97 protein-coding genes, 2 tRNA genes, 2 rRNA genes and 1 pseudogene (1 of these 102 running past the window's edge) are annotated in these 115,343 nt (G+C 67.3%); 32 read left to right on the top strand and 70 right to left on the bottom strand.

Going from position 1 to position 115,343, the window contains the following annotated elements; translation table 11 throughout:
- The 4 genes in view from NQ038_RS01960 to NQ038_RS01945 are tightly spaced (at most 46 nt apart) and all read right to left on the bottom strand, a layout consistent with a single transcriptional unit that may run on beyond the window.
- On the bottom strand, window positions 1-3,948 hold the 5' portion of the coding sequence (locus NQ038_RS01960; RefSeq protein ID WP_257061708.1) for an NAD-glutamate dehydrogenase. It extends 939 nt beyond the left edge of the window; 3,948 of the gene's 4,887 nt are visible here — the first part of the coding sequence; its start codon is at window positions 3,946-3,948; its stop codon lies beyond the left edge, outside the window.
- A 46-nt stretch (window positions 3,949-3,994) separates the two neighbouring features.
- Complete coding sequence (locus NQ038_RS01955) at window positions 3,995-4,489, bottom strand: hypothetical protein (RefSeq protein WP_257048681.1); 495 nt, start codon at window positions 4,487-4,489, stop codon at window positions 3,995-3,997.
- Window positions 4,490-4,512: 23 nt separating this feature from the next.
- On the bottom strand, window positions 4,513-5,748 hold the full coding sequence (locus NQ038_RS01950; protein WP_257048682.1) for a hypothetical protein: 1,236 nt from the start codon (window positions 5,746-5,748) through the stop codon (window positions 4,513-4,515).
- Window positions 5,745-6,329, bottom strand: coding sequence for an SAF domain-containing protein (locus tag NQ038_RS01945; protein WP_257061707.1), 585 nt, complete (start codon window positions 6,327-6,329; stop codon window positions 5,745-5,747). The genes NQ038_RS01950 and NQ038_RS01945 overlap by 4 nt, the downstream gene beginning before the upstream one ends.
- Before the next feature lie 180 nt (window positions 6,330-6,509).
- On the opposite strand from NQ038_RS01945, the gene NQ038_RS01940 reads away from it, so the two are divergent.
- The gene (locus tag NQ038_RS01940; RefSeq protein ID WP_257048685.1) at window positions 6,510-6,731 is read left to right on the top strand and encodes a helix-turn-helix domain-containing protein; all 222 of its coding nucleotides are present in this window, start codon (window positions 6,510-6,512) and stop codon (window positions 6,729-6,731) included.
- A gap of 2 nt (window positions 6,732-6,733) precedes the next feature.
- Here NQ038_RS01940 and NQ038_RS01935 read toward each other — a convergent pair whose 3' ends face one another.
- The gene (locus tag NQ038_RS01935; RefSeq protein ID WP_257061706.1) at window positions 6,734-7,249 is read right to left on the bottom strand and encodes a hypothetical protein; all 516 of its coding nucleotides are present in this window, start codon (window positions 7,247-7,249) and stop codon (window positions 6,734-6,736) included.
- Between the two features lie 122 nt (window positions 7,250-7,371).
- Between NQ038_RS01935 and NQ038_RS01930 the strand changes: the two genes are divergently transcribed.
- Window positions 7,372-8,160, top strand: coding sequence for a LysM peptidoglycan-binding domain-containing protein (locus tag NQ038_RS01930; protein WP_257061705.1), 789 nt, complete (start codon window positions 7,372-7,374; stop codon window positions 8,158-8,160).
- Window positions 8,157-8,615, top strand: coding sequence for an Rv3235 family protein (locus NQ038_RS01925; protein WP_257048688.1), 459 nt, complete (start codon window positions 8,157-8,159; stop codon window positions 8,613-8,615). The genes NQ038_RS01930 and NQ038_RS01925 overlap by 4 nt, the downstream gene beginning before the upstream one ends.
- A 22-nt stretch (window positions 8,616-8,637) precedes the next feature.
- On the opposite strand, the gene secA is transcribed toward NQ038_RS01925, so the two are convergent.
- From secA to NQ038_RS01885, 8 genes are all read right to left on the bottom strand, one after another.
- Window positions 8,638-11,328, bottom strand: a complete 2,691-nt coding sequence (gene secA / locus NQ038_RS01920) for a preprotein translocase subunit SecA (protein WP_257061704.1) — start codon at window positions 11,326-11,328, stop codon at window positions 8,638-8,640.
- A gap of 188 nt (window positions 11,329-11,516) precedes the next feature.
- Window positions 11,517-12,167 (bottom strand): ribosome hibernation-promoting factor, HPF/YfiA family, encoded by a 651-nt coding sequence (gene hpf, locus NQ038_RS01915; RefSeq protein ID WP_257048690.1) that lies wholly within the window; start codon window positions 12,165-12,167, stop codon window positions 11,517-11,519.
- A gap of 91 nt (window positions 12,168-12,258) precedes the next feature.
- Complete coding sequence (locus NQ038_RS01910; protein ID WP_257058511.1) at window positions 12,259-12,975, bottom strand: ComF family protein; 717 nt, start codon at window positions 12,973-12,975, stop codon at window positions 12,259-12,261.
- Between the two features lie 106 nt (window positions 12,976-13,081).
- Complete coding sequence (locus NQ038_RS01905) at window positions 13,082-14,797, bottom strand: LpqB family beta-propeller domain-containing protein (RefSeq protein WP_257061703.1); 1,716 nt, start codon at window positions 14,795-14,797, stop codon at window positions 13,082-13,084.
- Window positions 14,794-16,548: an MtrAB system histidine kinase MtrB gene (mtrB, locus tag NQ038_RS01900; protein ID WP_257061702.1), complete on the bottom strand. Its 1,755-nt coding sequence runs from the start codon at window positions 16,546-16,548 to the stop codon at window positions 14,794-14,796. The genes NQ038_RS01905 and mtrB overlap by 4 nt, the downstream gene beginning before the upstream one ends.
- The gene (gene mtrA / locus NQ038_RS01895) at window positions 16,545-17,225 is read right to left on the bottom strand and encodes an MtrAB system response regulator MtrA (protein WP_257048695.1); all 681 of its coding nucleotides are present in this window, start codon (window positions 17,223-17,225) and stop codon (window positions 16,545-16,547) included. The genes mtrB and mtrA overlap by 4 nt, the downstream gene beginning before the upstream one ends.
- A 73-nt stretch (window positions 17,226-17,298) precedes the next feature.
- Window positions 17,299-18,726: a phosphomannomutase/phosphoglucomutase gene (gene manB, locus NQ038_RS01890; RefSeq protein WP_257048696.1), complete on the bottom strand. Its 1,428-nt coding sequence runs from the start codon at window positions 18,724-18,726 to the stop codon at window positions 17,299-17,301.
- Window positions 18,723-19,064: a DUF3499 domain-containing protein gene (locus NQ038_RS01885; protein WP_257048697.1), complete on the bottom strand. Its 342-nt coding sequence runs from the start codon at window positions 19,062-19,064 to the stop codon at window positions 18,723-18,725. The genes manB and NQ038_RS01885 overlap by 4 nt, the downstream gene beginning before the upstream one ends.
- Window positions 19,065-19,098: 34 nt before the next feature.
- Between NQ038_RS01885 and NQ038_RS01880 the strand changes: the two genes are divergently transcribed.
- Entirely contained in the window at window positions 19,099-19,485 is a 387-nt protein-coding gene (locus tag NQ038_RS01880; RefSeq protein WP_257048699.1) for a hypothetical protein, read from the top strand.
- A gap of 22 nt (window positions 19,486-19,507) precedes the next feature.
- Here the strand turns inward: NQ038_RS01880 and NQ038_RS01875 are convergent, their stop codons facing one another.
- Window positions 19,508-19,990: a WhiB family transcriptional regulator gene (locus tag NQ038_RS01875; protein WP_373456763.1), complete on the bottom strand. Its 483-nt coding sequence runs from the start codon at window positions 19,988-19,990 to the stop codon at window positions 19,508-19,510.
- Between the two features lie 268 nt (window positions 19,991-20,258).
- Here NQ038_RS01875 and NQ038_RS01870 point away from each other — a divergent pair, with 268 nt between their 5' ends.
- The 3 genes from NQ038_RS01870 to NQ038_RS01860 are packed head-to-tail and all read left to right on the top strand — an operon-like array spanning window position 20,259 to window position 22,432.
- A complete protein-coding gene (locus NQ038_RS01870) occupies window positions 20,259-20,942 on the top strand; it encodes a hypothetical protein (RefSeq protein WP_257048701.1) in 684 nt (227 codons plus the stop codon).
- Window positions 20,943-20,982: 40 nt separating this feature from the next.
- Complete coding sequence (locus NQ038_RS01865; RefSeq protein ID WP_257061701.1) at window positions 20,983-21,753, top strand: CoA transferase subunit A; 771 nt, start codon at window positions 20,983-20,985, stop codon at window positions 21,751-21,753.
- A gap of 1 nt (window position 21,754) precedes the next feature.
- On the top strand, window positions 21,755-22,432 hold the full coding sequence (locus NQ038_RS01860; protein WP_257061699.1) for a CoA transferase subunit B: 678 nt from the start codon (window positions 21,755-21,757) through the stop codon (window positions 22,430-22,432).
- A gap of 29 nt (window positions 22,433-22,461) precedes the next feature.
- Here the strand turns inward: NQ038_RS01860 and manA are convergent, their stop codons facing one another.
- The 8 genes from manA to NQ038_RS01820 all read right to left on the bottom strand — a co-directional run bounded on the left by manA (window position 22,462) and on the right by NQ038_RS01820 (window position 33,122).
- A complete protein-coding gene (manA, locus tag NQ038_RS01855) occupies window positions 22,462-23,667 on the bottom strand; it encodes a mannose-6-phosphate isomerase, class I (RefSeq protein WP_257048704.1) in 1,206 nt (401 codons plus the stop codon).
- Window positions 23,668-23,849: 182 nt separating this feature from the next.
- On the bottom strand, window positions 23,850-26,531 hold the full coding sequence (locus NQ038_RS01850) for an NlpC/P60 family protein (RefSeq protein ID WP_257061698.1): 2,682 nt from the start codon (window positions 26,529-26,531) through the stop codon (window positions 23,850-23,852).
- Window positions 26,532-26,792: 261 nt separating this feature from the next.
- Window positions 26,793-28,289: an LCP family protein gene (locus NQ038_RS01845; protein WP_257061697.1), complete on the bottom strand. Its 1,497-nt coding sequence runs from the start codon at window positions 28,287-28,289 to the stop codon at window positions 26,793-26,795.
- A gap of 114 nt (window positions 28,290-28,403) precedes the next feature.
- Window positions 28,404-29,549, bottom strand: a complete 1,146-nt coding sequence (locus NQ038_RS01840; RefSeq protein WP_257048707.1) for an acyl-CoA dehydrogenase family protein — start codon at window positions 29,547-29,549, stop codon at window positions 28,404-28,406.
- Between the two features lie 76 nt (window positions 29,550-29,625).
- The gene (gene purE / locus NQ038_RS01835) at window positions 29,626-30,171 is read right to left on the bottom strand and encodes a 5-(carboxyamino)imidazole ribonucleotide mutase (RefSeq protein WP_257048708.1); all 546 of its coding nucleotides are present in this window, start codon (window positions 30,169-30,171) and stop codon (window positions 29,626-29,628) included.
- Window positions 30,168-31,328, bottom strand: a complete 1,161-nt coding sequence (locus NQ038_RS01830) for a 5-(carboxyamino)imidazole ribonucleotide synthase (RefSeq protein WP_257061696.1) — start codon at window positions 31,326-31,328, stop codon at window positions 30,168-30,170. The genes purE and NQ038_RS01830 overlap by 4 nt, the downstream gene beginning before the upstream one ends.
- A 31-nt stretch (window positions 31,329-31,359) precedes the next feature.
- The gene (locus NQ038_RS01825) at window positions 31,360-32,532 is read right to left on the bottom strand and encodes an alkaline phosphatase family protein (RefSeq protein ID WP_257058508.1); all 1,173 of its coding nucleotides are present in this window, start codon (window positions 32,530-32,532) and stop codon (window positions 31,360-31,362) included.
- Window positions 32,533-32,534: 2 nt separating this feature from the next.
- Window positions 32,535-33,122 carry a DUF5998 family protein gene (locus NQ038_RS01820; RefSeq protein ID WP_257048713.1) on the bottom strand — a complete coding sequence of 196 codons (588 nt, stop codon included), beginning with the start codon at window positions 33,120-33,122 and terminating at the stop codon, window positions 32,535-32,537.
- Window positions 33,123-33,211: 89 nt separating this feature from the next.
- Between NQ038_RS01820 and NQ038_RS01815 the strand changes: the two genes are divergently transcribed.
- Both NQ038_RS01815 and NQ038_RS01810 read left to right on the top strand, forming a co-directional pair.
- The gene (locus tag NQ038_RS01815; protein WP_257061695.1) at window positions 33,212-35,890 is read left to right on the top strand and encodes a GNAT family N-acetyltransferase; all 2,679 of its coding nucleotides are present in this window, start codon (window positions 33,212-33,214) and stop codon (window positions 35,888-35,890) included.
- Between the two features lie 124 nt (window positions 35,891-36,014).
- Window positions 36,015-38,669 carry a DNA topoisomerase (ATP-hydrolyzing) subunit A gene (locus tag NQ038_RS01810; RefSeq protein WP_257061694.1) on the top strand — a complete coding sequence of 885 codons (2,655 nt, stop codon included), beginning with the start codon at window positions 36,015-36,017 and terminating at the stop codon, window positions 38,667-38,669.
- A gap of 10 nt (window positions 38,670-38,679) precedes the next feature.
- On the opposite strand, the gene NQ038_RS01805 is transcribed toward NQ038_RS01810, so the two are convergent.
- Together NQ038_RS01805 and NQ038_RS01800 are read right to left on the bottom strand one after the other, a co-directional pair.
- Window positions 38,680-39,807: an adenylate/guanylate cyclase domain-containing protein gene (locus tag NQ038_RS01805; RefSeq protein ID WP_257061693.1), complete on the bottom strand. Its 1,128-nt coding sequence runs from the start codon at window positions 39,805-39,807 to the stop codon at window positions 38,680-38,682.
- Window positions 39,804-40,670, bottom strand: coding sequence for a biotin--[acetyl-CoA-carboxylase] ligase (locus NQ038_RS01800; protein WP_257061692.1), 867 nt, complete (start codon window positions 40,668-40,670; stop codon window positions 39,804-39,806). Before NQ038_RS01800 ends, NQ038_RS01805 begins: the two co-directional genes overlap by 4 nt.
- Before the next feature lie 65 nt (window positions 40,671-40,735).
- On the opposite strand from NQ038_RS01800, the gene NQ038_RS01795 reads away from it, so the two are divergent.
- The gene (locus NQ038_RS01795; RefSeq protein WP_257061691.1) at window positions 40,736-42,322 is read left to right on the top strand and encodes an acyl-CoA carboxylase subunit beta; all 1,587 of its coding nucleotides are present in this window, start codon (window positions 40,736-40,738) and stop codon (window positions 42,320-42,322) included.
- Window positions 42,319-42,540 carry a hypothetical protein gene (locus NQ038_RS01790; RefSeq protein WP_257061690.1) on the top strand — a complete coding sequence of 74 codons (222 nt, stop codon included), beginning with the start codon at window positions 42,319-42,321 and terminating at the stop codon, window positions 42,538-42,540. The genes NQ038_RS01795 and NQ038_RS01790 overlap by 4 nt, the downstream gene beginning before the upstream one ends.
- Before the next feature lie 25 nt (window positions 42,541-42,565).
- Here NQ038_RS01790 and NQ038_RS01785 read toward each other — a convergent pair whose 3' ends face one another.
- Window positions 42,566-43,780 (bottom strand): MFS transporter, encoded by a 1,215-nt coding sequence (locus tag NQ038_RS01785; RefSeq protein ID WP_257048722.1) that lies wholly within the window; start codon window positions 43,778-43,780, stop codon window positions 42,566-42,568.
- A 103-nt stretch (window positions 43,781-43,883) separates the two neighbouring features.
- Between NQ038_RS01785 and NQ038_RS01780 the strand changes: the two genes are divergently transcribed.
- Entirely contained in the window at window positions 43,884-45,581 is a 1,698-nt protein-coding gene (locus NQ038_RS01780; protein WP_257048723.1) for a DUF885 domain-containing protein, read from the top strand.
- 93 nt (window positions 45,582-45,674) lie between these two features.
- On the opposite strand, the gene NQ038_RS01775 is transcribed toward NQ038_RS01780, so the two are convergent.
- The 4 genes from NQ038_RS01775 to NQ038_RS01760 form a co-directional block, all read right to left on the bottom strand.
- Window positions 45,675-45,977 (bottom strand): hypothetical protein, encoded by a 303-nt coding sequence (locus tag NQ038_RS01775; RefSeq protein WP_257061689.1) that lies wholly within the window; start codon window positions 45,975-45,977, stop codon window positions 45,675-45,677.
- A gap of 6 nt (window positions 45,978-45,983) precedes the next feature.
- Window positions 45,984-46,832 (bottom strand): Bax inhibitor-1/YccA family protein, encoded by an 849-nt coding sequence (locus tag NQ038_RS01770; RefSeq protein WP_257048725.1) that lies wholly within the window; start codon window positions 46,830-46,832, stop codon window positions 45,984-45,986.
- Window positions 46,833-46,953: 121 nt separating this feature from the next.
- Entirely contained in the window at window positions 46,954-48,054 is a 1,101-nt protein-coding gene (locus NQ038_RS01765) for an inositol-3-phosphate synthase (protein WP_257048727.1), read from the bottom strand.
- Window positions 48,055-48,107: 53 nt separating this feature from the next.
- Window positions 48,108-49,700, bottom strand: coding sequence for a peptide chain release factor 3 (locus tag NQ038_RS01760; protein ID WP_257058502.1), 1,593 nt, complete (start codon window positions 49,698-49,700; stop codon window positions 48,108-48,110).
- A 61-nt stretch (window positions 49,701-49,761) separates the two neighbouring features.
- On the opposite strand from NQ038_RS01760, the gene NQ038_RS01755 reads away from it, so the two are divergent.
- Window positions 49,762-50,187, top strand: a complete 426-nt coding sequence (locus NQ038_RS01755) for a hypothetical protein (RefSeq protein ID WP_257058501.1) — start codon at window positions 49,762-49,764, stop codon at window positions 50,185-50,187.
- Window positions 50,188-50,235: 48 nt separating this feature from the next.
- Here the strand turns inward: NQ038_RS01755 and hrpA are convergent, their stop codons facing one another.
- The gene (gene hrpA, locus NQ038_RS01750; protein WP_257061687.1) at window positions 50,236-54,510 is read right to left on the bottom strand and encodes an ATP-dependent RNA helicase HrpA; all 4,275 of its coding nucleotides are present in this window, start codon (window positions 54,508-54,510) and stop codon (window positions 50,236-50,238) included.
- A 132-nt stretch (window positions 54,511-54,642) separates the two neighbouring features.
- Between hrpA and NQ038_RS01745 the strand changes: the two genes are divergently transcribed.
- Window positions 54,643-55,578 (top strand): AEC family transporter, encoded by a 936-nt coding sequence (locus NQ038_RS01745; RefSeq protein ID WP_257048733.1) that lies wholly within the window; start codon window positions 54,643-54,645, stop codon window positions 55,576-55,578.
- A gap of 111 nt (window positions 55,579-55,689) precedes the next feature.
- Window positions 55,690-56,853 (top strand): TIGR01906 family membrane protein, encoded by a 1,164-nt coding sequence (locus NQ038_RS01740; protein ID WP_257061686.1) that lies wholly within the window; start codon window positions 55,690-55,692, stop codon window positions 56,851-56,853.
- Between the two features lie 22 nt (window positions 56,854-56,875).
- Here the strand turns inward: NQ038_RS01740 and ppk2 are convergent, their stop codons facing one another.
- The 3 genes from ppk2 to purF all read right to left on the bottom strand — a co-directional run bounded on the left by ppk2 (window position 56,876) and on the right by purF (window position 59,920).
- Complete coding sequence (gene ppk2 / locus NQ038_RS01735) at window positions 56,876-57,778, bottom strand: polyphosphate kinase 2 (RefSeq protein ID WP_257048736.1); 903 nt, start codon at window positions 57,776-57,778, stop codon at window positions 56,876-56,878.
- A gap of 140 nt (window positions 57,779-57,918) precedes the next feature.
- A complete protein-coding gene (locus NQ038_RS01730) occupies window positions 57,919-58,398 on the bottom strand; it encodes a DedA family protein (RefSeq protein ID WP_257061685.1) in 480 nt (159 codons plus the stop codon).
- A 61-nt stretch (window positions 58,399-58,459) separates the two neighbouring features.
- On the bottom strand, window positions 58,460-59,920 hold the full coding sequence (purF, locus tag NQ038_RS01725) for an amidophosphoribosyltransferase (RefSeq protein ID WP_257048738.1): 1,461 nt from the start codon (window positions 59,918-59,920) through the stop codon (window positions 58,460-58,462).
- Window positions 59,921-59,967: 47 nt separating this feature from the next.
- Between purF and NQ038_RS01720 the strand changes: the two genes are divergently transcribed.
- Window positions 59,968-61,137 carry an MFS transporter gene (locus NQ038_RS01720; RefSeq protein ID WP_257061683.1) on the top strand — a complete coding sequence of 390 codons (1,170 nt, stop codon included), beginning with the start codon at window positions 59,968-59,970 and terminating at the stop codon, window positions 61,135-61,137.
- 9 nt (window positions 61,138-61,146) lie between these two features.
- Here the strand turns inward: NQ038_RS01720 and NQ038_RS01715 are convergent, their stop codons facing one another.
- Entirely contained in the window at window positions 61,147-62,037 is an 891-nt protein-coding gene (locus NQ038_RS01715) for a LysR family transcriptional regulator (RefSeq protein ID WP_257048741.1), read from the bottom strand.
- A gap of 103 nt (window positions 62,038-62,140) precedes the next feature.
- Between NQ038_RS01715 and NQ038_RS01710 the strand changes: the two genes are divergently transcribed.
- Entirely contained in the window at window positions 62,141-63,478 is a 1,338-nt protein-coding gene (locus NQ038_RS01710; protein ID WP_257048742.1) for an MFS transporter, read from the top strand.
- Window positions 63,475-65,139, top strand: a complete 1,665-nt coding sequence (locus NQ038_RS01705) for an amidohydrolase (protein WP_257061682.1) — start codon at window positions 63,475-63,477, stop codon at window positions 65,137-65,139. Before NQ038_RS01710 ends, NQ038_RS01705 begins: the two co-directional genes overlap by 4 nt.
- A gap of 109 nt (window positions 65,140-65,248) precedes the next feature.
- Here the strand turns inward: NQ038_RS01705 and crcB are convergent, their stop codons facing one another.
- Both crcB and NQ038_RS01695 read right to left on the bottom strand, forming a co-directional pair.
- Window positions 65,249-65,626 carry a fluoride efflux transporter CrcB gene (gene crcB, locus NQ038_RS01700; RefSeq protein ID WP_257061681.1) on the bottom strand — a complete coding sequence of 126 codons (378 nt, stop codon included), beginning with the start codon at window positions 65,624-65,626 and terminating at the stop codon, window positions 65,249-65,251.
- Window positions 65,623-66,105, bottom strand: coding sequence for a CrcB family protein (locus NQ038_RS01695; protein WP_257048746.1), 483 nt, complete (start codon window positions 66,103-66,105; stop codon window positions 65,623-65,625). The genes crcB and NQ038_RS01695 overlap by 4 nt, the downstream gene beginning before the upstream one ends.
- A 163-nt stretch (window positions 66,106-66,268) precedes the next feature.
- On the opposite strand from NQ038_RS01695, the gene NQ038_RS01690 reads away from it, so the two are divergent.
- Window positions 66,269-66,670 (top strand): DUF4259 domain-containing protein, encoded by a 402-nt coding sequence (locus NQ038_RS01690; protein WP_257048748.1) that lies wholly within the window; start codon window positions 66,269-66,271, stop codon window positions 66,668-66,670.
- Here NQ038_RS01690 and NQ038_RS01685 read toward each other — a convergent pair.
- Together NQ038_RS01685 and NQ038_RS01680 are read right to left on the bottom strand one after the other, a co-directional pair.
- Window positions 66,667-68,817 carry an HNH endonuclease signature motif containing protein gene (locus NQ038_RS01685; RefSeq protein WP_257061680.1) on the bottom strand — a complete coding sequence of 717 codons (2,151 nt, stop codon included), beginning with the start codon at window positions 68,815-68,817 and terminating at the stop codon, window positions 66,667-66,669. The two genes, NQ038_RS01690 and NQ038_RS01685, sit on opposite strands and share 4 nt — an antisense overlap.
- A 253-nt stretch (window positions 68,818-69,070) precedes the next feature.
- Complete coding sequence (locus tag NQ038_RS01680; protein ID WP_257061679.1) at window positions 69,071-69,538, bottom strand: GNAT family N-acetyltransferase; 468 nt, start codon at window positions 69,536-69,538, stop codon at window positions 69,071-69,073.
- A 192-nt stretch (window positions 69,539-69,730) separates the two neighbouring features.
- Here NQ038_RS01680 and NQ038_RS01675 point away from each other — a divergent pair.
- From NQ038_RS01675 to NQ038_RS01660, 4 genes and pseudogenes are all read left to right on the top strand, one after another.
- A pseudogene (locus NQ038_RS01675) lies at window positions 69,731-69,871 on the top strand (YggS family pyridoxal phosphate-dependent enzyme); the annotation flags it as partial.
- Window positions 69,861-71,228, top strand: coding sequence for an aminotransferase class I/II-fold pyridoxal phosphate-dependent enzyme (locus NQ038_RS01670; RefSeq protein WP_257061678.1), 1,368 nt, complete (start codon window positions 69,861-69,863; stop codon window positions 71,226-71,228). The pseudogene NQ038_RS01675 and the gene NQ038_RS01670, both read left to right, overlap by 11 nt.
- Window positions 71,225-71,932 (top strand): glutamine amidotransferase, encoded by a 708-nt coding sequence (locus NQ038_RS01665; RefSeq protein WP_257061677.1) that lies wholly within the window; start codon window positions 71,225-71,227, stop codon window positions 71,930-71,932. The genes NQ038_RS01670 and NQ038_RS01665 overlap by 4 nt, the downstream gene beginning before the upstream one ends.
- Before the next feature lie 52 nt (window positions 71,933-71,984).
- Window positions 71,985-73,409, top strand: coding sequence for an L-lactate permease (locus NQ038_RS01660; protein WP_257061675.1), 1,425 nt, complete (start codon window positions 71,985-71,987; stop codon window positions 73,407-73,409).
- Window positions 73,410-73,433: 24 nt separating this feature from the next.
- Here the strand turns inward: NQ038_RS01660 and NQ038_RS01655 are convergent.
- A tRNA-Leu gene (locus NQ038_RS01655) sits at window positions 73,434-73,509 on the bottom strand.
- A gap of 52 nt (window positions 73,510-73,561) precedes the next feature.
- Here NQ038_RS01655 and NQ038_RS01650 point away from each other — a divergent pair.
- The gene (locus tag NQ038_RS01650) at window positions 73,562-73,846 is read left to right on the top strand and encodes a hypothetical protein (RefSeq protein ID WP_257061674.1); all 285 of its coding nucleotides are present in this window, start codon (window positions 73,562-73,564) and stop codon (window positions 73,844-73,846) included.
- Window positions 73,847-73,952: 106 nt separating this feature from the next.
- On the opposite strand, the gene NQ038_RS01645 is transcribed toward NQ038_RS01650, so the two are convergent.
- From NQ038_RS01645 to mfd, 7 genes are all read right to left on the bottom strand, one after another.
- A complete protein-coding gene (locus NQ038_RS01645) occupies window positions 73,953-75,341 on the bottom strand; it encodes an NAD(P)/FAD-dependent oxidoreductase (RefSeq protein ID WP_257049780.1) in 1,389 nt (462 codons plus the stop codon).
- Window positions 75,342-75,397: 56 nt separating this feature from the next.
- A complete protein-coding gene (locus tag NQ038_RS01640) occupies window positions 75,398-76,750 on the bottom strand; it encodes a S8 family serine peptidase (RefSeq protein ID WP_257061672.1) in 1,353 nt (450 codons plus the stop codon).
- Window positions 76,751-76,752: 2 nt separating this feature from the next.
- Complete coding sequence (locus tag NQ038_RS01635; protein ID WP_257061669.1) at window positions 76,753-78,294, bottom strand: DUF501 domain-containing protein; 1,542 nt, start codon at window positions 78,292-78,294, stop codon at window positions 76,753-76,755.
- Window positions 78,295-78,804 (bottom strand): septum formation initiator family protein, encoded by a 510-nt coding sequence (locus tag NQ038_RS01630; protein WP_257049773.1) that lies wholly within the window; start codon window positions 78,802-78,804, stop codon window positions 78,295-78,297.
- A 119-nt stretch (window positions 78,805-78,923) separates the two neighbouring features.
- Window positions 78,924-80,207, bottom strand: coding sequence for a phosphopyruvate hydratase (gene eno, locus NQ038_RS01625; RefSeq protein ID WP_257061668.1), 1,284 nt, complete (start codon window positions 80,205-80,207; stop codon window positions 78,924-78,926).
- A gap of 76 nt (window positions 80,208-80,283) precedes the next feature.
- On the bottom strand, window positions 80,284-81,153 hold the full coding sequence (locus tag NQ038_RS01620; protein ID WP_257061666.1) for a MazG nucleotide pyrophosphohydrolase domain-containing protein: 870 nt from the start codon (window positions 81,151-81,153) through the stop codon (window positions 80,284-80,286).
- On the bottom strand, window positions 81,150-84,710 hold the full coding sequence (mfd, locus tag NQ038_RS01615) for a transcription-repair coupling factor (protein ID WP_257061665.1): 3,561 nt from the start codon (window positions 84,708-84,710) through the stop codon (window positions 81,150-81,152). The genes NQ038_RS01620 and mfd overlap by 4 nt, the downstream gene beginning before the upstream one ends.
- A gap of 79 nt (window positions 84,711-84,789) precedes the next feature.
- On the opposite strand from mfd, the gene NQ038_RS01610 reads away from it, so the two are divergent.
- Together NQ038_RS01610 and poxB are read left to right on the top strand one after the other, a co-directional pair.
- Window positions 84,790-85,395, top strand: coding sequence for a rhomboid family intramembrane serine protease (locus tag NQ038_RS01610; protein WP_257061663.1), 606 nt, complete (start codon window positions 84,790-84,792; stop codon window positions 85,393-85,395).
- Window positions 85,396-85,517: 122 nt separating this feature from the next.
- Window positions 85,518-87,242: a ubiquinone-dependent pyruvate dehydrogenase gene (gene poxB, locus NQ038_RS01605; RefSeq protein ID WP_257061662.1), complete on the top strand. Its 1,725-nt coding sequence runs from the start codon at window positions 85,518-85,520 to the stop codon at window positions 87,240-87,242.
- 92 nt (window positions 87,243-87,334) lie between these two features.
- On the opposite strand, the gene pth is transcribed toward poxB, so the two are convergent.
- The 5 genes from pth to NQ038_RS01580 form a co-directional block, all read right to left on the bottom strand.
- On the bottom strand, window positions 87,335-87,925 hold the full coding sequence (gene pth / locus NQ038_RS01600; protein WP_257061660.1) for an aminoacyl-tRNA hydrolase: 591 nt from the start codon (window positions 87,923-87,925) through the stop codon (window positions 87,335-87,337).
- Between the two features lie 99 nt (window positions 87,926-88,024).
- On the bottom strand, window positions 88,025-88,645 hold the full coding sequence (locus NQ038_RS01595) for a 50S ribosomal protein L25/general stress protein Ctc (RefSeq protein ID WP_257049842.1): 621 nt from the start codon (window positions 88,643-88,645) through the stop codon (window positions 88,025-88,027).
- A gap of 147 nt (window positions 88,646-88,792) precedes the next feature.
- On the bottom strand, window positions 88,793-89,764 hold the full coding sequence (locus tag NQ038_RS01590; protein ID WP_257049843.1) for a ribose-phosphate diphosphokinase: 972 nt from the start codon (window positions 89,762-89,764) through the stop codon (window positions 88,793-88,795).
- Between the two features lie 30 nt (window positions 89,765-89,794).
- Entirely contained in the window at window positions 89,795-91,249 is a 1,455-nt protein-coding gene (glmU, locus tag NQ038_RS01585; protein ID WP_257061659.1) for a bifunctional UDP-N-acetylglucosamine diphosphorylase/glucosamine-1-phosphate N-acetyltransferase GlmU, read from the bottom strand.
- 30 nt (window positions 91,250-91,279) lie between these two features.
- Window positions 91,280-91,351: transfer RNA gene (locus NQ038_RS01580), tRNA-Gln, on the bottom strand.
- A 112-nt stretch (window positions 91,352-91,463) separates the two neighbouring features.
- Here NQ038_RS01580 and NQ038_RS01575 point away from each other — a divergent pair.
- Window positions 91,464-91,847: a hypothetical protein gene (locus tag NQ038_RS01575; protein WP_257049845.1), complete on the top strand. Its 384-nt coding sequence runs from the start codon at window positions 91,464-91,466 to the stop codon at window positions 91,845-91,847.
- Between the two features lie 80 nt (window positions 91,848-91,927).
- Window positions 91,928-94,300, top strand: a complete 2,373-nt coding sequence (pcrA, locus tag NQ038_RS01570; RefSeq protein ID WP_257061658.1) for a DNA helicase PcrA — start codon at window positions 91,928-91,930, stop codon at window positions 94,298-94,300.
- 84 nt (window positions 94,301-94,384) lie between these two features.
- On the opposite strand, the gene NQ038_RS01565 is transcribed toward pcrA, so the two are convergent.
- The 4 genes from NQ038_RS01565 to purN form a co-directional block, all read right to left on the bottom strand.
- Window positions 94,385-94,567, bottom strand: a complete 183-nt coding sequence (locus tag NQ038_RS01565) for an antitoxin (RefSeq protein ID WP_257049847.1) — start codon at window positions 94,565-94,567, stop codon at window positions 94,385-94,387.
- A 76-nt stretch (window positions 94,568-94,643) separates the two neighbouring features.
- A complete protein-coding gene (locus NQ038_RS01560) occupies window positions 94,644-94,889 on the bottom strand; it encodes a hypothetical protein (protein ID WP_257049848.1) in 246 nt (81 codons plus the stop codon).
- A gap of 109 nt (window positions 94,890-94,998) precedes the next feature.
- Entirely contained in the window at window positions 94,999-96,549 is a 1,551-nt protein-coding gene (purH, locus tag NQ038_RS01555; RefSeq protein WP_257059542.1) for a bifunctional phosphoribosylaminoimidazolecarboxamide formyltransferase/IMP cyclohydrolase, read from the bottom strand.
- Window positions 96,550-96,577: 28 nt separating this feature from the next.
- Window positions 96,578-97,219, bottom strand: coding sequence for a phosphoribosylglycinamide formyltransferase (purN, locus tag NQ038_RS01550; protein ID WP_257049850.1), 642 nt, complete (start codon window positions 97,217-97,219; stop codon window positions 96,578-96,580).
- A 27-nt stretch (window positions 97,220-97,246) separates the two neighbouring features.
- On the opposite strand from purN, the gene NQ038_RS01545 reads away from it, so the two are divergent.
- Window positions 97,247-97,720 carry a hypothetical protein gene (locus tag NQ038_RS01545; RefSeq protein ID WP_257049851.1) on the top strand — a complete coding sequence of 158 codons (474 nt, stop codon included), beginning with the start codon at window positions 97,247-97,249 and terminating at the stop codon, window positions 97,718-97,720.
- A gap of 71 nt (window positions 97,721-97,791) precedes the next feature.
- Here NQ038_RS01545 and NQ038_RS01540 read toward each other — a convergent pair whose 3' ends face one another.
- On the bottom strand, window positions 97,792-98,949 hold the full coding sequence (locus tag NQ038_RS01540) for a DUF6350 family protein (RefSeq protein WP_257061657.1): 1,158 nt from the start codon (window positions 98,947-98,949) through the stop codon (window positions 97,792-97,794).
- Between the two features lie 131 nt (window positions 98,950-99,080).
- Between NQ038_RS01540 and NQ038_RS01535 the strand changes: the two genes are divergently transcribed.
- Window positions 99,081-100,676 carry a hypothetical protein gene (locus NQ038_RS01535; protein ID WP_257059550.1) on the top strand — a complete coding sequence of 532 codons (1,596 nt, stop codon included), beginning with the start codon at window positions 99,081-99,083 and terminating at the stop codon, window positions 100,674-100,676.
- An 84-nt stretch (window positions 100,677-100,760) separates the two neighbouring features.
- On the opposite strand, the gene NQ038_RS01530 is transcribed toward NQ038_RS01535, so the two are convergent.
- The 10 genes from NQ038_RS01530 to clpS all read right to left on the bottom strand — a co-directional run bounded on the left by NQ038_RS01530 (window position 100,761) and on the right by clpS (window position 110,576).
- The gene (locus tag NQ038_RS01530) at window positions 100,761-102,149 is read right to left on the bottom strand and encodes an amidase (protein ID WP_257061656.1); all 1,389 of its coding nucleotides are present in this window, start codon (window positions 102,147-102,149) and stop codon (window positions 100,761-100,763) included.
- A gap of 11 nt (window positions 102,150-102,160) precedes the next feature.
- On the bottom strand, window positions 102,161-103,981 hold the full coding sequence (locus tag NQ038_RS01525) for an ABC transporter ATP-binding protein (protein WP_257061655.1): 1,821 nt from the start codon (window positions 103,979-103,981) through the stop codon (window positions 102,161-102,163).
- Complete coding sequence (locus tag NQ038_RS01520; RefSeq protein ID WP_257061653.1) at window positions 103,981-104,856, bottom strand: ABC transporter permease; 876 nt, start codon at window positions 104,854-104,856, stop codon at window positions 103,981-103,983. The genes NQ038_RS01525 and NQ038_RS01520 overlap by 1 nt, the downstream gene beginning before the upstream one ends.
- A complete protein-coding gene (locus NQ038_RS01515) occupies window positions 104,853-105,800 on the bottom strand; it encodes an ABC transporter permease (RefSeq protein ID WP_257059556.1) in 948 nt (315 codons plus the stop codon). The genes NQ038_RS01520 and NQ038_RS01515 overlap by 4 nt, the downstream gene beginning before the upstream one ends.
- A gap of 7 nt (window positions 105,801-105,807) precedes the next feature.
- Window positions 105,808-107,319, bottom strand: coding sequence for an ABC transporter substrate-binding protein (locus tag NQ038_RS01510; protein WP_257061652.1), 1,512 nt, complete (start codon window positions 107,317-107,319; stop codon window positions 105,808-105,810).
- Between the two features lie 89 nt (window positions 107,320-107,408).
- Window positions 107,409-107,999, bottom strand: coding sequence for an RdgB/HAM1 family non-canonical purine NTP pyrophosphatase (gene rdgB / locus NQ038_RS01505; RefSeq protein ID WP_257049859.1), 591 nt, complete (start codon window positions 107,997-107,999; stop codon window positions 107,409-107,411).
- Complete coding sequence (rph, locus tag NQ038_RS01500; RefSeq protein WP_257061651.1) at window positions 107,996-108,736, bottom strand: ribonuclease PH; 741 nt, start codon at window positions 108,734-108,736, stop codon at window positions 107,996-107,998. The genes rdgB and rph overlap by 4 nt, the downstream gene beginning before the upstream one ends.
- A gap of 66 nt (window positions 108,737-108,802) precedes the next feature.
- Window positions 108,803-109,609, bottom strand: coding sequence for an MBL fold metallo-hydrolase (locus tag NQ038_RS01495; protein WP_257059567.1), 807 nt, complete (start codon window positions 109,607-109,609; stop codon window positions 108,803-108,805).
- 36 nt (window positions 109,610-109,645) lie between these two features.
- Window positions 109,646-110,257 carry a DUF2017 domain-containing protein gene (locus NQ038_RS01490; protein ID WP_257061650.1) on the bottom strand — a complete coding sequence of 204 codons (612 nt, stop codon included), beginning with the start codon at window positions 110,255-110,257 and terminating at the stop codon, window positions 109,646-109,648.
- Window position 110,258: 1 nt separating this feature from the next.
- Window positions 110,259-110,576, bottom strand: coding sequence for an ATP-dependent Clp protease adapter ClpS (gene clpS, locus NQ038_RS01485; protein ID WP_257049862.1), 318 nt, complete (start codon window positions 110,574-110,576; stop codon window positions 110,259-110,261).
- 62 nt (window positions 110,577-110,638) lie between these two features.
- Here clpS and NQ038_RS01480 point away from each other — a divergent pair, with 62 nt between their 5' ends.
- Window positions 110,639-111,964, top strand: coding sequence for a nicotinate phosphoribosyltransferase (locus NQ038_RS01480; protein ID WP_257061649.1), 1,326 nt, complete (start codon window positions 110,639-110,641; stop codon window positions 111,962-111,964).
- 169 nt (window positions 111,965-112,133) lie between these two features.
- Here NQ038_RS01480 and NQ038_RS01475 read toward each other — a convergent pair whose 3' ends face one another.
- Window positions 112,134-113,930 carry a DEAD/DEAH box helicase gene (locus tag NQ038_RS01475; protein WP_257061647.1) on the bottom strand — a complete coding sequence of 599 codons (1,797 nt, stop codon included), beginning with the start codon at window positions 113,928-113,930 and terminating at the stop codon, window positions 112,134-112,136.
- Window positions 113,931-114,218, bottom strand: coding sequence for a DUF3039 domain-containing protein (locus tag NQ038_RS01470; RefSeq protein ID WP_257049865.1), 288 nt, complete (start codon window positions 114,216-114,218; stop codon window positions 113,931-113,933).
- A gap of 35 nt (window positions 114,219-114,253) precedes the next feature.
- Here NQ038_RS01470 and NQ038_RS01465 point away from each other — a divergent pair, with 35 nt between their 5' ends.
- The gene (locus tag NQ038_RS01465; RefSeq protein WP_257061646.1) at window positions 114,254-114,763 is read left to right on the top strand and encodes a flavin reductase family protein; all 510 of its coding nucleotides are present in this window, start codon (window positions 114,254-114,256) and stop codon (window positions 114,761-114,763) included.
- Window positions 114,764-114,869: 106 nt separating this feature from the next.
- Here the strand turns inward: NQ038_RS01465 and rrf are convergent.
- Together rrf and NQ038_RS01455 are read right to left on the bottom strand one after the other, a co-directional pair.
- A 5S ribosomal RNA gene (rrf, locus tag NQ038_RS01460) occupies window positions 114,870-114,986 on the bottom strand.
- A gap of 170 nt (window positions 114,987-115,156) precedes the next feature.
- A 23S ribosomal RNA gene (locus NQ038_RS01455) occupies window positions 115,157-115,343 on the bottom strand; the annotation flags it as partial.

Here is a 115,343-nt window from a genome sequence, read left to right as displayed (position 1 = left end):
GGGGAAGTACGCTGCCAGGTCACCGGCCATGAACGACTCATCGGGCACCGTCGATTCCAGCAGGCTGGAGGCCGCGTGCATCTTCACATATGCCAGCAGGACCGCAAGCTCCGGCGAGACGTAACCGCCGCCGGATTCCCTGCGCCGGCTCATCGTCTTGGCGTCGGGGAGGAACTCCACTGCCGAGTCAAGGCCGGCGTGTTCCTCCAGGAACCGCTGCAATCGGATCAGCGCCCCGGTCATCGTGCGAGCCTCGTCGCGCCCTTCGCCCAACACCGCGTTCTGACTGTAGTTGTTCGCCAGCACCAGATCGGCGACTTCTCCGGTCTGGTCCAGCAACAGGGCCTCGCGCTGCTCCGGCCGGTACTTCCCGGCCCTGATCAGCCCGTCGATGAGCAGCTTGATGTTGACCTCGTGGTCGGAGGTATCGACACCCGCCGAGTTGTCCACGGCGTCGGTGTTGATCCGCACGCCGTGCAGTGCGGCCTCGATCCGGCCCAACTGGGTCGCCCCGAGATTGCCTCCCTCGCCCACCACGCGGGCCCGCAGCTGCGCTCCGGTGACCCGGATGTCCTCATTCGCCTTATCGCCGACCGCAGCATCGGATTCCCCCGTGGCCTTGATATAGGTCCCGATGCCACCGTTGTACAGCAGATCGACCGGCGCCTTGAGGATCCCGGAGATTAATTCCCCCGGGGTATAGCGGCCGGGGGCCAGGCCCAGGGCCGCGGCCGCCTCCGTACTCAACAGCACCGACTTGGCCGTGCGGGAGTAGACGCCACCACCGGCCGACAGCAGGGACTTGTCGTAGTCCTGCCAGCTGGAGCGCGGCAGTTCGAACAACCGTTTGCGCTCGTCGAAGGCCGCCAGGGGCTCCGGGTCCGGATCGATGAAGATATCGCGATGGTCGAAGGCCGCGATCAGCCTGGTGTGCCGACTGCGCAGCATGCCGTTGCCGAACACGTCGCCGCTCATATCGCCTATGCCCACCGCGGTGAAGTCCTCGCGGGATGTGTCCACGCCCAATTCGCGGAAGTGCCGCTCCACCGACTTCCACGCGCCGCGCGAGGTGATTCCCATGGCCTTGTGGTCGTAGCCGACCGAACCGCCCGAGGCGAAGGCGTCGCCCAGCCAGAAGCCCCGGGAGATCGCCAGTCCGTTGGCGATATCGCTGAAGCGCGCAGTGCCCTTGTCAGCGGCCACCACCAGATAGGTGTCGTCACCGTCATAGCGCACAACCGAGTCCGGGTACTCCACGGTCTGCCCCGTCGGCCCCTGCACCAGGTTGTCAGTCAGGTCCAGCAGCGCCCCGATGAATTTCTCATAGGCGTGCTGCCCGGCCGCCGCCCAGGCGCTGCGGTCCACCGTCGGGTCCGGCAGGTGTTTGGGCACGAAACCGCCCTTGGCGCCGGTGGGCACGATCAGGGCGTTCTTGACCATCTGCGCCTTGACCAGGCCCAAGATCTCCGTGCGGAAATCGTCTGGCCGGTCCGACCAGCGCAGGCCGCCGCGTGCTACCTTGCCGAAGCGCAGATGCACGCCCTCGACCTCCGGCGAGTACACCCAGACCTCGATCGCCGGACGCGGCTTCGGCGCGAACGACAGCTCGGTCGGATGAAGTTTGAAGGCCAGTGTCTGTGGCAGGGTGTCGGGCCCGGCGGTGAAGGCATTGGTCCTGACCAGGGCGCGGATGAGCATGCGCATGGCCCTGACCAGGCGATCTGCGTCGAGTGTGGCGACCTGTGCCAGGCTCGCCTCGATGCGCTCTTCGGCCTCCGCCACCAGGCGCTCGCGCTCGGCGGAGTCGATCGCGGGATCGAACCGGCGGGTGAACAACGTGACGAGCAGGCCGGCCAGTTCCGGATGGGCGGTGAAAATGCCGGCCATGGTGCGTTCGCGCAGGGCCAGCCCGGCCTGGCGTAGATAGGCGCCCAGCGCCTGCAGTACCGTCAGTTCCGTCCAGCTCAGGCCCGCGATGATGAGGCTGTCGAGTGAACTCGTCTCCCGCAGCCCCCTCCACCCTGCGGCGAAGGCACTCTCGATCCGAGCGAAGTCCTCGCGATCGACCGGTCGTGAGAACTCCAGGCCGAAGTCGTAGATGTAACGCTGAGTGCCGTCGGCCAGATCGATCCGATAGGGCCTCTCGTCGAGGATCTGCGCGCCCAGATTCGACAGGTGCGGCACGATTGCCGACAGGCCGGCCGGGGCCAGACGGTACAGGGCAAGGCGCAGATGGTGCTCATCGGTACCCGGTTCCCGGTGCAGCATCACCCGCGGGGCCAGGTCCGTCACCAGGGTGTCGAACCGATCCACGTCGGCCAGGGCCTGTTCCGGCGTCTGGTGCTCCCGGTAATCCGCAGGGAAGGCGTGTGCCCACAGCCGGGCACGCTCCGAGGCCGCTTGGGACAGCTTCTCGTCCGATGGCGCCAGCAGTTCCTCCAGGTCCTCGGACCAGGATCTCACGGCCGATTTGATGCGTTCGGCCACCACCTCCGGCGAGATGTCCGGCAGCATCTCATCGCGGCCGACCCGGGCGACGAAGTGCAGACGCGCCAGAATCGAGTCCGACAGCAGCACGTCGAAGTCGACGCTGTCCGCCCGGTACAGATCGCGCAGGACCGCCTCGACCCGCAGGCGCGAGGCCGTGTCATAGAGGTCGCGGGGGACGTAGACCAGGACGGAGACATAGCGTTCATAGGTATCGCGGCGAATGAAGACCGAGGACTCGCGCTTCTCCTGCAAGTCGATGACGGTCAAGACGATGTCGAGCACGTCCTGCGGTTCGGCTTGGAGCATATCGTCACGGGGGAACGATTCGAGGGCGCCCAGCAGTTCGGTCCCGGAATGGGAATCGCGCAGCAGCCCCGAGTGCTGCATGATCCAGGAGACCTTGGCGCGCAGCACCGGTACGTCCAGCACCGAGGCGTTGTACATGGGCGCGGTGTACAGGCCGACGAAACGACGCTCCCCGACGATCTCCCCTGCTTCGTCGAAGACCTTCACGCCCAGGTAGTCCATGAACCCGCGGCGAATGATCTGCGAACGGGAATTCGCCTTCGTCAGGACCAGCACGTGTGGGTCCCTGGCATGGGAGGAGACCGACTTCGACAGAGGCGAGACGGTGGTGTCGCGCAGGGCGCTGATGCCCAGTGCAGTGCCCTCGACGGGCTCCAGCCGGGTACTGCCCCCGGCTTCGACCAGGCGGTACTCGCGGTAGCCCATGAAGGCGAAGCGGCCGTCGATCCAGTCGAGGAAGTCGGCGGATTCGATGGCCTCGGCCGCCAGCTCGGGACGCGGGGCGCGCTCGCGCAGGTCAGCGGCCAGGGTATGGGCGCGCTCCGCCATCGCGGCCTCATCGGCCGCCGCTGCGCGGATCACCGCGATGATGTGCTCGAGCGCGCCGGCCAGCCCGTCGAAGGATTCCGGTGCGATTCTGTCGATGTCGATCAGCAGCCATGACTCGCGCCGCGGGATGCGGGCCTCTGGACTGTCCACCTCGGCCAGGGTCGGCAGGGCCTGCGTATCGGTGTGCAACAGACCCTTGCGGGCGACCGTGAATTGCTCGGGCGAAGCGGAGTCGCGCAGGGTGATGAGGGTGGGATGGTGCACCCGGCGGATCACATATCCGGTGGAGCTCAGCGCCGCGGTGACTGACGAGACGAGGTAGCGCACATCGGTGACCACGATCGCGATCCTGGTGTGGTTTCCCGTGTAGTCCGCATCGCCCGGTTCCGGATTGTGCAGTGACACAACCGGTGCGGTGCCGGTGAAACGCCGGGCCGTGCGCAGGTGATCCCAGGCGCAGCCGGCCATGGCCTTGGCGCCCAGGGCCTCGAATTCGTACCTGTCGATGCGGGGATAGTATTCGCGCAGGAAATCCTCCGGGGGTTCCTCCCCTGTGATCTCCTGCCATGCGGTCGCGAGCTGGGCCTGGTAGACCTCTGCCACTTCTTCTCCTCTATGGATCGGATTGTTCATCGTCGTTGATGTCCTCTCACTCTATCCCCGCGCAGGCCGCGGCGGGCCCCTGGGACGATGAGTCGATGAGCAGGGGGATCTCCGCGGCGTCATACCACAGCAGATCCGCGGACAACAACGTCTGAGCCGCCGTTTGAGCGTCCTGGCCGGCCACCGCGTCGATGGTCGCGGCCTCGTCCATATGGGCCGAGACGATCCGCGCGGATTCGATTCCGGGCAGGGCGTACGTCACGACGCCGGGATAGACACCCAGGGGCCGGTCCGCCGGCCGCACGCCCGCGTCCAGGGCGAGGATCACCCGCGGCTCTCCGGTGGTCAGTGCCGGATCCACGGCCTGGGCCGCCGCGACCTCGAAGGCGGTCCATTCCGCCTCCTCCCGCGCCTCGCCGCGCAGGCCGGTGTCCGCCGGCGCGAAGACCGTCACGGATGTGGTGGGCAGGGTTTCCCAGGCGGCTGCGAGGGCGCCGAGCGTGGTGGGAAGATAGCAGCGAATCGCTTCGGTCACGGGCATGCCCCCATTGTGTCAGAGGGATGTCACAAACGTGCTACGCGGCGTCGTCGGCCCCTGCCCTTTCGCACACCCCGCAGGCTGCGCCGCCGGGTGGCCGGGCGCGGCAGGCCGGGCATTTCGGTCAGCAGCGCGTCGATCGCCTCGACGAATGCGCTGTGCGGCGCCGCTTCGCCGATGCTGCGCCCGGCCAGCAGCGCCCGGTCCAGGTCCTCCCCCGCGGCAGGGAGGAAGCAGTATTGTCTAACACCGACGAACCGACTCAGGGTTGCGGATACGACGGACTGCGGATCGGGGCCGACGGCGGACTCCCTGACCTTGTTGACCACGATGGTCGCCCTGTCCGTCAGCTGTGCGAAGTCATCGGAGGTGACGAGATTGACCAGCCGGAGCAGCCCCAGCGGGTCGGCATTGCCGAGCACGAGGACGTGGTCGGCCGCGGCCAACACCGCCCGGGTGGCACCGTGGCGGTCGGAGTGCGGGTCGAACTCCTCCCCGTCGAGCCGGTCGGAGACGTCCACGACGGTCACCGCGGCGTGCGCGCGCAGTTCCTCGAGTACTTCTCCCAGCACGCCCGGTCCGACCTCCTGCCATCTGTCCGCCCGGCTCATCCCGGTGATCAGGCGCAGCCCGGGGGCCACACTGCTCAGCTGGGCGGAGACGGCCTCGGGAGCTGGTCGCCCGGAGCGCATCAACCGGCACAGTGCCGCGATCTGCGGAGCCTCGTCGAGCACCCCGAACAGGACCGCCTGGCTGGCCGCCACCGTGTCCGCATCGCACAGCACCGTCTCCCCGACCAAGGACAGGCGCTGCGCCAGAGCGGCGGCCACGGTCGACCGCCCCGGCGCCCCGGCAGTACCCCAGACCGCGATGATCGTACCCGTGCGCCGCGCCTCGGCCGGCTTTTGCGCCGGCCGCGGCGGAGCCACCACGCTGGCGGCGCTCGAACGGATCCGCGCCGCCAGGTCTGCGACGGGCAGGTCGAGCCCGGCCACCGGCAGGTCCCACCCCCGGAAATCGGCCTCCTGGCCCATGGCCAGGATGTGCACCCCCGTGTGTTTGAGCCCGCGCACGACATCGGCGTCGAGACCGGGGAAATAACGTCCCAACAGCACGACTTGGCCCTCGCCGGCCGCTGCCAGGGCCAGGAGCTCGGCCTCATCTGCGGGACGAGCGATGACGGTCAGATCGGGCACCTCGCCCAGGCGTGCGACGACCCCCGCCTCGAACTCGGCATCGAGGGCGACGATGAGCCCGATCATGGCATCGCCTCTGTGGTGGCGGCCGGCACCGAGACCGCAGAGATCCGGTGGCCGGACGCCTGGGCGGCCAGGATCTGGGAGAGTTTGTCCGTGGGCACGAAGACCTCCAGCCTGGCACCGGAGGCCTGCGCGAAGCCACCGGCCGAATGGTCTGCGTTGACCACGTCGATGCCGGAGAGAATCTCCTTCGGCTCGACCGTCTCCGCATCGGAATCGGCTGCCCAGATGTCCACTCTGCTGCCGGCCGTCACCGCCTGCGGCAGACTTTCGGACAGGTCGAGGCTCAACAGCCGGCCCTGCAACTGCTCCTGTGAGCCGAGCTGGCCCGCGGGAACCAGCTCGCCCGCTCCCACCGATCTCAGGACCGTGGAGCCGATGGGTGCGGCATCGTGCGCCGACAGATAGGCCCCGGCGTTGCCCGGCAGGCTGACCTCTGTAGCGGTCAGATCGCCTTCGGCGAGCACAGTGCCGGGGACCAGAACGTGTGCGGCAGCCCAGACCCGCGTCGTCTGCGCCGCCTGTCTGACGATGAACCAGGTGCCCAGCACGCTGGCCAGGACCAGGACCACGCCAATCAGCACACGGGGATCGCGGAGTCGGGGTCGAGAAAAACGGGGAGTTCCATGGGAAGCCACGATCTTTCCTTTCATCTTACTGTGGATAGTGGTTAAATGTAACAAACAGCGTTATTCGATAATGTCAGTCGGCAAAGGAACTTTCATTGCGAGTTGCGCGTATCCTAGTGAATGGAGGGGTCCCCCATGGTGGTTGAAACACGCTTCCTGCCGCTGACCGATGTCGCGGAGGTACTCAACGTCTCCGCCGCCCAGGCCAGGGCACTGGTCCGATCCGGAGAACTGCGGGCCATCAAAGTCGGCGGCCGCGGACAGTGGCGGGTGGAGAAGACGGAGCTCGAGGACTACATCCAGCGGATGTACCGGGAGACCCGCTCTGCAATCGAATCGGGGGCAGCGGACCTGTAGGCTCACAGCAGTTCCTGGACGAAATCAACTGCGGGCAGCGGGATCACCTGATGGTGATCCGCTGCCCGCAGTTGCATATAGTCCCCGCCCACCGCAGCGATCCTCCCCTCGACCACCAGTCCGCCGACCAGGGCGATGCGCACCGGAACACGGCGTCGGCTCAATTCCCGCAACGGTGAGGCAAGGGACAACGCACTCAACAGATCCGCCGGTACCCGACCCCGGACCGGCACCCGCAACAGCTGCACCGCGCGCAGCGCGACGAGCAGGCGTGCGGGCGTCTCCAGCGCCAGCCACCCCTCCCCCTGATCGACGAGTGAGCCTGTGAACACATGGCCCTGCACGGTGACTTCGATCCGGGTGCCCAGCAGTCCGGCCACTCGCTCGACCAGACCATGATCCGCATACGACTCGTGCATCAGGTCCGGCACCTGGGCCAGACGGTCGAAACGCTCTTCAGCGTCGATACGGGCCTCGAGATCCGCGAAAACGCGCTCGAAGCGGTTCAACTCGTCCATGTGTTCATCTTGCTATACCGAACGTGTGATGACAAGCACATGACTTCCAAAAAATCTATTGACACTGTTTGATGCTGTTTGCAATAGTTATGGCAATTGAAAACCCCTTGCTAGGAGTAGCCATGCGACGACTGCTGACATGCTCGATCGTTCTGCTTCCGCTCGTTCCACAGGCGATTCTGTTTAACCTTGTGCCCGGGCTGATAGACGAGTTGCGGTCCGGCGATATCGCCGCAGGCCTCGTGCTCGTCCTCTCCGGCCTGGGCTGCCTCTACGTCCTCACCATCCAGCTGGCCCTGTGCCTAGCCGGCCTGGCCCGGCTGACCGACGTCCTGCACCTGCCCGGTGCGCCGACGCTGCGCAGGGCCGCCTGCACCCTGAGTCCCAGAATCGCCCGCGTCGCCCTCGCCGGCGCGCTGGGGACGGGACTCGGTGCGGCAGCCCTGCCGGCTCAGGCCGCGATGCAGACGGAACCCGACTCGCCCGCGCCCAGTGCCGGCTCGCCCGGCTGGCCCACCTCCCGGACCGATCCGGGCTGGCCCACCACGGCGGCGCCACAACGGCCGGAGAACACCGCCACCGGCTCGTCGTCACCGCCGCGCGCAGAGTCGACTGCAGAGTCACCTATTCCGCCGCGGGACCGGCCGAAGAATGCTCAGGACCCTCTCCCCGACGCGCCGCAGAGCTCCCCGGCCGCCCCGGAACGGACCTCCCAGCATGCAATCGTCACCGTCGTCCGCGGGGACAACCTCTGGTCGATAGCACGCGCGCAGCTGAGCGCCCAAGGAACCGAACACCCCACGACGGCTCGGCTAGCGAAGCAGGTCGATCACATCTACAGCCACAATAAGAGCCTTATCGGCTCCAACCCCAACCTCATCATGCCCGGTCTTCGATTGGAGATGCCATGACCATCCAGCTCGACGGAGTCCAGGACCTGCCCCGCCTGCGCGGCCCCCGGCCGGCACCGTCCCGCCGTCGCCCGGCTCCACCACCGGTGGCCCAGCCGGCGGAACCGCGTGCCCCGATCGACTCCGAACTCGTGGCCCGTACCGCCCGATCACTGGCGATCGCCGCCCTCGAGGTCTCCTGTGGACTACGCCGGCCTGCCACCATCGCCCGCTGGGTCGACCCCGAACTGTTCGCCCGACTGTGCCGACAAGCGGCGCTGCGCGAACGCCTAGTGGGATCCGGTGGACCCGCCACCCGGGTCCTCGGAGCCGGAGTCCCCCGGATCTGTAGACTCTCACAGACCGTGGCCGAGGCCGCGCTGGTGGTCGCGACCTCCCGCCGTCATCGCGCACTCGCCCTACGGCTGGAGCTGATCGCCGACCGCTGGATCGCCACTGCCTTCTCCGGCCTGTGAGGACGCGGGTGCGCTCCTTGCGCTACTTGCGCTTCTTGGCGGCCCGGCGTTCCGCCCTGTTCTGCGGAGCCTGCTGCGTCTCATCGTCTTCGGAGGACTCGACCGCATCACCATCGGGCCCCGAGAGCAGCAGCGGCTGCTGCTTGCGCTCGAGCTCGGCCGCACCCACCTCATAGGTGTCGTCACTGGGGTCGTCCAGATCCTCACCCGGGTCCACGGTCACCGTGACCTCCAGCTTGTTGGTCATCCGCACGACGTCCTCCTTGATGCCGTCCTGCATCGCGGTGAACATCTCGAAGCCCTCGCGCTGGTATTCGACCAGGGGGTCGCGCTGGGCCATGGCACGTAGACCGATGCCATTCTTCAGGTAGTCCATTTCGTAGAGGTGGTCCCGCCAGCGCTTGTCGATCACCGACAGCATGACACGGCGCTCCAGTTCGCGCATCGCTCCGTCGCCCAGGGCAGCCTCACGTTTGTCGTACGCCAGGTCGGCGTCCGACCCGATCTCCTTGACCAGCTTGTCCCGGCTCAGATTCGCCTTGGAACCGACATCGGCGATCAGGTCGTTTTCATCGATACTGGGATCGTAGAGATCCGACAGCGCGGTGAACAGTTCGTCGATCTGCCAGGACTCGGCCGGTCCGTGGGTCGCCGCGGTGATGTACGACTCGATGACCTCCGTACGGAAGGCCGCAACCTGGTCCTTCATATCCTCACCGTCGAGCACCTTGCGGCGTTCGGCGTAGATGAGTTCGCGCTGGCGGTTGAGCACGTCATCGTACTTCAGGACGTTCTTGCGCTGCTCGGCGTTGCGCTGTTCGATCTGGGACTGCGCTGAGAGGATGGCGCGGGAGACCATCTTCGATTCCAGGGGCACATCATCGGGAACATTGGCGGTCGCCAGGATGCGTTCGGCCGCGCCGGAACCGAACAGCCGCATCAGATCGTCGGTCAGCGACAGGTAGAACCGGGATTCGCCGGGGTCGCCCTGACGCCCGGAGCGGCCGCGCAGCTGATTGTCGATACGACGCGACTCATGGCGCTCGGTGCCCAGAACGTACAGGCCGCCCGCCGCACGGACGTCCTCGGCCTCGGTCTCGACGGTTGCCTCTGCAGCGGCCAGGACCTCCGGCCAGACCTCCTCGTAGCGCTCGGAATCCTCCTGCGGATCCAGGCCGCGCGACTGCATTTCGGCCACCGCGATGAATTCCGCGTTGCCTCCGAGCATGATGTCGGTACCACGGCCGGCCATGTTCGTCGCAACGGTCACCGCGCCCGCACGGCCGGCGAGTGCCACGATTGCGGCCTCGCGCGCATGGTTCTTCGCATTGAGAACCTCGTGCGCAATGCCCCGCTTGGCCAGCTGCTGGGATAGGTACTCGCTCTTCTCCACGCTGGTCGTACCCACCAGAACCGGCTGACCGGATTCGTGGCGTTCGGCGATGTCCTCGACGACCGCGTCGAATTTCGCCAATTCGTTCTTGTACACGAAGTCCGCCTGGTCGATGCGCCGCATCGGCTTGTTCGTGGGGATCGGCACCACACCCAGCTTGTAGGTGGACATGAACTCGGCGGCCTCGGTCTCCGCCGTGCCGGTCATCCCGGAGAGCTTGCCGTAGAGGCGGAAGTAATTCTGCAGGGTAACGGTCGCCAGGGTCTGGTTCTCCGCCTGGACCTCGACGCCCTCCTTGGCCTCGATCGCCTGGTGCAGGCCTTCGTTGTACCGTCGGCCCTTGAGGATGCGGCCTGTGTGCTCATCGACGATGAGCACCTCTCCGTCGAGCACGACATAGTCCTTATCGCGCTTGAACAGCTCCTTGGCCCGGATCGCGTTGTTCAGGAAGCCGATCAGCGCGGTGTTCTCCGGATCGTATAGATTGGCGATGCCCAGGTAGTTCTCGACGCGTTCGATCCCCGGTTCCAGCACACCTACCGTGCGCTTCTTCTCGTCGACTTCGTAGTCGCGTTCGTCCTTGAGCCGCTTGACCACATTCGCGAACTCTCCGTACCAGCGGTTGGCATCGCCGTCTGCGGGACCCGAGATGATCAAGGGGGTCCTGGCCTCGTCGATGAGGATCGAGTCGACCTCGTCGACGATGGCGAAATTGTGCCCGCGCTGAACCATCTCCTCGGGCGACCAGGCCATATTGTCACGCAGGTAGTCGAAGCCGAATTCGTTGTTCGTGCCGTAGGTGATGTCCGCGGCGTACTGCTTGCGCCGCTGGTCCGGGCTCATCGAGGACAGGATGCAGCCGGTGGTCATGCCCAGGAAGCGGAAGACACGACCCATGATCTCCGACTGGTAGCCGGCCAGGAAGTCGTTGACCGTGACGATGTGCACGCCCTTGCCGGCCAGGGCGTTGAGATAGGCCGGGGCAGTGGCGACCAGGGTCTTGCCCTCACCGGTCTTCATCTCGGCGATATTGCCCAGGTGCAGGGCGGCCCCGCCCATCAGCTGAACGTCGAAGTGACGCATTCCAACAGTGCGCGCCGAGGCCTCGCGGACCGCGGCGAAGGCCTCCGGCAGCAACGAGTCCAGGGACTCCCCATCCGCGATCCTCTCGCGGAACCGATCGGTCTCCTCGCGCAGTTCCGCATCCGTCATGCCCTCGAATTCGTTTGACAGGGCGTTGATCGCATCGGCATAGTTGCGCAGCTTCTTCAGCGTGCGTCCTTCGCCCATGCGAAGCACCTTTTCGAGGATATTGGCCACGGTTCTCCTTGTTACATCACTCAGGTCTTCTGTCCATCCCGGCTCCGCCGGTTCTCCAAGGCACTACTCTAACGCGTCGCACCTGAGTGTTGCCTCACTCGCCCACCGCTTGGCCGCACACACGCAGGCGCCCCGCCTCCTGTTCAGGAGGCGGGGCGCCGTGGCGATTCCGATTTCCGGAACCCGGATCAGTCGGCTGCGACCAGCGATTCGTCGAGGGCGATCACACCATAACTCCAGCCGCGCCGCCGATAGACGACCGATGGCTTCTGCGTGTGCACGTCGATGAAGAGGTAGAAGTCGTGACCGACCATCTCCATTCGGTTGAGGGCCTCGTCGATCGCGATCGGGGCGGCGGGGAAGGTCTTCTCGCGCAGCACCACGGGAGATTGGCCCTCTGCCGGCACCCGGCCACCCGTCTGGTCGACGGTCGCCTCGTCGAGGCCGGTGTCGTCCCTCTGGTCGAGCAGGGGTTCTTTGACCTCCAGCCGGCTCAGTGCCTCCGCTGTGGATTCCGCCCTGTGCTTGCCCTGGCGCGAGACCTTCTGGCGGTCGCGGGCCCGGCGCAGGCGCTCGAGCAGTTTCGCCCAGGCCAGGTCGAGGGCTGCGTACTTATCGGAGGCGCAGGCCTCGGCGCGCAGCACCGGGCCCTTGGCAACGACGGTGATCTCGACACGTTCCGAGGTCTCCGGATGCTTCACATTGCCGTCGTGGGTGAGAACCACTTCGACCCGCAGAGCGCGCGGGGCGAGCTGTTCTACCTTGGATACCTTGTCCTCGACATGAGCCCGGAAACTGTCCGAGACGTTCAGGTGACGACCCTTGACCACGATGTCCATGCTGTTTCTCCTTTGATCCCTGAGGGATTGGCGACCCCGCCTTGGGCGGCATCGGGATGATCCGCGATCCGTTCCGTTCGGGGTGTCTCCATTACATACCAGCCGCGGTATCCCGGTGTGCGGCATCGCCGGTAATTGCCAAAACCGCAATGGAATCAACCTGGATTTGCACACGCCCGAGCGCGCGGGCCGCTTCGGCCAGGGTCGCTCCGGTCGTACAGATATCGTCGACGAGGACGACGACCGGCCGCAGCGCGACGAGCCGTCTGGCAGCGGCCGGATCGGCCACTGCGTGTGTGCCGCGGACATTCGCCCGCCGGCCCCTGCTGCCCTGGCCCACTTGATCGCGGTGGGCGCCTCTGACCCGCAGCAGCTCGCCCACCCGGGCGTCCAGCCCGTCCGCACCCAGCAGACGGCAGGCCGCCCCGGCCAAGGCCGCAACGTGGTTGCCCCCGCGTTCGCGCGCGCTCCTGGCACTTGCAGGGACCGGCACCAGCACCAGGCCGCGCGCCGGCTCGACGCCTGCTGACTCCGCCAGCGCCGCCACGATCGTGCGCGCCAGTACGAGGCCCAGCACGGGAAGGACATCGCGCCTGTCACGGGCCTTGTACGACACCAGGACCTCACGCAGCACTCCCGTGTATTCTCCCGCCCCACAGACACGCTGTGTCCCATAGCGGGGCAGGCTCCAGCGGGGCGGGCTATCCAGATGGCTCAGACACACCCCGCACAGGCTCACGGTCTCCGCCCCGCAGCCCGCACAGGTCGGCGGCAGGAGGAGTTCGGCCAATTCGCTCCACAGTCCCACCCGACCAGGATGATCGGCCCAGGACGCACCCACAAGCCCCCTGGCCCGGCTGTGACCGGCGGTCACCCGGCTGTGGAGCGCCTGTGCAGCAGTCCCGCGGGCAGGCTCAGCCGGGGAACGCCGGCTCATAGGACTTGATGCCGACGAGCTTCTGCCAGGCGCCCCCCTGATAGCTGTACACGTCGCCGGCTCTGGTGCCGATGCGCATCGAGCGCAGGTCCGTGCCCGCGCTGATCGAAGTGCCCTCGGACACCGAGCCGCGTGCGGCGAACATTCCGGAGGACGACAGGGTGTAGGGCTGCAGATCCCCACCGGACTCCAGCGCGGCCAATGCCACAAGCGTGTCGGTACCGGCCCAGGACACATCGCGCAGGTCGGAGAACGACTCGCCCGCCGACAACGGCGCGTCCCCGGACAACTCCCGCGGAGCCTGATCCGAATCACGGACGATGCCGATATAGTCCAGGCGGCTGTCCGCCTTCGAGCCGGTCGATAGGACGACCAACCTGGACCCGTCCCGCGAGACCCGCACCGCCGTCACGGTCCGCTTGGACAGGAAACCGGCCTTGAGCGTCTTCATCTCCCCGTCGGGCCCGACCACCTTGAGCCGGCCCGTGTCCGACTCGGCCGTGTAGAGCCAACCGAATCGATCGAAGCTGGGGGCCGCCAGTGAGCTTCCCCTGACGACCACTGTGTCCTTCCGGCCCCCCACGGTCATCCGATGAAGTTCGCGCTCTCCCGCGGCCAGGTATGCGAAGACCCGGCCGGTGTAGTCCCTGGCCGGATTCCCAGCGCCCTTCTTCGGTGCGGGCAGAGGCAGAGACGAGGTCCGGTCCCCGCCCAGTTCCACCAACCGTCCGTCCTGCAGGACGACGGGCCTGCCGGGTACCTCGACCTCGGTGTTGGGCAGATTCGCGGTATCCACGTCCTCGGGCATCCCCGCACCCGTCACCGTCACATCGCGCACCGAGGGCATCGACTGCAATGACAGCGCCACGGTCTTGGCCAGGCGCTCGGCATCGCGCGCGCTCAACTGAGGGTCCCCGGACAGTTCGACCGCGGCGTCTCCGTCGGAGACGCTCAGGGATCCCACTCCCAGCTTGCCGCGCCCCGAGCCCACGGCGGGCACGACGGCGCCCTTGAGATAGTCGGCGGGACCCGCCAATAGATCGGCCACCAGTTCCCGGCCGGCCGAGCCACTGCGCAGGTACCAGCGGGTGTCGGGTACCGCATATTTAAAGTCGGGGGTGTAGTAGTACAGGGAATGGGCCTGGAACATGCTGGAGAAGTTCGCCGGAGTCACCACGATACCCGCCGGCATTTTGGAGATCCGCCATTCCCCATTGACCTGCCGCAGGGTGAACTTCACCGTGCGCTCCGAGTCGGCGGCGGCTTCCCGATAGACCCGTGTCGAATCGATATGGGCCTGCACCGGCAGGGTCAGACTGACGGTCTGCGAATCGCTGGTCACCTCGGAGTTGATGGAGTCGAGGCTGTGGCCCGATTTGAGGACCCAGACGGACTCCAGGGGTTCCCAGGAAGCCGCCAGATCGTCGGTCAGGAAAGACCTGGCCACGGCGAAGTTCGAGGCCGAACCGGTGCCGGCGGCCAGGAATCCACGCACGATCTGGTCCTGGCTGGCCCCTGTCACGGGGCCGTCGGGATCGATCCTGACCTGACCCGGTTCGCTGGAATCAACGTCGATCTGCCCGATCGGACCCGAGCGCGGAATCGAAATACAACCCGTGAGCAGCAGGAGCAGGCACAGAGCGCCGGCAAGCGCTGCGGTTACCCGCGTGCGCCCTGCCCGGGTAGCACTCATGACCGGTCTCCTTCCGCCGCGGGCGGGGTGCCCGGGGCCTGATCGAGTTCGACGACGATGGGGATGCTGCCGGTCTGCACGCGCACCGACCCATCGCTGGTGGCAGGTCCCGCAACGAGTGCCGCACCGCTGATGAGGGCGTCGGCAGGGGGCAGCGGCAACGGCGAGGACACGATGTCCTCCCCCTGCCTACGGGGCACGGTCAGCCGGAAGCAGGACCCCTCCCCGACTCTGCCCCAGGCCTGGAGCCAGCCGTTGTGCAGGTGCGCGTCCTCCAGTGAGATCGCCAGGCCCAGCCCGGAGCCGCCCAGGGTGCGTTTGCGCGATGGATCGGCGCGCCAGAACCGGTCGAACACGTGCTGGACCTGTTCGTCGTTGAGGCCCACGCCGTGGTCGCGGACGCTCACGGCCACCGCCTCCGCATTGGATCCGACATAGACCTCGATCGGATTGCCCTCCCCGTGTTCGATGGCGTTGACGACCAGGTTGCGCACGACCCGGGTGACACGGATCCGGTCGATCTGGGCCATCACCGGTTGGCTGGGCGCGCGCAGGCCCAGCTGCGAACCACTGCGCGCTGCCAGCACCCCTACCGATTCGACGACGCCGCGGACCACATCGGTCAGATCCGCCGAAGTCGTGTTCAGAGCGGCGGCGCCGGCATCGTAGCGCGAGATCTCCAACAGATCGGCCAGGAGGTTCTCGAAGCGGGCGACCTGGCTTTCAAGCAGCTCGGCCGAGCGTCGGGTCGCCTCGTCGAAGGTGTCGCGATCGTCGTAGATCATGTCCGCGGCGATCCGGATCGTGGTCAACGGGGTGCGCAGCTCATGAGAGACGTCGGAGACGAACTGCTGTTGCAGGGTCGTCAATTGTTCCATGCGCAGGATCTGGTCCTGCAGCGATTCGGCCATATCGTTGAAGCTCTGGGCCAGGGTAGAGATCTCATCATGGCCGATCACCGGCATACGCTGGTCGAGGTCGCCGTCGGCGATCCGGCGGGCCACATCCGCGCCCTGCCGTACCGGTGTGACGACCATCCGGGTGACGACCCAGGAGATGGCGCCGACCAGGACCACCAGGACCAGGGCCGCTACCAGCAGAGCGCGCTGGACGAACTCCAGGGTGTTCTGCTCGTCCTGCAGGTCGGCCACCACGTAGAGTTCGAACTGGCCGGCGGCGGGAATCATCACCTTCTGCGCGATGACCAGGCCGGGCGAGCGTTCGGCGCCTGGCAGCGCGATCGGCTGGTAGAGCTGCTGGCCGTCGGTCGAATCGTGCACTCTGCTGCGGAAGTCCCCCGGCAGATCGGCCGTGCGCACCGGCTCCTCGCCATAGGGCGAGGTGGAGATCGATTCGACGCCGTCATCGCGCCTGCCCACGGGTGCCAGATTGATCGAGCGCAGTGCCATCGGCGAGCGCGAGACCATCGAGCGCAGCTGGGTGTTGAGACTGTCGAGCAACTGATCCGTATCGTCGATGCCCGACAGGGCCCCCAGTTCCTGACCGTAGCCGACGGTCTGCGCGGAGGCCGAGCTGAGCTTCGCCTCGTAGAGTCCGCGCGCGATCTGCTTGGACATGTACGTCCCAACGCCGAAGATCGCGATGATCGTCAACACGCTGGTCAACACGACGATGCGCAGCTGCAGGGATCTGGCGAACACCCCGGCGATGCGCTTATAGGAGCGGACCAGCCTTTGGCGCGTTTCGCGCAGACCACCCCGCCCGGCGCCACCGTCGTGGGCCCGGCTCACGCGGAATGACCGGCCTTGTAGCCCACACCGCGCACCGTGACGACGATATCCGGCTTCTCCGGATCACGTTCGATCTTGGCCCGCAGGCGCTGCACGTGGACGTTGACCAGGCGGGTGTCCGCCGCATGGCGGTAGCCCCAAACCTCTTCGAGCAGTTGTTCACGGGAGAACACCTGCCAGGGCTTGCGCGCCAGGGCCACCAGCAGATCGAATTCCAGCGGGGTCAGCGAAACGGGCTTGCCCGCGCGCGTGACGTTGTGCCCCGGCACGTCGATCATCACGTCGGCGACGTGTAGGACCTCGGGCGCAGCCGGCTCGCTCATCCGCAGCCGGGCACGGACCCTGGCCACCAGTTCCTTGGGCTTGAAGGGTTTCGCGACGTAGTCGTCGGCGCCCGATTCGAGCCCTGCGACAACATCGACGGTATCCGATTTGGCAGTCAACATGATGATGGGGACACCGGATTCCGCCCTGATCTCCCGACACACCTCAAGCCCGTCCTTGCCCGGTAACATCAGGTCGAGCAGGATGAGGTCGGGCTGGTTCCTGTGAAAGGCATCGAGGGCGCCATCGCCCGAGGCCCAGAAAGAGGGTTCGAAACCCTCACTCTGCAACACGATGCCGATCATTTCCGCCAGGGCGGTGTCGTCGTCGATCACGAGAATCCGGTCATTCATACCCTTATTGTCCAACATCCCGCGCCCGCCGCGCACTCCGACCCGCCAGGGACCATGCGGGCCGGGGCCGCAATCAGGCCCGGATCAGCTCGAGGACCCGCTGTGTGAGGTCCTGTGTGCGTTCGACGCTGGGGGTCTCGCAGTTGAATCTGACCAGCGGCTCAGTGTTGGATTTGCGCACATTGATCCAGAAGTCCTCGCCCTGCAGCGTCACCCCGTCCATGCGGTCCAGGTCGCCGCGACCGAAGTCCCCGGCCGCGGCGGCCGCGGCGAAGTTGTCCAGAACGGCGTCGGGTTGTGCCACCCGGGAATTGTGCTCCCCGGAGAGTTCCGCCGGGGCGAATTCGGCGAGCAGTTCGCTCAGGGTCTTCTCCGTGCGTTCGAGCGCTGCGATGATGTGGGCGGCGGCCAACATCCCGGAGTCGGCACTGAAGAAGTCGCGGAAGTAGAAATGGGCCGAGTGTTCGCAGGCGAAGATGCCGTTCTCCCTGCGCATCGTCTGCTTGATGCCGGAGTGGCCCACCGGGGTACGGACCGCTCGACCGCCGGCGGCCTCGATGGCCCGCGCCACCGACCGGGAGGTCAGCAGATTGTGCAGCACCGCCGGGTGTTCCTCACCCAGGCCGCGGACGCGGGCGATCTCCCTGGTCGCCACCAGCGCTCCGATCGCCGAGGCCGAGGTCGCCCTGCCCGTCTCATCGATGAAGAAGCACCGATCGGCGTCCCCGTCGAAGGCCAGGCCGATGTCCGCTCGCCGTTCGACCACACCGCGCTGCGCCCAGGCCAGGTTCTCCGGTTCCAGCGGGTTGGCCGGATGGTTGGGGAAGGTGCCGTCGAGTTCCGTGAACAGCCCGATCACTTCGTGTTCGAGCTCGGGGAGCCCTGCTGCCGCGCCGAAGACCTCCGGCAGAAGTTTGCCGGCCATGCCGTTTCCACAGTCGGCCACGATCCGCAGCCGCCGGCCCGTGCCCAGACCCGTCAGGCCCCGGATCCGCTGCGCATAACCCGTGGCAAGGGCGGTGGCGGAGGAAGGATCGGGGTCCAGCGGACGTGGGTCCGCGGGGACCACTGCTGCGAATGCGGCGGCGGCGATTCGGTCGAGGCCCGAGGCCGCCGACATTCCGGCGGCGCCGGGTCCACAGAACTTCACCCCGTTGTAGTCCTGCGGATTGTGGCTGGCCGTCACCATCAGTCCGGGTACTTCCCAGGCCCCGGACGCGTAGTACAGCTGGTCGGTCGAACACATCCCGACGTATACCGGCCGGCTGCCGGCGGCCACGACACCGGCAGCCAGCAGACCGGCGTAGTTCGGGGAGTCGACTCGCATATCGCTGCCGATGACCACGGAGCCCGCCCCGTGCAGTTCGCGCATCACCTGCGCCGTGGCCATGCCCAGGGCCACCAGGAGATCCGCGTCGAGGTCGAGGCCGACCCGGCCGCGGATGTCATTGGCCTTCAGACTGCGCTCCAGACGCGCAGCGCGATCGCTCCGAATGCTCATTCGTCCCCTCCGATCAGACGCAGGCGGGGCCTACCAGTACGCGGCGGGACCGGTGGTTGGGGCCTGGGTGCCGCCGCCTCGCGCACGGCATCGGCGATGGCCAGCAGATCATCACGGCTGCGCTCGGGGACCTCGGCCCCGCCGTCGAGCCGGATCAGCTCCCAGCCGCGAGGGGCGGTGAGCCGATCGGCGTGGTACTGGCACAGATCATGGGCGCCCGGTTCCGCTCTGACCGATAGCGGGCCTATCACCACACAGGCGTCCGCGTGGACATAGGTCAGCGTGCGCGAGGCCGCGCGGGAACAATTGGTCTTCGAACAGGTTCTTACTCCGGGCACACCGGAAGTCTAGTACATCGCCTACAATCGGCCTGTGTCCCGATCCCATCCGCGCGACAGGCACGGCCGCGGCCTGCGCACCGAGCTCTTCGCGGCCCCCGTGCCCGCCAAACGCAGCCGCGCCGCGCATTTCGCACGGATGGCCGGCAGTCTGTTCGACGAACTGCGCGCACGCGCAGCCGGGCAGCTCGACCGCGTGGTGCTGGCCGTCGATTTCCTACCCGACCCCACCGCCGCCGAACCACGGCTGGCCGCGACCTTCAACGCCCGGGCCGAGGGCGGACACACGATCGTCATCTATCGTGCCCCGGCGCTGGCCGCCGCGGACCCGCTCGAACTCAGGGAGGCACTGTTGTTCGCCCTGGCGCAGGAGGCGGCCGGGCTGTGCTCCTTCTCAGCCGAGGAACTCCTGGGCCGTTGAGACCCGCGGCCGCTGAAGCCCGTCAGCGCAGGCTGTCGATCCCGCCCTGTTTCTTCAGCGCCCGACGTTCGCGCTCCGATAGACCGCCCCAGATTCCGAAGCGCTCGTCGTTCTCCAACGCGAACTCGAGGCACTCCATGCGGACCTCGCAGGAACCGCAGACCTTCTTGGCCTCGCGCGTCGAACCGCCCTTTTCCGGAAAGAACGCCTCGGGGTCGGTCTGGGCGCACAGCGCCAGCTCCTGCCACCCCGGCCCGCGCAGCTCTTCACTCAGCAGCCTTTGCAGAGGGTTGGGCACACTGACCACGGACGCATCGGGACCAGCCTGCAGCGGCACCAGTTCGACCGGGTCGATCTGCAGCGGGTCGGACCGGCGCGCAGGCTCGGTGACCGGATCCGCAGACCAGTCGCCTGCGATCCTGTCCTCGACGGTGGGCCCGGTGATCGATCCGAGCAGGTCGTAGTCGAGCTCGTGATTGCGCTGCACATTGTCCTCCGTGCTCACGTGCTTCCCCTTTCCCCAGGTGGCTCGTTGCGGGCACTCATGTATTCCCCTGCCTAGAATTACACGTGTGTCATTACCCATGAGTCAAGCTGCACTTTGCTATTTTATTCACCGACACGTGGGGTAATAGAACACACCTTTGATTCAAAACTCGGTGTGACCACAACATATTGTGTTCAACGAATGAGTCAGCACTATATATGCCATTTGCTGGGAGTTCCCAGACCATTTTAGGAATGCAGTGACATTCAAGCGAATAGGAGCGAGCATGACGGTCCCAACCGACTTTGCACAGCTGATCGGCCGCATCGCGGGCCACAGCGGACCCGCAGTGTCCTGGCACGGAGCCGACGGCGCCATGCTGGAACCCACCGGAGCGGTGATCGCCAACTGGGTGTACAAGGCCACCGGCCTACTCCGCGACTTCGGCTGTGGGCCCCGGGTGCCACTCCTCGTTGTCACGGACGGTACCTGGCACTGGCGCTCCCTGAGCTTCTCACTGGCCGCCTGGGCGATCGGCGCGCCGGTGATCTTCACCGGCCCGCTCGCGCAGCCCGCCGCCCTGGACGGTTATCCGGCCCACCTGGCACTGGCCGAGGAGGCCTGCGCGGACACACCGGCAACCGCCGCAGCAGACGAGGTGCTCGTCTACCCCACAGCGCCCCTGGCCCTCGACGTCGAGGTCCCCGATGGTTTCACCGACGCGGTCAGCGCCATGCGCGCCCACCCCGATACGGCCGTCCTGCCGCCGCTGCGCACCCTGTCCTGGGCGCCCGTCGGCGGCACCGTCCACGAGCTCACCCTGACCGGCGCCCGGACCGCACCGTTGGACCCGGAGGCTGACACCGGTGATGTCCTCGACGTTCCCGGCACCGACGCCGAACTGCTCGCCCTGCTCGGCCGGCTGGGGACCGGAGTGATCGGCCTGGGTTCGGCACGCACGGCACACTGACCGACATGTGCGGTCGACGCCGCATGACAGAATGGCGAACATGGACAAAGTTGTTTCAACACCCGCAGCAGCAGTGGCGGACGTCTTCGACGGGGCCAGCCTGGCCGTCGGCGGGTTCGGCGTAGTCGGCGTCCCGGAATACCTCATCCGCGCGATCCGGGACCAGGGCGCGCAGGACCTGACCGCCGTCTCCAATAACGCAGGGGTCGACGGACGGGGACTGGGCCTGCTGCTCGAAACCCACCAGATCAGCAAGATGATCGCCTCCTATGTGGGAGTCAACAAGGAGTTCGCGCGGCAGCACCTGGCCGGTGAACTCACCGTGGAACTCACCCCGCAGGGCACTCTGGCGGAGAAGCTGCGCGCCGCGGGCGCCGGGATCCCGGCGTTCTACACGATCACCGGCGCCGGCACCCAGGTGGCCACCGGCGGCATCCCACAGCGCTACGATTCCCACGGCGAGGTCGTCATCGCCTCCGCGCCGAAGGAGACGCACACGTTCTCCACCTTCGGTGCCGAACAGACCTATGTGCTCGAGGAGTCGCTGCCGGTTGACTTCGCGCTGGTCCGCGCGGCCAAGGGCGACCGGCACGGCAACCTGGTCTTCCACGCCTCTGCCAGGAACTTCAACCCGCCGGCGGCCCAGGCGGGCAGGATCACGATCGCCGAGGTCGAACAGCTGGTCGAACCGGGCATGATCGATCCCGATGATGTCGATCTGCCCGGCGTCTACGTCACCCGCGTGGTGCCCCTGACACCTGCACAGGTGGCCGATAAACCGATCGAGAACATGACGCTGACGAAGGACTGAGATGGCACTGACACGCACACAGATGGCCGCGCGCGCCGCACTGGAACTGGCCGACGGATCCTATGTCAACCTGGGCATCGGCCTGCCCACCCTGGTGCCGAATTACCTGCCGGAAGGCGTCGACGTCGTCCTGCAGAGCGAGAACGGGCTGCTGGGAGTGGGCCGGTACCCCCGCGCCGACGAGGTCGATCCCGACCTGATCAACGCGGGCAAGGAGATCGTCACGATGAACCCCGGCGGGTCCTATTTCGATTCGGCGACGAGCTTCGGCATGATCCGCGGCGGCAAGATCGACGTGGCCGTGCTGGGCGCCATGCAGGTCGCCGCCAATGGCGATATCGCCAATTGGATGATCCCAGGCAAGATGGTCAAGGGCATGGGCGGGGCGATGGACCTGGTCCACGGGGCCCGGCGCGTCATCGTCATCATGGAGCACGTGGCCAAGGACGGATCGCCGAAGCTCAAGTCCGCCTGCTCACTGCCGTTGACCGGGCAACGGGTGGTCTCGCGCATCATCACCGATCTGGGGGTCTTCGATGTGGACGGCACGGGCTTCACCCTTGTCGAGGCGGCCCCCGGCGTCACGGTCGACGAGATCCGTCGGGCGACCGAAGCGGATCTGACAGTGCCCACCGAACTCCCCCGAACCCCGCAGGGCGTCCTGACCGCCGCGGCCTGAGCCCCGGTCACCCTGCCCCGGGGAATGGCTCAGGCGCCGGAGGGGCCGGACGTGGCGATGAACAGCTCCCCCGACCCCGTCACCGTGACCGGGCCCTCGGCATGGCCGATGAACGCGGCCTGCCCCTGCAGCACGGGCAGTTCCTGCGCGGTGGCCCGGAGCTCCGCGGCGCCTTTGGTGCACAACACGATGGCAGGACCCGCGATCAGCTCCGTCCCGCCGGCGAACCGGTGCAGGGCGAAGTCCGCCACGGCCGGGCCGTCCACGCCGGCTGGCACCACCGGCGGCGGCCCGGGCCGATAGTCGACCAGTTCGCACAACAGCCGGGGATCGACGTGTTTGGAGGTCAGGCCGCCACGGACCACATTGTCCGAGGACGCCATGATCTCCACGGCCAATCCGTGTACATAGGCGTGTGGCACCCCCGCCTCCAGCGCCAGGGACTCTCCCGGAGCCAGTCGCAGATGGTTGAGCAGCAGGGCCAGGCACACGCCCACGTCTCCCGGATAATCCACGGCCAGGCGATCGGTGAGCGAGGCCGCATCCCGATTGCCGGCCACCTCGAGTAATTCGGGCAGCAGGGATCCCAGGGCCCCGAACTCGTCCTGACGGGAGAACAACAGCCGCAGCGCAGCGGCCAGCCCGGCCTCGGCCGTGGCACCGGAGTCGAGGGCCCCGGCCCATTCGCGCAGCAGGCCGGAGGCCTCCGGGCGCCCGAGTTCGGCCGCGGCACCGGCCGCACCGTGCAACACGGGGGCCGTCAGGGCCGGGTCCGCGAAGCCGCACAGGACCTCGAACTCGGAAAGCGCCGTGACCATTTCGGGTTTGTGCCACGGGTCCTTGAACGTCCGCCGTGGATCGTCCAGGTCGATCCCGGCGGCATTCTCCCGGTCGAACCCGGCGCGGGCGGTCGCGGCATCGGGATGGACCTGGATCGACAGGGCCCGGTTGGCCGCCAAGAGTTTGAGGAGGAACGGAAGTCGCGTGCCGAAGCGCTCCAGATGTGCCGAACCGAGCAGATCGTCACCTGCCAGGTCGAGCGCAACCGCCAGAGTGTCGGGGGCCGGGGAGGCGCTCGCGCCGACCGGTATCGGGCACCTGGTCGGTGCAAGGGGGTGGGTGCCCAGCCAGTACTCCGCAACGGGCTCGCCCGTCACCGGTCTGCCCAGCAGCTCCGGAATCGCCCGGACGTCACCCCACTCGTAGGTGCGAACGGCTCCCTGAAGGAGGTGCATGGATCCCCTTTGAAATCGCGGACGGCTTACTTCGTACAGCCTAACCCGCCGGCCCTGAACGCCGGGTGAACACCATGTCAAAAGCCTGCGGGGACCGGAGAACTCCAGATTGCGCGCGGGTGAATGCACAAGCGGGGCGCACCCGAATCGGTGCGCCCCGCAGGATCTGCTTACCGGCTCGCTCAGATGACCCGGATGACCACTCCGCCGGAGTTGAACATGAACTTCGAGGAGCGCTCACTGGTCCCGGTACGCCGTGAACCCGCGTCGATGAGCTTTCCCGGCTTGTCCGACACGATCGTGATGTGTCCCGGATGCCAGATCAGATCGCCCGGTTTCGCCTTGGAGCGCGGGATCACTTCCCCTGCTGCCTTCTGCTGACCCGAAGTCCGCGGCAGCTTGATCCCGTTCTTCTTATAGACGTACTGGACGAATCCCGAGCAGTCCCAGCCCTTGGTCGGAGAGGTTCCGCCCCAGACATAGGGCACTCCCACGTACTTCCTGGCGGTCTTGACGATCGCCGCGCGCTTCTCGGCCTCGCGCTGGGACGCGCTCTTCTTCGCCTTCTTCTTCGCGGGCTTCTTCCCCGGCTTCTTCGAGTTGTCTGCAGACCCTTCCCCGGTGCCTGCAGACGGCGCGGTGGAGACGGCGCCACCGGATATCGGCGGGGCGTTGCCGTCGGCCATCCCAGCGGAGAACTCGCTCACTCCGGCACCCTCGGCCCAGAACAGGGTCGCGCCCTGGAACCGCTGGGTGCAGGTTCCCCCGGCGCACTGCTCATCGCCCGCGGGATACCCCAGATGGCTCTTCTCGGATCCCTTCTTGGCCCAGTGAGCCTTGATCGCCCCTGATGTGGCGTGGGCACCGGTTGCCTTCGACCAGTGGATCGAGCCGGAGGCGAAGGTCTGGTACAGGCCCGCGGACAACTTCCCCTGATTGTTCGCGGGCAGTCCGATCCTCTTCCTGACCTCGGCATTCCAGGCCTTGGCGATCTCACCGGTGATGAGCTTGGCCCCACCCTTGGCGGTCCAGGTGATGAAGCCGGACTTGTACTGCTGGTAGCTTCCCCCTGCCAGCTTGGTCTCGCCTCCGACCTTCGCACCCAGCGCTTTGGCATTGGCCTTGTACGCCTGCTGGATCGCCTCGCCCGAGGTGATCGGGTTGGTACTGGCCTGCTTGCCGCTCGATTGGATCGCGGCCACCGCTTTGCGGATCTGCGGAATCTTCGCGTAGAACGCATCACCGGGGCAGTCTGTGTCGCCGACATCGCGGTGGCCGACGATCCGGTTGATCCGCTTGCCGTTGACGGTGGTCTTGCCGATGGCCGGGACCCCGTCCTTCGACAGCTTCCAGGCGATCGTATTCTCAACGGCCACCTGGGCCGCCTTCGACGGCGCCTTCTTCATGTAGGTGCCGAGCACGGAGATGCCGAAGGTGCCCGTGTTGAAGTTCGACACATGGGCGCCGATGATCGGACGGTCGACATTGCCGGCGCGGCCCTGCCACAGACGGCCGAACTTGTCGACCAGGACGTTGTAGCCGATATCGGCCCAGCCACGGCCCTTGACGTGGAAGGTGTAGATCCCGCGGATGATGCCGGGCACATCACCGGCGTCGTAGTTGTTCGAGCCCTCGGTGTGGTGGATTACCGCTGCCTTGACCGAGTCAGCATATGACGGGCCGCTGCGGCGGATGCTCTCATTGGCACCCCACGCCTTGCGGGAGGCGATGGAGGGCTTGGCGACCTTCTTCACCTTGGCCGCCACGTTCTGCACCCCGGCCGAGCCGCTGGCCTCACCCGCGGTGCCCTGGGCGACGGCAGCCGCCTGCTCTCCCAGTGAGGTGCCCGCCGGGAAACCCGTCGCCTGCACCGTTCCGGAGGCGTTCACCACCGCCGCGCCGGGAACCGACTGCTCATCCGGCCGGGTCGAATGTGTCTGCCCTTCGGCTGCTTGGGTGGTCGCGCTCTGGTTGATCACCGGAGTGTTGGCATTCACCGCCGCCTGGTCCGCCGCCGTCTTCTTCGGATCGATGATGACGAGCTTCGCGTCTGCCGGCGCGGAGGAGCCCAGGATGCGCATCTGCACAGCGGAGGCACCCGAGACGACAAAGGGATCGGTACCGGCCCGCTGATCGCCGTCTGCCCCCTGATCGTATGAGAGGCCGGTCCAGGCGCCCCAGCCACCGGAGGTCGACTGGGTTCGCACCTCGATATTGGAGGCGTTGGCGCCGGAGGCCACGACACCGACCACCGAGGACCGATCACGCGGAACGCTCAGTGACGCCGAGATGGCCGCGATCTTGATTCCGTCTTCGGTCTGCTGTTCGACATCACCGGAGATCGACGGGCTCGGGGCCGAGCTGGGCTCGGCGCTCGGCGTGGGCTTCGTCTCGGGGTTCTGAGTGCGCGGCGCCTGCGGCGTCTGCCGCGGAGCGGTGCGACCGGCATCGGACAGGCCCTCGCCCGGACCCTGCTCCGCGGGCCGCCCGGCGGCGCCTGAGTCCTTTGCGGATTCTTCTGCGGTGGAGTTCAAGGATGTCGATGCGGCTGCAAAGGCCTCGCCGGCCGCTTGCAGTGCCATGTCCGAGGCGCCGAACTCCGCAGCGCTGAGCCGACGATTCTCCGTTGTCGAGCGCAGCGCACCTGGCATATTCGTCGTCGACTTCTTCGACACGGCGGCAGTGGCCGGCGAGGAGTTCCGAGCGCCCGGGGTCAGCAGACCCTTGTGGTCGACATCGGTCAAAGACAGTTCGTTGAAGCTCGGGCGAGCAGCACCCGCGGCATCGGCAACGGGCCCCAGCGCTATGCCGGAGACCACGAGAGCCGCAGCGCAAACGGCCGCAGTCGTCATTGCGATTTTCATTAGATTTAGCCTTATTCGAGGAAGACAGGGAAGAAATTTGGCCAGTCCGGAGATCACCGCCGGCTGCGATCATCCCCGACAATGTGAAATTGTTACATATTTTTCCGCGTGTCGCATTGCAATCTCTGTGCTCCCTGCTAGTTACACGGATGTAGTTCCCCGTCATTCCGCGGCCCGACCGGGCAGAAAAAAATCCCCGCGTCCACCTTCGATCGGGTGAAGGTGGACGCGGGGATACCCCGCGGGGCAGGTCGGGCGGGATCAGGGAACCGAGCAGATCTCCGAACCATCGGAGTCGGGGTCCTCGCCCCCGCCCGACTCTGCGCCGGAGGCCCGAGCAGACATCGCCTGCACCGAATCGAGGCCCAGCGCATCGGCATTGCCCTGTGCCTGCGCGCCCTTGTCGGAGGCCTTCTCGACGGCGGTGGAGACCATATCGTGAACCGTGGCGAAATCGGGATGCTTCGGCACGACCTTGGGCGGAGCCAGATTCAGCTTCGCCATCTTGTGCCCCTTGGCCTTGGTCGCCAGGTCCACGAACTCACCGACCTCGTTCTGCGGGATGTCGGTGGAAATGACCTCCGGAGCGGCGGCCGCCAGCTTGGTGAATCGCTGAGCGACGGTCATCGGATCCAGCTGTTTGAGCATGGCCTCCTGCACACAGCGCTGTCGGGTCATTCGCGCATAGTCCGAGGCGAACTCCCTGGACCGGGCATACCACAGGGCATGGTACCCGTCGAGTTCGATGTTCTTCCCCGGTTCGATCCACCCCAACGGCTTGTAGTGCTTGCCGGTGGCCTTGTTCGTCTTATTCGAGATCGGCACCCGGACGTTCGAGTTCAGCCGGATTCCGCCCATCGCGTCGACCAGCTTCTGGAAGCCCTTGAGATCGATCATCGCATAGTACTGGATATCCAGACCCGTCACACCCGAAAGCGCCTGTTCGGTGGCCTGCACACCCGCGGGGACCTTGTCGGTGTTCGGGAATTCGTCCTTGTGTTCCTCCCCCTCCTGGTACACCGCGTTGATCAGGCATTCGTCCCCGCAGTTATAACCCTGCGGATAATGCGCATGCAGCGGTGAGGAGTCGGGGAACGGGACGTTCTGCATGTTCCTGGGCAGACCGATCACAACGGCGCGCCCGGACTTCACCTCGATGGAGACCACGGACAGGCTGTCAGGGCGCACGCCCGTGCGCTTCTTGCCCGCATCGGAACCCAACAGGGCGATGTTGTAGCGGCCGTCAACGGGCTTCTTACCCGGACCCGAGGCGAAGATCCCCCCGAGCGCACTGCGGGTGGAGTTCAACGTGTTGACTCCCCAGGCGACTCCCCCGCCCACCAGCAGGACCAACACCAGGCTGACGGCCAGGAAGGTCGGCTTGGTACGCCGGCCCAGGCTGTCGATGCGGATCCGGCGCACGGAGTCGAGCATGCACAGCACCCAGTTCAGACCCGCCACCGCCAGCCACACCATCAAGACGATGAGTCCGAGCGCCGAGGACGCGAAGGACAGCACGGCCCGCTGTGAGACGAGCGCCACCACGATGAGCAGAACGATCAGCGCCCAGGAGAACAGCGAGATGAGCAGCGGAATCCTGGCCTTCCGCCGATCGCCGATGATCGACTGCACCGAGCCGGGCAGGAGGGCACTGCAGATGAGCAACAACCAGCCGCGCCAATTCCGCATGCCGATGGGGGCATGGCGCGGATTGCGCAGTGGATCGACGTACACGAGTTCACGGCGTTTCTCGTTCACTGGCTGTCTTCTCATCTCCTGGCTCGAACCTGCCGCTTCAGGATATCGGCAAAGCCGCAAGGGCACTGGGAGCCGACTCCCAGTGCCCTTGCGCGTGTCGCCCCGCCGAACCTCTCAGCCCAGCAGCTTGCGCCCCATCACCAGGCGCTGGATCTGGTTCGTGCCCTCATAGATCTGGGTGATCTTCGCATCGCGCATCATCCGCTCCACCGGGTGGTCCTGCACATAGCCCGCCCCACCGAGCAGCTGCACCGCATCGGTTGTGATCTCCATCGCCACATCGGAGGCGAAGGCCTTGGCGGCGGCACCGTAGTAGCCCAGGTCAGCATCCTGGCGTTCGCTCTTGGCCGCGGCGACATAGGTCAGCTGCCGCGCTGCCTCGAGCTTCATGCCCATATCGGCGACCATGAACTGCACCGCCTCGAACGAGGAAATCGGCTTGCCGAACTGCTTGCGCTCCTTGACGTAGCCGATCGCGTAGTCGAGTGCGCCCTGGGCGATGCCGATGGCCTGGGCCGCGATCGTGATCCTGGTGTGGTCGAGGGTCTTCAGCGCCAGTTTGAGGCCCTGGCCCTCGGCACCGATGATCCGGTCCGCGGGAATGTGGCAGTCCTCGAAGAACAGTTCGCGCGTCGGACTGCCCTTGATGCCCAGCTTGCGCTCCTTCTCGCCGAAGCTGAAGCCCTCATCGCCCTTCTCCACGAGGAAGGCGGTGATGTTGTTGCCGCGGCGGCCCTCGGGATCCGTGACGGCCATGACCGTGTAGAACTCGGAGACTCCCGCGTTCGTGATCCACGTCTTGACGCCATTGAGCACCCAGCCGTCGCCCGAACGCTGGGCCCGGGTTTTCATGCTGGCGGTGTCCGACCCGGCCTCGCGTTCGGACAGACCGTAGGAGAAGCCCTCGCCGGCGGCCAGGCGCGGCAGGTACTTCGCCTTGATCTCATCGCCGCCGCCCAGGATCACCGGCATCGAACCCAGCTTGTTCACGGCGGGGATCAGCGAGGAGGATGCACATCCGCGGGCCACTTCCTCGATGACGATCGCGGTGGCCAGGGCGTCGGCGCCGACGCCGCCGTACTCCTCGCCCACGTGCGGAGCGTAGAAGTCCGTGGCCACGAGCGAATCGTGGGCCTCCTGCGGATAGCGGGCCTCGGCGTCGACGGCCGCCGCATGTGGGGCGATCGTCTCCTCGACTATTTCACGCACCGCCGCGCGGATCTCCTGGTGCTCCTCGCTGAGCTGATACAGATCGAACATATGAATCCTTTTCCTCGGGGGATGGTTTCCGCCCCTGGCTGATCCACGGGTCACGGCCGGGCTGCCGTGGCCGAGATCACTGCGGGTCAGACCGTCCCAGTTTAGCCATGAGGGCCCTGCCCTTGGCCTCGGCACTGTCACGCAGGCCCGCCCGGTAGTCATCGAGCGCCCCACGGATCCGTTCGGCCTCTCCCCCGACCCCGGCGCCCAGGATGCGGGCGGCCAACAGACCGGCGTTCTTGGCTCCGCCGATCGACACGGTCGCCACCGGCACACCGCCGGGCATCTGTACGATCGACAGCAGGGAGTCCATCCCGTCGAGGTACTTCAGCGGCACCGGCACGCCGATCACCGGCAGGGAGGTGACCGAGGCGAGCATCCCCGGCAGGTGCGCCGCACCCCCGGCCCCTGCGATGATGACCGACAGACCCCGTTCGGCAGCCGACGCTCCCCAGGCGATCATGTCCTGCGGCATCCGATGCGCCGAGACGACCTCGGCGGAATAGGGCACGGCGAACTCGTCGAGCACCTCGGCGGCAGCGGCCATCGTGGGCCAGTCCGAGTCCGAGCCCATGACGATGCCGACGACTGGCGCGGCCCGCTTATCATCCATCGTGGTCATGCGAGGTCCTTCCGGTCCGGGTGGGGATTGGTGTCCACTCCTGCGATGAAGTCCGCCGCGTGGCGGGCTCTGGCCACCGCATCGGCGGCGGACTCGGAGCAGACGTTGACATGGCCCAGTTTGCGGCCCGGGCGCACCGACTTGCCGTACATGTGGACCTTGGCCGCAGGATCATGGGCCATCACGTGCAGATAGGCGTGGTACAGATCGTCGCGGTCAGCGCCGAGCACGTTCGCCATCGCACACGCGGGCGCGATCGGCGCCGGATCCCCCAGCGGCAGGTCCAGGACCGCGCGCAGATGCTGTTCGAACTGGCTGGTGACCGAACCGTCCTGCGTCCAGTGCCCGGTGTTGTGCGGGCGCATCGCCAATTCGTTGACGATGTAGCCCTCGGCCGTTTCGAACATCTCCATGGCCATCACCCCGGTAACGCCGAGGGCACCTGCCACCTTGAGCACATCGGCGGTGATCGTCGTGGCCAACTCGGCGGAGATCCCCGGTGCCGGCGCCACCGCCTCCTTGCAGATGCCGTCCTGCTGATAGGTGGCGACGACCGGCCACACCGCGGTCTGCCCCGAGGGCGAGCGCCCCACCATCACGGAGAGCTCACGGGTGAAGTCGACCTTCTGTTCGGCCAACAGCGTCCCAGCTTCGGCGAACCAGTCAGCGGCCTCGGCGGCCGCGTGGATCACGCGCACCCCGTGCCCGTCGTAGCCCCCGCGCGGGGTTTTCAGGATGAGCGGGAACCCGATCCGGGAGCCGAATTCCTCCAGGTCCGCGACCGAGGAGACCTCGGCCCAGGCCGGATTGGGCAGGCCGAGCTCGTCCATCTTGGCGCGCATCACGAGCTTGTCCTGCGCGTGGACCAGGGCGGCCGGCCCCGGGTGGACAGCATGCCCGGCGGCCATCAGGGCCTCCAAATGCTCTGTGGGGACGTGTTCGTGGTCGAAGGTGATCACGTCGACGGTGGAGGCGAAGGCCTCCAGCGTCGGGTAGTCGTGGTAGTCGCCCACCACCACCTGGGAGGACACCTGGGCTGCCGGGGCATCCGGCGCCTCCGAGAGAACATGGAATCCGACGCCCAGGGCCTCTGCGGCTGGAGCCATCATCCGGGCCAGCTGGCCCCCGCCGATCACACCGATTCTTGGAAAAGTCACGACACCATTCTAAGGTCTCGGACCCGGCGGCTCATCCCACCGGAATATAGGGAATGGACAACTCACGCCGACTGACCGAACCGTGCTGGCCGATCAGCCGCAGTGCCGTCGGGGTGTCGTGGCCGGAGTCGACCAGGCCCAGACCCTCATCGGCCACCACGACGAGGTCGCCGATCCGGGCCCGCACCTCGTCGGCCGGCGGGGTCCCGGTGGGGCCGAACCAACCGCCGTCGATCGCCTCGTCCCGGCGCAGAACCGCCGCCCGGTCCCCCAACAGCTCGGAGAACGCCTGCGCCGCCGCGTCCTGCGCTCCCGGAACCGTGTGGATGTGACGGGCCCGGGGTTCGCCCGCGATGAATTCGACGCCGTCGAGCAGACCCGGCACGCCCGCCATGTCCACCCGCTGCTCCTCGGCCACGTCGACCATGCCGTGGTCGGCCACAATCGTCATGAGCACGTCTCCACCGCACACCCGGGACAGGCGGGAGAGCTCACGGTCGGCCTCCTCCAGCGCCGTCGTCCAGTCGAAGGAGTCATAGCCCTTGCCGTGCCCGGCCTTGTCGAGCGCGCCCCAGTACAGGTAGATCAGGCGCCGGCCCGGCTTGGCGGCCTCTGCACTGGCCTGTGCGACCCGCTCACCCAGGGTCTTCGAGCCGCGGAAGCGCCCTCCGCCCAGAGCGGAGCCGTTGAGTCCGCGCCCGGCGAACTTGGGCTCGCCCAGACTGACCACATCGATTCCCGCACCGGCCAGTTCCCCGAACAGGCTGCCGCCGCCCACCCAGGTGCGCGGATCGGGGCCGCGGTCCCAGGTCAGCTGGTTGAACACGACGCGCCTGACCGGGTCCAACAGGGTGTAGCCGAGCACCCCGTGGCCCACCGGCGGCAGACCGGTGCCCAGGCTGGTCAGGGAATTGGCCGTGGTCGAGGGGAAACCCGCGCTGATCTCGCGCATCCGCGGCAGCTGCCGGCGCAAGAATGCGGCGTGAGCGGCCCGTTCGCGCAACAGCACGGCGCCGAGCCCGTCTACCAGGACCACGATGACGACCCGCTTGCCGCGCTCGGGTTCCAGCGCCTCCGCGCGGGCGGCGCGTTCCGGGGCCAACACCGAGCCCGCGTCCAGTGACAGGGCCGCCGCCGGCAGCACATCGGCCAGTTGGGGCCCCGCATAGTCGGGTGGGGTGAGTCCCACCGGTGCCGGTGCCATGTTCAGGACCGCCGACTCAGCAGGCGGGCACGGTGGACCAGGCGCTTGAGCGTCAGTGCGAAGTGTTCGGCTCGGTCGACAGCCGCCTGCCCCTCCGCCTGAGCCGCCACCCGCAGGTTGACGTCATCGCCCACTTCGGATCCGGCGTAGCCATGATCGCCCTCACAAGCCGGATCGGCGCAGGTTTCGGGGTACACGTCGAGGCGACGGACATTGCCCCAGGCCAGATTCACCGAGACCTCGATGGGGCGCTGGCCGGGCGTATAGCGCGCGGGCTCATTGTAGACCCGGCCCAGTACCGCGCAGCTCACCCGTTCAAGGGCGATCTCCTCGGTATTGGTCAGGGCCTGCGCGGGCCGGCCCGCCTCCCCCTGATCGTCATCGACGTGCGCCAGGAGCAGCCGGGTCTCCGTCACAGCGAACACCGTGACGTGTCGGTGGATTGATTCCAGGTCGATGTGCGTGTCCATCTGCACGATGTGGGCCAGCACATCCTCCCCGTAGAGGACCTCTGCGATGAGGTCCTGGGTCAGCTGCGGATAGTACCCGGTGTTCTGCAGGTCGTGGATGAGCTCGGTAGGCACAGACATGCGGATATTCTTTCATGCCGGATGTGCGCACCGGACCCTCCGGGGCACCGACCCGTGCTTGGCAGTGGCATTCGGCATATGCTGAGCCCATGGACAGATACCCCGCGGACTGGGAAGCCGATGTCGTTCTCCGCGATGGGCAGACCGCCCATCTGCGGCCGATCGTGCCGGAGGACGCGCAAGCGGTGCAGGACATGCACGCCAGGCAGTCGGCCGAATCGATCTATCTGAGGTATTTCGCCCCGCTGGCGGTGATCCCCGAGGCGCAGTTGCAGCGCTTCGTCAACGTCGATTACCACGACCGGGTGGCCCTGGTCATCACGATCGGCGAAGAGATCATCGGGATCGGCCGCTTCGACCGGCTCGACGACTCCTCCGCCGAGGTCGCCTTCAACATCGCCGACGCCCATCAGGGCCGCGGACTGGGCTCCATTCTGTTGGAGCACCTGGCCGCGATCGGCCGTGAGGTGGGGATCACCCAGTTCACCGCCGAGGTGCTGCCCCAGAACCGTTCGATGCTGCAGGTCTTCGCCGCCGCCGGCTTCGAGGTCAGCAGGGAGTTCGAGGACGGTGTCGTGGCGGTGCGCTTCGAGATCGACCCGACGGAGAAGTCGATCCAGGTGCAGGAATCGCGGGAGCACCGTGCGGAGGCACTGAGCGTGCGCTCCGTGCTGCACCCGGCCTCGGTCGTCGTCATCGGGGCCTCGCGCAAGCGCACCAGCGCCGGCAACCTGCTGCTGCGCAACCTGGTCGCCGCCGGCTACCGGGGATCACTGCACGTGGTACACCATTCGGCCGCAGAGGTCGCCGGGATCCCCGCGGAGAAGTCACTGGCCGATATCGACGGCGATGTCGATCTGGCCGTTATCGCGGTCCCGGCCGAGGCGGTCAAGGGCGTCGTACTCAACTGTGCCGAACACGGGGTCAAGGCGGTCGCCGTGATCTCCTCCGGTTTCGCCGAGGAGGGCCCGGCCGGCGCCGAGCTCCAGCGCGAGGTCGTGGCGGTGGCCAGGTCCCATGGGATGCGGGTGATCGGCCCGAACTCGTTCGGCCTGATCAACAATTCGACCGAGATCTCCCTGAACGCGTCCCTTTCGCCGATCGTGCCCGAACCCGGATCGATTGGCCTGTTCAATCAGTCCGGTGCTCTGGCCACCGCGATGCTGCAGGCGGCCAAGGACCGGGGCCTGGGCATCTCCACCTTCGTCTCGGCCGGCAACCGGGCCGACCTCTCCGGCAATGACGTCCTGCAGTATTGGGAGGAGGATCCGGAGACCAAGACGATCGGCCTGTACCTGGAGTCGATCGGCAATCCCCGGAAGTTCTCCCGGATCGCCCGGCGCGTCACCCGCACCAAACCGGTCATCGTCATCAAATCCGATCTGACGGGGCGCGAACTGCCCCCCGGCCACCAGGTGCGGGTGTCGAGTCTTTCGCCCTCCGCCCTGGATCAGGTGCTGGCCCAGGCCGGTGTGCTGCGCGCGGCCAATATCGGTCAGCTGTTCGACCTGGCCCAGGTCTTTTCGAACCAGCCCCTGCCCGCGGGCAGACGGGTCGGAGTGATCGGCAATTCGGCCGCCCTGTCGACGCTGGTCGTCCAACAGGCCAGGGCCGAGGGGCTGCGCGTAGAGCGCCCGGCGGTCTCCCTGCATCCGGAGGTCACGGCAGGGGAATTCGAGGCCGAACTGCGCGCGCTCTACGCCGATGATGCGGTGGACTCGGTCGTCGTGAACCTGGTACCCAGCGCGGCCGGTCGGGAGAACACGATCGCGGAGACCCTGGCCGAGGTCGCCGCGAAGTCGGAGAAGACCACAGTGGCCGTGTTCATGGGCATTCAGGGGCTCAACCGGGAGCTGACCGCCTACACCCGGGGTACCACCGGCGGCCTCCAGGTCCACCGGATCCCCAGCTACTTGGGGCCGGAGAACGCGGTCTGGGCGTTGGCCAGGGCGACCGAGTACGCGGTTTGGCGCGGTTCGGACCACGGCACCTACCCGGAACTCGACGACGTCGACACGCGCGAGGCCCGCACCGTCATCGAAACGGCCCTGGCCCGCGCCACCGAGGACCGGGCCGAGGTCCGGCTGGAACCCGATGAAGTGGCCCGCCTGTTGGGCGCCTACCAGGTGCGGGTGCTGCCCCAGGTATCCACTGCATCCGTCGACGAGGCGCTGGCCGCCGCCGCGAAGCTGGGCTATCCCGTAGCGCTCAAACCCCTCCACCGTCAGCTGCGGCACCGGGTGGAACTGGGCGCGGTGAAGCTCGATGTTTCGGACCCGGACGAACTGCGGGAGGACTACCAGGCGATCATCGACATCATCGACGCGGTGTCTCCGGGCACCGACCACCGGATCGATGTGCAGACCATGGCCGAACCCGGCACCCCCTGCATCGTGCGCGCCGGCGAGGACCCCCTGTTGGGCCCGATGGTGTCCTTCGCCCTGGCCGGGGACGCTGCGGAACTGCTCGACGACGTGGCCCACCGGGTGGCACCGCTGACCGATGTGGACGCCGCACAGATGATCAGGGGATTGGGGTCCTCACCGCGCCTGTTCGGCTACAAGGGACTGCCCGTGGCCAATGTGTTCCCAGTGGAACTGGTGCTCATCCGGCTGTCGGCCCTGGTGGATCGGTTCCCGATGGTCCGGCGGATCACGCTGCGCCCGATCACCGTCACCACGGCCGAACCCACCATCCTCTCCGCCACCGTGACCTTGAGCGCGGATTCCGACCGGATGGATTCCCGGCGGCGCCGGATGAATCTCTGAGCCCCCGACGCCGTCCGCCCGCCCCGTCTGTAGGCCGCCGAGGGGCGCGGGCGGACGACGTGTCCGTACCTGCCGGTAGAGTAGTAGCGTTGTTCGATTAAAGCTCAGGCAGGAGTCATCACCCATGGCAGCGCACCCCGACGGCAAGATCGTCGATATCGACGTCACCCAGGAAATGGAGACGTCCTTCCTCGAATACGCGTATTCGGTCATCTACTCACGTGCCCTGCCCGATGCCCGTGACGGGATGAAGCCCGTCCAACGCCGCATCGTCTACCAAATGGGCGAAATGGGGCTGCGGCCCGAACGGCCCTATGTGAAGTCCTCGCGCATCATCGGCGACGTCATGGGCAAGCTGCACCCACACGGCGATTCGGCGATCTACGATGCGCTGGTGCGCCTGAGCCAGGACTTCGTCATGCGCGTTCCCCTGGTCGACGGCCACGGCAACTTCGGCAGCCTGGACGACGGGCCGGCCGCCGCCCGCTACACGGAGGCGAAACTGACGGACGCGGCGATGACGATGATCGCCGGCCTCGACGAGGACGTCGTGGACTTCGTGCCCAACTACGACAACACCCTGACCCAACCGGACGTTCTGCCCAGCGCCTTCCCCAATCTGCTGGTCAACGGGGCATCCGGCATCGCAGTGGGGATGGCCACGAACATGGCCCCGCACAACCCCGGCGAGGTCATCGCCGCAGCCCAGCACCTCATCTCCCACCCGGACGCCGAGCTCGACGAGCTCATGCGCTTCGTGCCGGGGCCCGATCTACCCACCGGTGGGCGGATCATCGGCCTCGACGGGGTGCGGGAGGCCTATGAGTCCGGCCGCGGCACCTTCCGCACCAGGGCCACGGTGAGATTCGAAAACCTCACGGCCCGGCGCAAGGGCATCGTGGTGACCGAGCTGCCCTATCTGGTGGGCCCGGAGAAGATCATCGAGAAGGTCAAGGACCAGGTCAACGCCAAGCGCCTGACCGGGATCGCCTCGATCGACGACTTCTCCGACCGCAAGAACGGCCTGCGCCTGGTGATCGGTGTGAAGAACGGCTTCAATCCGGAGGCCGTGCTCGAAGAGCTCTATCGGCTGACCCCGATGGAGGACTCCTTCGGCATCAACAACGTCTGCCTGGTAGACGGCCATCCCCGGACCCTGGGACTCAAGGAGCTGCTGCAGGTGTTCGTCGGCCACCGCATCGACGTGGTGCGACGCCGCTGCGAATTCCAATTGCACAAGGCGCAGGACCGCCTGCACTTGGTCGAGGGCCTGCTGGTGGCCATCCTCGACATCGACGAGGTCGTGCAGCTGATCCGCGGATCAGACGATGCGGCGACCGCGCGGACCCGGCTGATGGACGTCTTCGACCTCTCGGAGATCCAGGCGACTTACATCCTCGACCTGCAGCTGCGCCGGCTGACCAAGTTCTCCCGAATCGAACTCGAGGCCGAACGCGATGAGTTGCGTGCCCGGATCGAATTCCTCAGCGGGGTGCTGGCCGATCCGCAGAAGCTGCGCCGGATGGTCTCCGATGAACTGGGCGAGACCGCGGCGGCCCTGGAATCCCCCCGCCGCACCGTATTGGTCGCAGGCGACCTCAAGCAGATCACCGCGGCCGGGCGGAAGAAGGGCAAGGCTGAGCTGACCATCCCCGATGTGCCCTGCTGGGTGCTGCTGAGCACCTCCGGCAGGATCGCGCGGACCACCACCTCGGGCCCACTGCCGCACACCGGCCGCCGGGCCTCACACGATGCCCTGGTCTCCCAAGTGCGGACCACCAGCCGCGGCACGCTGGGCGCCATCACCTCGACCGGCCGGTTGTTGCCGGTGGACGTGGTCTCGCTGCCCCAGCTGCCGGCCCAGGCCACGCGGGCGAATGTGGCCGGCGGGGTGCGGGCCGCGGAGTTCCTCACTCTCGAGGCCAAGGAGAAGCTCATCGGCATCGTCGACTTCAGCCGCGATTTCATCCTGGGCACGACCGGCGGGGTGGTCAAACGGGTGGCCGGACACGAACCCCCGTCGAACCGCCCCGACTGGGAGGTCATCGGGCTCAAGGGCCGCGACAGGGTGATCGGCTGCGGCCAGCTCGACGATGTGGGCGCCGGGCAGGCGGTCTTCATCACCTCGGCGGCCCAGCTGTTGACCTTCGGCGCCGATGTGCTGCGTGCCCAGGGCATCGGCGCCGGCGGGGTGGCCGGCATCAAGCTGGGCTCCGGCGCCAAGGTCGTGTCCTTCCAGCTGGTCGATCCACGCGCCGAAAACCGGGTTGTGACGATCGCGCAGGGCCCGGGCGCCGCGCAGCCCAGCGTGAAGGTCAGCGAGCTGGCCGAATTCCCCACCAAGGGCAGGGCGACCGCCGGGGTACGCGCCCAGCGCTTCCTCAAAGGGGAGACCGAACTCGTCCTGGGCTTCGCCGGGCCCGCCCCACAGGGCGCCGCAGCCGCCGGCGGGGCCAGGGAACTGCCGGGCGAACTCGCCCGCCGGGACGCCTCGGGTACGCCCCTGGAGTCGAAGGTCGATGCGATCGGCACGGTGCCAGGCGGAGCCGCGGATGGCGCCGCGTCGGCCGAGGCCGGTGTGACCGGAGACGGCCAGGGAACTCCGTTGGGACAGGGCACTGCGCCGGAGGCGCCTGCCGGTCCGCGGGCCACCGGGGGCATGGCGACCGCTCCCCTGGATCTGGGGCCGGACGATCCGGCCGATGCCCCGCAGACCCGCGATGACGATTCGGACGCCGTGGTCATCAGCCACGACGACGATTCCGACTCGTTGTTCTAAACCCGCCGCCTCAGATACCGCCGAGCTCCTCGCCTATCCCGTCGTCCAAGTCCAGGTCCAGGGCGCCGGCGGTGCCACGGGTCATCTCCACTACGCTCACCTCGCCCAGGCCCTGCAGGCTCAGCGCCCGGCGGGCACCGAAGGCGTAGGCGTCCGAGCGTGCGAGCACCTGTGCGGTGTCCCAGTCGGTGAGGACCGTACCTGGTTCGGTCACCGCGGTCAGCCGTGCGGCCAGATTGACCGTGGAGCCGAAGATATCGCCCATCCGGGACAGTACCTTGCCCCAGGCGAAGCCCAGCCGGGCCTTGGGCAGCAGGTCGTCCGCACGGATCCGCTCCATCAGCGTCATGGAGATCTGCGCGCCGGACATGGGCGTCTCCGCGGCGAAGAACACCTCATCGCCGACCGTCTTGATCACCCTGCCGCCGCCGGAGGCGACGACGTTGTAGGCCAGGTCCTGGAAGCGCTTGACCATGAATGCCAGTTGACGCGGCTCCAGCTGCTGTGACAACCGGGTATAGGAGACCATGTCGACGAAACCCACCACCCGGGCCAGGGGCATCGCCGAATCGTACCAGCCCGTACGATTCTCCATCGCCAGGCCCTCTTCGACATTGACAGACAGACGGCCCAGCGAATTGGCCAGATTACGCCGCCAGGCGTAGTCGAGCAGGCTCTGCATGGGTTCGACCAGCCGATCGAACAGCTCCACGGCCTCGGCCCGGGCATCGTTCTCCGAGCGGCCCTTGGTGTCGCTGAGGTACTCGACCAGAGTCTCCATCTGCCATACCGTCAACCGGTCGGTGGTCTGGCCCACCGCGCGCAACAGGGCGACGGCGGTCTCCTCGTCGACGATCCCATCGGTGACCATCGTGGCCGTCCCCGCCAGTGCCGCAACGTCGTTGTGCGTATAGGCGGCCTGTCCATCCGGGATGCGCGGCAGGCCCAGGGCCCGCCAGAACTTCCGCAACATCTTCGTCGATACCCCGGCCGAGGCGGCCGCTTCCTTGCGCGTCAGTTCCCGCTTCCCGCCCAGCAGCCGGTCCTCGAGCCGGGATACGGCACCCGAGCCGGTGGCGGGGGGCTCCCCCGCGGCGGCCTCTGCCACCTCGTCGTCCATCCGCGCCCCATCGCTCACAGCAGGCCCCCTTTCGCATCCGCCCTGATATGGATCACATCGCCGGCACTGACCTCCCCGGTCCCCTCCGGGGTTTCCACCACCAGGTCACCGCCAGCGCCCAGACCGGTCGCCCGGCCCGTGAGGCTGCGCCCACCCGGCAATTCGACCCTGACCCCACGGCCCAGGGTGAGCATCGTATCGCGAACCCGGCGGCCCACTGCAAGATCGGACACACCCAACCGGCGCTCGGACAGCTCCGTGGCGTGGCCGAACAGCTCTCCCAGGCCCGAGCGCAGGCCACCGAGCACATCGGCCAGGAGCTGTTCCCGATCGGTGCTGCCGCCGGCCAGGGCCAGCGAGGTGGCGGTGGGCACGGGCAGCTCCGCGGCCTCCAGCGACACATTGATTCCGATGCCGATGATCGCCACGCGCTCGTCTGCCACCTGTTCCATCCGGATCAGGATGCCGCAGATCTTCTTGCCGGCGACCAGCACGTCATTGGGCCATTTGACCCCGGCGTCCACGCCCGCGGCGCCGATCGCACCCGCCACGGCGGCTCCCGTGATCAGGGGCAGCCAGCCCAGTGCCGTCATGGGCAGGTCGGCGGGGATGCGCACGGGCACCGAAACGGTCAGCGCCTTGCGCGCCGGCACCGTCCACACCCGGTCCAGCCGCGCATGACCGGAAATCTGGTGGTCGGTGCCCCAGACGGAATAGTCGGGCCAGGCGCTCGGATCCGCCTGCAGAGCGGCGGCGAGTTCGTCATTGGTCGAACCGGATTCCGCCGGCCAGACGATCCTGGGCAGGTCGGCACCGCGAACGTGCGCGCGTTCAACGGCCCGATCCACGTTGAAATACGAGGAAGCAGGTACTGTGTGCACCACATCACCCTAATGGGTTTGGCTGCGGCATACAACGGCGGGGGTACGTGACTAGGGTGGAGGCCATGAGTTCAGAATCCTCACCGAAAACCACCGCGGCGAAACTCGCGGCTCTCATCGAGCGGCGCAGGCTGGCCCATGCGGGCAAGCAGACCGCCATCGACAAGCAGCATGCCAAGGGCAAGCAGACTGCCCGCGAACGCATCGATCAGCTGCTCGACGCGGGTTCCTTCCAGGAGATAGACGAATTCGTCCGCCACCACAACACCCAGTTCGGAATGGCGGCGAACCGGCCCGACGGTGACGGTGTGGTGTGTGGCCTGGGCACGATCGACGGGCGCACCGTGGCGGTGTTCGCCCACGATTTCACCGTCCTGGGCGGCTCCTTGGCCGAGGCCAACGGCCGCAAGATCGTCAAGGTCCAGAAACTGGCCCTCAAGCTGGGCTGCCCGATCATCGGTGTCAACGACTCCGGCGGCGCCAGGATCCAGGAGGGCGTGGGATCGATCGCCCTGTTCGCGGAGATCTTCCACTGGAACGTCCAGTCCTCCGGGGTGATCCCGCAGATCAGCCTGATCATGGGTCCCTCGGCCGGTGGAGCGGTCTACTCCCCCGCGCTGACCGACTTCACGATCATGGTCGACGGCACCAGTCACATGTACATCACCGGTCCCGATGTCATCAAGACCGTGACCGGCGAAGAGGTCGGCCATGAGGAGTTGGGCGGGGCCAGGACCCACAATTCGGTTTCGGGCAATGCCCACTATCTGGCCGCCGACGAGGCCGATGCACTGAACTATGTGCGCGATCTGCTCAGCTTCCTGCCGGGGAACAATATGGATCCGGCGCCCGCCACCGGGTATCCGGTCGACTTGGAGACCTCCGATGAGGATCGGGCCCTGGACACCCTGGTGCCCGACTCCCCCGCCCAGCCCTACGACATCCTCGACGTCGTGCGCACGGTACTCGACGACGGCGAGTTCCTGGAGGCCTCCGAACTGTTCGCGCCGAATGTCGTCACGGGTCTGGGCCGGGTCGAGGGACAGACGGTGGGTGTCATCGCGAACCAGCCGATGCAGCTGGCCGGTACCCTCGACATCGACGCCAGCGAGAAGGCGGCCCGGTTCGTCCGCTTCTGCGATGCCTTCAACATCCCGATCCTGACCTTCGTCGACGTGCCGGGCTTCCTACCGGGGACCGACCAGGAACTGGGTGGAATCATCCGGCGCGGGGCCAAACTCATCTACGCCTACGGTGAGGCCACCGTCCCGCTGATCACCCTGATCACGCGCAAGGCCTACGGCGGCGCGTACTGTGTGATGGGCTCCAAACAGCTGGGCGCCGACCTGAACCTGGCCTGGCCCACCGCGCAGATCGCCGTGATGGGCGCACAGGGTGCCGCCAACATCGTCTACCGCCGCAAGCTCAAGGATGCGCAGGACGCCGGCCTCGACGTCGAGGCGGTGCGCGCGGACCTGGTCGAGGAGTACGAGGACGCCCTGCTCAATCCCTATCTGGCGGCCGAGGAGGGCTACATCGACGCGGTGATCGCACCGGCCGAGACCCGCGCCCGGATCGTCCGCGGACTGCGCGCACTGCGCAACAAGCATGTGGCCGCGCCCGAGCGCAAGCACGGGAACATTCCGCTGTGACCGGCGCACAGGACTCCAACACCGCATCCCTGGACCCGGCGCTCGAACGACGCCTGGCCAAGCAGGCGGCCATCGCCGCCCTCGTCACCGTACGGCGCACGGTGGCGTTGCGCCAGGCACCGGAACCGGCCGCCACGCCGCGGGTGTTCGCAGCGCCTGCCAGGGGGATCCATGCCCCTGGCAGGCCGGCACGCGGTGGTTGGGCCCGCCGCTACTGAAGCACCGCGGCGGGGGTCCCGGTCCTCAGGCGCCGGGTCCCCCGCCCGCTGTGCCGGAACCTCGAGTACGACGACCGGGTCCACGGCCGTGGACCGCCGTGTACACGCCGAGCGCCAGGACGATCAGCACGGCCGCACAGACGTAGATGGCCCGGTCGCCGGCCCTACCCGAGACCCAGCCCAGGATGAGCGGGCCGATCCCGGTGCCCAAGTCGAGCATGAGGAAGAAGGTCGCCATCGCCACGCCGATCTGCGCGCGCCCGACCGCCTGCACGGCGATCGTCTGCATGATCGGCATAACCGAGCCGAACCCCACGCCCAGGGCGACTCCCGCCAGCACGATCTGCCAGGGCTCGTGCGCGAGCGCCAGGACCACCAGGCCCACCGCGAAGACCAGCAGCATTGGATAGGCCACCGCGTTGTCGCCGCGCGCATCCTGCATCCGGCCGACCGTCAGACGGGCTGCGAAGGTCGCGCAGGCATAGGCGAAGAAGAACCAGCCCGCTGCCTGCGCCATGCCGTGGGCCGTGACGAATGGCTGGAGGAATGTCAGCACCCCGGAATACGCCATTCCGGCCAAGAACATCACCAGGGCGATCGGCAGGGCGCCGGGGGCCACGATGCTGGCCGCGGACAGCCGCCACTTCCCCGCGATCTCCTCGGCACCGGGGGTGCGTTCGGGCACTCGCATGCACAGCAGCGCCAGCAGTCCACCCAGGGAGACCAGGGCCGAGGTGATGAACAACCAGTCATAGCCGGCAGCCGCGGTGATCGCCACGGCGCACAGCGGCCCGACCGCCGTGGCCAGGGATGTGGCCAGACCGAAGTAGCCGGTGCCCTCGCCCCGGCGGGAGTCGGGAATCAGACTCTGCGCGATCGTCATAAGCACTGTGTGGCCCAATCCGTAGCCGGCCCCATGGACCAGTCGGACCAGGATCAACAGCCACACCCCGCCCGCTGCGATGTAGAGCAGCGAAAGGACGATCGAGGACGCCAGGACGATCAGCAGCAGGCGCTTGCGCCCCATGAAGTCCATATACTTGCCGACGACGATCCGGCCGGCGACCGCCCCGACGATATAGGCGCTCGAGGCCAGACCCGCCACGGCCGCCCCGGCGTGGAAGCGCCCGGCCGCGTAGCCGGCCAGGGAGGTCATGAGCATGTAGAACAAAAGGCTGAGGAACAGGCTGACGACCAGCGAGAGATTGAAGTCCTTGGTCCACAGCCGCGCTCTATCCACCCGGGCAGTCTAATCAGCCGGGGCGGGGACCACCTGCCGTGTCCACCGGCTGAACCAGCGCACCGACTCCCCTACCCCAGCGGGGGCCGGTAGGCTTTCGACTATGACTGACGAAACTCGCACCCCGTCCCCCATCGACGCGATAGCCGAGGACTACTCGGCCCGGATGCTGGCGCTGTCGCCCGGCCTGCGCGTCTCCCTGGGCGTCGAGGGCGACCCCCATGCCCTCGACGATTATTCCCCGGCCGGAGCCGCCGCGGTGGACGAACTCAATGCCGCGACCCTGACCGCCCTGGACCGGGAACAGGCCGCGCACCGCGACGAGCTCGACGACGTCGACGCGGTGACGCTCGACGCGATGCGCGAACGCCTGGGCGTCGAACGCGAGCTCCACGCCCGCGGACTCGACGTGGGTGTGCTCAACAACATCGCCTCGCCCGCCCAGGACATTCGCGATCTGTTCGATCTGGTGCCCACCGAGACCGCCGCCGACTGGGCCGCCAGCGCCGGGAAACTCCGCTCGGTGGCCGGCGCCCTGGCCGGCTACGAGGAGTCCCTGCGAGTCGCCCTCGCAGCCGGCAGGGCGCCTGCCGTCCGCCAGGTGCGCGCGGTGATGGCCCAGGCCACCGAGGTGGCCCGCTCCGGCGGATCCTTCGACGCCTTCGTCTCCGGCGAGACCGTGCCAGAGGCCCTGCGCGGCGAGCTCGCCGATGCCGCGGCCCAGGCCAAGGGCGCCTATGCCGGTTTCAAGACCTTCCTGGAGACCGCGGTGCTGCCGCACGCGCGCACGCAGGATGCGGCGGGCCGGGAGGACTACGCCCTGTACAGCCGCGAGTTCTTGGGCGCGAGCGTGGACCTCGACGAGACCTACCAGTGGGGCCTGGAGCAGGTGGCCGAACTCGACGCCGAACAGCGCCGGGTCGCGCAGCTGCTCTACCCGGGCGAGGATCTGAGCGTGCGCGCGACACTCGAGCGCCTGGATGCGGATCCGGCGCGCAAGATCCACGGCCTCGACGCCCTGCGGACGTGGATGCAGGAGACCGCGGATCAGGCGATCGCGCAGCTCGACGGCACGCATTTCGACATCCCCGAGGACCTCAAGCGGATCGAGGCGATGGTCCTGCCCAATGGCACCGGCGGCATCTACTACACGGGTCCCACCGATGACTTCTCCAGGCCGGGGCGCATGTGGTGGTCGGTGCCCGCCGGAGTCGAGGAGTTCTCCACTTGGCAGGAGCTCACGACCGTCTACCACGAGGGCGTGCCGGGGCACCATCTGCAGTTGGGGACGGCTGTGCAGATGAAGGACCGCCTCAACATGTGGCGGCGCAATCTGTGCTGGGTCTCCGGCCACGGAGAGGGCTGGGCCCTGTACGCGGAGAAGTTCATGGCCGAACAGGGCTTCATGGAAGAGCCGGGGAACTATATGGGCACCTTGGATTCGCAGCGGTTGCGGGCGGCCAGGGTCGTCGTCGACCTGGGCGTCCACCTGGGCAAGAAGGCCCCTGCCGAATACGGCGGCGGGATCTGGGACGCCGAGAAGGCGTGGAAGTACCTGACCGACAATGTCGCGATGGAGCGGAACTTCCTGCGCTACGAACTCGACCGGTACCTGGGGTGGCCCGGCCAGGCGCCCAGCTATAAGATCGGGCAGCGCCTGTGGGAGTCCGCCCGTGACACGGCGCGGGCCAAGGCGCAGGCGGCCGGCCGGGAGTTCAGCCTCAAGGACTTCCACACCAGGGCCCTGGCGCTGGGCTCGGTCGGCCTGGACACTCTGACCCGGGCACTCGAGCGCGACTGAGACTTCCGGTGGCGGGAGCCGGGTGCGGATACGGCAGTGGCCGGGCAGAACACGGGGTTCTGCCCGGCCACTGCCGGTTCGACTGCGTGGGCCCTAGATATCGCCGAGGTCCCGGCGCAGCCCGGCGGCTAGTTCGCCTCCGGCGGCGCACCAGGCGTCCTGTGCCCCGCACTCCGGCAGACAGTCGCGCAACATCACCAGCAGCTGGTCGGGCAGTGCGCGCTGTCCGTAGTCGGGGACCGGACGGGCATCGGAGGTCAGCGCGCTCAGCTCCACCAGGACCGCGCGCACCAGGGGCCCGGCCGCCGTCATCTGCGCCGGCGTCAGCCCGGCCAGGCGGATGCGCAGGCGGCGGATCTCCTGTTCCAGGACCTCAGCCGCCGAATCGCTCAACACCACCGATCAGTCGTTGCCGCGCAGATAGGACAGCAGGCGCAGGATCTCGACGTAGAGCCACACCAGGGTGGTCATGAGCGAGAAGGCGCACAGCCAGGAGTACTTCTCCGGGATCCGGTTGACCACGCCCTGTTCGATCATCTGGAAGTCCGATACCAGGGTCATGGCCGCCAGCACTGTGGCGACCAGGCCGATGATGACGCCCAGGGGCATGTCGATGCCCATGATGCTGATCTGCACACTGCGGGCGTTCATCGCGCCGCCGGAGAAGATCGAGAAGAAGAAGTTGACGATCGAGAACACGGCATAACCGCCCACGGCGATCATCAGGAACTTCAGGAAGCCCCCGGACATCCGGACCTTGGCGAACTTGAACAGGCAGAACATGACGGCGAAGACACTCAGGGTGGCCAGCACCGCCTGCACCACGATGCCGCCGTAGAGGGACTCGAACAGCTTGGAGATGCCGCCGAGGAACATGCCCTCGAATACCGCATAGCCCAGGATCAGGCCCTTCGAGGGCTCCTTCTTGAAGGCGTTGACCAGGCCCAGGACCAGCCCGACGATGGCACCCACCAGCATCAGCTGGGGAATGAACCAGCCCACGGCCGCGCCGACGAGCAGGATGCCGAAGCAGGCCAGCGACTTCATGAAGACGTCATCGTAGGTCATCGCGCGTTCGGGCTGTGCCGGTGCCGCCTGATAGGCGGGCATCTGGAACTGCTGGTCGAGCTGCTGGGCACTGGGCGCGCCCGGCTGGTACGAGGCGGGGCCGGCCTGGTGGCCCTGCGGGATCATGTGACGGGAGTCGGAGACTCCCTGGCGGACGGTCCGGTCCATAAGGGGGTTGCCCATGTGGTGCTCTCCTGTTGTGTGGTGCTTTGGTCCACAATTCTATGGGCGCAGCCTGGCAAAAGAATCAACACCCCTTGGTTATATAACCAAGGGGTGTTGATTCTTCAGCAGGCGGTGGGACTCAGCGTTCGATGTCCCCACGGATGAACGCCTCCACGGCGTTCTTGTTCGTGTCGTCGTCGCGCTGTTCGGGCGGCGACTTCATGAAGTAGGCGCTCGGCGAGATCAGCGCACCGCCGATCCCCCGGTCCAGACCGATCTTGGCCGCGCGCACCGCGTCGATGATGACGCCGGCGGAGTTCGGGGAATCCCAGACCTCCAGCTTGTACTCCAGCGACACCGGGGCATCGCCGAAGTTGCGGCCCTCGAGGCGGACGAATGCCCATTTGCGATCGTCGAGCCAGGCGACGTAGTCGCTGGGGCCGATGTGGACATTGCGGTCGGCCTGCTTGCCGGCGAAGTCGCTGTTGTGCAGGTTCGAGGTCACGGCCTGGGTCTTGGAGATCTTCTTCGACTCCAGGCGTTCGCGCTCCAACATGTTCTTGAAGTCCATGTTGCCGCCCACGTTGAGCTGATACGTCCGGTCCAAGGTCACGCCACGGTCCTCGAACAGCTTGGCCATCACCCGGTGGGTGATGGTCGCGCCGATCTGGCTCTTGATGTCATCGCCGACGATCGGCACGCCGGCCGCTTTGAACTTCTCGTCCCATTCCTTGGTGCCGGCGATGAACACCGGCAGGGCGTTGACGAAGGCGACATGGGCGTCGATCGCGGCCTGGGCGTAGTGCTCCACGGCCTGCTGCGAGCCCACGGGCAAATAGCACACCAGCACGTCGACCTTGGCGTCGCGCAGCGCCTGCGCCACATCGACGGGTTCGGCGTCGGATTCGACGATGGTGTCGCGGTAGTAGCGGCCCAGACCGTCGAGGGTCGGACCGCGCATGACCTCCACACCCGTGGGCGGGACGTCGGCGATGTGGATCGTGTTGTTCTCGCTGGCGCCGATGGCCTCGGCGATGTCCACGCCGACCTTCTTACCATCGACGTCGAAGCCGGCGACGAACTGCAGATCGCCGACGTGGTAGTCACCGAACTGGACGTGCATCAGACCCGGGACCTGCGAGGTCGGGTCCGCGTCCTTGTAGTATTCGACGCCCTGGATGAGCGAGGATGCGCAATTGCCCAGACCGGCAATCGCCACGCGAATAGGATTGTGTGCCACTTGGCGGATTCTCCTTGTAATAGGCAAGACGGTTCAATAGTACTCAGTATCGCTCAGGACACGACAAGCGGTTCGAGCACCAGCTCGGGGTGCTCGCGCTGGACTCCCTGCAGACGCCAGCGGTCGGAGAACAGGGCCAGCAGTTCGCCGTCGGAACGCGAGAGCACCTCGACCGAGCGCTCACGCGCCAGGGTGGGCACAGCCTCGGGCGTCGTGCGACGGGCCAGCGAGAAGTTCAGCCTCTCCATCTTCACCGGAGCATGGAACTCGTGTACCATCCGGTCCTCGGCCACCTCGAACTGCATGGGACCCACCGCGCCGAGCACCGGTGCTTGGTCCCCGCGCAGGTCCGAGCGCAGCACCTGCACGACGCCCTCGTGGTCGAGCTGTTCGATCCCACGGCGGAACTGCTTGTACTTCGAGGAGTCCTGCGCGCGGATGACCATGAAGTGCTCGGGGGCGAAGGTGGGGATCGGCGGGTACTCCACCCGGTCGTCCAGATATAGCGAATCCCCCACCCGCAGGGCCGAGGCGTTGACCAGGCCCACCACGTCACCGGGCCAGGCCTCGTCGATGACCTCGCGGTCGCGCCCGAAGACCTGCTGGGCGTACTTGGTGGCGAACGGCTTGCCGGAGGCGGCGTGGGTGACGACCATCCCACGCTCGAACACACCCGAGCACACCCGGATATAGGCCAGGCGGTCGCGGTGGTGCGAGTCCATGCCCGCCTGCACTTTGAACACGAACCCGGAGAACGCGGAGTCCACCGGGCGCACACCACCGGCGACGTCCGTGCGCGGCAGGGCTGCCGGTGCCAGGTCCACCAGCGTGTCAAGCAGCTTGTGCACACCGAAGTTGAGCACCGCGGAGGCGAACATCACAGGTGTCGTCTCGCCTGCCAGGAAGCGCTCCTGATCATGGTTCTGCTCTTCCAAGTCCAACAGTTCGGATTCGTCCACGGCCGTCGTCCAGGCCTCGGACTCGAGTTCCAGGGCGGCGTCCGCGTCCATCGTCTGTTCTTCGGCGATGCGGGCGCCGGCGTCGTTGCGCGTGTACTTCGTATACGTTCCCGAGGTCCGGTCCAGCACCCCGCGGAAGTCCCCCGACTGCCCCACCGGCCAGGTCAGTGGCGTTGGCAGCATTCCGGTGCGCTCGAGGATCTCGTCCATCAGCTCGAGGGCGTCGATGCCGGGCCTGTCCCACTTGTTGATGACCGTGATGATCGGCAGGTTGCGGTGCTTGCAGACTTCGAAGAGCTTCATCGTCTGCGTCTCCAGGCCCTTGGCCGCATCGACGAGCATAACGGTGCAGTCGACTGAGGAGAGCACCCGATAGGTGTCCTCGGAGAAGTCGGCGTGGCCGGGAGTGTCGATGAGGTTGATGACGCAGTCGCGGTATTCGAACTGCAGCGCGGCCGAGGAGATCGAGATGCCGCGGTCCTGTTCCATCTGCATCCAGTCGGACACGGTGGCCCGGCGGCCCGCCTTGCCGTGAGTGGCGCCTGCCTGGCCGATGACGCGGGCGTGCAGTGCCAGGGCCTCGGTCAACGTGGACTTACCGGCGTCGGGGTGCGAAATGACGGCGAAGGTGCGCCGGCGCGCGGCCTGGTCACGGATTTCCTTGGGGGTATGGGTCTGCGAGCTCACCGGACCATTCTACGTTGACTGTCCAGCCGGAACACATGCGTCCCCGCTAAGCTGTGGGGCCGTGACCGATCACCATTCGAACCGCACGCGTTCCACCCGCACCCGCGCTGCATACCGGCCGACTGACGAGCACGTCCGGATCGCCGCCGATCCCGAAGCCGGGCGCAGACGGCTGAACTGGATCCCACCGCTCGTAGCCGCTGTCATCTCGATCCCGCTGCTGTGGCTGGCGATTCGCTTCTCCCTGCTGGCGACTTCGACGATGCGCGATATCGTGCTGCTCAACGACGCCCCCGGTACCGGTTTCACCATCGGCATGTACATCTACTCCGCCTGCGGCTGGCTGGCCCTGGCCGGCGTCCTGGCCTGCCTGTTCATCGCCCTGTTGCGCGGCACCCGGCGCTGGCGGATCTGGTGGTCCGCCGGCGCCCTGGCATTCGCGTTGGCCGTCCCGGCCAGTTGGCTGGCCCTGGGCTGGGTGTTCTGAGCACCTCCGCCGAGGCCGCGGCCGCCTTGGGCGCTCAGGCGGCCGGTCTCACAGCTTCGCCAGCGCCTTGGCGATCCGCTGTTCGCTCACGGTATGGGCCGTGCCCAGGTGCGGGGCGAACAGGGACACCCGCAGTTCCTCCACGTCCCACAGCACGTCCTGCCAGGGTTCGGGCAGCAGATTCGACCGCGTCCGGATATCGGCAGCGTGTTCGGCACCCAGGGTGTTGCGCGCCTTCTTCTCCACCTGCTCTGCAACCAGGGTGACTCGGTCCATCAGCTGCTTGTCACGGGCCGCCTGCTGTCCCAGGCGCTCGGCCCTGTGCGCCGCGGCCTGCAGGTAGACGGGCAGGCGGTCGAGCCTGTCAGCGGCCGTTTCCACGAACACGCCCGGATGGACCAGCCGGCTCAGCTGATTGCCGATATCGGACAGGTTCGCCAGGATCGCCAGCGATTGCGAACCACTGACCAGTTTCGCGGCCTCATCGTGCAGTGTGTAGATCCGCACTGCTTGGGCCAGGGAACGCTCGACGGCGGCGACGATGCCCTCGTTGACGGTCCGGATCAGGGTGTGGAACTGCTCGGCCGTTCGCACCGGCACCCCCGCCAGCGGATCCTCGCTCCGGCTCGCCGCCGCCTGGCCTACCAGTCGGTACACCGCAGCGTACAGAGCGCCTGTCAGCGGATCGTTCGCCTTGTCCCGGTGCCCGCCGAGGAGCAGTTTGTCCTTATTGCTCAGCGTGCCGGACGCATAGTCCAGGGCATCGGACGAGCGCAGGGCGATGAGCCGGGCCAGCCCCCGCAGCTGATTGCGGTGTGCGTCGCCTGCGTGGGCGTAGGCGTGCAGGGACACGCTCGTGCCATCGTCGTGCAGTCCGGGCATGAGTACCCGTTTGCCCGCCTGTGCGCGCTCCGGGATGGTCCCGAAGACCCAGTCAACGGCATCGCGCACGGGCGTGAAGGCAATCGGCTGCGTGGTGGCCGCAGCGCCGACAGCACGCTTGCCGCTTGTCACCGCACCCTGCCGACCGGACTTCGGTGCGGCATTGCCCGTGGGCGCGGCACCCGCGGTGTCCTGATTCGCGCGGCGCTCGTTCTCCTCGGCCAGCCGCGCGGAGAGCTCGACGACATCGGTGCCCCGTGCCACGGTCCGTTTGCGCTTGCCGCGCCCGGTGGTGAACTCGAAGCCCATCCGCAGGTGCGCGGGCACCCGGGCCAGGTCGAAATCGGCCGGGGCGACCGTGATCGGCACCAGATCGTGCAACTCGCCACCACCGGCGCGTGCGGTCAGTTCGGCGGCCAGCACCTCGGTCAGTTCTCCTTCGTAGGGCCGCAGACCGGGCAGGATCTGGGCTGCGACGTCCGGGGCGGGCACGAAGTAGCGGCGTTTGGCCTTGGGCAGTGAGCGGATCAGCGCCGTGACGAGTTCGGCGCGCAACCCCGGCACCTGCCAGGAGAACACGCGGGGATCGAAGGCGCCGGCTGCCGATGCCGGGATCTCAACGGTCACGCCGTCGGCATTCGTGCCGGGATCGTATGCGTAGTGCAGCCGGGCGGTGGCGCCCGGCAGTGCCCATTCCAGCGGATAGTCGGCGGCCACATCGCCGGTGGTCGCCTCCTGGGCCAGGAGCTGCTCGACCCGCAGGTCCAGCAGGTGCTTGTCCGGCTCCTTCTTCCACCAGGCGTCGAAGTGGGCGCCGGAGACCACGGTAGCCGGCAGCCGGGCGTCGTAGAACTCGAAGAGCACGTCGTCGGCCGCCAGCATCCGGCGGTCGCGCACCCGGCTGGCGAGCTCCTCTGCCTCGGCGATGATCCTGGCGTTGTGTCGCAGGAAGCCGTGGCGGGCGTTCCAGTCGCCGGCGATGAGCGCCTCGCGGATGAAGATCTCCCGGCTGTAGGCCGGATCGATCCGGCCGTAGCCCACCTGTTTATCGCTGATCAGGGTGAGCCCGTAGAGACTCATCCGGTCGAAGGCCATGACCGAGGCATTGCGCTTGGACCAGTGCGGTTCCAGGTACTGGTGCTTGATCAGGTCCCCGGCCACGGCCACGACCCACTCGGGCTCGATCTGCGCGACCGTGCGTGCCCACAGGCGCGAGGTCTCCACAAGTTCCGCGGCCATCACCAGATCCGGATTGCGCTTGAACAGGGCGGATCCGGGGAAGATCGCGAATTTCGTCCCGCGCACCCCGTTGTAGTCGCGCCCGTCGACCTGCTTCTGCCCGATCATGGACAGAAGCCCCGTCAGCAGGGCCTGGTGCAGGGCGACCTCCTGTGGCCCATAGCTCGACTTGGCGCCCTTGTCAGCCCGCCCGACCGCGTCTGCTCCCGCCGGGCCGGGGGCCACTGCCGCCCCCGAAGACAGGCGCCGGGCGTCGGGCCGGTCGATGTGGATACCGGCATTGCCCAACAGCGAGCGCAGCTGATGGACGAAGTCCTGCCATTCGCGGATCCGCACGAAGTGGAGGAATTCGGCCTTGCACATCTTGCGGAACTTCGAGGTCGACAGTTCATGACTCTGCTCGGTGATGTAGTCCCACAGGGCCAGCCAGCTCAAGAAGTCGCTACGCGGGCGGGTGAACCGCGCGTGCAGGCCCTTCGCCTTCTCGCGTTCCTCCTGGGGGCGTTCGCGCGGATCCTGAATGGACAGGGCCGCGACGATGACGGCGGCCTCCGCCCCGCAACCGGCCTCGGCTCCGGCCAGCAGGATCCGGCCCATCCGCGGGTCGATCGGCAGGCGGGCCAAGGTGTGGCCCAGCTTGGTCAGCCGCAGTCGTGCGGTCCCGCCGGGGCCCTGGGCACCAGAGCCCCTCGCCGTGTGATCGCCGGTTTCCTCGCGCAGCGCACCCAGTTCGGTGAGCATGCCGATGCCCTCGCGCACCGCGCGGGAGTCCGGTTTGGTCAGGAACGGGAATCCCAGCACCTCAGCGGCAGAGGCCGCCAGGCCCAGAGAGCACATGGACAGCACGACGCTGGCCAGGTTGGTCCGCAGGATCTCCGGATCCGTGAACTCGGGACGGGTCGCGAAGTCCTCTTCGGAGTACAGGCGGATGCAGATGCCGTCGCTGGTGCGCCCCGAGCGGCCCTTGCGCTGGTTCGCGCTCGCCTGGCTGATCCGCTCGATCGGCAGGCGCTGGACCTTGGTGCGCGGGGAGTAACGGGAGATCCGGGCGGTGCCGGCGTCGATGACGTATTTGATACCGGGGACCGTCAGGGATGTCTCCGCCACGTTCGTCGCCAGGACCAGCCGGGGGTTGGAGTGCCGGGCGAAGACCCGCTGCTGGTCCGCGGTGGAGAGCCTGCCGAACAGCGGCACGACTTCCCACCGTGAGTCGATGCCGCGCAGCCGGGAGATATGGGAGCCCAGTGCGTCGGCGGTATCGCGGATCTCCCGCTCACCGGACAGGAACACCAGGATGTCGCCGGGGGCCTCGCCGCGCAGTTCATCGAAGGCCGCGAGAACGCCCTCGGTCTGGTCGGCCGGCACATCGGCCAGCGGGTCGTGGTCCGGGTCGGCTTCCGGATCGTGTGCCGCGGCCTCGCGCGCGTCCTGCCCCACCGGGCGATAGCGGACCTCGACCGGGTAGGTCCGGCCCGACACGCTGATCACAGGCGCCGGTTCCCCGGCGGGCGTGGCGAAATGGGTTGCGAAGGACTCCGGGTCGATCGTCGCCGAGGTGATGATGAGTTTGAGGTCTGGACGTTTGGGCAGCAGCCGGGCCAGGAAACCCAGCAGGAAGTCGATGTTGAGGCTGCGCTCGTGTGCCTCGTCGATGATGATGACCTGGTAGTCGCGCAGGTACTTGTCGTGTTGGAGTTCGGCCAACAGGATGCCGTCGGTCATCACCTTGACGCGGGTGGCGTCGGTGACCTCCGCTGTGAAGCGGACCTGGTAGCCGATGCCCTTGCCCAGTTCCAGCTCGGTCTCCTCGGCCAGGCGGGCCGCCACCGCGCGCGCGGCGATGCGCCGGGGCTGAGTGTGGCCGATCAGCCCATCGACGCCCAGTCCCAATTCCATACAGAGTTTGGGAATCTGCGTGGTCTTGCCCGAACCGGTCTCGCCTGCGATGACGACCACCTGGTTGTCCCTGATCGCGGCGAGGAGTTCATCGTGGGCGGCGCTCACCGGAAGTTGTGCCGGGTACTCCAGGCGTGGGTGCACAGCGGCCCTGGCGGCGGCCCGGCGCTCCCGCACCTCCTTCGACCGGTGCGCGCTGCGCTGTTCAAGGCGGCGCTGTTCAAGGCGGCCCCGGCCGTTCCCCCGGCGGGGCCGGTGGTGCTTGGTCTTGGGCTGCGCAGGGGGCTGGGGCGACTCGTCGTTCATATCCCCTCCAGTCTACCGGCGCGCTCCGCCACTCGGCTCGTCATCCGGCCGTAACACCTCGGTCGGTAGGGTTGTCTGGAAATCACACGAAGATCACATGCGATACGGCTGCGGCACGGGAGTGGAACGGAATTGATTGGAGCATTAGAGGGCTTCGGCGTCATCGCCGTGATGATCGCCGCCGGTTGGATCCTGGGACGGTCGGGAATCCTGGGCGACAGCGGGCAGAAGGTCTTGGCCTCCACCGTCTTCTACGTCGGCAATCCGGCCCTGCTCTACATGACCCTGGCCTCCACCCCGCTGGACATCGTGTTCAACCAGGCACTGCTGGCCACCGCCGGGTCCTCGATCATCCTGGCCATTGCGCTGTTCGTGTTCACCGTGTCCATCAGAAAGCGCGGGGTGGGCGAGGGCGTCGTCAGCGCCTGGGCCGTCAGCTACGTCAACATCGGCAATCTGGGCATCCCGATCGCCGCCTATGTGCTGGGCACCCTGCAGTACGTCGCCCCCGTCATGCTCTTCCAACTGGTCATCCTGGCGCCGGTGGGGATGGCGATTCTCGACGCGGCCAGAGCCAAACGGGTGGGGGCCACCGACCGGCGCTGGTGGACCCCGGTGCTGGCCGTCGCCCGCAATCCCATCCTGTGGGGCGCGGGTCTGGGCATCGTCGCCTCGGCCACCGGCTTCGCCCTGCCCCCGGTCCTCCACGATCCGATCGAGATGTTGGGCAATACCGCGGTCCCCCTGACCCTCATGGCCTTCGGCATCTCGCTCAAAGACGGCTGGGCGGGGCCCAAACCGGGCACTCGCACCCAGCTGAGCGTGATGACGGCTGCCAAGCTGATCGTCCAACCGGTGTTGGCCTGGCTGATCGGCGGACCCCTGCTGGGCATCGAGGGCAGGGATCTCCTGGCCATCGTCGTCACCTCGGCCCTGCCCACTGCCCAGAACGTCTACGTCTACGCCCTGCAGTACCGCCAATCGGAGACCCTGACCCGCGACATCGTGTTCATCACCACCGTGCTCAGCGTGCCCGTGATCATCGTCTGCGCGCTGCTCTTCGGCTGAGCCGCTGCCTCGACCCGCACATCCCGCATCGTGCCACCAGGACGGCACGACTTCCCTCCTGGCCGCGTGTCATTGCCGACATTGTGTCCCACGAGCGGTGAGAATGGTCCCGTGGCTAGCAACGATTCCAAGAAATCCGACGACCTCGTGTCGCAGCGTATGAACTCGGGAGCTCACGACGAGCCCGAGTCGGCGCCCACCGGGGCCGCCGCCGACGCGCCCGCGAAGTCGGACTACTTCGACGACGAGGAGACGCAGGCCTTCCAGGCGTTCCCCGCCGAGCCCAAGCCGGCCAAGGCCGACATCCCCGCGGGTTTCAGCTCCGAGGAGTGGGGCCTGGTGTCCTCGCCGATCGATGCCGATGACGACCGGACCCAGGTGATCCCCACTCCGCAGATCAGACCGGCCATGGGGGTCAAACGGGGTGCCGCCCGGACGGATGCGACCCCGGCACCCGCCGGCCCGGCCACGGGTGGGATGGCCGTCGTCGCAGGCCCCGCCACCGGTGGGCTGCCCGTCCAAGCCGCGGAACCGGCCGCCGAGGCCGCGAGCCGGCAGCCTGGCACGGTCAAGCGCCACTATGGCTTCTTCGACGTGGTGGCCAGCGCCTGGCTGACGATCGCCACGCCGCTGGTCCTCCTGGCGCTGGCCGTGCGCGCGGTGGCCAGCGGCACATTCCTCAAATTCGAGTACTTCTACCGGCCCGGCTTCCCTGCCGATGCCTATGGATTCTCCTCGGACGACCGGTTGCACTATGCCAGCTACACCGTGGACTATCTGACGAACGTGGACGGTGCCCGCTATCTGCGCGACATCGTGCTCGCCGGCGGCATGCAGGCGTTCAAGGACGAGGAGATCGCGCACATGGCCGACGTCAAAGCGCTCATCTCCCTGCTGTTCTTCCTGGGGATCGTCGGGGTCCTGGGCGGGATCATCGCCTGGCTGTACCTCTCCCGCAAGGGCGGCCCCGGCATGCGCATGGGCATCCGGTTCGGCTCGATCCTCACCCTGGCGATCGCCGTGCTGGTGGCGGTCGTCGCACTGACCGGCTTCGACCGTTTCTTCTCCGGTTTCCACCAGGTCTTCTTCTCCGCGGGAACCTGGCAGTTCTACATCGACGACACACTGATCAGATTGTTCCCGGAGACGTTCTGGGTCGACGGGGCGATCACCGCGGGCCTGATCCTGGTGCTGGGCTCGCTGGTTCTCCTGTGGTGCTCGCTGATCGGCTACAAGAAGCGCAGGGCCGACCGCCAGGAACTCAAGCAGCGCTAGCGGCCGCCGAACCCGCGTACACTCAGTCGCCCACCGACTCGATTCCGCGCATCACCAGCTTGGGATCGGGCGGGTAGACGATCGAGGTGTCCTTGCCCTCGTAGTCGAACTTGTTGAGGAAGTAGCGGATCGCATTGAGCCTGGCCCGCTTCTTGTCATTGGACTTGATCACGATCCACGGGGCGTCGTCGGTGTCCGTGCGCAGGAAGGTCTGTTCCTTCGCGTGGGTGTAATCGTCCCACCGGCCCAAGGATTCCAGGTCCATCGGAGAGAGCTTCCACTGCCGGGCTGGGTCGATCTGGCGGATGGCGAAGCGGGTGCGCTGCTCGTGTTCGGTCACGGAGAACCAGAACTTGGTGACGTGGATGCCGGAGTCGATGAGCATCTTCTCGAACACAGGGGCCTGCTGCATGAAGGACTCGTATTCCTCGTCCGTGCAGAAGCCCATGACGCGTTCGACATTGGCCCGGTTGTACCAGGACCTGTCGAACATGACGATCTCACCGCTGGTCGGCAGGTGCTTGATATAGCGCTGGAAGTACCATTGCCCGCTTTCCTCCTCCGTGGGCTTGTTCAAGGCGACCACGCGGGCCGCGCGCGGGTTGAGGTGTTCGGTGAAGCGCTTGATCGTGCCTCCCTTGCCCGCGGCGTCGCGGCCCTCGAAGACGATGACGTGGCGTTCGCCGGCGTCCTGTGCCGAGTACTGCAGCTTGAGCAGTTCGATCTGGAGCTTGTACTTCTCCAGCTCATAGGTCTCCCTGTCGAGGCGTTCCTCGTATGGATAGCCCTCGTGCCAGGTCTCCACCGCAGCGCCGCCCGGATCGATGAGTTCGGGATCGGCGGTGTGCCCGTTCTTGACCGTGTAGCCCTCGGTCCGCAGCTTGTCGATGTATTCGCGTAGATTCTCACGTGGCGGAGTGAACACCGTGCACCTCTTTCTCTTATCCCCAGAATAATAGGGACACAGGGTGAACGGCAGGTGGCCAATGGGTTCTGAGACGGTGCAGCGCGGCCGGTGAGACGCCGGCTGAGACCGATGCCGGACCTCGGGCAGCATCACCGGCGTCAGTCCTCCGGTGGCCGGGCACGGTGTCGCACCAGGACGAGGGCCGTCAGTGCAACCACCACCACGGCGCCGATGCACAGTGTGGCCACGGGCCACCGGGTGTAGGCCGCGCCCACCGCCGCGAACCCGGCGATTCCGATCGTGGCGAAGATCAGGGCCCAGCAGGCCCCGCCGATGGCCAGGGCCGGCAGGTAGCGGGCCAGGGGCATCCGGGCAGCACCCGCGGCCAGGTTCGCCATTGTCTGGAAGCCGACGGTCAGGAAGCTGGCGGCGACCAGGGGTGCGCCCCACCTGCCCACCAGCGTTTCGGCGCGCCGGTACCTGTGCGAGGTGAAGACCCGTTGGATCCGGGGGAACCGGCCCGCGCCGGCCCTGGCCAGCCGGCCCAGCAGGTAGGTGGAGCCGGCCCGTACCAGGACGATGCCGAACAAAGCGGCCCAGGTCAGGACCAGGGGCGCTTCCCAGGTCAGTGGGTTCATCGTCTAGTCCGCATCGAGCGCCCGGCCTCCTGCTCCGGGCGGATGCTCGGCGGCCGGAGTCTCAGGACAGCTGGTTGGCCTCCACCCATTCCAGGTACTCCTCGTTCACGTCTCCGGTGATGTAGTCGCCGGTGAAGCAGCTGGTCTCCAGCCGGGTCAGATCCGAGCCGTCGATGATCCCGTCGACCATATCGTCCACGGTCTGATAGACGACCGCATCGGAGCCCAGGGCCTGAGAGATCTGTGGGATCGTGCGACCGGCGGCGATCAGCTCGGAACGGCTGGGCATGTTGATCCCATAGACGTGAGGATAGCGCACGGGCGGGGCGGCCGAGGTGAAGGTCACCTTGTTCGCACCCACCTGGCGGGTCATCTCCACGATCTCCGTGCTGGTGGTGCCGCGCACGATCGAATCGTCGACGACCAACACGTTCTTGCCCTTGAATTCGCTGGCCAGGGCGTTGAGCTTCTGCCGGACGCTCTTCTTGCGCTGTTCCTGGCCGGGCATGATGAAGGTCCTGCCCACATAGCGGTTCTTGTAGTAGCCCTCGCGGTACTCGACGCCCAGTTTCTTGGCGACCTCCATCGCCGCAGGACGCGCGGAGTCCGGGATCGGCATGATGACGTCGATGTCACCGGCGGGAACCTCACGGGCGATCTGATCGGCCAGCTTCTCCCCCAGGCGCAGGCGGGATTCGTAGACGTTGATGCCGTTCATCACGGAGTCCGGCCGGGCCAGGTAGACGTACTCGAAGGAGCACGGGATGAGCACAGGGGATTCGTGGGTCTGGCGCAACTCGAGTGAGCCGTCGACACCGATGAACACGGCCTCGCCAGGGGCGATGTCGCGGACGATCTCGTATCCGGTGGCGGTCAGGGCGACGGATTCGCTGGCGACCATCCATTCGGTCTGCCCGCCGCCGACGGCCTCGCGCCGGCCCAGCACCAGGGGGCGGATGCCGAAGGGATCGCGGAAGGCCAGCAGTCCATGGCCGGCGATCAGGGCGATGACGGCATAGGAGCCGCGCACCCGGCGGTGGGTGTTGGCCACGGCCTTGAACAGCTGGTCGTTGTCCAAACCTGCACCGGAGACCTGCTGCTGCAGTTCGGAGCCCAGCACGTTGAGCAGCATCTCGGTATCGCTGCCGGTGTTGACGTGGCGCATGTCCCGCGTCGCCAGTTCGACTTCCAGCTCACGGGTGTTGGTCAGATTGCCGTTGTGCACCAGGACGATGCCGTAGGGCGCGTTGACGTAGAAGGGCTGGGCCTCGAGTTCATTGGCCGCTTCGCCCCGGGTGGCGTAGCGGACGTGGCCCAGGCCGACATTGCCCAGCAGTGAGCGCATGTCACGGGTGCGGAAGGCCTCTTTGACCTGTCCCTGTCCCTTGCGCATGTGCACATGGGGGCCGGACATCGTGGCGATGCCCGTCGAATCCTGTCCCCGGTGCTGGAGCAGACCCAGCGCATCGTAGACCTGCTGATTGACACTGGTAGTCGAAACGATGCCGACGATTCCGCACACGGAGAGCCCCACTTGCTGGACAACGGATTACCTATAAAGATTAGCTGGTGCGCAGGAATTTGTGGAACGAGGATTACACACCGGACCCGAACGCGGGGTTCGCCCGCTGGGTACTGGCCTTCGGGACCTTCGGAGTGCCCCAGGCCGCCGCGCCCATCGCTTTCTCACTGCTGGCCCTGTCGCTGACCGGATCGGCCGATCACGGCTCCTGGGTGGTGTTGGCGATGACGCTGGCGCAGATCGCCGGCGCCGTCCCGGTGGCCCGCGCCGGCCGCGGCCATCCCCTGGTGCGCTACACCCGCCTGCTGATGATCGTGCGCACCGGCGCCCTGCTGGCGGCGACCGTGCTGGCAGCGGCCGGGGCGACGCTGTGGGCGATCGCTCTGGCCGCCGGCTGCGCCGGACTGGTCAATGGGGCCGCGCACGGCTGCCTGCGCGCGGTGCTCAACCATCTGGTCGGCCCCGGCCGGATCCCGCGGGCGCTGGGCCTGGGAGCGACGCTGAACGAGGTGACCTTCGCCTCCTCGCCGGTCATCGTCTCCGTGATCGGGGCCTACTCGCCGGTCGCCGCCATCGGCGCCATCGCGGTGCTCGGCACGGTTCCGCTGTTCCTCGTGCCCTCGGTCCAAGCGCCTCCGGCCACGGCGTCCACCGTGTCCTCCCGCACTCTGCTGCGGCCCGGAATCCTGCTGTGGCTGTTCTGCTGCCTGGCCACCTCGGCGTCGACCGCCGGGGTCGAGGTCGGTGCCGTGTCCCTGGCCCTGCGCTTCTCCCTGGCCCCGGCGGCCGGCGCGCTGTTCGCACTGGTGCTGTGTCTGGCCTCGATCTCGGGCGGCCTGTGGGTCACCGCCCGCAACCGGCAGGCGCAGCCGCGGGCGGTGATCGCGTACCTGCTGGGCACCTCGGTCGGGGCCGTGTTTGTGTGGGGTGGCTGGACCCTGGTCACGACCCTGGTCGGCGCCGTGCTCATCGGCTTCTTCATCCCGGTGCTGGGCACGCACTATTCGCTGGTGCTCGACCGTCTGGCCCCACCGCAGCTGCGCGCCGAGGCCTTCTCCCTGTTGCGCACCGCGAGCGCAGTGGGCGTCATCGCCACCTCCGGAGTGCTGGCGATCGCGGGCCTGGACTGGGCCCTGGGCGTGTGCGCGGGCCTGGTCGTGGTGACCACGGTGCTGGTGGCTGTGTCCGGACGGCGACCGCCGAACACATCCGCCTGAGACACGATCTCAGACGTCGACGGCCACATCGCCGATGCCCTCGGTCGCCCTTGCCCACACGACGTATTGGTCCAGCGTCTCCTCGATCGCGGCCTTCGCATAGTGATCGGGGTGCCAGGCCGCCCACTCATCACAGTAGATGGGCTCGCCCCGATAGTGCAGGCCCAGCGAGACCAGTCCGTACTTGGGCGGGTCGATCCCCACCGTCACACCCTGGCCCGCCGCCGTCAGCGCCTGGGCGATATGGGTGCGGGACACGCTGCGCAGCCGGGGGAAGACGCAGTCCGTACCCGCGACCAGCAATTGGAAGGAGCGCCGCGCGCCGCTGCGCAGATCCGACATGAGGATCGGATAATCCTCCAGTTCCTCCAACTCGATACTGCCGCGCCCGGCATCCGGGTGCCCCGGCGGGACCTGCAGATTGAAGGGCAGTTTGAACAGCAACCGGGTCTCCAGGTCGATCGGCGGGACCAAGGGAGCCATCGCCAGATCGGCCGCGTGTTCGCGCACCGTTTCGTAGATGTCGATCGTGGGGACCTCGACGACGTCGAAGATGCGCTGGGAACTGTCGGCGATAAAGGGCAGCAGCAGGGTTTCGGCGACCATCGTGGGGCAGGCCACTCGCAGCTGGGTGGGACGGTTGCTGATGTCGGCCACCGAGCGCCACCACTGGGCGTTGCGGTCTACCATCCGCCTGGCCATCGGCAACAGTGTGCTGCCCGCCGGGGTGAGCGCCATTCCGGCCTTGGAGCGATCGAAGAGCTTGGCCCCGCACACCTTCTCCAGGGCCTGGACCTTCCGCGAAACCGAGGACTGGGTCATGAACAGGGCGCTAGCGGCATGGGTGGTCGAGCCGTACTGGGCAACGGCCAGAAAACACTCCACACTCGATATATCCATGCTTTGAGAGCATAGCATCACTCATATTTGAGCATTTTTACGCATAACCATGGCTGGCTTATCGTGAGGCGAACCACTTTTACGAACGAGAGGGAACCCCTTCGTGTCTCACGTCCCAACATCACCGGCCGCCCCGGCCACGAAGGCCCAGCGCGCCAATCAACGCAAGTCCACCCTGGGCGCCTTCGTCGGCACGGCGATCGAATGGTATGACTTCTACATCTTCGGCACCGCATCGGCACTGGTATTCGGCAAGCTGTTCTTCCCCGTCCTGTCGCCTGGTGTCGCACTCCTGGCATCCTTCGCCACCTTCTGGGTCGGGTTCCTGGCCCGGCCCATCGGCGGATTCATCTTCAGCCACTTCGGCGACAAGCTGGGGCGCAAGAACACCCTGCTGGTCACTCTGGTGATGATGGGCAGCGCCACCTTCCTCATCGGCTGCCTGCCGACCTATCAGAGCATCGGCGTCTGGGCGCCCGTCCTGCTGGTCGTCCTCCGCGCAATCCAGGGCCTGTCCGTTGGCGGCGAATGGGGCGGGGCCGTGGTGCTGGCCACCGAGAACTCCGCCGAGGGCAAGAAGGGCATGGCCGGCGCCTGGGTCCAGCAGGGTTCGCCCGCCGGCTCCATCATCGCCACCCTGGTCTTCCTGGCCGTCGGCTCCCTGCCCGACGCACAGTTCCTGTCCTGGGGCTGGCGCGTTCCCTTCCTCATCACCGTCGTCCTGCTCTTCGTCGCCTTCCTGATCCGCCGCAGTGTCGAGGAATCCGAACAGTTCAAGGAGGTCCAGGAGGCCGGCGAGGTCGCCAAGGTTCCGTTCCTCGAGGCCTTCCGAGTCGCCCCTCTGCTTATCGTCTTCGGTGTGTTGGGTTCCGCGCTGGGCATCGGGCTGGCATATTTCAACAACACCTTCCTGCTGTCGTGGACGACCGGCCTGCTCGATATGCCACGCACCCTGGTGCTCAACCTGATCCTGTTGTCGGCCATCGCGCAGTTCATCTGGCAGCCCATCGCCGCCCTCCTGGCGCCGAAGGTCGGCGGCACGCATATCGCGATGATCGCCGGTCTGGTCCTCAACATCGTGTTGGCGGTCCCGTTCTTCATGGCCATCCAGTCGGCCAACGGCGTGTTCCTGGGCCTCATGCTGGTGATCAACGTCATCGGCGGCACCGGCTACTACTCCCTGCTGGCCAGTGCCCTGGCCGAGGCCTTCCCACCCCGCATCCGCTACACGGGGGTGTCGGTGGCCTATCAGCTGTGCGCCACAATCTTCGGCGGATCCACCCCGGTGATCGGCCAATGGGTGCTCAACGCATCAGGCGGGAGCCCCTGGGCCGTCATGGCCTTCTACATCGCTCTGACCGCCGTTACCCTGATGGGCGTGATCGGCCTGCTCGTCCTGAGTCGTCAACCCATCCGTACGCAGAAAGGAAGCAAGGCATGAGAATCGATACGATCTTCCGGGGCAATTTCCACACAGGCGAGGCGTTCCCGACCCCGACCTCGGCCCGCCTGGAGGAGAATCGTGCGACCGCACTGGCCGTGGACCGCGGTCGAATCGTCGCTGTCTCCCGGAAAGACGACCTGTCCGATTTCGACGGGATCTCAGCACGGGAGACCGTCGAGATCGACGCTCCCCTGGTGGTTCCCGGCTTCCACGATGCCCACCACCACACGATGGGCACCGGCGAACAGCTGGGTGCGATCGACCTGCGCTATCCGGCTGTGACGAGCCTCGACGAGCTCTACGCCGCCGTCGAGGCCAGGGCCAAGGAATTGCCGGCCGGCCAGTGGGTGCGCGGCGCCGGCTACGATCAGAACCGCTTGGGCGCCCATCCGACGGCCGAGATGCTCGATCGGGTGGGCCATGGCCACCCGGTGATCCTCGACCATGTCTCGCACCATATGATCACGGCGAACACCGCCGCATTTGAACGGGCGGGCTTCCCTGGTCGGCGGGACTACCCCGAGGTCGACGGCGGGGTCGTGCCACGCGACGCCGCGGGCCTGCCCCTTGGCCTGTTGCAGGAGAAGGCGACCGAACCGATCCAACTGGCCTCGGCGCAGGTGACCAAGGACGAGGCGATCGCCAACCTCAAGCGCGCCTCTGACCAGGCAGTGTCCTACGGGCTGACGAGCCTGACCGAGCCCGGGGTGATCCTGGGCGGGGCGATGGGGACCAATGCGCCCGTGCTGGACATCTACCAGGACGCAGTGGCCCAGGGAGCGCTGCGCCCGCGGATGACGGTCATGCCCTTCTATCAGGTACTCCACGGACTGGAAATCAACGCGGAGGGCATGCGCACCCTGGACCTGGGAATCAGGACCGGGTTCGGCGACGACCGGCTGCGGATCGGGCCGGTCAAGATGATCTCCGATGGCTCGCTCATCGGCAGGTCGGCGGCTGTCCACGAGTGCTATTGCGGGGAGCCGGAGAACCGTGGTGTGATGACGGTGCCGCCGGAGGCCATGCCCGATCTCATCGCATCGTTCCACCGGGCGGGCTGGGCCGTGGCCACGCACGCGATCGGCGACAGGGCGATCGACCATGCGCTCGATGCGATCGAACACGCCCAGCAGTCCTTCCCCCGCGAGGTCCGGCACCGGATCGAGCACTTCTCGATCGCAACGGATGAGCAGGTCACCCGCTGCGCTGCACTGGGCGTCATCCCGAACCCGCAGGGCGTGTTCATCTCCGAGTTCGGCGATGGCGTGGTCGATGCGATCGGCGCGGAGAGGGCGGCCGGCACCTACCGGATGCGTTCGCTGGTGGACGCCGGCATGGTGGTGCCCGGTTCGACCGACAGCCCGGTCTCCGATGCGAATCCGCTGAAGTCGATGCACGACCTGGTCAACCGGCGGACGTCCTCCGGGGCGCCCTTCAATCCCGCCGAGGCGGTGACCATCGGCGAGGCGCTGCACGCCTACACCTATGGTTCGGCCTATGCGATCAACCGCGAGGACGCCGTCGGCACCCTGGAGGCCGGCAAACTCGCCGATTTCGCCGTGTTGGATGCGGACCTGTTCGGCATCGAATCCGCGCGGATCGAAGACGTCACCGTCACGGCCACCGTGATCGGCGGAGATGTCGCGTACCGGGCCTGAGGATATGGGCTGAGGGTCTTCGAGCGCGCTGACGGCGGGTGCGGATGACGTTCCCCACCCGCCGTCGTCGCGTTCAGACAGGCGGCCGGGCGCGGCCCCGGCGCCTCCACTAGATGAGCGATCCCAACCACAGCCCCAGCCCCGCCAGGGCCGCCGAACCGATGAGGACGCCCAGGGCATTGGCCAGTCCGGCTCCCCATTTGCGTTCCTGGAGGAGGCGGACCGTCTCGAAGCTGGCGGTGGAGAAGGTGGTGTAGCCACCCAGGAAGCCGGTCCCGAGGATTTGCTGGAACTCGGGCGGGAGCACGTGCGCCAGGGTCAGTCCGGTCAGCAGGCCCAGGACCAGGGAGCCCGAGAGGTTGATGGTGATCGTGCCCCAGGGCAGGGTGCCATGGGTATGGGCTTTGACCAGCCCGTCGACTAAGAACCTGGCCGAGGCGCCCGCTCCCCCGGCCAGGGCCAGGGCCACGAAGATCAGCGGGCTCATACGGTCCTCCTGCCCCAGATCCGGTGCCGGTATCCGGCCAGGGCTATGCCTGCCCATGAGGCGGCGGCGCCCACCAGGATGGTCGCCAGGGCGTAGAAGATTCCCGCGGCGGTGAGACCCGGTTCGGCGGATCCGATCAGGGATGCGGAGTCGGTCGCCAGTGCACTGTAGGTGGTGAAGCCTCCCATGAAACCGGTCCCGCCGAACAGGCGCACGCGCCTGCGCCAGCCCTCATCGGGGCCGAGCCGGTTCAGATCGTCGAGCAGAAAGCCCAGAACGAATGCGCCGAGCACATTGATGGCGAGGATCGTCCAGGGGATGCCGCCTGAGGCCGGCAGCGCTAGGCTCAGAGCCGCACGGGCCGCGGTCCCCAGGGTGCCACCGGCGAAGACCAGGAGCAGATAGCGCGGGCGCAGATGGAGCGGCCGGGCGGGACTGCGCAGCTCCACCTGTAAATCATCGGGGTCCGGGGCGTTCATGGATCCACCTACCTTTCGGGCATGGCAAAGCACGCCAATCGGGTAGGGACTGTTGTCGGGATTCCGAGGTTCGGGTACGGCGAGCCCCACCGCCGCGACACGCGACGTGCCTGGTTCCAGGTTAGCACCGGATGTCTTCGAGAGCCGAGGTTAGACTCCTCCCATGGGTGCTTGGGGTATTGGCGCATTTGAAAACGATGGCGCATTGGATCTGGTAGGCGATATGCGCTCCGGTCATTTCAGTTTCGACGAGCTGGGTTGGGCTTTCGAAGACGAGGATTATCTGGAAGTCGACGGAGGGCAGATCGCCCTGGCCCTGGCTGGGTTGGCGGTCGCGGTGAAGCTGAGGCGACCGTCACCGGTCCCGGAGTTCGACCTGCAGGCCGTTGCGCCTCTGTTCACATCGGAATCAATCGGATTCATCCGGAATCAGGTCGAACGCACCCTCGCAGGCGCCGAGGGCTCCGAGCTCTTCGAGCTGTGGGAGGAAACGGACGAACTCGACGCATGGCTGCAGGCATCCAGGGCGACATTGGCGGAGTTGAACGAAATAGGCGGGATTTAGAAGGGCGGGGGCGGGTCCGCCAGTTCTTCACCCGGGGGTTCGGCCCGCTGGACCACCGATCGGACCACCGGATACTCCTTCCACGGTGTCCGGTCGTGGTGTGCGCTGAGGAGCCCTGTCTGATGGGCATCGATCGGATCATCCACCGGAGTGACCCGGACTCGCAACAAGCCCTCATCCCCGGAATGTCCCAGGTCCCACACGATCGCATCCTCGGCATCGCGCACGGGCACACTCGTCCCCCGCGTCTTCAACTCATGATGTCGTTTGCACATGACATGCAGATTCGTGAAGTCCGTGGCCCCACCGGCTTCGGGGTCGACGTGATCGAATGGCACCAAATGTTCGGGTTCGCACGAGGACGCTTTCCTCGTGCAGCCCGGAAAGGTACACCATCCCCACCGCGCAGCCAAGGTCAGGCGCATCGCCTTCGACACCCGGTAACGCTTCGCCTGCGAGGGCAGTACCCGGCCGGTATCCGGATCCGTGAGCAGTCGGTAGACGATATCGGCATCCCCTGCGACCCGTCTGGCCACCTGCGCCGGTACTGGCATCCCATCATCGGTGTGTCCGGGCAGGTCACCGATCCCGGCATATGTGGTCACCGGCACGGTCACGACCACAGATGCCTGCTCGGCCAGCCAGTGGGACGAGTCCGGACACTGCAATCGCACCCGAGCCGGGGTCACCTCACCGGTGCCGGGGTCTGCCAGAGCGACATCCACGAGGGTTTCCGGACGGACACCGGCGAGGACGTCGAAGGCCAGTTGCGCAATGGTGCGCTCGTCGACCAGCTCCGTGAGCTCGGGGACCGGGGCACCGGGCTCGAACCTGCCCGTACCCATCTCCTGCTGGATGTCGGTTGGCCCGGTGAACACTGCTGTGTTGTTCCGTCGGATTGCCCGCGCAGTGCCCACCACCCGCGCGTGCAGGGCCTCCAATTCCAGGGCGGGCCCGACCAGGCCCAGACACGCCGACCCATCCGGATTCTTCGCAAAGAACACATGCCGACCATCCACCACTCGCTCAGCCTGACGGCCGCTGTCATCGGCGGTGGCGTCGGCCTGAGTGAGCAGGGCGATGCACGCGTGCAGGGTCTTCCGGAACGCCTGCACCGACGCACTCGGGTCGACCAGGGCCATGCGTTCGTCGATGGCCAGCACCTGCCCGATCGTCAACGCGGCACATGCCCGCGCTACATCCTGCAAACGGGCGTAGTCCAGGCCGTATCCATGGACCATGGTGCGCAGGCGGGGCAGACCGATGACCATCGTCAACGCCTGGACCAGGCTCGACCGTGCCGCACCCTCACCAACCCCGGTGAGCACCGCGATACGGGCGGGAACGGGGTCGGAGTCGACATCGACCAGGGACGCCACATTCCGGCCCGCGCACCGTCGGCGGAGTGCCTGGACAACGCGAGCTGCCACCGGATACCCCCGGAAACCGGCGGCCGGGCCGCTGGGGTCCTCACTGGTCGGCGCGTACGCCAGGCATGGCACCACTCCTGCAGACTCCACCGGATCAAACTCCACCCCTGTCCCAAGGCCACCAACCGCTTGCCCGGGCAAACGACCGGCTAAGGCCATGCCGGGCGCGGGAGCACTGCCGAAGGGAGCCTCGGCATAGACCAGCCCACCCTCCCGGCCGGCGGCCGCGGCGATCCGCCCCGCCCACCGGCTCTGCTGCCCCGGGGTCAGGGGCACGTGCACATCGTGGACGGGAGCCCCCACATCCAGGGACACCGCAAACAGATCGGCTTCGGTGACCCCGAACCGTGCCGGCAGGTCCGAGTCGAGGAAGGCCGAGAGACCGAGTAATGCAATCGCGTCGGCCTGCTCGCCGAGTACGTGGGAGGCATCCTGGTGGGCCTCGGACAAGTGCTGGTGTAAATCCCCGTAGAAACCGGCGGCGTAGGCGCCGGCGACCTCATCACCGATGACCTCTCCCGTGGCCACACGATGAGCATCGGCCCAGTCATCGAAGGCCTTGACCTCACGCACTCCGGGATCGTCGTACATCCGCGCGCGGGCCATCGTGGTCTTCGGCGAGACGGCAGGGGTGATGAACAGGGGGTGGGCGGTGGTCGATCCAACCCGCCAGGTCCCGGCGTGCCACACGTTCGTGTTGTCATGGTGCGGGTTCATGCCGGTCACCTCCCCGGAATGGGTATCTGGCGGAAACTCCTATGTTTCCCGTAGTCTCATTCTAGAACATGATTAGAACAGCGACTATGGTATTCGCTGATATATCATGATTGTTGCATTATTGTGATCGAGATTGTCTACTCGAGTGCGAAGGTCCCGCCGGTGTAGTCAAGCCCCGGCAGCCGACCGTCCGTCGTGTGATTTCCAGGGTAGATGCAGGCACTGACACGCACTGTCTCAGCCGTACCGCCCGTCAGACTTCGGTCCTCAGCTCGCGGGTGAAGTAGACCCGATCGAATCCGTCTTCCGAATGTCGACCCGTTTCACGGAATCCGCGCCGCGAATAGTACTCAAGGTTCTCCGTCATCTTCGCATTGGTGTACAGACGCATCTCCGGCCGCCCTTGCGACCGCGCACAGTGCTCCGCGTATGTCAACAGCAGCGAGCCGACGCCGGAGCCCTGGATCTTCGGGTCGACCGCCAGATTGGCGACATGGAGATGGTCGGGGTGAAGCTCCATGACCATCATGCCCACCACTTCGCCATCGCGGCGGGCAACGACGACGTGCCCATCCCCGACGAGCTTTGCATAGTCCGCATTCATCGGAGCCGGTTCCAGACCGATTCTTTCGACATACTGGCCATAGGCCGCCGCGACGATTGCGCGGATAGCGGGGACATCCGACGGCCTTGCCGCCGCGATAACAGGGGACGCGGACATGCGCTCATGCTACCCGGTCATTCCACCACGTCGACCACACCGTCGCTCCGGCATACCGTAAGACACGCGGACCCGCGGGCCCGTGATATCTTTTGACCTATGCCAAATGAATCGAGTGTGCAGGAGGCCGCCCGCAAGCACACGGCCCTTGCAGACCCGGGCATCGAATGGTCGATCATCGGCCCCGGTCTGCTGTCCATGGGCATGTCCGGCGACTATGAGCTCGCCGTCGAGGAGGGCGCCGACGTCGTGCGGGTGGGCCAGGCGATCTTCGGAGCGCGCAGCACTCCCGACAGCTACCACTGGCCGGGCGGGAGTGCAGATGCGCAATAAGACCGCCGCTGCACCCCCACAGATCTCCGGGCGCACCGCCGATGAGATAGTCGACAGCGTCCGCGGCCTCATCGACTCCGGCAGACTGCAGGCCGGGGATGCGCTACCGCCCGCCCGGGACCTGGCCCGCACCCTCGAAGTCAACCGGAACACCGTGCTATCGGCCTACCGGCGGCTCTCCGTAGCCGGCCTGGCGGTCACCCGGGGCCGAGGCGGGACCTCGGTCGCACGGAACCAGCCCACCGCGACCGAGGGCTTCTCCCCCGGCACCGTGCTGCGCGATATCGGCAATGGCAACCCCGATCCGCACCTCCTGCCGGACCTGCGACCGGCACTGGCGCAATCGGCCGGCGATCCCGTCCTCTACGGAGCGCCGGTGATCGACCCCGGACTCGCCGCCTGGGCCACCGACTGGCTGGGCGAGGACCTGGACCGGTCCTTCGACCTGTCCCTGGCCGCAGGCGCGGTCGACGCGGTCGAACGGCTGCTCGCACAGGCCTTGACTCCCGGGGATGCGGTGGCTCTGGAGGACCCCTGCTTCCTCACGAGTGTGCAGACCGTCCGGCTGGCCGGCTACCGCATCCTGCCGGCGGCCGTCGACGAACAGGGGCTGACTCCCGACGGGCTGCGCGCGGCATTGGGGTCCGGGGCCAGAGCCGTGGTGTGCACGCCAAGGGCCCACAACCCCACCGGGGCCTCGCTGAGCGCCGACCGCGCCGCCGAACTCCGGGCCGTACTCGCGGACCACCCCTATGTGCTGGTGATCGCGGACGACCATTTCTCCCGCCTGTCCACCAGCGCCTACCAGAGCATCGTCGGGCCCGAGCACCAGCGCTGGGCCCTGGTCCGGTCGGTCTCCAAGTTCCTGGGACCCGACCTGCGTCTGGCCCTCATCGCCGCGGATCCGAAGACCACGGAACGGCTGGGCGCACGCCTGGCCCCCGGCGTCACCTGGGTCAGCCACCTGCTCCAACGCCTGGCTCTGGGCCTCCTGGGTGACGCGGACACCCAGGCTGCGATAGACCGGGCCCGTGAGCACTACGCCGAACGCAACCGCGCCTTCGCCGCACTCCTGGAACGACACGGCATCCCCGCTTGCGCCGGCGACGGGCTCAACCTGTGGCTCGACACCGAATGCGAGGCCCGCACCATCCACGAAGCGCTGATGCGCAAGGGCTGGCTGTCCCGCACCGGCGACGAGTTCGCCCTGACCGCCTCCGCCCCCTCGCGCCATCTGCGCCTGACGATCCACGACCTCGACGAGGCCTCCGCCCAGAGCCTGGCCGACGCCCTTGCCGATGCCCTGACAGATGCCCGTGGCACCGAACCCGCCCACCCCGATAGGAGCCGCCGATGACTCAGAGCACCCTGGTCGTGCGCCACCTCGCCTTCGAAGACCTCGGCATCATCGAACCCCTGCTGCGCCAACGCGGCCACAACATCGTCTACCGCGAGGCTGGGGTCGACGAGCTGAGCACCGGCGAGGCGCTCGCGGCCGATCTCATGATCATCCTCGGCGGGCCGGTCGGCGTCTACCAGACCCGCCAGTACCCATTCCTGCTCGAAGAAAGGGCCGCCATCGCCGCCCGGCTGGAGGCCGGACTGCCGACCCTGGGGATCTGCCTGGGCGCACAGCTCATGGCAGCTGCACTCGGCGCCCCTGTCACCCCCAGCGGGCGCACGGAGATCGGCTACTCCCCGCTCACCCTGACACCCGCCGGCAGAGCCGGGGTACTGGCGCCCCTGGACGGTGCGCCGGTGCTGCACTGGCACGGGGACGTCTTCGCCATCCCCGAGGGCGCCGAGCGGCTGGCGGAGACTCCCGGCTTCCCCCAGCAGGCCTTCGCCTTGGGCCCGGCCGTGCTGGGACTGCAGTTCCACCTCGAAGCGCAGCCGGAGAAAATCGAGCGGTGGTTGATCGGCCACGCCCATGAACTCGCCGGCGCCGGGATCGACCCGCAGCTGATCCGCGCGGACGCACAGCGGTATGGGCCCGGGCTCGCCGCAGCCGCCGGTCGGGTGATCGAGGATTGGCTCGACCGGGCAGGCCTCGGCCACTGACCCGCCGGCCGTTCGATTCGCACGAAGAAGGAGCACGAAGGAGTTTGCACACGTGGAGATACTGAGGCTGTTGACCGCTCTGGCGCCGATCCTGGTCGTCCTGGTCCTACTCGTCTGTCGTGTGCCCTCGTTGTGGGCCGCCGGTGCTGGGCTGGTCACAGCGGTGGCCGGCAGCCTCCTCGCCTTCCCGCTGAGCGGCTCCGCTTTGGGGGCTACCGCTGCCAATATGGGTCCGACGCTCATCGAGGTCGCCCTGATCCTGCTGGGAGGGGTCGGGCTGGCCCAGACCACCGCCCGCAACGGCGCCCAGGACAGAATCGCCGAGTGGCTCGCCGCGGCCGAATCGGGTGAGGACCGCAGCATCAGCCTGTTCCTGCTGATCTTCGGACTCACCCCGTTCATGGAGTCGGTGACCGGCTTCGGCCTGGGTGTGGTCATCACCGCCCCACTGCTGATCCGCCTGGGCCTGAGCCCCGTCAAAGCGGTCGTCGCCGGTTTGCTCGGGCTGGTCCTGGTGCCCTGGGGGTCCCTGGGCCCCGGCACTCTCATCGCCGCCCAACTGGGCGGTCAGGACTTCCACCAGGTGGGTATCTGGTCCGCACTGCTGACCCTGCCCGTGCTCATCGTCAGCGCGATCGTGGCGACCGCCGTCGTCATCGGCCGCCCCACCGGTCGGCAGGTGCTGCTGGCGGGGTTCGTGATCGTCCTCGAATGGGCGGCGCTGACCGGGGCAAATCTCGTAGTCGGGACGCCGCCGGCCGGGGTCGTGGCCTCGGCAGTCGTCATCATCGGCCTGCTGGTGGTCGCCCGGCTGACCCACGGCACTCTGCCGAGCATCGACCGGGGGTTCGGACGCGCGCTGCTGCCCTACGGGGTTCTGGTCGGTGGTGTGCTCGCCTCCGCGGCACTGACCGCGCGCATCGAGGACGGCCCGCTCACCCTGATCGCCAATCCCGCCGTGTGGCTCATCCTCGCGGCGCTCATTTCCCTGTCCGCCGTGCCCGAGGCCATGCGCGGGCGGGTGCGAGTGGCCGGACGGTGCCTCGTGGCGTGGGTGCCGATCACCGCCAATGCCATCGGCTTCATGCTCATCGGCATCATCATGGCGGCGACCGGGATGGCCGAGGACTTAGCGGGGACCGCCGCACACATCGGCCCGTTCTTCACCGCTCTGGTGCCGGCGATCGGAGCATTGGGCGGCTATCTCACCGGTTCGAACACCGGGGCGGCCGCGATGTTGTCCACGGCCACGACCAGTGCCACCGCAGGGGTCGGGGCCAATCCGGTTGTGGCCCTGGCCGGGCAGAACGTCGCGGGGTCCTTTGCGATCATCGCATCTCCCCCGCGCGTGGCCCTGGCCGTGGGAGTCGCCCTGCCCGCCGGACAGAAGCTTCCGACGACGGCAACCCGGGTGCTCATCGGCAGTGTGCTGGCCGCGGCAGTACTGCTGGGGATCGTGGTGTACTGCGCGGCCTGAGCGAGGTCGCCCGGCGGGCGAACGTGGTACCCCCAGTGGGACTCGAACCCACACTGAACCGATTTTAAGTCGGTTGCCTCTGCCATTGGGCTATGGGGGCGTACCGTTCCACTCTAACGCACCCGGGCCCGGGCCCGCGTAGCATGTCCGGCATGGAGACCGTCCGCGCGCTGCGCACCGATCACAGTCACCTGTTCCCCGGGTCCCGCCTCGGGCCGGCCGACCCGGCCACACCCGCCGAGATCCCGGCCGCCGGCGAGGTCGTGGTGCTGTTCTCCGACGGCTCCAGCGCCGAAGCAGAGCTTTCCCCGCAGGATTCCGGTCCCCTCCTCAGGGTGCAGGCGTACCGGACCGCCGCCGGCACCCCGATCGCCCAGAAGTCCTGGCGGCTCCAGGTCGAAGACCGGCACCTCAAGGTCCTGGGCCCCGCTGCCTGAGCATGAGAAAAGGGCCCGGGTGCCATCCAGTCGGATGGCACCCGGGCCCTTTGCCGGGTTCAGAGCACGGGGCTCAGGACACCGGCATCAGCTCACCGGGAGCGGATCACTTCGCGGCGGGGGCGTCCTTCGGAGCCTTGCGCGGAGCCGGCTTCGAGTGCGCGGCCTCGACGAAGGCCTTGCGCGGCACGTCCGCGTCCTTCAGCGGGGTGACATCGCGGCCCACGACGGCGTTGAGGATCCAGTTGCCGAAAACCTTGACCTTGCGGTCCACGGTCGGGATCGCGTAGCCGTGGTACAGGCGGTGCATGAGCCAGGCCGGGAAGCCCTTGAGGTTCTTGTCGCCGAGCTTCGAAGCACCCTTGTACAGACCCAGGCCGGCAACCGAGCCGATCGTCTTGTGGAAGTACTGCTTGAATTCGGTTTCACCGCGCAGCGCGGCCAGCAGGTTCTGGGCCAGGACGGGGGCCTGGCGCGAAGCGTGCTGGGCGTTCGGAACGCAGTAGCCGCCGGGGCCCATGCCCGACAGGTCCGGAACGGCGCAGGAGTCGCCGGCGCCCCAGGCATCGGCCACGACATTGCCGTCTTCGTCCTCGACGCGCAGATCGGCGCGGACCGTCAGGCGGCCGCGCTCGTCCAGCGGCAGGTCGGAGTCGACCAACAGCGGGTTGGCCTTGACACCGGCGGACCACAGGATGGTGTCGGCGTCGAATTCCTCACCGGAGGACAGCTTGACGTGCTTGTCGGTGCAGTCCTGCAGGAAGGTCGACAGGTAGACGTCGATGCCGCGGTCGCGCATGTGCTGCACAACCCACTTGGCGGTCTCCGGGGTGACCTCCGGCATGATCTTGTCCAGGGCCTCGACCAGCACGAAGCGGACGTCCGCTTCGGTCAGGGTCTCGTGTTCGGCGACGGCCGAACGGACCATGTCCTCGATTTCGCACAGCGCTTCGACGCCGGCGAAGCCGCCACCGACGTTGACGAAGGTCAGCGCGGTCCGACGGGCTTCGTCGTCTTCCATCAGAGCTGCGGCGGACAGCTGGTTGAGGACGTGGTCGCGGATCGCGACGGCCTCTTCGATGCGCTTGAGTCCGATGCCCTCTTCGGCCAGGCCCGGGATGGGCAGGGTACGGGGCACGGAGCCGGCGGCGATGACCAGCTGGTCGTAGTCGAGCTCGAAGGGCTCATCGCCTTCGGCCTCGATGGTCGCGAACTTCTTGTCGTGGTTGATTGCGCGGACGTAACCGGTGATGACTTCGGCACCCTTGAGGTTGCGGCGCAGCGGCACGATGGCGTGGCGCGGCTCGATCGAACCGGCGGCGACCTCCGGCAGGAACGGCGCGTAGGTCATGTACGGGTTCGGGTCGACCACGGTGACGGTGGCTTCGCCACGGCCCAGGCCTTTCAGCAGATTCTGAGCGGTGATGAGGCCAACATAGCCACCACCGACGACGAGGATACGGGGACGCAGTTTCGAGTTTCTAATCAAAGCCATGCCCTAATTCTATGTCCGATCGACAAAGCTCGCTACAGGCGGGGTCGTCTCCAAGCTCACAATTCTTCGGACGTCCGAGAATCCGCCGGTCCGTCGCCGGGTCGACCACACGGTGATCCCGCCCCGATTCCGCCCTGTTCGGCTGCCATCCGTGCGCTTTGCCCGGCACCTGCACCACTCCCGCGGCGCACCCGGATCAGCCCGAGGCACGCGCAGACCAGCGCGGCGATGATCCCGCTTGCCAGGACGACGGGTCCCAGCACTGCCCGCGGACGACCCTGCTGGGCCTGCGCCGGGGTGTCGGTAGCGGCCGCTTTGGTGGCCGGGGCCGAGGCGCCCGCCGTGTTCTGCGGCGCCGTATCGGCCCGCCGGTGCATGGTCTTCCAGGCGGCCAGTTCCTCAGCAGCCGAGCGCGGATGCTCGGCCGGCGAAGCCGCAAGAGCCGCCAGCGGGTCCAGGCGTCCGAAACCCACCGTCGGGTCCGGCTGTGCGGCGGTGCCCCTGCCCTTGTGACCCTTGACCGGGGCGGCCGAATGCAGCAGCACGTCGGAGACCTGGTCCGCTGAGTAGTCGGGATGGGCGCTGCGGATGAGTGCCGCAACCCCCGCGACCACGGGGGCCGCGAAGGAGCAGCCCTCGGCCTCCGCATAACCTCCCTGGTAGAACGGCACCGGGATCGCCTGGGCCGGACCCATCAGATCCACCGAGGTGCCCGGAGCAGAGGATGCCTGATCGACGCGACCGTCCCGGCCCAGGCCGCCGACGCCGATCACCCCGGGCACCGTCGCCGGCGACCATGCCCGCCTGGCGCCCTGGGATCGGTTGCCGACGCAGGCGACGACGAGGACGTCCTTGCTGTAGGCGTAGCCGAAGGCCTCGTCCCAGGACTCGGGCCAGGCCGGATCGTCCCAGCCCAGGGACATGTTGATGACCCGTGCCCCCTTGTCAACCGCCCAGCGCACCGCCTGTGCGGCCTGGGTCCGTGAATCGGAGGAACCATCGGGGGCGCCTGAGCCCAGCCACATCGAGGCCGAGAGCAGTTCGGCGTCCGGGGCCACGCCGCGCGGACCCTCTCCAACGCCCTGGCCGGCGATCACCCCGGCGACCGCGGTGCCGTGCTTGATCGTCTCCTCCGGCCCCACCGGTGTGCGGCCGTCCTTGCCGGATCCGGAGAAGTCCTTGGCCGCGACCACCGTATCGTGCAGATCCTCGTGGGAATCCTTGATCCCGGAGTCGATCACAGCGACCTTCACACCCTTGCCGGTGCTGGTCTTCCATGCCCTGTCAATCCCGTAGTCGGAGATGTACCACTGCCCCGGGCCCGCCGTGGGTGCGGCCAGTGCCGCACCCGGAACCAGGCAACCGGCCAGCAGCGCGCAGACCGCGAACAATCCCGCTGCCGGGCGCATGCTCAGTCCTGTCCCAGCCGCAGGGCCGTGCCGTCGAGGATATCGGCCTCGCTGGCCATGACGACCGGCGCACTGCCGGTAGCGGCCAGTACCTGGGCACTGATCCGCTGGAGCAGGCGGGAGAAGATCAGGGCTCCGGCCCCGATCACGTCGACCCGGCCGGGGTGCATGAAGCCCAGTCCGGCACGCTGCGCCCGCGGCATGGCCGTGAGTTCGGCGCAGGTGGCCACGGTGTCGTCCAGGTCCAAGCGGGCACCGTGGATGGCGGCACGATCGTAGGCCTCTAACCCGAGGACTGCGGCTGCCACCGTCGTCACGGTGCCGGCGACGCCGACAATCGTGCGGGTACCCGAGACGTCGACGGTTTCCAGGGCCCGGTCGTACCAGGCGTCCACCGCGGCCTGCGCGGCCTCCACCTCTGCAGCGCTCGGCGGGTCCGAGCGCAGGAGGCGTTCGGTCAAACGCACGCAGCCGATGTCCATGCTGAAGGCCGCGTCCACCTCCCGGGTGCCCGTGACCAGTTCGGTCGACCCCCCGCCCAGGTCCATCACCAGATAGGGAGCCGCCGGGGCGTCCTGGCCGGTGCCCAGGGTCGCGGTGGCACCCAGGAACGACAGTCCCGCCTCCTCCACGCCGGTGATGACCTCGGGATCGACTCCCAGGCGCTCCCGGACGCCGGCGAAGAACTCCTCACGATTGGCCGCATCCCGGCTGGCCGAAGTGGCAACGAAGCGGACGCGCTGCGCCCCGTGGTCGGCGATCAGCCGCGCGTACTCCTCACAGGCCGCGAAGGTCCGCTCGAGCGCCTCGGGGGCGAATGCGCCGGTGCGGTCGACACCCTGGCCCAGGCGCACGATTCGCATCTCACGGACCACATCGCTCAGCCGGCCGGCGGCGATGTCGGCGATGAGCAGGCGGATCGAGTTCGTGCCGCAGTCGATCGCGGCCACCCGCACGGCACTACTCGCCGCCTCGGCCCGTGCATCATCATCCGATGCGGGGGCCGCCACTGTTGGGTCCGGTACCGCTGCTCCCGTCGCCGAGGCCTGGGCCGGCGCCGGTACTCCGGTCATGAGCGAGATCGCGCGGTCGCCGATCGGGTTGACCCCGGCGCCCGCCGCCAGGGCGTGGCCGACCAGGGCGTGCAGGCATTTGACCCGCACCGGCATGCCGCCGGCGGAGAAGTCCTTGATCTCCGGCACGTCATCGGTCCCGGCCAGGCGGCCCAGTGCCGCTCGGCGGTCCAGATAGTCCCGGTGGGCGTTGGCGTAGGCGGCCGCCAGGTCCGCGTCCTCGCCCAGTTCCCGCGTCCATTCGGCCATGGTGCCGGCGGCCTCCAGGCGCGAGGCCTCGGCGACGTATGCGGGATGGCTCAGATAGAAGGAGGTGGGAAACGGCGTGCCATCCGGCAGACGGGGCGCGGTGGCCACGACCAGCGGGGTGCCATCGAGGGCCCTCGCTGCGATGCCGACGACCCCGCGGGGGATGCGCCCCAACTGTTCGTGGACGACGTCGAGGTCTGCCTGCGTGGCCGGTGTGATCATCTACTGCTCCTGCGTGGCGGTTCCGACGGCCTTGAGGGAGTCGAGGAGTTCGACGTACCACGGCCGGCCGCTATCGCCCTTGTTTGCCTGTCTGTCTGCCTGGGCGATCGTCTGTTCGCCCGTTGATGTGCCGTCCTCGTCGATGACGATGTAAACGGTCTCACCCTTCTTCACGTACTGCTGTTCCTGACGGGCCAGGCCGGCCAGGTAAACAGGATCCTTCAGTTTAGCCTGTTTGCCCTGCAGATCCGTGATCTCCGATTCGAGCGCGGAGTTCTGGCTCTCCAGCGATCCGATCCGCTGCCACTGTCTGATCCCGGAATTCACCGTCGGCACGAACATCACCAGCACCAGCGCCAGCGCGGCGATGATCATCAGCCGCCGCAGGCTGATGCGCCGCCGATCGTCTCGCGAGGTGGCCCGGCCGCCGGCGCGCACACCGGGCAACCGGGACCTGCGTCTGCGCGTGGCCGCGGAGTTTCTAGGACCGCGCTTTCTGCTCGCCGCCATGGCCACCTCGGATCTCGTGCATAGGGGAAGGGAAGGCACGACCCTTCAAGTCTGCCTTCCCCTCCCCTACCAGTGGCGGATTTCCACCGGTGTGTCAGCCGTACAGCGCGACGCCGTTGTCAGTCCTGCGCAAAGCGCGGGAATGCCCCGCGGCCGGCGTAGCGGGCGGCGTCGCCGAGCAGTTCCTCGATGACCAGCAGCCGGTTGTACTTGGCCACACGCTCCGAGCGGGCCGGCGCACCGGTCTTGATCTGGCCGGCGTTGGTCGCCACTGCCAGGTCCGCGATCGTCGTGTCCTCGGTCTCGCCCGAGCGGTGCGAGATCATGCAGCGGTAGCCATTGCGCTGGGCCAGTTCCACTGCGTCCAGCGATTCGGTCAGCGTGCCGATCTGGTTGACCTTGACCAGCAGGGCATTCGCCGCACCCTCATCGATCCCGCGCTGCAGACGCTCCGGATTCGTCACGAACAGATCGTCGCCGACGATCTGCACGCGGGACCCGATCCTCTCGGTCAGATGGGCCCAGCCGGCCCAGTCGTTCTCGTCCAGCGGGTCCTCGATGGACACCAGCGGGTAGGTCTCCAGCAGCGACTCATAGTAGGCGGCCATCTCCTCGGCGGACTTCTGCTCGCCTTCGAAGGTGTAGGAGCCATCGGAGTAGAACTCGCTCGAGGCCACATCCAGGGCCAGGGCGATGTCCTGACCCGGGGTCAGGCCGGCCTCACGGATCGCATCGATGATGAGGTCCAGGGCCGCGGCATTGGATTCGAGGTTCGGCGCGAAGCCGCCCTCATCGCCCAGCCCTGTCGAAAGACCGCGGGCCTTGAGCACGGACTTCAGCGCGTGGTAGACCTCGGCGCCCCACTGCAGGGCCTGGCGGAAGTTCGCCGCGCCGATCGGGGCAATCATGAACTCCTGGATGTCGACATTCGAGTCCGCGTGCGAACCGCCGTTGAGGATGTTCATCATCGGCACCGGCAGCACGTGGGCATTGGGCCCGCCCAGGTAGCGGAACAGCGGCAGGTCCACGGAGGCGGCCTGGGCACGGGCCACCGCCAGGGACACGCCCAGGATCGCGTTGGCGCCCAGGCGCTTCTTGTTCTCCGTGCCGTCCAGATCGATCATGGTCTGGTCGAGGATCCGCTGCTCATCGGCTTCGAGTCCGGCAATCGCATCGTTGAGCTCGTCGAGCACGGAGACCACGGCGTTCTGCACGCCCTTGCCGTTATAGCGCTGTGCATCGCCGTCGCGCAGCTCGAAGGCCTCCCATTCGCCGGTCGAGGCGCCGGAGGGGACACCGGCCGAACCGATCGCGCCGTCTTCCAGCAGGACCTCGACCTCAACGGTCGGGTTGCCACGGGAATCGAGGATCTCGCGTGCATTGGCCGCAATAATCTCTGCCATGAATGCTCCAAAGTGTGTGAGGATACTTCCCGTCCGCTACCAGGAGTGGCACGCACGGGCACGTGCACCACCAACTCTAGTGCACGCCGGCCCCGTTCCCGCCCGCTCCCTCGCCCACCGGGCCCGCCCCGGCGACGCTGGCGGCCTCGACGCGTGCGGTGTGGGCGCGCAGCGCGGCCTCTGCATCTACTCCTGCTGCTCCTGCGCGACGCACCAGGGCGAAGAGCTCGGCGCCGAAGTCCTCCGGCGTATCCCCCGTGCCCGGTGGCGGCGCTACCGCGGATGCCGCCGGTGCACCGGTGGGTGACGTTCCCGGATCGACTGCCGGCACGGACAGCCGCTGGCAGCGGTCGAGCACGGCCTGCGCCCGGGTCAGCGCCGGCAGGCTGACCGGGACCGAGGCGAAGGAGTCCGCGAGCGCAGTACCCCGGCCGCCCGCCTCGGCTCCGGTATCCGCGGTGCCGCCCGTGGCCGCAGCGCGTTCGGCCCGCTCCTGTGCCTTGATCGCCTCGTACCGGCGTTCGACCTCGGCCAATTCGACGGGCCCATCGGAGTCGAAGACGTGCGGATGACGGCGGATCAGCTTGCCCTTGAGCCGCCCGGCCACCCGGTGCAGGGTCTCCCCCTGCGCCAGCCCGCGGGACTCGTCGAGCAGGGCTGCGTGGAAGATCACCTGATAGAGCACGTCGCCCAGTTCGCCCTCGATCTCCTCTGCGTCTCCGCCATCGAGGGCCGCCAGGAGTTCATAGGCCTCCTCCAACAGGTAGCGCTGCAGGCTGGCGTGGGTGTGCGCCGCGGCCCACGGGCAGCGGGCCCGCAGGTAGGCCATCACGCCGGCCAGGTCCAGAGCCCCCGTATCCGGGCGCTCCCAGCGGACTTCACCGGCGGGTTCCGCTCCGGGCGCCGTCGGTTCCTCGCCGGGGGTCCCCGTCTGCGGCCCCCTCACGAGGCCGCTTCCGCGGCCTCGACCGGCAGAATCGCGTCGAGGAACGACATGCACCAGGTGATGAGCGGCCCGTCGACCAGGTCCGACTTGTCGAAGCCACTGCCGGCCTGCGGTTTGGGCACCAACACCGAGCGGATCGCCGGCTTGATCAGCGTCTTGGGGTAGAGCCGTTTGAGGCGCACCAACTGACTGTCGAGCAGCTCGACCGGCCCGAAGCGGATGAAATTGCCCTGTGCCACGATCTCGTTGACGCCCGAGGCCCTGGCGCGGATGCGCAGTCGGGCGATATCGGCCAGCACCGCCACGGCCTCGGGATAGGGCCCATAACGGTCGGTGAGTTCGGCCAGCACGTCCTGGATGTCGGCCTCGCTGGTGGCCCCGGCCAGTTTCCGGTAGGCCTCCAGGCGCAGGCGTTCGTGGTCGACGTAATCTTGCGGCAGGTGTGCGTCGATGGGGAGTTCGACCCGCATCTCCGGGGCCTCCTCGACCGTTTCGTCCTTGAGGTTGGCGACCGCCTCGCCCACCATGCGCACGTACAGGTCGAAGCCCACGCCCTCGATCTGGCCCGACTGCTGGCCGCCCAGCAGGTTGCCGGCCCCGCGGATCTCGAGATCCTTCATCGCGATCTGCATGCCCGCGCCCAGCTCGGTGTGGGCGGCCAGGGTGGCCAGCCGGTCGTGGGCGGTCTCGCTCAGCTGCAGGTCGTTCGGATAGAGGAAGTAGGCGTAGGCGCGTTCGCGCCCGCGACCCACCCGCCCGCGCAACTGGTGCAGCTGGCTCAGACCCAGGCGATCGGCGTGGTCGATGATGAGGGTATTGGCATTGGAGATGTCCATACCGGTCTCCACGATCGTCGTACACACCAACACGTCGTAGCGCTTCTCCCAGAAGTCCACCATCACCTGTTCGAGGCGGGACTCGCTCATCTTCCCGTGTGCCACGGCGATTCGCGCCTCCGGCACGAGTTCGGCCAGGTGCCCGGCGACCCGTTCGATGTCCTGGACCCGGTTGTGGATGAAGAACACCTGGCCCTCGCGCAGCATCTCCCTGCGGATCGCGGCGCGCACCTGTTTGTCCTCGTAGCGGCCCACATAGGTCAGCACCGGGTGGCGCTCCTCCGGGGGCGTGGCCAGTGTGGACATCTCCCTGATCCCGGTGACCGCCATCTCCAGGGTGCGCGGGATCGGGGTGGCGGACATGGACAGCACATCGACGTCCAGCCGCATCGCCTTGAGCGTCTCCTTGTGTTCCACGCCGAAACGCTGTTCCTCGTCGACGATGACCAGCCCCAGGTCCTTGAACTTCATCTCCCCGGAGAGCAGCCGGTGGGTGCCGATCACGACGTCCAGCCTGCCGGCGGCCAAGTCCTCCTTGACCTGTTTGGACTCGGCCGTGCTCTGGAAGCGCGACAGACGCCCCACCGTCACGGGGAAGCCCGCATAGCGCTCGGAGAAGGTGTCGTAGTGTTGCTGGACCAACAGGGTGGTCGGCACCAGCACCGCCACCTGTTTGCCGTCCTGCACTGCCTTGAACGCGGCACGGATCGCAACCTCGGTCTTGCCGTAGCCCACATCGCCGCAGACCAGCCGGTCCATCGGCACCTGCGATTCCATATCGGCCTTGACCTCGTCGATGGTCGTCAACTGGTCCGGGGTCTCGTTGTAGGCGAAGGCGTCCTCGAGCTCGTGCTGCCACGGGGTGTCGGGGGCGAAGGCGTGGCCCTTGGTGGCCCGGCGCACCGAATACAGACGCACCAACTCGCCGGCGATCTCCCTGACCGCCTTGCGCGCCCTGGACTTCGTCTTCGACCAGTCGGAGCCGCCCATCTTGTTCAGGGTCGGGGCGTCGCCGCCGACGTACTTGGTGACCTGGTCGAGCGCATCGGAGGGCACATAGAGCCGGTCACCTGGCTGTCCGCGCTTGCTCGGCGCGTACTCGATGACCAGGTATTCGCGGGTGTGCTGCTGCTTGCCGCGCCCGGCCGTGCGCTTGACCATTTCGACGAACCGGCCGACCCCGTGCTGTTCGTGCACGACGTAGTCACCGGGTTTGAGGTCCAGTGGGTCGACCTGATTGCGCTTGCGCCGCGCAGGCAACCGCCGCATATCCCGGGTGGACACGGCAGCGGCCCGGCCCAATACCTCGGCCTCGGTGAGCACCGCAAGGCCCGCGGCGTCGAAGACGAAACCGGCGAAGGGAGCCGCCGTGGTCACCGTCACCGTGCCCGGCGTACCAGGTTCGGGCAGATCCGTCACCAGGGTGGCGGGCAGATCCGCTTCGTTGAACACCTCGACCAGGCGCTCGCCGGGGCCCCGACCCTCCGTGAGCACGTAGACGTTCCAGCCGTCGTGCACGTGCGTCCGGACATCGGCCAGCACCGCTTCGACATCGCCGGCGTAGCCGCGGGGTTCGCGTGCGCCGATCTGGACAACGGTGTCGTCGGCCCCCAGCAGTTCCAGATCCTTGGCGAATCCGCCCATGTTCCACCACGGCAGGCCCAGCACCCCGGCGGCCTCATGGGTCTCGGCCAGGGTCCTGAAACTCGCCGCGGACAGGTCGACGGGGGCCTGCCCGCCCGCTGCCGAGGCCGACCAGGCGGCGGCCAGGAACTCCTCGGTGGTGGCCACCAGGTCCGCGGCGCGCGCGGAAACCTTCTCCGGATCGGTCACGACCACTCTGGTGTCGCCCGCCATGCGGGCCAGCAGCGGCTCCATCCCATCGGCCAGGACCGGGGCCAGGGACTCCATGCCCTCCACCGCGATCCCATCTGCGACCTTCTCCAGCAGATCTGCGGCCGCCGGGATCCGGGGAATCAGGCTGCGGGCCCGGTCGCGCACGGCCTGGGTCAACAGCACCTCCCTGCACGGCGGGGCCCACAGGGTATAGACCGCGCCCTCGGCCACCGGCAGCGAACGCTGATCGGCCACGGAGAACGGCCGGATCTCGTCGACCTCATCGCCGAAGAACTCCACGCGCAGGGCCTGGTCGTCCGTTGGCGGGAAGATATCGAGGATGCCACCGCGCACCGCGTATTCGCCGCGGCGCGAGACCATGTCGACGCGCGAATAGGCCAGACCGGACAGGCGCTCGGCCAGATCGGCCAGGTCAGCGGTGTCGCCGGCGGCCAGTTCGACGGGCGCAAGTTCGCCGAGTCCCTGTACCAGTGGTTGGACGACCGCGCGGATCGGGGCGACGGTGATGCGGATCGCCCCGCCATCGTCCGGATGGGCCAGGCGCCGGAGCACGGACAGGCGTCGGCCGACGGTATCCGAGCGCGGGGACAGCCGCTCATGGGGCAGGGTCTCCCAGCTGGGGAAGAACGCGATCTCCTCCGGCGGGTACATCCCCCGCAGGGCCGCGGCCAGTTCCTCGGCCTCGCGCCCGGTGGCGGTCACCGCCAGGACCGGATGGGCGCGCCCGGCTGCCGCGATCAGATATGGCCACAGGCCCTTGACCGCGTCGATCTCACCGCCTTGCGGATCGGAGTCGAGCGCGTGGGTTGCGGCCGCTACGTCAGGAAGGGCCGACAGGGCAGAGGAGATACCGCGAAGAGACACCCCCCGAGTCTACAAGGTGGACCCGTGCCCGGCAGCCGACGTCCAGGCCCGGTTCAGCCCGGTCGGGGAGAATGCGGGCATGCGATCCTACGGTCTGTGTTTCCTCTCCCCCGTGCTACTGCTGGTGCTCATGTGGGTCATTCGCGGCCTCGAATGGTTCGTGCCAGGCGGCCTCACGCACCTGGGGCTGACCTCCTGGCGCCCCGCCTCCCTGGCGGGCGTTGTGGCCTCGCCTCTCCTGCACGCCGACTGGCCCCATCTGCTGGCCAACTCCGCGCCCTTCCTGATCCTGGGCTGCTTGGTCACCACGGCTGGCGTCGCCCGGTTCTGGATCGTCACGGCAGTGGGCGCGCTGGCCTCGGGACTCGCGGCCTTCATCCTCAACCCACCAGGGGTCACCACCGTCGGGGCATCCGGGCTGATCTTCGCGTACTTCGCCTATCTGCTCCTGGCCGGCTTCTACGCCCCCGACTGGCCACGCCGCATCGGCTTGTGGGCGGTGGCCCTGCTGGTCTTCGGAGCCTATGGGGCCTCGCTGTTCGCCGGCCTGGTCCCCGGCACCGCCGGAGTGTCCTGGCAGGGACATCTGGGCGGGGCATGCGGGGGTCTGGTCTGCGCCCGACTGCCGGCAGGGAGCAGGGCAGCCGGCCGGCGGACGCCACCACAGTCCGGGCTGGAGATGTGACCGTTCACATCACAGCGATCGATTCCCCGGATTCGGACCACAAAGGGCCGGAGACGGCGTAACGTTGACCCTGACCGTCCGGGCTCGAACGGGCCCGCCATCCGAACGAGGAGATCAGCACAGTGGCGACAATTGCCTCCGATATCGTGGACCACCTCCGCGCATCCGGTATCACCCGTGTCTACGGCATTCCCGGTGACTCCCTCAACGGCTTCACCGATTCCCTGCGCACCGACGACGCCATCTCCTGGGTCCACGTCCGGCACGAGGAGGCCGCCGCCTTCGCCGCGGCCGCCGATGCCGAACTGACCGGGAATCTGGGCGTATGCGCGGGTTCCTGCGGCCCTGGAAACCTGCACTTCATCAACGGCCTGTTCGATGCACAGCGTTCGCGGGTGCCCGTGCTGGCCATCGCCGCCCACATTCCCTCGGAGGAGATCGGCAGCGAGTACTTCCAGGCAACGCACCCCACCGAGCTGTTCCGGGAGTGCTCGGTCTTCGCCGAAGAGGTCTCGAACCCGGCGCAGATGCCCCGGCTGTTGCGCATTGCGATGCGCGAGGCGATCGAGCGCCGCGGCGTTGCCGTGCTCGTCATCCCCGGTGACGTCGCGCTCAAGCCATCGGCGGGCAAACCAGTCGTACCGGTTCTGCCCACGGCCTCACAGACCGTCCCGGCCGCCGCTGAGCTGCAGACCGCGGCTCGGGCACTGAACGAGGGCCGCAAGATCACCATCCTGGCCGGTGCGGGCGCCCAGGGCGCCCACGACGAACTCGTGGAGCTGGCGGGCCTGCTCCAGGCCCCCATCGTCCATGCACTGCGCGGCAAGGAGTTCGTCGAATACGACAACCCATACGACGTCGGCATGACCGGCCTGCTGGGCTTCAGCTCCGGCTACCACGCGATGCAGGCCTGCGACACGCTGTTGATGCTGGGCACGGACTTCCCGTACCAGCAGTTCTACCCCGAGCACGCCACCATCGTGCAGGTGGACATCCGCGGGGAGAACCTGGGCAGGCGTACCCCTGTCGACGTCCCGCTGCGCGGCGGAGTCAAGGAGACCTGCGCGGCGCTGACCGACCTGGTGCGCCAGAAGAAGGACTCCAAGCACCTGGACGCCATGCGCAAGCACTACGGCAAGACCCGTGGCAAGCTGGACGATCTGGCCACCCCCACCAGGGACTCCCGGCCCATCCACCCGCAGTACCTGACCCGCCTGATCGATGAGATGGCCGATGACGACGCCGTGTTCATCCCCGATGTGGGTTCACCCGTGGTCTGGGCCGCCCGCTATCTGACGATGAACGGCAAGCGCAGGCTGATCGGTTCATTCAACCACGGTTCCATGGCCAATGGCCTGGTCCACGCGATCGGTGCACAGGCGGCGTTCCCGAAGCGCCAGATCATCTCCATGTCCGGCGATGGTGGACTGGCCATGATGATGGGCGAGCTCATCACCCTGGTGCAGAACAAGCTGCCCGTCAAGACCGTCGTCTACAACAACTCCTCGCTGAACTTCGTGGAGTTGGAGATGAAGGCGGCCGGCTTCGTCACCTTCGGCACCGATCTGGCCAACCCCGATTTCTCCAAGGTGGCCGAGGCCACCGGCATCAAGGGCTTCCGTGTCGAGAAGTCCTCGCAGCTGCCCGAGGTGGTGCGCGAGTTCCTGGCCTACGACGGTCCCGCTGTGCTCGACGTCATCACCGAGCGCCAGGAGATGTCGATGCCCCCGGCCGTAACCGCCGAGCAGGCCAAGGGCTTCGCGCTCTATGCCATCCGCACCGTGATGAGCGGCAAGGGCGATGAACTCGTCGACCTCGCCAGGACGAATCTGCGTCAGATCGTCTGAGACCACGGCGGCACTCCACCGACGAGCGGACGGGGCCCGGGAAACCAGTTGGTTTCCCGGGCCCCGTCCGCTCGGGCCACCGCGCCCTACGGTCAGCGCGAGTGGAACCTCTGCTGGGCCGCTTGCAGCCCATCGGAGACGAGCGCCTCGACCGCGTCGGCCAGCTCCCCGACGAAGATCGGCAGGGTGGTCCGCTCCGCTGCGCTGAAACGCTGCAGCACGTAATCTGCGGTGTCCATCCGGCCCGGCGGCCGGCCCACCCCGGCGCGCACACGCAGATAGTCCTTGGTGCCCAAATGGCTGCTGATCGAGCGCAAACCGTTGTGTCCGCCCTCTCCCCCGCCCAGCTTCAACCGGATCGACTCATAGGGCAGGTCCACATCGTCATGGATCGCCACGACGTGATCGGCCGGCACCGAATTGAAGCGGGCCAGTTGCCCTACCGGGATGCCGGAGTCGTTCATATAGGTCGATGATTTGACCAGGATCGACCTGGGTCCCGGGCCACCGGCCGGCAGTGGCAGCCGGGTCGTGGCCGCCTGCGCCCTGGCCTTGGTCGATCCCAGGCGGGAGCCGGTGCGCTCGAGCAGCTCGTCGATCACCAACTGCCCGATGTTGTGCCGCGTCCCGGCGTAGCGCGCCCCTGGATTGCCCAGCCCGATGATCAGCCAGGTATCGCTCATTGCGTCTCTCCTCGATAACACGACGGCGGCCGCACACCGCACCCTCAGGTGCGGTGTGCGGCCGCCGTGGACATCACCGGTTGTTCACCGGTGTCCGGGTCACTCCGCTGCGGGTGTCTCTTCCTCTGCAGCTTCGTCGTCCGCGGGGGTTTCGCCCAGTTCGGCCTCGAGCTGGGCCTCGCTGATCTCGGCGGAGACGTTGACGACCAGCAGTTCGGGATCGGCCACCAGCTCGACGCCGGCGGGCAGCGCGATGTCCTTGGCGAACACATGCTCACCGACTCCGCGGCCGGTGATGTCGACCGAAATCGACTCGGGCAGGGCGGTCGCGTCTGCCAGCACCGCCAGGGTCAGTTCCTCGTGCTGGACCAGGGTGCTCGGTGCGGCCTCGCCGACCAGGGTCAGCGGAACGTCGACCTCGACCTTTTCGCCGCGGCGCACGATGACGAAGTCGATGTGCTCGAGTTCGCGGCTCACCGGGTGCTTCTGGACCTCGCGGGCGATGGCCAGGGTGTTCTCGCCCCCGGCGATCTCCAGCTCGAACAGCGCATTCGCGTGGCGCAGGGCCAGGCGGGTGGTGTGCGCATCCACCGAGATGTGGACGGGATCGGTGCCGTGACCGTAGACGACGGCGGGCACGCGACCGGCGCGGCGCAGGGTGCGGGCAGCGCCCTTGCCGAAGCCCTCGCGCAGTTCGGCGCTCAGATTGATATCAGCCATGTTTCACTCCTTTGATCGGTTCGATTCCTCGGGCGTCGGGGCTCGAACACAGGACCGGGCGTGAACCGCAGGAGCGTGTCGAAGAACCGCGTCGATAACGGAGAGCCCAACCGGGCCTCCCTCGCCGAGGCAAACGACAATATGTTATCAGATATTGAACAGGCTCGTCACCGAGCCGTCCTCGAACACCTCGTGCACGGCGCGGGCCAGCAGCGGGGCGATCGACAGCACGGTCAGCTTGTCGAACTTCTTCTCGTCTTCCAAGGGCAGCGTGTTGGTCACGATGACCTCTTGAGCCACGGAGTTCTCCAGGCGCTCCACAGCGGGTCCGGAGAAGACCGCGTGCGTGGAGACGATGACAACGCCCGTGGCTCCGGCATTCATGCAGGCCTCTGCGGCCTGTACGATCGTGCCGCCGGTGTCGATCATGTCGTCGACCAGCACGCAGGTGCGGCCCTCGACATCGCCGACGACCCGGTTGGCCTTCGTCTGGTTCGGCCGCGTGATGTCACGCGTCTTGTGGATGAAGGCCAGCGGGGCACCGCCCAGCTTCGCAGACCAGTTCTCGGCGACCTTGATGCGCCCGGCGTCCGGGGATACCACGGCCAGATCGCCGGTGTACTTCTGCTTGACGTAATCGGCCAGGATCGGCATTGCCACCAGGTGGTCGACCGGACCGTCGAAGAAGCCCTGGATCTGCGCAGTGTGCAAATCCACGGTGATCACCCGGTCGGCGCCGGCGGTCTTGAACAGATCGGCCAGCAGGCGGGCCGAGATGGGCTCGCGGCCGCGGTGCTTCTTGTCCTGCCTGGCATAGGGGAAGAACGGCGCGATCACGGTGATCCGCTTGGCCGATGCGCGTTTGAGCGCGTCGATCATGATCAACTGTTCCATCACCCAGTCGTTGATCGGCGCACAGTGCGACTGCATGACGAATGCGTCCGCACCGCGCACCGATTCCCCGAACCGCACATAGATCTCGCCGTTGGCGAAGTTGTACAGATCCGTCGGCAACAGTTCCGTCCCGAGGTTCTCGGCCACCTGCTCCGCAAGTTCGGTGTTAGCCCGTCCCGTGACCAGGACGAGGCGCTTCTCGCCCGCCGTCGTGATTGAGTTCACGTGTCTTCCCCTTCTACCCGTGTTCCCTGTTTAGTCTTCTTCTGACTTCTTCTTCGCGGCAGCAGCCGCCTCCGCCGCGGGGGTTCCCGGGCGATGCTCGATGACCCAGTCTTCGACGATCTTCTGCGGGCCATAGGTCAGGGCCAGCGCGCCGGCGGGAACGTCCTTGCGGATCACGGTCCCGGCACCGGAATAGGCTCCGTCGCCCACGTTCACCGGGGCCACGAACATCGTGTCCGAACCGGTGCGCACATGCGAGCCGACGGTGGTGTGGTGCTTGTTCACCCCGTCGTAGTTGACGAAGACCGAGGAGGCACCGATATTCGACTCCTCGCCGATCGTGGCATCCCCGACGTAGGTCAGGTGGGGTACCTTCGAGGCCCGGCCAATGTGGGCGTTCTTGGTCTCCACGAAGGTCCCGATCTTACCGTCGGCGCCCAGTTCGGTGCCGGGGCGCAGATAGGCGAAGGGGCCGACCTTGGCTCCCGCTCCGATCACCGACAGGCTCCCGTGGGTTCGGATCACACTGGCGCCGGCGCCCACCTCGACGTCGGTCAGGGTGGAGTCCGGGCCGATCTCGGCCCCTGTATCGACCCTCGTCGCCCCGTGCAGCTGCACGCCCGGCAGAATCGTGACGTCTGCGGCGAGTTCCACATCAGCATCGATCCAGGTGGTGGTGGGGTCGACCACCGTCACGCCCTCGCGCATCCAGTGCGTGAGGATCCGACGATTGAGCTCGGCACCCAGGCCCGCCAACTGCACCCGGTCGTTGGCACCCTCGACCTGCCAGACATCGTCGATCGGCAGAGCGGCCACCGGCGATCCGGCGTCACGGGCGATCTCGATGACATCGGTCAGGTACTTCTCCCGCTGATTGTTCTCTGTGGACACCTTGGCCAGCGAGGTGCGCAGCACCGCGGCATCGAAAGCGTAGATGCCCGAGTTGATCTCCGTGATCGCGCGGGTCGCCTCATCGGCGTCCTTCTGCTCCACGATGCGCTCGAGCGCGCCCGAGGCGTCGCGCACGATCCGGCCGTAGCCGGTCGGATCGCCCAGCTGGGCGCTGAGCACGGTGACGCCATTGCCACCGGCCTCGTGGAATCCCACCAGTTCGTCGAGGGTTTCCGAGGTCAACAGGGGCACATCGCCGTAGGTCACGACCACGGTGCCCGCCAGATCCACCGGCAGGACCCCGAGCGCACATTCAGCGGCGGCACCGGTGCCGGGGACCCGGCCCTGCTCGGCCAATTCGACGGTCAGGGGCAGTTCGTCTGCCAACTGCGCAATATGGCCTGCGACCAGTTCCCGCTCGTGTCGCAGCACCGCGACCAGGTGATCCGCCCCCGTGCCCGCCGCGGCGGCCAGCGCATGGTGGACCAGCGTGCGACCGCCGATCCGATGCAACACCTTGGGTGTGGCTGACTTCATGCGGGTTCCAGCTCCCGCGGCCAATACGATGACGGCTGCAGGCCGATGTTCGGTCATGCGCATTCCCTTCCGACCGATTGCACAACGCTCCGCCACCAGGATTCGAACCTGGACTGCACGGCTCCAAAGGCCGGCGTGCTGCCGTTACACCATGGCGGATTGTCAACTGTCACACCACCTGAACCACAGCCCATGCACACCGGCATGTGCAGCCGCTCACCCAGGCGGAGCTAAGCATACGGTTGATTATCTTTCCACTAAAATATGCCGTATGGCAATTCTGCAAAGCGTCCTCCTATTCCTCCACCTGCTCGGCATGGCCATCATCGTCGGCTCGTATTTCGCCAACATCAAGAACCCCAAGGTCATCCCCGGAATGCTGCACGGATCCTACCTGCAGCTGCTCACCGGCATCATCATGTTCGGCCTGCTGGAGGCACAGCACAGCGCGACCATGGGCATGCGCGGGGTGCTGGGCGTCAAGCTGGTGCTGGGCATTCTGGTCGCGGTCTTCGCCTTCCTGGGCAATAAGCGGCAGAAGGCCTATACGGGAGCCGCCGACGCCAAGCCGCAGCCCTCGGCCACCTTCGCCCATCTGTCCTTCGGCGCAGCCCTGCTCGCCGTGATCGCGGCTCTGGTCCTGCCCTACGCCTGACCGATTCTCCCCGACTCCCTCCTAGCGATAGGCGGCCCGCACCATGGTGTGTCATGGCCGCCTGTTAGTTTGCAGATGTGATGAGTTCTCCTTTCGATTTCCTCAACACCGCCCCGACCGCCGGCCGAAGGGCTCCCGCGCCCTCGGCGGCCGCGTCCGCACAGGCCGGCGGTGATCAACGAGCCGATACCGGCCGACGGTCCGACGACGACACGGCCGCCCACCTGCTCGAGGGCCTGAACCCCCAGCAGGCCCAGGCGGTCACACACACCGGCTCGGCGCTGCTCATCGTCGCAGGTGCCGGCTCCGGCAAGACCACCGTGCTGACCAGGCGGATCGCCTATGCCCTGGCCCGCGGCCGGGCCCACCCGGGACAGGTGCTGGCCATCACGTTCACGAACAAGGCGGCCAGGGAGATGCAGGAGCGCATCGCCTCCCTGGTGGGCCGGGCGGCCGGAGCCATGTGGATATCGACCTTCCACTCCGCCTGCGTGCGGATCCTGCGCCGCGAGGCCGCGACCCTGGGACGCAAGTCCAATTTCACGATCTACGATTCCGCAGACTCCCTGCGCCTGATCACCCAGGTGGTCAAGGAGGCCGACCTCGACTCCAAGAAGTTCACCCCCAAGTCCCTCCAGCACCGGATCTCCAACCTGAAGAACGATCTGGTCGACGTCGATGACTTCGCCGCCACGATGAAGTCCGATTCCCCCGCCGACCGGGTGCTGCTGGACGTCTACCGCCGCTACACCGATCGACTGCGCCTGGCCAACGCCTACGACTTCGACGACCTCATCATGGAGACCGTGGGCCTGCTGGAGGCATTCCCCGCCGTTGCCGCGAACTACCACGCCAGGTTCCGACATATCCTGGTCGACGAATATCAGGACACCAATCCGGCCCAGTACCGGCTGATCCGCGCACTGGCGGGGGCCGATGCGCAGGTGGACACCGCAGAACTGACGGTGGTCGGCGATGCCGACCAGTCCATCTACGCCTTCCGCGGCGCGACGGTGCGCAATATCGTGGAGTTCGAAAAGGACTTCCCCGACGCCACGACCATTCTGCTGGAGCAGAACTACCGGTCCACCCAGAACATCCTGAGTGCTGCCAACGCGGTCATCAGCAACAACGAGGGCCGCCGCGTCAAACGGCTGTGGACCGACCGGGGCGATGGCGAGCTCATCACCGGATGGGTCGCGCAGACGGAGGCCGACGAGGCGCAGTTCGTCGTCGATCGAATCGACCGGCTGCGCGACGAGGACGCCGGCTACACCTACGGCGACTTCGCGATCTTCTACCGCACGAATGCGCAGTCCCGCGCGCTCGAGGACGCGCTGATCCGTGCCGGCCTGCCCTACAAGGTCGTCGGCGGCACCAAATTCTACGAGCGCAAGGAGATCAAGGACGCCCTGGCATACGCCCGGGTGCTGGTCAATCCGGCAGACGATGTCAACCTGCGCAGGATCATCAACGTGCCCAAGCGGTCGATCGGCGATCGCACGGTGGCCTTCGTCGCGGCCTTCGCAGCCCGCGAGCGCATCAGCTTCTTCGACGCCCTGGAGCGCACGGACGAGATCCCCGGGCTGACCTCCCGCTCGCTCAAGCCGCTCGCGGCCTTCCGGACACTGCTGGCCGAACTGCGCACCACCACGGATGGGGCCGCGCCCTCGCGGGTGATCGAGGCGGTGTTGGAGCAGACCGGGTACCTCGATGAGTTGCGCTCCAGCCGGGATCCGCAGGACGAGGCCAGGGTGGACAACCTGGCCGAACTCGTCGCGGTGGCCGAGGACTTCCACACGCGCCAGCCCGACGCCGGCTTGGAGGAGTTCCTGGAATCGGTTTCGCTCTCCGCCGACGCCGACCAGATCCCCGACCAGGATCAGGGCGAGGTCACCCTGATGACCCTGCACACCGCCAAGGGCCTCGAATTCCCCGTGGTGTTCCTCACCGGGATGGAGGACGGGACCTTTCCGCACCAGCGTTCCATGGGTTCGAAACAGGAGATGGACGAGGAACGCCGGCTTGCCTATGTCGGTCTGACCCGCGCCAAACGCAGATTGTTCATTTCCCGGGCCGAGACCCGCTCCATGTGGGGACAGCCGCAGTATAATCCGCCCAGTCGCTTCCTCGTCGAGATCCCGCAGGATCTGATCGAATGGGAGTCCACCGGGTCCGGTGGTTCGGCCGGTTTCGGCTCCCCGGCGTTCGGTTCCGGCTCCGCGTCCCGGGCGAGTGGGTCGAAGGGCCTCGGCGGGTTCCCGAACCGGATCAGGCCCGGCCGTGAGGCGATCTCCGTGGTCCCCGGCGACAAACTGTCCCACGAGTCCTTCGGACTGGGCACCGTCGTCGAGGTCAAGGGCAGCGGTGATAAAACGGTCGCCCAGGTGGACTTCGGCTCGGCCGGTGTCAAGCGACTGCTGCTGCGCTATGCCCCGGTTGACAAGCTCTAAGGCGGAAAACCAGGCCAACGCCAACGGGCCCCTGTCCGGATCCAGTGGATCCGGACAGGGGCCCGTTCGGCAGTGGCGACTAGCTCACTGACCGCCCAGCTTGCCCTTGATGGTATCTGCTGCGCCGTCGATCTGCTCGTCGAACTTACCGCCGGTCTTGTCCTTGGCGAATTCCGCCGCGGAGTCGGTCGCGCCTGAGACCTTGTCCTTGACCTGGTCGTTGTCCAGCGCGTCCTTGGCCTTGTTGGCGAAGTCTTCGATTCCCATATGGTCCTCCTCGAGTCGGATCGGATGGTTCCACGGCCCGGCATCGGAACGCCGATGCCGAACACGTGCTCCCAGCCTAACCCCCCGGCACGACAGCGGCCAAGACGATCAGTCCGAAACCCGCCAAAAACCCCACCGTCGCATCATATGCCGGGGTGCGGTTCGACCAGGCGTGTTGGAACCCGGTGGGGCTTAGTCGCATGATCGCGATCGTGATCGGGCACAGTGCCAGAACGAAGGCGGCCAGCCTGAACTGTACGAACATCAGGGCGCACGAAACGACGATCCACACCAGGCACAGGCCCAGGAACCAGTCGCGCATCGTCGGGTTGGAGAACCTGCGCTTCCAGTAGATCCAGCGTTTCGAAATGGGACCACGCCCCTTTCCACGCCCCCGCTTGGGTGGCGTGGAAAGGGGCCGAGGGCCCGGCTCAGTGGAAGAAATGGCGCGTTCCCGTGAAGTACATCGTGATGCCGGCGGCGGCGGCCGCTGCAATCACCTCGTCGTCGCGGATCGAACCGCCGGGGGCCACAACGGCCTTGACGCCGCCGTCGATGAGCACCTGCAGGCCATCGGCGAAGGGGAAGAAGGCATCGGAGGCGGCGACGGAGCCCTTGGCCCGTTCGGCCCCTGCCCGGTCCACCGCGAGGTGCGCCGAATCGACCCGGTTGACCTGGCCCATGCCCACGCCCACCGAGGCTCCGCCGGAGGCCAGCAGGATCGCGTTGGACTTCACGGCCCGGCAGGCGCGCCAGGCGAATTCCAGGTCGGCCAGAGTCGCTGCGTCCGCGGCCTCCCCTGACACCAGCTGCCAGCCGGAGACCTGGTCGCCGGCGGCCTGGAAGTTATCGCGGTCCTGGACGAGCACACCCCCGGAGATCTGGCGGAACTCGCGCTTGATCGGCTGGTAGTCGCCCAGTTCCAGGATGCGCAGGTTCTTCTTCTTCGTCTGCAGCAGTTCGAGGGCATCCGGGGCGAATGACGGAGCGGCGATGACCTCGGTGAAGATCGGACGCACCGATTCCGCGAAGGCCATGTCGACCTCGACATTGGTGGCGATGACACCGCCGTATGCCGACAGCGAATCGCAGGCGTGGGCGAGCTTGTGCGCTGCGACGCCGGAGTCGGCCACCGCGATGCCACAGGGATTGGCGTGCTTGATGATGGCCACGGCCGGTCGGTCGAAGTCGTAGGCGGCGCGGACGGCTGCGTCGGTGTCCTGGTAGTTGTTGTAGGACATCTCCTTGCCGCCGTGCTGGGTGGCCGTGGCCAGGCCATGCGTGCCGTCGGTGTAGACGGCGGCATTCTGGTGCGAGTTCTCGCCATAGCGCAAATCGTGCAGTTTGACACCCGTGGTGCCGAAGAACTGCGGCAGGTCCGCGGGTTCGTCCAGCTGCGCGGCGAACCAGTTGGCGACTGCGACGTCGTAGGCCGCGGTGTGCTCGAAGGCCGCCTTCGCCAACTGCTTGCGAGTGGCGAGGTCGAAGCCCCCGGAGGCGGCCGCCGCGACGACCTCCTGATAGCGGGCGGGGTCGACGACCACTGCCACGGAGGGATGGTTCTTGGCAGCTGCCCTGACCATCGAGGGACCGCCGATGTCGATCTGCTCGACGCACTCGTCATACCCGGCGCCGGAGGCCACCGTCTGCTGGAACGGATACAGGTTGACGACGACCAGTTCAAAGGCCTCGACGCCCAGTTCCTCCAGCTGTGCCAGGTGTTCCGGCTTGCGGGTATCGGCCAGGATCCCGGCGTGGACGCGGGGGTGGAGGGTCTTGACGCGCCCCTCGAGGCATTCCGGGAACCCGGTCAGGTCCTCGACCTTGACCACTGGCACACCGGCGGCGGCGATTTTCGCCGCGGTCGAGCCGGTGGACACGATTTCGACGCCGGCGGAGGCCAGGCCACGGGCCAGGTCCTCCAATCCGGTCTTGTCATAGACGCTGATGAGTGCACGACGGATAGGGCGGACGCCTTCCACGTTGTCTCCTTGGGCTAGCTGTTGCGGTTTACGCCGGGGGCGCATAACCGGTCACGATCCGACCGGTCAGACTGAGGGAGGACCGGCCGAGGAATTCCAGCAGGTTCACGAGTTCCCGCTGTTCCACCGCCTTGATCCGTTCGTGCAGACTCGCCTCTGTGTCCTCCGGTGCGATGGCGACCGGGAACTGGGCGATGATGGGACCCGTGTCGACGCCCTCGTCGACTAAGTGGATGGTCGAACCGGTGACCTTAGCCCCATAGGCCAGGGCGTCGCGGACGCCGTGGGCACCCGGGAATGACGGAAGCAGAGCCGGATGGGTGTTGATGATCCGCTGTGGGAAGGCCGTGACGAACTCATCGCCGAGGATGCGCATGAAACCGGCGCTGACCACCCAGTCGGGTTCGAATCCCGCGACCAGATCACGCAGTCCACGGTTCCAGGCGGCCCGATCGGCGAAGTCGCGCGGCAGACAGGTGAATGTCGTGGCGCCCGCGGCCGCGGCTTTGTCCAACACCGGCGCATCGGCGCGGTCGGAGCCGACCGCCACGATTTCCACCCCGGTGCCGTCGGAGGGCGCCGGGCGCGCATCCTGGGGCCGTGGCGGGAATGCGCGCAGCACCGCCTGGGTCAACGAACCTGTTCCGGAAGCCAAGAGCACACAACGCACGCTCATATTCTATGCCAAACTGATCCGGTGAGTTCTTTTGATCCGAATGGCACCGGCCCCGGCAACCCGACACCCCCCGAACCCGATGAGAAGACAAAGGAGCTGATCGCCAGGGCCGGCCGCGAGGGCATGGTCATGATGGTGCTGTTCGCCGCCGCGCTGTTGACCAGCCTCTACACCCTGCCCTGGCGCCTGACCGCGGGGCTGTTCGCCGCCGCCGGGATCATCTGGGCCATCCGCTATGCCATCGCCTCGACCCGTGCCAAGCGCGGGGGAACCTGGCTGCCGACTGTGATCATTGCAATATTGGGCTGCGGCTGGTGCCTGTTGGGCACGATCAGCAATGTTGCGTTCTACCCGATGCAGCAGGAGCTCCAGGACTGCAGGGAGTCCGCGCTGACCGAACAGGCCGCGCTGGGCTGCCAGACGACCTACGACGATAAGCTCGAGAACCTGATGAAGTCCCTGACGGGCCAGACCGGGTGGCTCCTGCGCGACTGAACCGATGGGGCCGAACCGACGGGCCGGCATCATTCGGTTCCAATCATGCAGTTCCGTACGGCTTTTCTCGTTCAGTCCTCTACGGCTTTTGTGGACAGCACCTGCGCCACCCTGCCCAGGCAGACGCCGGCCATTGCGAAGACCGTCACGAAGGCGGGGAAGCGCACCAGATCCACCCCGAATCGAGCCAGGCCGCCGGGCCCCACTCCGCCGCAGGAGAAGACGGCGACAAGGACCAGGGATACGTATACCAGCACGGCGGTCGTGCCCACCACAGGCCAATCGACCCGGTCCCGCCAGGCCCGCCGGCCCAGCACCGCGAACATCCCCGCCAACACGACCACGGCCGCCAGGACGGGCACCCAGCCGGCCGGCTGGCCCGGCATGAGTGCCAGCGCGGGGATACCCGGACGCATTCCGACATCGCTGGCATAGGCGGAACCGGTCGCCGAACCCGACAGGTCGACCCCGGCACCCGTAATCCAGGCCAGGGCGAAGGCCATGAGGGTCGGAGCGTACAACAGCTGGAGGATCCCCAGACCCACCGCGGCCATCGCCGGAGCCGAGTACTGTTCGACAACGTCCCAGGCGGAATTCCAGCGCAGCACGATGCCCAGGACGATCAGCACCAGTGCGGCACCACCCAGCGCCACCACCACCCGCCGCAATAACTCCCACGCCCTGCCGAGTACCTCGGTGAAACCCGCGCCGAGCCCGTCGACGGCGCGGACCCACCCTGCCGGGGGGCTCGGCCGCAGGCCGACCAGCGCCGCGCTGCACACGACGATCCCGGCCCGCGCCCAGCCCACCGGACCGGGCTCGAGCAGAGGTGCCCACAACCCGGTGCACAGTGCGCCGAGCACCAGCGGAAGCACGAACCCCGCTGCACATGTCCACTGGGGGCCGACGCCAGGTACGGCCTCGACCGCCCTGTTACGGCGCAACTTCGCCGCACCGGCGTAGATCAACGCCCACAACCCCAGCACGGGCAGAGTCGGCGGCAGTGCCACGAGGAGGCCCCCGGCCCCCGCGGGCATACCGAGGAAGACCCCCAGCACGGTACCGGTCCAGCTGAACACCGATCCCGCCGGCAGCTGCTGGGTGATGGTCATCGCCCAGGCGCCGGCGGCGAGGGCGAATCCCACCACCACTGCGGGCAGCAGCACCCTAAGACTGCCGGCCATCCCATCGAGCAGGTCCCTGGCCATGGTGTCGCGTTCTTTACTCACGTACGCCATCTTGCCCGAGTCACCCAGGCGGAGGGGAGTGACGACACACCCAATAAACAAGTGACTCTGATAGTTTGGGATACCGTTCGAGCCGCTCACCAGGCGGACACGAGGAGACCCGAAGGACAGCAATGAGCGATCAGGAAAAGCCGGCGTCGAACCCGGAGAAGAAGGCTACGGACGCCCCGTCTTCGTCACCCAATACGGGGTCGGCTACGACCCCGATGCCCGCGGTCCCCCAGCACAAACCGGTCACACCGCCCAAGGCTCCCCAGCCACCGGCTCAGCCCCCCAAGGTCAAACCCGCCCAGGCCAACCGGCCGGTTCCCCCGCAACCGGATCGTGCACCGCAGCAGGGCTCCCAGAACCAGGGGGCGACCACGGAGCCACAGGCCACACAGCGAATCACCCCGCTGCCCCCGTCCCCGGGCGGTCCGCAACCGGCCCCGGCGGCAGCGAATCGTCAGGGCCCGGTCCAGCCACACGGCCCGGTCCCTCCGCACGGTCCGGTTACGGGTCCCGGCGGCCGGGCAGGTCAGGGTTCGCCCACGGGCCCGAATGCCCCCGCTGGGCCCGGTGGCCCGGGGGCTAGGGGCGGTCAGGACGGCCCGACCGGTCCGGGTGGTCCGGGTGGTCCGACCGGACCCGCGGCCTTCGGCGCGGCGGGCGGCCCCGATGCGCAGCCGCAGCGGAAGGGGCGCTCGGCGGCGTTCTGGCCGCTCATCATCTCGGCGATCGTCGTGGTGGTGCTGCTGGCCGGTCTGGGTGTGACAGCCGCCGTGCTGAGTTCGGTGAACAAGAAGAACCACGGTCCCGACAAGGTCGTCGCCGAGTACTTCCAGGCCCTGTCCTCCGGGGACATCGGCCGGGTGAGGGAACTGGCGCCGTTCAGTCTGCCGGAGAATATCAGCGACGCGCTCCTGACCAACGACGCCTATCTGAAGAACTCGGCGTCGAAGATCAGCGATGTACAGGTCGGGCAGGCCCAGGTCGATGGAGACAACGCCCGTATCGAGGCCACTTACAAGCTCGGCGACGAGGACCGGAAGATGACGCTGCAGGCCACCAAGGCCGGCAAGGAGAAGTTCGTCTTCGACAAGTGGCGGCTCAAGGCCCCACAGCTGTCCGTGATCCAGACGGCCCTGCCCGATGTCAAGGGCATGACGCTCAACGGCCAGGCCTTCCAACCCGAGGACGGCTACGCCAACTACGTCGTGTTCCCCGGCAGCTATGAGCTCAAGGTGCCCGGCGGCAAGTACTACGACGGCGTCACCCAGACCTCGGTCGCGGGTTTCGGCACGGATGAGGCTTCGCCCAAGCCGTTGAAGGCCACGCTCAAGGCGAACAACACATATACCAAGGACGTCCGCAAGGCCGTGTCCGACAAGCTCACGTCCTGCTACTCGAAGCACAAGTGGGCGCCCTCCGGGTGCCCCTTCTTCATCGATCCGAAGACCAAGTCATCCGGCAAGACCCTGGGCAAGGACGCCAAGGAGAAGGACGCCCGCTGGTCGGGCCCGAAGAACCCAGCGGTGAAGGCGACCATGTCACCGAATCTGACCTCGGGCACCTTCATGACCGATTCGTCCCAGTCCTTCAAGTTCAAGGCCAAGAGCACGAAGACGAAGGGCGCGACCTGGCGCGCCTCGGCGGACCGCCGCCTGGTCGGGACCGTCAAGGTCGCCTCCGACAAGGTGACGATCGAATTCTCACAGGCCAATAAGTGAACCGGGCCGAATAAGCCCGAATAAGCACAGTAATGCGCCCGGGACCCGCACTATCGCGGGCACCCGGGCGCACCGTCGTCTCAATCAGCCGATCACGGGGACGGGAACCGGCACCGCGGCCGCCGCTTCGTACCAGGCGGCGGCCGCGAGCACCCGGGCGTCGGCGAACCGGGCCCCGGCGATTTGCAGACCGATCGTCCGCCCATCCCCGGTATATCCTGCATTGACCGTGGCAGCGGGCTGCTCCCCCATGTTGTAGGGCAGGGTGTAGCCGATGTGGACCATCGGCCGATCCGCGTCGTCTCCCCAGGGCATCGGCCAGTCGGCGGGGAAGGCCGCCATCGGGGCGACCGGGGAGAGCACCAAATCGAATGAGTGCGTCACCGCGTTGGCCCGCTCCCGCATCTCCTGAATCGCATGATAGGCGGCGAACACATCCTGTCCCGTCGCATCCGCCCCGCCCAGGCACCACTGGCGGATATAGGGCAGAATCCGGCTCCGCTCATGCACCGGCAGGGCCTTGAGATCGCCCCAGGACCTGGCGCGCAGGAACACATCGGTGTGGCCCAACAGCTCCCCGTCCATGAACGGCTCGATGCGTGTGACAGTGGCTCCGGCCGCGGCGAAGAGATCCGCCGCGGCATCCACCGCGGCGGCGACCTCGGGGTCGGTCGGCAGGCCGCACCCGGCGTCCGTGTGCACGGCCACCCGCAGCTCGGCAGGTTCGAAGGGCTCGGTATAGGCTCCGGCGTATGGCGGGAGTTCGGAATAGTCCCTGCCGTCGGCGCGGCCGATGACGTCCATGGCGGCGACGACATCGGCCACGCGCCTGGCCAGCGGACCGGCGCAGCGGCCCAGGTACGGTGCGGCCAGCGGCACTCGGCCGAAGCTGGGCTTGAGCGTGGCCAGGCCCAACCAGGTGCCGGGCAGGCGGATCGAGCCGCCGATGTCGGTGCCGATGTGAATGGGCCCGTACCCCGCCGCAGCCGCGGCGCCGGCTCCGGCCGAGGACCCACCGGTGGTCAGCTCGGGGTTCAGCGGCGAGCGCGTGATCCCGTGCCGGCTGGACACCCCGGAGGAGAGCATCCCCCAGTCGGGCATGACCGTCGACCCCACGATCAACGCCCCGGCTTCCGCCAGCCGAGCGGTGATCGGCGCGTCCTCCTCGGGCACCGGCGGGGTGCCGGCGGCGTGGCCGGCCGGCATCGGGATGCCGGAGCGTGCGATGTTCTCCTTGACCGTCACCGGGACCCCGTCCAGCGGGCCCAACGGCGCACCGGCCCGCCATCTGGCCGCTGCCGCGGCCGCCTGTTCCAGTGCCGTGTCCAGGGTGCGCACCCACAGGGCATTGAGTGTGGGTTCGCAGGCCTCGATCCGGCCCGCCACCGATTCCACCGCATCCACCGGGGTGAAATCGCCGGATGCGAAACCGGCGCGCAGTGCTTCCGCGCTGTAGTCCGCCAACTCGGTCATGCCTTCTCCTCTCAGATACCCCGGGCGGCTTCCAATGCCCGGGCAAGATTGGGTGTCGCCTCGATCAGTCCTGCCGTGTACGCATCCCGGGGGTGCGTATAGACCCGCTCGATGGGCCCCGCCTCCACGACCCGGCCCGCGCGCATCACCGCCACATCGGTGCACAGATGCCGTACGACTCCAAGATCGTGGGAGACGAAGACCAGGGTCAGCCCGTATTCGTCCACCAGGTCCATCAGCAGATTGAGGACCTGGGCACGGACCGAGACGTCGAGGGCCGACACCGGTTCGTCTGCGACCAGCACCCTGGGTTTGCCCGCCAGTGCCCGGGCGATCGAGATCCGCTGCCTTTGCCCTCCGGAGAATTGGTGGGGGTAGCGCTGCACGGCATCTGCATCCAAACCCACATCGGCGAGCACACTGGTCACGCGGGAGCGCCTGGCCGCGGCGTCGAGCGAGGTGGCGATGAGGGGTTCGGCGATGATGTCTGCGACCGTCATCCTGGGGTCCAACGATGCGAAAGGGTCTTGGAATACCAGCTGCAGGTCCTGCCGCAGCCGGTACAGGCCGTGCGGGCCCGGATCCGTCACCTCGATGTCGGCCACCCGGACCCGGCCCGAGTCGGCTGTCTCCAAGCCGGTGAGGATCTTGAGCAGGGTCGATTTGCCCGAACCCGATTCGCCCACGATGCCGAAGCGGCCGCCACGTTTCACGTTGAACGACACTCCGGTCAGGGCGTGGACCCGATCTGCCCGGCCGAAGGGGAAACGCCTGGTCCGAGCATAGGTCTTGTGCAGATCGGCCACGCTGATCAACGATTCCCCCTCGTCCGCCCGATCGAAATCGACCGGCACCGGTTCGACGGCGTGTGCGGCCGGGGCCGTGGGTTCGGGCCGTGGCCGCTGCGCCGTCTGCCGCGCAGCCGACTGTCCGAGTCGGGGCAGCGGGGCCCCCTGGTACTCCCCCGATGTCGCGATGGTGAACAACCGACCGGAGGAGTCGGTGGACTCCAGATCACTGGCGGCCAGCAGCCCGCGCGTGTACGGATGGACGGGAGAGGTGAAGATTTGTTCGACGCTGCCCGATTCCACGACCACGCCACGGTTCATCACCAGGACCCGCTGGCACAGGCCGGCGACCACCGCCAGATCGTGGGTGATGAAGAGCAGGCCGGCACAGTGACTGGCGACCTGGGCCGAGATCAGGTCGAGCACGCTGCGCTGCACCGTGACGTCCAGGGCCGTGGTCGGTTCATCGCAGATCAGCAGGGCCGGATCATTGGCCAGGGCGATCGCCAGCACGACGCGCTGCCGCTGGCCGCCGGAGAGCTGGTGCGGGTAGGCGCGCGCCGCCGCGGCGGGGTCGGGCAGGTCGACGCTGGCCAGCAGCTCGACCGCACGTGCGGCCGCGGCTGCCCGGGTGGGGGCTCCGCCGTGGAGCACGATGACCTCGGCGACCTGCGCGCCGACGCGTTGCAGGGGGTTCAGCGCGCTCAGCGGGTCCTGGAACACCATCGACATGGCCTTGCCGCGCAGCCGGGAGAGCTGCCGGTCCGTCATTTCCAGGAGGTTGCCGTGTGCCCCGGCCAGACGAACGTCGCCACAGGCATTCGCATCATCGGGCAGCAGACCCATCACTGCCGATGCCGTCAAGGACTTCCCCGAACCCGATTCGCCGATCAGCCCGACCCGTTCGCCGGCGGCGATCGTGAGGTCTAGCGGTTCGACCAGCGTCCGTCCCCCGATCTCGATGCTCAGACCGGTGATCTGCAAGGCGGGGGCACTGTCGCCGGTCTGCGGCACGGGGGGCCGCTGGGCACTGCGGGTGGACATCACGAGCGTCCTTTCAGCCTGGGATCGAAGCGGTCGCGTAGACCATCCCCCAGAAGGTTGAAGCCCAGCACGGCCAGGGCGATGAACAGTCCCGGCCACAGTGCCAGATGGGGCGCGGTGGAGAGGAACTGCTGGGACTCCTGCAGCATCCGGCCCCAGGAGGGGGTGGGCGGCTGGGTGCCCAGGCCAAGGAACGACAGACCGGCCTCGGCCAGTACGGCCAGGGCGAAGGCCACGGAGGCCTCGACGATGACGAGGCCGACGATATTGGGCAGCACATGGTGCCAGGCGATGGCCAGCGGGCGCCGATTGCCGGCCTGCGCGGCCATAATGTACTCGCGGCTGAGCACCTGCAGCGCAGAGGAACGCGCGACCCGCGCGAAACCCGGAATCGAGGCGATCCCCAGCGCCACCACCGCCGGTCCGATCCCGGTACCGACGGCCGCGGCGAAGATCATCGCCAACAGCAGTGCGGGGAATGCCAGCAACAGGTCATTGCTGCGCATGATCAGGCCCGACAGCCAGGACCATCGGGTCTGGGCTGCGAGCATGCCCAGCGGCACACCGATGACGAAGGCGATCGCCACCGCCACCAAACCCACCAGCAGGGTGATCCGGGCGCCGGCCATAATGGCGGAGAACGTGTCCCGACCGAACTGGTCGGTGCCGAACCAGTGCGCGGCCGAGGCGCCCTGCAGCCTGGCGGCGGGATCCGCCTGGGTGGGATCGTAGGGCATCCAGATGAAGGACACCAGGGCCAGCACGACGACGAGTGCCACGAGCACCGCACCGATCGTCAGCTGCGCGTTCTTGCGACGTGAGGGACGAACGGGGGCAGTCGTCGCGCGGGTGCCGGATTGCATCGGTTCTGTCATGCCGCCCTCCGAATCCGTGGATCGATGATCGTGTACAGAACGTCGACCAGCAGGTTGATCACCAACACCATGAACACCAGGACCAGCACGATCCCCTGCACCGTCACCAGATCGCGGTTGCCCACCGCGCGCACCAGCTCACTGCCCATGCCGGGGAGCACGAAGACCTGTTCGACGACCACTGCGCCGACCAGCAGGGCCGACAGCTGCAGGCCGGTGACCGTGAGTACCGGCACTGCCGCGTTGCGCAGGCCGTGACGGACCACGGCAGCGCCCCTGGTCAGGCCCTTGGCCCTGGCCGTGCGCAGGAAGTCCTCGCCCAGGACGTCGAGTACCGCCGAGCGCACATAGCGCGAGAGGATCGCCGCCTGGACCAGGGACAGGGCCAGCACCGGCAGGATGAGCGAACGGAGGAAGCCGGCCGGATCGACCGCGGGCACGACCCAGCCCGAGGACGGCAACCAGCCCAGATTCACGGAGAACACCAGCACGAGCAGGATCGCGGCCAGGAAACTGGGGATCGCGACCCCCACCTGGCCCAGTGCGGAGATCACCGCACCCAGCGGGCGCCGGTGGCTGACCGCGGCCAGGGTGCCGACCGGCACGGCGATGAGCAGGGACACCACGACCGCTGCGACCACCAGGATCAGGGTGACCTGGACGCTGCCGGAGATCACAGGGCCGACCGGGGCCTGCGTGACGTACGAGGTACCGAAATCACCGTGCAGAATACCGCCGACCCAGTGCAGATACTGCACGGGCAGGGGCCGGTCGAGTCCGTATTCGGCCTCGAGCGCGGCCACCGCCTCGGGCGTGGCGTTCACGCCCAGCGCCACCTGTGCCGCGGAGCCGGGCAAGAGGTTGAGCAGGGCGAAGACGACGACCGAGGCGATGACCAGCGTGATGGCGAACTGCAGCAGTCTGACGCTGAGGAACCGCAGCATGGACGCCTCAGGCCGCGGCCAGGTCGACCAGCCGGAACGCGTCGGTGATCTGGTTCTTCGGCAGTCCGGTCACGCCCTTGTTCGCGACGATGAGATTGGGCAGCAGGAAGAGGAAGTCGGCTGCTGCGTCATCGGTGATCGTCCTGGCCACCTTCTTCATCCCGTCGATGTATTCCTGTTCGGTTCCGGCATCGGCCTTGGCGGCGTCCGCTTCGATGCGCTTGTAGTCGTATCCCGTGTAGTAGCCCTTGCCGAAGACCGTGAGGATGTCACGGGCCTCGACATGGCTGACCACCGACATGTCATAGGAGTGGTCCGTCAGGGTCTTCTGAATCCACACACCGGGGAACTCCTGGATCTGCACCTTGGCGTTCAGTCCGACCGCCTTGAGCTGGGAGACCACGATATTGCTGATCGCCGTGGCATACGGCAGATTGGGCACGGTGAAGGTCAGGCTCTTGCCGGAGATCCCTGCTTCGTCGACGAGCTTCTTGGCCTTGTCCACGTCATAGGGGTAGACGTTGTTGAGGTCCTCGTAGTACGGATCGGTCGGCGGTACCATGCTGCCGATCAGGGTGCCGTGGCCGCCCCAGGCCGTGTCCATGACGGCCTTCCGGTCGATCGCGTACATCACGGCCTGGCGCGCTTTCTTGTCCTTGAAGATGCCGGCGGCGTTGTTCATCGACAGGACGACCTCGCCGTTCGTCGTGCCCTCGACGACCTCGAATTTGTCCGACTGCTGCTGGAAGTCCGAGAGCAGATCGGGGGCCTGCAGGTTACTCAACACATCGACCTGACCGGACTTCAGAGCGTTCGCGGCCGACACCCCGTCCTTGAAGTACTTGAAGGTGACCTGCTTGAGCTTGGGCTTATCGGCCCAGTAGTCGTCGCGGGCGGCGAACACGATGTCCTGGCCACGGGTGAATTTCTCGATCGCGAACGGACCGGTGCCGTTGGCCTTGTTCGCCAGATCGTCGTGGTCCTTCGAGTCGAAGACCGTCCCGACCAGGGAGGCCAGGTTGTACAGCCACGAGTTCGAGCGCTGTTTGAGCTTGATGGTGACCTTGGCGTCGCCATCGGCCGTGACGGAGTCGATGATCGCCATCTTCTGGCTCAGCGGGTTCTTCCAACCCTTGCCGGTGCGCACGCGGTCATAGGAGTACTTCACGTCCTCGGCGGTGAAATCGGCGCCCGAGGCGAACTTCACCCCGGTCTGCAGGTCGAAGGTGTAGGTCTTGCCGTCTTCGGAGACCTTCCAGGCCCTGGCCAGGGACGGCTGGATCTTGCCGTCCTGGTCCACCCGCACCAGCGACTGGTAGACGTTCTCCAGCAGGGCCTGCGGAATGGCCGCGCCGCCGGTCGTGGTGTAGTCCAGGTTCGCCGGTTCCGCCGTCTGCGCGACGATCAGCGAATCCTTCGCCTGGCCACCGGCGGCCTGCGTTCCGCCTCCTGCGTTGCAGGCGGAAAGGGGAAGTGCCAGCACAACGGCCAGGGCCGCGCCGAGGCTCCGAAGTTTCATGATGCTCCTTTAGATGGGCGGCGCCTGGGGTTGAACACCGTCACCCAAAGTGTAATAGGGCTCACCCCACGGCGCACGCCCGTCCATCCCTAGGCCAGATGGGCGGCCAGGGCGCGGAACGCCGCCCCACGGTGGGACACCTCGTTCTTCTCCTCCGGACTGAGCTCTGCGGCCGTCCGCTGCCCCTGACCGACCAGGAAGATCGGATCGTAGCCGAACCCTCCTGCGCCGTGGGCCTCATGCGCCAGCCGACCGGGCATCAGCCCCTGCTCGACGATCTCGGAGCCGTCGGCTCCCACAAACGCGGCCGCGCACACGAAGCTCGCACCGCGGTGCTCATCGGGGATGTCCGCCATCTGGGCCAGCAGCAGCTCGAGGTTCTCCCGGTCCGCCCCGTGGGTGCCCGACCAGCGGGCCGACAGGATGCCGGGCGCCCCGCCCATCACGTCGACGGCGATTCCCGAGTCATCGGCGATGGCGTCCAGCCCGGTGGCCGCCTGGGCAGCACGCGCCTTGAGCAGCGCGTTCTGGGCGAAGGTCACCCCCGTCTCGACCGGATCGGGCAGGCCCAGGGAGCCGGCGGTGACGACGTCCACATCGCCCAACAGCGGGGTGAGGATCTCGCCGAGTTCCCTGGCCTTGTGCTCATTGTGCGTGGCCAGCACGATCCGCCGGCTCATGCCAGGGGCTCCGCCCCGGCGAGCGCCGCGCGCTGGATGCGCGCCAATTCGGTACAGCCGCCGGTGGCCAGGTCGAGCAGGCTGCCCAGCTCGGTCCGGTCGAAGGGAGCGCCCTCGGCAGTGCCCTGCACCTCGACGAAGGCGCCCGAACCTGTCATCACCACGTTCATATCGGTCTGCGCGCGGGAATCCTCCTCATAGGGCAGGTCCAGCATCGGGGTGCCGTCGATGATGCCCACGCTGATCGCGGACACGGAATCCTTCAGCGGCTGGGCGGACTTCTTGATCCACCCGCGTTCCTTGCCCAGTGCCAGGGCATCGGCCAGGGCCACATAGGCGCCGGTGATGGATGCCGTACGGGTGCCGCCATCGGCCTGCAGGACGTCGCAGTCCAACTGCAGGGTGTTCTCCCCCAGTGCGTCCATGTCGACGACTGCGCGCAGGGCCCGGCCGATCAGGCGTGAGATCTCGTGCGTCCGCCCACCGATCTTCCCCTTGACCGATTCGCGCGAGTTCCTGGTATTGGTGGCGCGCGGAAGCATCGCATACTCCGCCGTCACCCAGCCCTTGCCCTGACCCTTGAGCCAGCGGGGCACGCCCTCGGACAGGGATGCCGCGCACAGCACGCGGGTCCGGCCGAACTCGATGAGTGCGCTGCCCTCGGCGTGATCCAACCAGTTGCGGGTGATTGTCACCGGGCGCAGCTGATCGACCGCGCGTCCGTCTGAACGTGTCATGGAAATGAACTCCTCGTCTCTTCGTCTATCGTGATTCTCAGGCTTATGGGCTGCCGGTGCGGCCGCTCAGATGTCCCAGCGCCGCCCCGGCCGGGCCACCTCGAGCGGCCCGGAGAACTCGGCGGCGGCCTCGGCCGCTACGACCTCGGGATCGGTCCACGGCGGGATGTGTGTGAGCACCAGCTTGCCGACACCGGCCTCACGGGCCACGATGCCGGCCCGCCGACCGCTGAGGTGAATCCCGCGCACGGTGTCACGGCCCTCTTGGAAGGCGGCCTCGCACAGGAACAGGTCGGCACCGCGGGCCGCCGCCACGATCCCCTCGCAATAGTCGGTGTCCCCCGAATAGGTCATCACCCGGCCGGCAGCATCGGTGAAGCGCATCGCATAGGCCTCGACGGGATGGTCGACAAGCGTCGCCTCGACTTCCAGGCCGCCCACGCGCAGGTGCGCCCCGTCGTGCAGGTCGTGGAACTCGAAGACCCTGTCGAGATTCGCGTCCTGGGCGTTCTCGGCCACGGGACTGGCGCCCGGATCGGTATGGTGAGCGGCCAGTAGCCTGTCCTCGGTGCCCGCCGGTCCGTACACGGGCAGGGCGCACAATGGCCGCCCGCCCTCGCAGAAGAAGCGGGGATCATAGCTGCGCGCCACATACATCCCGGTCAGGTCGATGAAATGATCGGGGTGGAGATGGCTCAGCAACACCGCCTCGATCGTGCTCAGATCGGTGTGCGTCTGCAGATCACCCAGCGCTCCCTGCCCCATGTCCACGACGATCGGCGCAGCGGAGGGGTCTGCGCGCAACACATAGCTGCTCGCGGGGTTGCCGGGCCCCGGGAATGATCCCGAGGTTCCAACGGCAGTCAGCTGCATGTTCACCCATTCCTCCTAGTCAAAGCCCTTGCGCCGTCAGTTGAGCCCGTCAAGGTCCATCAGCTCGTCTACGATGCGCTCCTGCATCCAGCTGAGGAAATCGTAGACCGATATGTGCATCTGGTCGGCCTCGCTCAGCTCCTCGAAGCCCGTATCCATGGCCTGTACGTCCGCCTCCGTCTGCAGCCCCAGGCGGGCCGCCAGCACCAGACGCACATCGCCGACCGCGATCATCCACGCCCGGGCGCCCTCCCGGTCCAAGTCGATGCGTCCCGAGCGGTCCAAGTCGAGCAGGGCCCTGCGCAGATTCGACAGCTTCGACTCCCGCAATTCGGGCTCCGTGTAGCGACGGAACTCCGCCGAGCGCTCGGGATCCTCGCGATCCAGACTCGGCAGCAGCCGGGCCAGGGCCGGATCCTCCGGCGGCGTCTGCGGCCCCATCGTGAACATCCGCTCGAACATCGCGCCGAGGCCCTCGGTGGCCTCCCCCGTCATGTCGGTGGTGTCGCCGATTTCCGCGTTCGCGGCGCCGGCCGGCGCGCCGCCAAGCAGTTCGATCGTGTCGGTGAACAGCCCGGTCAGGAGCCTGCGTTCGTTCGCTTCGAGGTCGATGACGACCGGATGGCGGTGTGAGCCGGAAATGCGCATCTCACTCCCCCCGGTCCGTAGCCCGGCGGCATTCCGCCCAGAGACCGAATTCGTGCATGGCCAGCGTGTCGCGCTCCATCTTCTCCCTGCTCCCCCTGGCTACCACGGCCCGGCCGCGTTCGTGAACCTGCAGCATCAGGGCCTCGGCCTTCGCCTTCGAATAGCCGAAATAGGAGCGGAACACATAGGATACATAGTTCATCAGGTTGACCGGATCGTTGAGCACGATGGTGAGCCACTCGTCCTCACCGGCCCTCTGCCGTGCGACTGTGGGTGCATCCTCTAAGACCGCGCTGCCGGCCCCCGCGCTGTTCGTCACCCGTTAAGCCTATGCGAAAGCCCACCCGGGACGTGCTCTGGGCATGCAATAGGATTCCTTTTATGAAGGATCTCATACGCCAGGCGGCCTCTTCGGCATTCCTGACCGACCACTACGAACTCACCATGTTGCAGGCCGCGCTGCGCTCGGAGACGGCTGGGCGGCCCAGCCTATTCGAGGCATTCGGACGCAGTCTGCCGGCCGGCCGTAGATACGGTGTTCTCGCCGGCACCGGGCGCTTCTTAGAACTGCTCGCCGACTTCCATTTCAGTGGCGAACAGTTGGACTTCCTGCGCCGCACCGCTGTGGTCGACGAGGCCACCATCGACTTTCTTGCCGAGTTCGAGTTCTCCGGAACGATCCGCGGATATGCCGAAGGCGAGATCTACTTCCCGGGTTCACCGCTGGTCACCGTCGAGTCGACCTTCGCCGAGGCGGTCGTCTTGGAGACGCTGCTGCTGTCGACGTTGAATTACGATTCTGCTGTCGCTTCGGCAGCCTCGCGCATCACCTATGCGGCCGGTAATCGGCCGTGTGCGGATATGGGATCGCGCCGGACCCATGAGCAGGCGGCGGTGGCGGCGGCCAGGGCCGCTGTGATCGGCGGCTTCACCTCGACGTCGAATCTGCAGGCGGGACTGCGCTACGGGCTCAAGACGATCGGCACCTCGGCCCATTCGTTCACCCTGCTCCACGACGACGAGCGCGCGGCCTTCGCCGCCCAGATCGATGCCCTGGGAATCGACACCACGGTGCTCATCGACACCTATGACATCGAACAGGCGGTGCGCACCGCCGTCGAGGTCGCCGGCCCCGGCCTGGGTGGAGTGCGCATCGACTCCGGTGACCTGGCCATGCAGGCGGGCGAGGTCAGGGCCCTGCTCGATGAACTGGGGGCGGTGAACACCACGATCACCGTGACCAGCGACCTCGACGAGTACGCGATCGCCGGTCTGCGCGCCGCCCCAGTGGACTCCTACGGAGTCGGCACCAAGCTCGTCACCGGGTCGGGGGCTCCCACCGCAGCGCTCGTCTACAAGCTGGTCTCCCGCCGTGACGGGGAGTCCGGGGAATGGGTGTCGGTGGCGAAGCGTTCGGCGCACAAGGAATCCCACGGCGGTTTCAAACAGGCCGTGCGCAATTTCGACGGCACGATCGCAACCGAGGAGTCCATCGGCGTTCCCGCCCTGCCGGATTCCGCAACGACCGGCCGACCGCTGACCGTGGACCTGGTCGTCGACGGCGTCATCGACGAGTCCTATACGGGTGTTGAGGGAGTGCGCCGCGCGCGGGCACGCCATGCCGCGTCCTTGGGTGAGCTGCCGCCTCGGGCACACAGCCTGCAGCCGGGTGAGCCGGCCCTGCCCACGGTCTACTACCAGGCCTGACCCCCTCCGGGCCCTCGCCCTACCAGTGGCTCTCGCCAGACAGGTGCCCCTCGGGCCAAGTGCCCGCGCCTTACCAGTGGCTCCACTCGGGTGACTGTGGCTCGATAACTCGTGAGTTATCGAGCCACAGTCACCCGAGTGGAGCCACACCGCTGTGGGGTGGGGAGGGTTATTTGCGGCCGACGAACCAGCGTTGCAGGGTCTTGATCCGGTCCTCGATCTGGCTTCTGGAGGCCTCGGCCACGGCCGGTCCCCCGCAGGCGTTGCGCAGTTCCACGTGGATCGTGCCATGCGGTTTGCCCGTGCGGCGTGCCCAGGCCCCCACCATCGACTGCAGCTTGGTGCGGTCCTCCTTCAGCGCGCGGTGTTCGAGCTCTTCGGTATGCGGTTGGGTTTCCGGGACCGAGGTCTTGGTCGTCCCCTGCCGTTTGACCTGCTCGGCCTGTCTGGTGCGCAGCAGCATCGCGACCTGGTCGGGTTCCAATAGGCCCGGCAGCCCGATGAAGTCGAGCTCTTCCTCCGAGCCCACCGCCCCGCCGGTGCCGAACTCACCGCCGTCGAACAGCACTCGGTCGAACGAGGCCTGTGCGTCGAGAGCCTCGAAATTGCCGTCGAGCAGGCTCGAGGACGCGCTCTCGCCCTGTTCGGCACGTTCCAGTGCAGCATCGTCGAGCACCACCTCGTCCGGATCCTCGGCGCTCTTCGGCCGGTCCAGGGCGTGATCGCGTTCGAGCTCCAGCGAGTTCGCCAGGGCCAACAGGACTGGCACGCTGGGCAGGAACACCGATGCCGTCTCCCCGCGTTTCCTGGCGCGCACGAAGCGGCCGATCGCCTGGGCGAAGAACAACGGCGTCGATGAGGAGGTCGCGTAGACGCCCACGGCCAGGCGCGGCACGTCGACCCCTTCGGAGACCATGCGCACCGCAACCATCCACCGGCGCGTGGACGTGCGGAACTCTTCGATCTTGTCCGAGCCGCCGGCTTCGTCCGAGAGCACGACGGTCACCGATTCGCCGGTGATCTCCTTGAGCTGTTTGGCATAGGCACGGGCCACCTGCTGATCGGTGGCGATCACCAGTCCCCCGGCGTCTGGCACCGCGCGTCTGACCTCGGTCAAACGGATGTCGGCGGCGCGCAGCACCGCCGGGATCCACTCACCACGCGGGTCGAGGGCTGTCCGCCAGGCCTGTGCGTGAATGTCCTTGGTCGCTTCGGCGCCCAGGACCGCCGACATCTCATCGCCGGCCTTGGTCCGCCAGCGCATCTCACCCGAGTAGGTCATGAAGATGACCGGACGCACCACCCCGTCGTGCAGGGCACGGGAATAGCCATAGGAATAGTCCGCCTGCGAGGTCCTGATCCCCTCTTCATCGGCCTCGTAGGTGACGAAGGGGATGGGCGAGGTGTCGGACCGGAAGGGCGTACCGGTCAGTGCCAGACGGCGCTTGGCCGGTTCGAAGGCGTCGCGTACTGCATCGCCCCAGGACAGGGCGTCCCCGGCGTGATGGATCTCGTCGAGGATCACGAGGGTCCGGCCGGCAGCCGTCCTATTGTGGTGCAGGGCCGGTTTCGCCGCCACCTGGGCATAGGTCACTGCAACCCCGTGGAACCCTCGACCGGTCCGCCCCTGGCTGTTCTTGAAATTGGGGTCGAGTTTGATGCCGACACGAGCAGCCGAATCGGCCCACTGCACCTTGAGGTGTTCGGTGGGAGCGACAACGGTAACCCGGTCGACGACCCGACGGGCCAGGAGCTCGGCAGCCAGACGCAGGGCGAAAGTCGTCTTGCCGGCACCGGGGGTTGCCACTGCGAGGAAGTCCTTGGGCTCGCTCTCGAAGTACTTTTCCAGGGCCTCGGCCTGCCAAGCGCGCAGCTTGCCGGCCGTTCCCCACGCAGCGCGTTCGGGGAACGCCGGTGACAGGTTTTCGGCCGCACTGGTACCCGGTACGCGGTGTGCGGTCGTCATTTACTCCTTCGGTCCTTTGGGATCCTTGGGGCCCTCTGGCATCTTCTCGAAGATCTCTTTGCAGGTGGGGCAAACCGGGTATTTCTCCGGATCGCGGCTGGGAACCCACACCTTGCCGCACAGGGCGACGACGGGTGTTCCCATGACCATGGCCTCCATGATCTTGGCCTTCGGAGCGTAGTGGGAGAAGCGCTCATGATCGCCGGGTTCGGCGGGGACTGTGAGTTCTTCGCGCTCCAGCGTCGTAGCGCCGCCGGTGCGCGGCATCGTTTCGGTCGGTTCAGACATGACATCCATTCTAGGACCTCTAGGATGGAAGCGTCATGGAAAACAGCAGTGATATGGCGGATGCCACCGCCGAACGGTACCGGAGCGTCGCAGGCAGAATAGTCAAAAGCGTCGCGGTGCTCAGCGTCGAATGCAAGGGCGCGGTCCAGGCCATCACAGTCGATTCGTACCTCGACGTCAGTTACGACCCGCCGACCATGGCGGTGAGTGTCTATGCGGGCTCGCGGATGGGCGATGCGCTGGACACCACACGGCGGATGACCCTGAGCGTGCTGGCACCGCAGCACAAGGGCACGGCCCAGTGGCTGGGGACTCCGGGCCAGCCGACCTATGGCCTGCTCAACGGCGTCGAGCTGGCCGACGGCACCACCGGGTATCCAGCCCACATACCCGACGCCGTGGCGGTCTTCGAGATGGAGATCGTTCAGCGCCTCGAGATTGAAACACACACACTGGTGGTCGGCCACGTCGCACACTGCGCTCAGGCCGACGGAGCTGGCCTGCCCCTGCTCTATGCCGGGGGCGAATACTTCATGCTCCCCTAATGCGTCAACCGTTCCGAGGAACTCGGTGAATGAATGGAAGAGGGCCCTCATACGGTCGGCGAGCTAAGCTCCAGCCGGCCATACGAAGACCCTCAACCAAATATAATTGCGGCGGTGACCTACTCTCCCACACACTCCCGCATGCAGTACCATCAGCGCAATCGGGCTTAGCTTCCGGGTTCGGAAAGGGACCGGGCGTTTCCCCAACGCTCTCACCACCGCAAAACCACAGGACACACAGAAATGCGTGACTGGATCGTGCAGTGAAACTAGCAGACGTGAACACCAACCCCACAGGGCTGTGCATGCTTATACGCTCAAACTCGTTGTTACTCGTGTTACCCAACCCACCACACACCCCGACAAGACCACAGTCCCACCAAGTCGTGTTGTTTGGGTGAGTGAACGGTGTATTAGTACCAGTCAGCTCCAACCGTTACCGGTCTTCCACATCTGGCCTATCAACCCCATCATCTCTAGGACACCTTAAAGGAGACCTCATCTCGAAGCAGGCTTCCCACTTAGATGCTTTCAGCGGTTATCCCTCCCGAACGTAGCAAACCAGCCATGCCCTTGGCAG

It is taken from the genome of Brevibacterium sp. 50QC2O2, assembly GCF_024580675.1.
Taxonomy (GTDB): domain Bacteria; phylum Actinomycetota; class Actinomycetes; order Actinomycetales; family Brevibacteriaceae; genus Brevibacterium; species Brevibacterium moorei.
This window is presented reverse-complemented; position numbering and strand designations above follow the sequence as displayed.

What these genes read in the sequence shown, in the direction of transcription:
- NQ038_RS01955 (WP_257048681.1), bottom strand. Translation starts at nt 4,489, where the DNA reads ATGCCCGTGACCGAAGCGATTCGCTGCTATCTTCCCACCACGCTCGGC.
- NQ038_RS01950 (WP_257048682.1), bottom strand. Translation starts at nt 5,748, where the DNA reads ATGATCGGGCTCATCGTCGCCCTCGATGCCGAGTTCGAGGCGGGGGTC.
- NQ038_RS01940 (WP_257048685.1), top strand. Translation starts at nt 6,510, where the DNA reads ATGGTGGTTGAAACACGCTTCCTGCCGCTGACCGATGTCGCGGAGGTA.
- NQ038_RS01935 (WP_257061706.1), bottom strand. Translation starts at nt 7,249, where the DNA reads ATGGACGAGTTGAACCGCTTCGAGCGCGTTTTCGCGGATCTCGAGGCC.
- NQ038_RS01930 (WP_257061705.1), top strand. Translation starts at nt 7,372, where the DNA reads ATGCGACGACTGCTGACATGCTCGATCGTTCTGCTTCCGCTCGTTCCA.
- NQ038_RS01925 (WP_257048688.1), top strand. Translation starts at nt 8,157, where the DNA reads ATGACCATCCAGCTCGACGGAGTCCAGGACCTGCCCCGCCTGCGCGGC.
- hpf (WP_257048690.1), bottom strand. Translation starts at nt 12,167, where the DNA reads ATGGACATCGTGGTCAAGGGTCGTCACCTGAACGTCTCGGACAGTTTC.
- NQ038_RS01905 (WP_257061703.1), bottom strand. Translation starts at nt 14,797, where the DNA reads ATGAGTGCTACCCGGGCAGGGCGCACGCGGGTAACCGCAGCGCTTGCC.
- mtrA (WP_257048695.1), bottom strand. Translation starts at nt 17,225, where the DNA reads ATGAATGACCGGATTCTCGTGATCGACGACGACACCGCCCTGGCGGAA.
- manB (WP_257048696.1), bottom strand. Translation starts at nt 18,726, where the DNA reads ATGAGCATTCGGAGCGATCGCGCTGCGCGTCTGGAGCGCAGTCTGAAG.
- NQ038_RS01870 (WP_257048701.1), top strand. Translation starts at nt 20,259, where the DNA reads ATGACGGTCCCAACCGACTTTGCACAGCTGATCGGCCGCATCGCGGGC.
- NQ038_RS01865 (WP_257061701.1), top strand. Translation starts at nt 20,983, where the DNA reads ATGGACAAAGTTGTTTCAACACCCGCAGCAGCAGTGGCGGACGTCTTC.
- NQ038_RS01860 (WP_257061699.1), top strand. Translation starts at nt 21,755, where the DNA reads ATGGCACTGACACGCACACAGATGGCCGCGCGCGCCGCACTGGAACTG.
- manA (WP_257048704.1), bottom strand. Translation starts at nt 23,667, where the DNA reads ATGCACCTCCTTCAGGGAGCCGTTCGCACCTACGAGTGGGGTGACGTC.
- NQ038_RS01850 (WP_257061698.1), bottom strand. Translation starts at nt 26,531, where the DNA reads ATGAAAATCGCAATGACGACTGCGGCCGTTTGCGCTGCGGCTCTCGTG.
- NQ038_RS01840 (WP_257048707.1), bottom strand. Translation starts at nt 29,549, where the DNA reads ATGTTCGATCTGTATCAGCTCAGCGAGGAGCACCAGGAGATCCGCGCG.
- purE (WP_257048708.1), bottom strand. Translation starts at nt 30,171, where the DNA reads ATGACCACGATGGATGATAAGCGGGCCGCGCCAGTCGTCGGCATCGTC.
- NQ038_RS01825 (WP_257058508.1), bottom strand. Translation starts at nt 32,532, where the DNA reads ATGGCACCGGCACCGGTGGGACTCACCCCACCCGACTATGCGGGGCCC.
- NQ038_RS01820 (WP_257048713.1), bottom strand. Translation starts at nt 33,122, where the DNA reads ATGTCTGTGCCTACCGAGCTCATCCACGACCTGCAGAACACCGGGTAC.
- NQ038_RS01815 (WP_257061695.1), top strand. Translation starts at nt 33,212, where the DNA reads ATGGACAGATACCCCGCGGACTGGGAAGCCGATGTCGTTCTCCGCGAT.
- NQ038_RS01810 (WP_257061694.1), top strand. Translation starts at nt 36,015, where the DNA reads ATGGCAGCGCACCCCGACGGCAAGATCGTCGATATCGACGTCACCCAG.
- NQ038_RS01795 (WP_257061691.1), top strand. Translation starts at nt 40,736, where the DNA reads ATGAGTTCAGAATCCTCACCGAAAACCACCGCGGCGAAACTCGCGGCT.
- NQ038_RS01780 (WP_257048723.1), top strand. Translation starts at nt 43,884, where the DNA reads ATGACTGACGAAACTCGCACCCCGTCCCCCATCGACGCGATAGCCGAG.
- NQ038_RS01770 (WP_257048725.1), bottom strand. Translation starts at nt 46,832, where the DNA reads ATGGGCAACCCCCTTATGGACCGGACCGTCCGCCAGGGAGTCTCCGAC.
- hrpA (WP_257061687.1), bottom strand. Translation starts at nt 54,510, where the DNA reads ATGAACGACGAGTCGCCCCAGCCCCCTGCGCAGCCCAAGACCAAGCAC.
- NQ038_RS01730 (WP_257061685.1), bottom strand. Translation starts at nt 58,398, where the DNA reads ATGAACCCACTGACCTGGGAAGCGCCCCTGGTCCTGACCTGGGCCGCT.
- NQ038_RS01715 (WP_257048741.1), bottom strand. Translation starts at nt 62,037, where the DNA reads ATGGATATATCGAGTGTGGAGTGTTTTCTGGCCGTTGCCCAGTACGGC.
- NQ038_RS01705 (WP_257061682.1), top strand. Translation starts at nt 63,475, where the DNA reads ATGAGAATCGATACGATCTTCCGGGGCAATTTCCACACAGGCGAGGCG.
- crcB (WP_257061681.1), bottom strand. Translation starts at nt 65,626, where the DNA reads ATGAGCCCGCTGATCTTCGTGGCCCTGGCCCTGGCCGGGGGAGCGGGC.
- NQ038_RS01695 (WP_257048746.1), bottom strand. Translation starts at nt 66,105, where the DNA reads ATGAACGCCCCGGACCCCGATGATTTACAGGTGGAGCTGCGCAGTCCC.
- NQ038_RS01690 (WP_257048748.1), top strand. Translation starts at nt 66,269, where the DNA reads ATGGGTGCTTGGGGTATTGGCGCATTTGAAAACGATGGCGCATTGGAT.
- NQ038_RS01685 (WP_257061680.1), bottom strand. Translation starts at nt 68,817, where the DNA reads ATGAACCCGCACCATGACAACACGAACGTGTGGCACGCCGGGACCTGG.
- NQ038_RS01680 (WP_257061679.1), bottom strand. Translation starts at nt 69,538, where the DNA reads ATGTCCGCGTCCCCTGTTATCGCGGCGGCAAGGCCGTCGGATGTCCCC.
- NQ038_RS01670 (WP_257061678.1), top strand. Translation starts at nt 69,861, where the DNA reads ATGCGCAATAAGACCGCCGCTGCACCCCCACAGATCTCCGGGCGCACC.
- NQ038_RS01665 (WP_257061677.1), top strand. Translation starts at nt 71,225, where the DNA reads ATGACTCAGAGCACCCTGGTCGTGCGCCACCTCGCCTTCGAAGACCTC.
- NQ038_RS01650 (WP_257061674.1), top strand. Translation starts at nt 73,562, where the DNA reads ATGGAGACCGTCCGCGCGCTGCGCACCGATCACAGTCACCTGTTCCCC.
- NQ038_RS01645 (WP_257049780.1), bottom strand. Translation starts at nt 75,341, where the DNA reads ATGGCTTTGATTAGAAACTCGAAACTGCGTCCCCGTATCCTCGTCGTC.
- NQ038_RS01640 (WP_257061672.1), bottom strand. Translation starts at nt 76,750, where the DNA reads ATGCGCCCGGCAGCGGGATTGTTCGCGGTCTGCGCGCTGCTGGCCGGT.
- NQ038_RS01635 (WP_257061669.1), bottom strand. Translation starts at nt 78,294, where the DNA reads ATGATCACACCGGCCACGCAGGCAGACCTCGACGTCGTCCACGAACAG.
- NQ038_RS01630 (WP_257049773.1), bottom strand. Translation starts at nt 78,804, where the DNA reads ATGGCGGCGAGCAGAAAGCGCGGTCCTAGAAACTCCGCGGCCACGCGC.
- eno (WP_257061668.1), bottom strand. Translation starts at nt 80,207, where the DNA reads ATGGCAGAGATTATTGCGGCCAATGCACGCGAGATCCTCGATTCCCGT.
- NQ038_RS01610 (WP_257061663.1), top strand. Translation starts at nt 84,790, where the DNA reads ATGCGATCCTACGGTCTGTGTTTCCTCTCCCCCGTGCTACTGCTGGTG.
- pth (WP_257061660.1), bottom strand. Translation starts at nt 87,925, where the DNA reads ATGAGCGATACCTGGCTGATCATCGGGCTGGGCAATCCAGGGGCGCGC.
- NQ038_RS01595 (WP_257049842.1), bottom strand. Translation starts at nt 88,645, where the DNA reads ATGGCTGATATCAATCTGAGCGCCGAACTGCGCGAGGGCTTCGGCAAG.
- glmU (WP_257061659.1), bottom strand. Translation starts at nt 91,249, where the DNA reads ATGACCGAACATCGGCCTGCAGCCGTCATCGTATTGGCCGCGGGAGCT.
- NQ038_RS01575 (WP_257049845.1), top strand. Translation starts at nt 91,464, where the DNA reads ATGGCAATTCTGCAAAGCGTCCTCCTATTCCTCCACCTGCTCGGCATG.
- pcrA (WP_257061658.1), top strand. Translation starts at nt 91,928, where the DNA reads ATGAGTTCTCCTTTCGATTTCCTCAACACCGCCCCGACCGCCGGCCGA.
- NQ038_RS01565 (WP_257049847.1), bottom strand. Translation starts at nt 94,567, where the DNA reads ATGGGAATCGAAGACTTCGCCAACAAGGCCAAGGACGCGCTGGACAAC.
- NQ038_RS01560 (WP_257049848.1), bottom strand. Translation starts at nt 94,889, where the DNA reads ATGCGCGACTGGTTCCTGGGCCTGTGCCTGGTGTGGATCGTCGTTTCG.
- NQ038_RS01535 (WP_257059550.1), top strand. Translation starts at nt 99,081, where the DNA reads ATGAGCGATCAGGAAAAGCCGGCGTCGAACCCGGAGAAGAAGGCTACG.
- NQ038_RS01530 (WP_257061656.1), bottom strand. Translation starts at nt 102,149, where the DNA reads ATGACCGAGTTGGCGGACTACAGCGCGGAAGCACTGCGCGCCGGTTTC.
- NQ038_RS01525 (WP_257061655.1), bottom strand. Translation starts at nt 103,981, where the DNA reads ATGTCCACCCGCAGTGCCCAGCGGCCCCCCGTGCCGCAGACCGGCGAC.
- NQ038_RS01520 (WP_257061653.1), bottom strand. Translation starts at nt 104,856, where the DNA reads ATGACAGAACCGATGCAATCCGGCACCCGCGCGACGACTGCCCCCGTT.
- NQ038_RS01515 (WP_257059556.1), bottom strand. Translation starts at nt 105,800, where the DNA reads ATGCTGCGGTTCCTCAGCGTCAGACTGCTGCAGTTCGCCATCACGCTG.
- NQ038_RS01510 (WP_257061652.1), bottom strand. Translation starts at nt 107,319, where the DNA reads ATGAAACTTCGGAGCCTCGGCGCGGCCCTGGCCGTTGTGCTGGCACTT.
- rdgB (WP_257049859.1), bottom strand. Translation starts at nt 107,999, where the DNA reads ATGAGCCGGCGGATCGTGCTGGCCACGCACAATGAGCACAAGGCCAGG.
- rph (WP_257061651.1), bottom strand. Translation starts at nt 108,736, where the DNA reads ATGACACGTTCAGACGGACGCGCGGTCGATCAGCTGCGCCCGGTGACA.
- NQ038_RS01495 (WP_257059567.1), bottom strand. Translation starts at nt 109,609, where the DNA reads ATGCAGCTGACTGCCGTTGGAACCTCGGGATCATTCCCGGGGCCCGGC.
- NQ038_RS01490 (WP_257061650.1), bottom strand. Translation starts at nt 110,257, where the DNA reads ATGCGCATTTCCGGCTCACACCGCCATCCGGTCGTCATCGACCTCGAA.
- NQ038_RS01480 (WP_257061649.1), top strand. Translation starts at nt 110,639, where the DNA reads ATGAAGGATCTCATACGCCAGGCGGCCTCTTCGGCATTCCTGACCGAC.
- NQ038_RS01475 (WP_257061647.1), bottom strand. Translation starts at nt 113,930, where the DNA reads ATGACGACCGCACACCGCGTACCGGGTACCAGTGCGGCCGAAAACCTG.
- NQ038_RS01470 (WP_257049865.1), bottom strand. Translation starts at nt 114,218, where the DNA reads ATGTCTGAACCGACCGAAACGATGCCGCGCACCGGCGGCGCTACGACG.
- NQ038_RS01465 (WP_257061646.1), top strand. Translation starts at nt 114,254, where the DNA reads ATGGAAAACAGCAGTGATATGGCGGATGCCACCGCCGAACGGTACCGG.